Raw genomic sequence first — 115,343 nt, 5'->3', positions numbered from 1 at the left:
CATCCCGCAGTGTCAGAATTTTATTCGGCAACATTCACCTGATGCAGATCTTGAAGGCGTGAACAGCACAGCTGAAGCGGTGGAGATCGTGAAAAAAAATCCAGGTAAGGGCTGGGTAGCAATCGGCACGAAGCTGGCTGCGCAAAAGCATGGTCTCGATATTATGGCTGAACGTGTGACGGATCATGACAATAACTACACCCGTTTTGTACTAATTGGCCATGAACCGGTCGATATTCCGCGTGAACCGGATCATGTGAAGACAAGCTTGCTTGTTACATTGCCTGAGGATGCACCGGGTGCACTCCATCAGGTGTTGTCGGCTTTTGCATGGAGAAAGCTGAATCTGACCCGTCTTGAATCTCGTCCAACGAAGAAACGTTTGGGCAGTTACTATTTTTACATTGATGTGATTGAAACGGTCGATTCCGTATTGCTCACGGCAGCCATGGCCGAAATCGAGGCTTTGAATTGTCAGGTTCGTGTTCTTGGTAGTTATCCATGTTATACATACCCTTCACGGAAATAACCGGTAGTGGTTGGATAATGAATGCAAAGAGATCATTCGGCGTCTATGTGAAATAAGAGAGTTTTTCCGTTATTTTTGTTGTAAAATGGACAGGTTCATTATGTTCCGGAAATATAGGAAATGCATATTTAATGGAGGTGCAGTTAGTCATGGCAGAACAATGGATCTATTTGGATGGTCAGTATGTAACCAAGGAAAATGCAAAAGTTTCGGTGTATGACCATGGATTCTTGTACGGAGATGGGATCTTCGAAGGTATTCGGATTTACAATGGAAATATTTTCAGATGTAAGGCTCACTTGGATCGCTTGTATGATTCGGCAAAATCCATCAGTTTGAACATTCCGCTGTCCTACGATGAGATGCTTGAAGTGATGGCTGAAACGGTACGCCGCAATGATATGCGTAACGGTTATATTCGTCTGATCGTTTCACGCGGACCAGGGAACCTGGGCCTTGACCCGACGCGTTGCCCTAAAGCTTCCGTGATCATTATTGTAGAACAGCTAGCAATCTATCCGGAAGAAGCGTATCTTACTGGATTGAAGGCCGTCTCCGTATCCCAGCGTCGTAACATCCCGGATGCGTTGAATCCGAAAATTAAATCCCTCAACTATCTGAACAACATCCTTGTCAAATTGCAATCGAACTTTTCGGGTGCAGGTGAGGCTATTATGCTAAACTCGCAAGGCTACGTAACCGAGGGCTCAAGCGATAACATTTTCATTATCAAAAATGGTGTGGTGTATACTCCGCCTTGTTACCTTGGAGCACTCGAAGGCATCACCCGTCAAGCGATTATTGATCTGTGCGGGGAGTTAGGTATTGAGTTAAAAGAAGTGCCTTTCACGCTTCATGATGTGTACATTGCAGACGAAGTGTTTTTCACAGGCACGGCTGCGGAAGTTATTGCGGCGTGCGAAGTAGACGGAAGAACGATTGGTTCGGGTGTAGCGGGTCCGGTTACATTGCAATTGCTTGAAGCTTTCCGCCAAATTGTCGACAAAGACGGCTACAAGGTGTGGGAATAAATCACTGCGTCGAATTGAATAAATAACAGGAATTCTCCTTGTCCGATAAAATGTAACATGCCTCGTGTATGTGGGATTTTAGAAGGCGGGAGGATTTTTTTTGTTCAGATGATGTCATTAGCCCGGTTGCTGCATAGGATGTAGTAACGGTATGGGCGAATGTACTGCCCAAGTATGACGTCTAGGAGGTTAGTTCCCTGTGAAAATACACATGGTGAAAAAAGGCGACACCTTATATCTGCTGTCCCAAAAATACAATGTCGCGCTGGACAAATTGATTGCGGCCAACCCGCAGATTGCAGATCCCGACAAGTTGGATATTGGCATGAAGGTCAAAATTCCTGCACAGCCGGTAACACCAAAGCCAGAGGGCGTGCTGCACAGTCACAAGGTAGTACAAGGCGATTCGTTATGGAAGCTGTCACAAGCTTGGGGAGTTCCGTTGAAAGACATGATCAATGCGAATCCGCAATTAAAGAATCCAAATGCTCTTCTGGTTGGAGAAACCGTCTATATTCCTTCCATGCATGCACAAGGTAATCAGGCAGCAAATACTCAAATGGGGAATATGGGCGCGCAAGAAAAGTTATCACCTGAAGGGAAAGAGTATACGGGTGTAAAAGAAGAAACGGCACCTGTTGTACCAGCTCCTCCGCCGCAGGCAGTTGAAACGCCAGTACCTGTTCCGGCACCAGTGCCTGTTACACCGGCTAAGCCTAATATCAAGCCTGAATTGGAGGCTTTGCCTCAATTACCTGTAATGCCCGAAATGAAGCCTGAGAAGAAACCAGACAAAAAAGAAGAGATGAAGCCTGAAGTTCAAGTCCAACCTATAAACGAAGCAATAAAACCTCAAAAGCCTAATCTTTCACCTGAAGTGATGCCTTTGCCTGTGATGCCTAACATCGAACCGGCTGTGAATGTCGAGCCGTCGGTTAAGGCGCCGTGTGGCTGTGGTCAAAAAATGCTCCATGCTCCGATGGAACATCCTTATATGCAGGTGCCTGTACCTACACAAGAGGTATACGCTGTTCAGCAAAACAACATGTATACGGCAGGGATGGCCAACAACTCTCCTTTCCCTGGTGTTCAGGATGTTGGTGCATATAATATGGGTAGCATGCCAAATAGCCCATGGATGGGAGCAGAACAGACTTTTAATCATAATAACGTAATGCCAAATATATCTCCTGAGATGACGAATAATGCATTTCCAATTTCGCCAGCAGCTCAAATAAACAGTCCTTTCCCAAGTATTGCAGCTGCAACGAACCAGATGAACAATCAACCGCCATTTATTTCTCCGTACTCCATGCTTCCGTACCCTCCATGCGGATGTGGATCGCATACACATGCTCCTCAATATACTTATCCTGCGTATGGTTATCAGGAACCAGCTTGGGGAATGTATGGTCACCCGAATGGTATGCCGCCTGAAATGTCCACATCTGTTATGCCAAATCATCCGATGGAATATGCTTATCAAAATCCGTATCCGGCTCAAAATATGGTTCCGCCATCTCCGCTTGGTGCTTTTGGAGAGATGTACCCTTCTCAAGTCCATGATGCCAACAGTGGGAAAAAAGGAGGGCGTGACAATGCGAACTTAAGTCAGGCCGCTTTTGAAGAGGTTGATCTGGAGTCTGACGCGAAACCGAAATCAACGCCGTCTAAAAATGGAACGGCAAAACGAAGAACAAGTAAGACACCTGCGAAAAGTAAATCAAAGGTATCTGTATCTGGAAAATCTACTAGAGAACACAAGACGTCCACGAATTCACAAAAACCAGCCAAGAAACGTCGTAATCCCTGGATTCAACATTAAGGGTAATCTGAAATAGAATGATGGTTGTTGCGAAAAGGTCAGTTTAATAAATTAGAACTGGCCTTTTCGCTTGAGCAGTTACAACGAGAATAGACGATGTGTTTGAAATGATGGAGATGTCGAAAAAAAACAAAATATTGCAGATAACGTTTGAAAGCCCGTTCAAAAATATGTTACAATATGTATGCGCTTTAATTTCAGGTTGAAACTAGCTTTGAATTGAAGTGTACATGCAAGGCTATGTAGAAATAAAACTATAATTAAAAAACTCTTGCATTAATTTTGGCCATGTGTTACATTATTTAAGTCGCCGCTGAAACACGATGGTGACGAAAAAAAGAAGTTTGATCTTTGAAAACTGAACAACGAGTGAGTAAACATTCTGCTTGCAGAATGTCGTGAAGGTTTTTGATACATGCCATCTGGCTGTATGGAAACTGGAACACAAATGAGATTTTGATCTCATCAGATTCAAAATGAGCTTATCGCTCTTTTCAATACCCCGATGAGTTTCACCGCGTTTAACGACGCTGACGAATTTCATCTTTATTGGAGAGTTTGATCCTGGCTCAGGACGAACGCTGGCGGCATGCCTAATACATGCAAGTCGAGCGGAGTTGATGGAAAGCTTGCTTTCCTGATGCTTAGCGGCGGACGGGTGAGTAACACGTAGGCAACCTGCCCTCAAGCTTGGGACAACTACCGGAAACGGTAGCTAATACCGAATACTTGTTTTCTTCGCCTGAAGAGAACTGGAAAGACGGAGCAATCTGTCACTTGGGGATGGGCCTGCGGCGCATTAGCTAGTTGGTGAGGTAACGGCTCACCAAGGCGACGATGCGTAGCCGACCTGAGAGGGTGATCGGCCACACTGGGACTGAGACACGGCCCAGACTCCTACGGGAGGCAGCAGTAGGGAATCTTCCGCAATGGGCGAAAGCCTGACGGAGCAATGCCGCGTGAGTGATGAAGGTTTTCGGATCGTAAAGCTCTGTTGCCAGGGAAGAACGCTTGGGAGAGTAACTGCTCTCAAGGTGACGGTACCTGAGAAGAAAGCCCCGGCTAACTACGTGCCAGCAGCCGCGGTAATACGTAGGGGGCAAGCGTTGTCCGGAATTATTGGGCGTAAAGCGCGCGCAGGCGGTCATGTAAGTCTGGTGTTTAATCCCGGGGCTCAACCCCGGATCGCACTGGAAACTGTGTGACTTGAGTGCAGAAGAGGAGAGTGGAATTCCACGTGTAGCGGTGAAATGCGTAGAGATGTGGAGGAACACCAGTGGCGAAGGCGACTCTCTGGGCTGTAACTGACGCTGAGGCGCGAAAGCGTGGGGAGCAAACAGGATTAGATACCCTGGTAGTCCACGCCGTAAACGATGAGTGCTAGGTGTTAGGGGTTTCGATACCCTTGGTGCCGAAGTTAACACATTAAGCACTCCGCCTGGGGAGTACGGTCGCAAGACTGAAACTCAAAGGAATTGACGGGGACCCGCACAAGCAGTGGAGTATGTGGTTTAATTCGAAGCAACGCGAAGAACCTTACCAGGTCTTGACATCCAACTAACGAGGCAGAGATGCGTTAGGTGCCCTTCGGGGAAAGTTGAGACAGGTGGTGCATGGTTGTCGTCAGCTCGTGTCGTGAGATGTTGGGTTAAGTCCCGCAACGAGCGCAACCCTTATATTTAGTTGCCAGCACTTCGGGTGGGCACTCTAGATAGACTGCCGGTGACAAACCGGAGGAAGGTGGGGATGACGTCAAATCATCATGCCCCTTATGACCTGGGCTACACACGTACTACAATGGCCGGTACAACGGGCTGCGAAATCGCGAGATGGAGCCAATCCCAACAAAGCCGGTCTCAGTTCGGATTGCAGGCTGCAACTCGCCTGCATGAAGTCGGAATTGCTAGTAATCGCGGATCAGCATGCCGCGGTGAATACGTTCCCGGGTCTTGTACACACCGCCCGTCACACCACGAGAGTTTATAACACCCGAAGTCGGTGGGGTAACCGCAAGGAGCCAGCCGCCGAAGGTGGGATAGATGATTGGGGTGAAGTCGTAACAAGGTAGCCGTATCGGAAGGTGCGGCTGGATCACCTCCTTTCTATGGAGAATCGTCTTCTGCAATGAAGACATTCAAAACTAAAATCTAGCCAGGTCGGCTAGTTACTCACTCGTTGCTCAGTTTTGAGAGCTCAAACTCTCAAACAGCTTGCTAGTTATGGAGCTTGTTCTTTGAAAACTAGATATCGAAACGAAACAAACGCGAATTAGAACATTCCTTTTTAGCTGAACTTGTGTATAACAAGTTTCAATAAAAACGGTAGATAATGCAATTGCGATGGTATCGGGTGGGAGCGACTTTTGGCTTTGGACGTAGTCCAAACCAAGGGAAGCGAGCGAACGAAACCGGAGCATATGGTTAAGCTACTAAGAGCACACGGAGGATGCCTAGGCGCTAGGAGCCGATGAAGGACGTGGCGAACAACGAAACTGCCTCGGGGAGCTGTAAGCAAGCTTTGATCCGGGGATGTCCGAATGGGGAAACCCAGCTGGGGTAATATCCAGTTACTCTTGTCTGAATACATAGGGCAAGTAGAGGCATACCAGGGGAACTGAAACATCTAAGTACCCTGAGGAAGAGAAAACAATAGTGATTCCGTCAGTAGCGGCGAGCGAACGCGGAGAAGCCCAAACCAAAGAGCTTGCTCTTTGGGGTTGTGGGACGTCTCACATGGAGTTACAAAGGAACCGGTTAAGCGAAGAGGTCTGGAAAGGCCCGCCAAAGAAGGTAAAAGCCCTGTAATTGAAAGTCTGTTCCCTCCGAGACGGATCCCGAGTAGTGCGGGGCACGTGAAACCCCGTATGAATCCGGCAGGACCATCTGCCAAGGCTAAATACTTCCTAGCGACCGATAGTGAAGCAGTACCGTGAGGGAAAGGTGAAAAGCACCCCGGAAGGGGAGTGAAATAGAACCTGAAACCGTGTGCTTACAAAAAGTCAGAGCCCGTTTTAGGGGTGATGGCGTGCCTTTTGTAGAATGAACCGGCGAGTTACGTTCCCGTGCAAGGTTAAGGTGAAGAGCCGGAGCCGCAGCGAAAGCGAGTCTGAATAGGGCGACTATAGTACGTGGACGTAGACCCGAAACCGGGTGATCTACCCCTGTCCAGGGTGAAGGTGCGGTAACACGCACTGGAGGCCCGAACCCACGCATGTTGAAAAATGCGGGGATGAGGTGGGGGTAGCGGAGAAATTCCAATCGAACTCGGAGATAGCTGGTTCTCCCCGAAATAGCTTTAGGGCTAGCCTCGGAAAACAGAGTCGTGGAGGTAGAGCACTGATTGGGTGCGGGGCCCGCAAGGGTTACCAAGCTCAGTCAAACTCCGAATGCCATAGACTTACTTCCGGGAGTCAGACAGTGAGTGCTAAGATCCATTGTCAAAAGGGAAACAGCCCAGACCATCAGCTAAGGTCCCCAAGTGTGTGTTAAGTGGGAAAGGATGTGGAGTTGCACAGACAACCAGGATGTTGGCTTAGAAGCAGCCACCATTGAAAGAGTGCGTAATAGCTCACTGGTCGAGTGACTCTGCGCCGAAAATGTAACGGGGCTAAACACACCACCGAAGCTATGGCTTGATGCTTGCATCAGGGGTAGGGGAGCGTTGTATAAGGGTTGAAGGTGTACCGTAAGGAGCGCTGGACATTATACAAGTGAGAATGCCGGTATGAGTAACGAAAAGATCAGTGAGAATCTGATCCGCCGAAAGCCTAAGGGTTCCTGAGGAAGGCTCGTCCGCTCAGGGTAAGTCGGGACCTAAGGCGAGGCCGAAAGGCGTAGTCGAAGGACAACAGGTCGAAATTCCTGTACCACCGTAAATCGTTACGAGCGATGGGGGGACGCAGTAGGGTAGTGACGCAGGCTGATGGATGCCTGTCCAAGCAGTAAGGCTGGTTAGTAGGCAAATCCGCTAACCGTAAGGCTGAGCTGTGATGGGGAGTGAAAATTACAGTAGCGAAGGTCATGATCTCACACTGCCAAGAAAAGCCTCTAGCCAGATGAAGGTGCCCGTACCGCAAACCGACACAGGTAGGCGAGAAGAGAATTCTAAGGCGCGCGGAAGAACTCTCGTTAAGGAACTCGGCAAAATGACCCCGTAACTTCGGGAGAAGGGGTGCCCCGGTAGTGTGAATAGCACGAGGGGGCCGCAGTGAAAAGGCCCAAGCGACTGTTTAGCAAAAACACAGGTCTGTGCGAAGCCGTAAGGCGAAGTATACGGGCTGACGCCTGCCCGGTGCTGGAAGGTTAAGGGGAGTGGTTAGGGAGTAATCCCGAAGCTGTGAACCGAAGCCCCAGTAAACGGCGGCCGTAACTATAACGGTCCTAAGGTAGCGAAATTCCTTGTCAGGTAAATTCTGACCCGCACGAATGGCGTAACGACTTGGGCGCTGTCTCAACGAGAGATCCGGTGAAATTTTAATACCTGTGAAGATGCAGGTTACCCGCGACAAGACGGAAAGACCCCATGGAGCTTTACTGCAGCTTGATATTGAATTTGGGTACGATCTGTACAGGATAGGTGGGAGCCTTTGAAGCGTGAGCGCCAGCTTGCGTGGAGGCACCGTTGGGATACCACCCTGATCGTATCTAGGTTCTAACCTGGTACCGTAAACCGGTGCGGGGACAGTGTCAGGTGGGCAGTTTGACTGGGGCGGTCGCCTCCTAAAGAGTAACGGAGGCGCCCAAAGGTTCCCTCAGAATGGTTGGAAATCATTCGAAGAGTGCAAAGGCATAAGGGAGCTTGACTGCGAGACCTACAAGTCGAGCAGGGACGAAAGTCGGGCTTAGTGATCCGGTGGTACCGCATGGAAGGGCCATCGCTCAACGGATAAAAGCTACCCTGGGGATAACAGGCTTATCTCCCCCAAGAGTCCACATCGACGGGGAGGTTTGGCACCTCGATGTCGGCTCATCGCATCCTGGGGCTGAAGTAGGTCCCAAGGGTTGGGCTGTTCGCCCATTAAAGCGGTACGCGAGCTGGGTTCAGAACGTCGTGAGACAGTTCGGTCCCTATCTGTCGTGGGCGTAGGAAATTTGAGAGGAGCTGTCCTTAGTACGAGAGGACCGGGATGGACGTACCGCTGGTGTACCAGTTGTTCCGCCAGGAGCACCGCTGGGTAGCTATGTACGGACGGGATAAGCGCTGAAAGCATCTAAGCGTGAAGCCCCCCTCAAGATGAGATTTCCCAGTATGTAAGACCCCTTGAAGACGACGAGGTAGATAGGCTGGGGGTGGAAGTGCAGTAATGCATGGAGCTGACCAGTACTAATCGGTCGAGGGCTTATCCAATAGCAAGTTGTAAATCGCGTACGTTTCGTTTCGAATCTAGTTTTCAGAGAACAACACTCTGAATGAAGTGAAAATCGGTACATCACGGAATGTGTGTATGATTTTCAGTTCTGATTGATATGGAAGAAGCTATGCTTCGACCAATCGCGTTTGGTGGCGATGGCGGAGGGGTTCCACACGTACCCATCCCGAACACGACCGTTAAGCCCTCTAGCGCCGATGGTACTTGGACCGCAGGGTCCTGGGAGAGTAGGACGCCGCCAAGCGAACTTTTTCATCTTACATAGAAAACAGGCTCTGCATGTAGACGTTGTACGATGAGTTGCATTTGTAGCACAAATGCATATTATTCCCTGATAGCTCAGTTGGTAGAGCACTCGACTGTTAATCGAGTTGTCACAGGTTCGAGTCCTGTTCGGGGAGCCATTAAGGCCCGTTGGTCAAGGGGTTAAGACACCTCCCTTTCACGGAGGTAACAGGGGTTCGAATCCCCTACGGGTCATAGTTATTTTTAATAACTAAAGAGTGGGATGAGAATCCCAAAGGTTCGTCGGAGGATTAGCATCGTTAGGAACTGCTTCGCAGTCTCGAACGAAGTGAGAGTATCCCCTACGGGTCATATTATGGAGGCTTAGCTCAGCTGGGAGAGCATCTGCCTTACAAGCAGAGGGTCGGGGGTTCGATCCCCTCAGCCTCCACCATATATCTTTTATAATGACGCGGGGTGGAGCAGCCCGGTAGCTCGTCGGGCTCATAACCCGAAGGCCGCAGGTTCAAATCCTGCCCCCGCAATTATTGTAGCTTTCCTAACCGAAAGTGATCTGGAACCGTGGTGTAGTTGGCCTAACATGCCTGCCTGTCACGCAGGAGATCGCGGGTTCGAATCCCGTCGGTTCCGCCATCTTTACAATTTTATCATGCGGAAGTGGCTCAGCGGTAGAGCATCGCCTTGCCAAGGCGAGGGTCGCGGGTTCGATTCCCGTCTTCCGCTCCAATATTTTGCGCCCTTAGCTCAGCTGGATAGAGCGTTTGACTACGAATCAAAAGGCCGGGAGTTCGAATCTCTCAGGGCGCGCCATTATTTTCATAGTTTGCCGGCGTGGCGGAATGGCAGACGCGCTCGACTCAAAATCGAGTGGGAAACCGTGGAGGTTCGAGTCCTCTCGCCGGTATATATAACGGGATGTAGCTCAGCTTGGTAGAGCACCTGGTTTGGGACCAGGGGGTCGCATGTTCAAATCGTGTCATCCCGATTTCTAAAAATCACTATCTAATCAGATGGTGATTTTTTGATTTTAATAGATATTCACTTCAAAAATTTGGATCTCTTGATCTCTCGATTACCGCAACTTGTCAAGGTCAAGGCTTTCAAGAGTTTAAAGAGGTGGGTTTGCATAAAGGTTCCTCCATTAGGTCACAATAGGTTTAAAAAAAGTGATTGAAGGGGTTTATGTGAACAGGTTCACCTTACGAAAACAATTAAAGAGACGCTGGCGACGATGGAAACGAACGTTTTGGATGGTTGCCGCTATATGTGCCGTTACGATATTAGCATACCGTGGTTTATCTATATCAGCAGCAGTTGAGCGTTTACTAACAACCGATTTTGGTGAAGCCGTAAATGTTATGGGCCCAGTTAAGCAGGATCAACGATCGGCACATGAGATTCAGGTGATTGTAGAGCAACTTGAAACGGGTGCAGACCAATTAATACGTGTTGTTTTACAAACCAAATATATTTGTGGTGTTGAAACTGAACAGCTGGGGAGAATGGATATCCCTCAATTAAAAATGCTGCTTGCTCAACATCCAGAGTGGGAAGCAAAGGTAACTTCCTCGGATACGTTACATTTGAATCAAAGCGTGGATGATCTTTCACCTGTTTGTAAACAAGAAGTCTACATCAGTATCGATGCTACAGGTCATCTCAATCTGTATGAGGGCAAACCCACTGAAGAGAATGTTATTCGTACGTTTTTTCAACTCGATGTAGGTACATTGGAAAGTTCATTGCCTGAAGGAGTGCTGGAGCAATTGCAAGAAGGCATCCGAATACAGGATAAAGATGAATATGACAGTGTAATTTCGACGTTTAGTGACTTTGCTGTGGATGAAACGCATCATTTACTTCGGAATGGCGGATAAGCCAACCCGTATAAGGAATACAACCTTTAAGTCAAAGGTGTAGAGTTACCTTCGGGAAACGTGTATGAAGATAAGTGGATAGAAGAGATGGCTACGGAAGGACATCGTGCGGATGTCCTTTTTGTCGTTTTTATAAGTTAACTCTTCTATAAAAATGAAAATTTTGAAGAAAAGTCACGAAATACGATAGGCTTTGGCATAGACAAAGTTTTTCCTGCCGCAAGGCCTATCTTTTGTTATAATGAAATGAACGATACATATGTTCGCTTTTGTAAGGGAGAGATGGTTTTGCGTTTTTTGGGAATTGACCCGGGTATTGCGATTGTGGGGTTTGGTTTTGTAGATAAAATCGGGAACAAGGTTGTGCCCGTACAATATGGATGTATTCAGACGGAGGCACATACACCAGATGAGGATCGGCTTCTTCACGTATATGAAGGCATGGTGCAACTGATTGATAAGTATAAGCCAGATGCGGTCGCACTGGAGAAACTCTTTTTTAACCGTAACGTAACAACAGCGATGTCTGTCAGCCAGGCCCGAGGGGTCATGATTCTTGCTGCTGCTCAAAAAGGTCTGCCTATTGCGGAATATACCCCGATGCAGATCAAACAGGCGATTGTAGGCTATGGCAAGGCGGAGAAGAAACAAGTGCAGGAGATGGTCAAAATGTTCCTTCGTCTGCAGGTTGTGCCTAAACCCGATGACGTTGCAGATGCGCTGGCTGTTGCTGTTTGTCATGCACATTCTTATACATTAAATTCCAAGTTGAATGAGGTATTGCGAAAATGATTGATTTTCTAAGAGGACAGTTCATACATGTCGAGAGTGATTATATTGTTTTAGATGTGCATGGGGTGGGTTATCGTGTGTTCTGTCCGAACCCCTATGCGTTTGCCAAGCAGGAAGGCGAGATCATCGTGTACACCCATCATCATGTGCGTGAAGATGCGATGCTGTTATTTGGATTTGTGACGAGAGAGGAACAGCGTTTGTTCCGTAAATTGATTGAAGTATCTGGAATTGGGCCAAAAGTGGCGTTAGGTATTCTTGCCGGTGGCACACCTGATCATGTGGTTACAGCCATTTATCAGGAGAATCTGACATTCTTGACGAAACTACCAGGTATCGGAAAAAAAACAGCGCAACGTATGATTCTGGACCTGAAGGACAAATTGGACGGCTTCGGTACAGCAGCCTATGAAACGGGTCTCTTTGCACCACCATCCGAGGAGGTTGGAAGTGGGTCCTCATGGGATGAGGCGCGTGAAGGTCTGAAGGCGCTTGGATATACGGATAGTGAACTGGACAAAGTATGGCTCAAGCTGAAAAAAGATGTGACGACCGCAGATTCTGTAGATGTGTTGATGAAACGGGCACTGCAAATGTTATTTACGGGTTAATTTATATTCATTTGTATCGTCGTACTAGAGTTGTAACCTGCAAGAAAAGGGTGGGAAGAACATGGATGAACGGATTATATCCGCTAACCTGATGATGGAAGATCAGAACGTCGAATTAAGCCTTCGTCCCCGATATCTAAATGAATACATCGGGCAGAATCAGGTGAAGGAAAATCTTAAAATATATATTGAAGCCGCTAAATTGCGGAATGAAGCATTGGATCATGTGCTGTTATACGGACCTCCGGGTCTAGGTAAAACAACACTCGCTAATATTATTGCAAATGAACTTGGCGTAAACTTGAGAACCACTTCAGGCCCTGCAATTGAACGTCCAGGTGATCTGGCAGCGCTGCTGACGAATTTGCAAGAGGGAGACGTGTTATTCATTGACGAGATCCATCGACTTCATCGTACCGTTGAAGAGGTGATGTATCCGGCGATGGAGGATTCTGCGCTGGATATTATGATCGGCAAAGGGCCAAGTGCACGTTCTGTTCGCTTGGACTTGCCTCCATTTACGTTAATAGGAGCTACGACACGCGCAGGACTTTTGTCAGCTCCGCTTCGGGACCGTTTTGGTGTGATTAGTCGTCTGGAGTTCTATACGGTTGATGAACTTGCCTACATCGTTTCACGATCCACTGATATTCTGGGTGTAGAGATTGTTGGGGACGCTGCGGAAGAGATTGCTTTGCGTTCACGAGGGACACCACGAATTGCAAACCGTTTGTTGAAAAGAGTACGTGATTTTGCACAAGTACGCGGTGATGGCATCATTACACAAGCACTGGCAGAAGAGGCGTTGCAACGCCTGCAGATTGATCCGCGTGGGTTAGACGATATTGATCACAAGATGCTCAAGTCTATGATTAACAGCTTCCGTGGAGGTCCTGTTGGACTGGATACGATAGCCGCTACAATTGGGGAAGAATCTCAGACGATTGAGGATGTGTATGAACCTTATCTGCTACAGATCGGTATGATTCAGCGTACGCCAAGAGGACGTGTAGTTACTGATCTGGCCTACCATCACCTTGGTTTGCCTGTTCCACCAAGAGACAGCAAGTAAAAGTTAGCTCTTACTTCTTACACATCGTCTACGCTGAACCGTTGAGAATATAGTTAGATAAGAATGCATTATATGGATGAAAACAACGAACGGCATTCCTGGAAATTGAACAGGAAGTTGAAATCCCTGTGAAAACTGACCGATATAAAGTGAAGAACCTGTATGGAGAGGAGCCTGATTGTGGGAAAAGCAATACGCACGAAGAAGTGGAGTCGTCGATTGAAGGTGCTGGCGGCTGCTCTGTTGACAGTAGGGTGCTTGCATGTGCCAGCTTATGCGGCTGGTGATAATGAGCAATTGATTCGAGTAGCTATGTTTGCGAATTTAGGGAGCACATATAAATCAACAACACCTCTAATTACACTTGAATCAGCAGGTTCATGGAGTATTCAGTCTGGTGGTGGTACCAATGTGACTCTTCCATCGGGGCAAACCCGTTTTAGTGCGGATGGATTCCGCGTAAAAGTATTGGAGACTACTGATTTCACAACAGCCGCAGCGGCAGCAAAATTGCTTCAGGCTACAGCTGATAAACCTTTGCTGTATACGGTGACGTTTAATGGAAAAACACTGTATCAGCTATACACCGGCAATTACGGTACAGCAGCACTTGCAGGACAAGCCGTTGCTCGGGTTCAAAAGACAGCTGCGACTCAATTAGCGGGACAGAAACCGGTTGTAACCGGAAGCGAACGTCTGTCTTCGGGGAACTACACTTCTCTTCAGGAAGCAGAAGCAGCACAGTCAAGTTTGCTTGCAGCGGGATTTACAGCTTATCCTGTATTGCAACTAGATGGAAGCAATCAAACCTATACCGTATGGGTCGGTGAAGCGATATCTGCGACGGAGTTATCTACGTTGAAGCAACGTGTGGAATCCAGTGTATCTGGCATTAGCCTCTCTCCTGTAGGTAACAGTCCAGGTTTGATTATTCGTCAGGACGCAGGATTGAGTATGGATGCCTTTAAAACGGCTCCACATTACACGATTGCAGGCAATGACTCCAAGGTAATGATACAAGGAAGTGGCAACGGTATAAAAGTTGTAGAGCGCTCCCAGCGTACATATCGCGGAGATATGGAGATCAGCATCGTTAATGGGGATCTAGCTTTAGTTAACGTCGTGCCACTGGAACAGTACTTGTACTCGGTTGTTGGCGCAGAAGTGTATTCTTCTTGGCCAACGGAAGCACTTAAAGTGCAGGCGGTGGCTGCCCGTTCCTATGCGCTCCAGCAGGGCGAGCGTTTCAAGATCGCCAATGTTGTGGATACCACACTGAGTCAGGCATACAATGGAATGAACTCTGAGAACGACAAAGTAACGAGTGCGGTGGATGCAACGGCTGGAGAAGTGCTCAAAAGCGAAGGCAAAATTGTAGAAGCTGTATTTTCATCTAATGCTGGAGGGCAAACGGCTCATCCTTCTGAAGTGTGGAACGGTGGGGCAGGCGTATTTACAAATGTGGACAGTCGTGGCGATCTGTCTGCGCAGGCTGGACTGCATACATGGTATCATGTGCTGATGAGTTCAGGTGCGAGCGGATATATTCGTGAGGACAATGTAAAAGAATTAACAACAAAGACGGATGCTGGACTCTCCAAAGCAACCGTAACGGCTCAAAATACAAATCTTAGACCGATCCCGCTCATTCAATCCAATGTTGAGCCAGTTGCCAAAATCAATCCTGGAACGGAAGTTGTTGTATTGGCAAAAGTGGCTCAATCCAATGATTATGCATGGGTGAGAGGGCCGTTTACTTCGGCACAACTGGTCAAGACATTGCAAGGTAAGACAACTGTAGCCGCTCCAGCTTCCATATCAACGTTGGAAGTAACCAAGCGAGGGCCTTCCGGACGAGCACTGGAAGTTACGGCCAACGGGCAACCGTTGACTGTTAAATATGCGGATACGTATCGCTCTGCACTCGGCGGATTACCAAGCACTTTATTTGATATTGCAGGGACCGGAAGTTATACTGTATTAGGCGCTGACGGTCAAAAAGTCAGCAAAACCGGATCACAGGGCGCTTCAATATTGTCTGCCTCAGGCACAGGCACCTCATCCAGCAACGCACTTGTTGTGATGAGTGCAGATGGTCAAGCGAGAGCCGTGACACAAGGCCAGACCTTTATGTTTATTGGTCAAGGGAATGGACATGGACTTGGCTTATCTCAATGGGGCGCCAAGGGTATGGCTGACGAAGGGTATGATTACCAGACGATATTGAAACACTATTATCAAAACGCAACTATTGTTAAGGAATAAAAGACAATGATGGTAAGGAATAAGAAGAATATCAAAGCCTTAAGGAATGAATAGAACATGAATGTGAACTTATATGATTTTGAGTTACCAGAGGAATTAATCGCACAGACACCGTTGCTGGATCGTACCGCTTCTCGTTTGCTTACGTTGAACAAAGAGACAGGGGAGCTTGCCCATCACCATTTCCCTCATATTATCGATGTACTGCAGCCTGGAGATACACTGATTCTGAATGATACACGTGTATTGCCTGCCCGCCTGTTTGGTACTAAAGCGGACACGGGGGCAAAAGCCGAGGTGCTTTTGCTTAAAAACGTCGAAGGTGATAAGTGGGAGGCACTCGTCAAGCCGGGCAAAAAGCTGAGAGCTGGCTCTGTCATTGTGTTTAGTGATGAATTAAAGGCTGTCATTAATGAAGTAGGCGAGATGGGTGCACGTACGTTAACGTTTGAGTACAATGGTATTTTCCAAGAGATTTTGGATCGCCTTGGTGAAATGCCACTACCACCCTATATCAAGGAAACGCTGGACGATCGAGAGCGTTACCAGACGGTATATGCCAAACATGAGGGCTCTGCAGCTGCACCGACAGCAGGTTTACACTTTACGGATGAGTTGCTGGATCGGATTCGCGCTAAAGGTGTGAACATTGGATTTATAACCCTGCATGTTGGGCTGGGTACGTTTAGACCGATGTCTGTTGACATGGTTGAGGATCACGTTATGCATGAGGAGTATTATTCTTTATCACAGGAAACGGCTGAACTGATTAATCAGACGAAAGAGCGTGGTAATAAGGTTTTTGCAGTGGGCACCACCAGTTGCAGAACGCTGGAGACGGTAGGAAGTAAATTTGAAGATGGTGTATTGCAGGAAAGTAGCGGCTGGACGAGCATTTTCATTTATCCTGGCTACTCCTTCAAGGTGATTGACGGAATGCTAACAAATTTTCATTTGCCCAAATCAACACTGGTGATGCTTGTTAGTGCTCTTGCAGGCCGAGAACACATTATGCATGCTTATGATGAAGCCATCAAGGAGAAATATCGTTTCTTTAGCTTTGGCGATGCAATGTTGATTTATTAATAAAACCGATTAACTTTTAGAGGATGATTATAACCAATGGCAGCAATTACGTACGAACATATCAAAACGTGTAAACAATCAGGTGCGCGTCTGGGACGTGTGCATACACCTCATGGTGTTATTGAGACTCCAACGTTCATGCCGGTCGGCACTCAAGCAACGGTAAAAACGATGAGTCCCGAAGAACTGAAGGAAATGGATGCTCAGATTATTCTGAGTAATACGTATCATTTGTTCCTGAGACCGGGTCATGAAATTATCCGTCAAGCTGGCGGTCTGCACAAGTTCATGAACTGGGATCGGCCTATTTTGACAGATAGCGGTGGTTTTCAGGTGTTCTCCCTTAGTGAGATGCGTAAAATTACCGAAGAGGGCGTACATTTCCGCTCCCATCTGAACGGTGACAAAAAGTTCCTTTCCCCGGAAGTGGCTATGGAAATCCAGAATGCTCTGGGATCAGATATTATGATGGCATTTGATGAATGTCCTCCATATCCAGCTGAATACGAATACGTTAAGAAATCACTCGAAAGAACAACTCGCTGGGCGGAGCGTTGTATTGAAAGTCATGCCCGTCCGCATGATCAAGGATTGTTTGCTATCGTACAGGGTGGCATGCACGAGGATCTCCGTCGTCAAAGCGCGGCTGATTTGACTTCCATGGATTTCCCGGGGTATGCTATTGGTGGACTGAGTGTTGGAGAACCGAAACATTTGATGTATGGCGTATTGGATTACACGGTGCCTTTGCTACCTTCCAATAAACCAAGGTATTTGATGGGGGTTGGTTCACCCGATGCATTGATTGAGGGATCAATTCGTGGAGTGGACATGTTTGACTGCGTGTTGCCAACCCGGATTGCCCGTAACGGAACAACGATGACAAGTCAGGGACGTCTGGTCGTTCGCAATGCCAAGTTTGCAACCGATTTTGGGCCGCTTGACCCGGAATGTGATTGCTACACTTGCCGCAACTATTCCAGAGCGTACTTGCGCCATCTGATCAAAGCAGATGAAACGTTTGGCTTGCGTCTCACAACGATCCATAATCTTCATTTCCTACAGAACTTGATGCGCAATGTGCGTAAAGCCATAATGGAAGATCGTTTGCTTGATTTCCGGGATGAATTTTTCGATCAATATGGTCTGCATGACAATGACAAAGGTTTCTAATTGAGGTTTTTGCGGAACCGATGCAACAAGCAATAACTGTACGTATAGTCGATAAGGGGGAGTTTTGATGTTTCAAGCAATGACTGCTCAAGCTGCAAATCCTGGTGGTGGAATTTTTTCGTTGATCGTACCTTTGGTATTGATGGTCGCGATTTTCTACTTCCTGATGATTCGCCCACAGAACAAAAAGCAAAAAGCACGTAATGCGATGTTGGGCCAGTTGAAAAAAGGCGATAAAATTGTAACGATCGGTGGTCTTCACGGTACGATTGCTGAAATTACAGACGACGTGGTGGTATTGCGTGTAAATGACGTTACCAAGCTTACGTTTGACCGTAATGCGATTAGCAGCGCTGTAAGTCGTGAAACGGCTGAATAATGGTATACATGATGAGAATATGCGCGGGCATATTCCCGAACAGAGAATCGGATCTGAAGTAGATCCGGTTCTCTTTTTTTTGTGAGTTGATTACGAGCGTTGTGTGTTGACTCCAAAGATGCCGCCAAGAGCCGATATAAAGAATGCGCTAAGGAGCTGCAAGCTGTCTTTCCAGTTAAATGAAGCGTCCAGTGCCAAGAATCCGATGAGCAACACGAGAAGCCCATAAACGATCCCTGTGAAGCCACCGTAATACCATCCTTTCTCACCCGAACGTTTCCCCGCAATGAAACCACCGATGAGCAATGACAAAACGTGAACAACGTAGGTATAGGTGGAAAGATCCTGTTCTCGCATGCCGCTCATCCACAGGAAGAAAGAAAGAATTAATGCTCCGATAAACATCCAGACAAAAGCGTGACAGAGGCCAGACAGAATTGGGTTGGACATCCGAAATGAGAACAAGCGGCGAATCAATTGCATAAAGCAACCCCCTTGTACAAGTTTGAAATTATTACAGTGTATGGTCAAGCCTTCTGACTTATGAACCGATTTCCATTAAATGAACGGATTATTTCTGCATGAGCATGTGAGGTTCAGGTCAAAATAGGGATTGCACTTCAGATCTCTGTACAATGCTGAAATTCGAAGGAGGTTCCTGTTATGAATTTCACTGATTTTGGCCCTCACATATATCGAACCATACTCATGTATTTTCTTGTGTATTGCGCTATTCGTGTGATGGGTAAACGTGAGATCGGCAAATTATCTATGTTTGATCTGGTCGTGTCCATCATGCTTGCCGAGATGGCTGCTTTTGTGATTGAGGATATCAAAAAACCGCTATCTCATGGTATTGCTCCGATGCTGACCGTCATTGTTATGCAAATCGGGATGGCTTATGTCGGGTTGAAAAGCCGCAAGCTTCGTCTGATGATCGATGGAAAACCTACGGTTCTAATCTCCAAAGGCAAGCTTCATCGTGATGAAATGCGCAAGCAACGTTACAATCTGGATGATCTGTTACTGCAGCTTCGGGAACAAAATATTGACAGCATCGGTGATGTAGATTTTGCGCTCCTTGAAACAACCGGGAAATTGACTGTATTTCCGAAAGATCAGAGCTCTGATGGCTCTACTTCCAGTTCCGGTCCCGGTTCTTCCAATTCATCTGCACGGCAAAAAGAAAATGTTAAGCTGAAAGGTTTCCCCAACATCAAATATGAGGGTTTACCCGTGCCCCTGATTATGGATGGGAAAGTACAGGATGAGAATTTGGAAATGATCGAGAAAACACGTTTCTGGTTAAAAAATCAAATTCAACAAAAAGGCATTAACGATTTTAAAGATGTGTTCATATGCTCAATTGATCACAATGGCAAGTTATATATAAGTGCTCGTGAAGACAAAAAATAAAACTATTTTTTTTCAGATCGACGTTTGAACCATGAGCCAATGAGGGGGGCACGTGATAGGTCATGAAAGTCGATCATTTTGGTTAAACCCATGACCATAAAGTAAACAAGCAGACCGGCAAAAGTTGCAAGGATCATTCGAAACCAGAACGGAAATAGCGCAGCTGTGTGTTCGTAGATAAACAAGGTTGCAGCACCCATGATGAACATGCCAGCTCCGGTTTTGACCCAATCCATCAGCTTGAAACGAAAATTTAATAACCGGCGCACACTGCCCGCGTGTAGCAAAGTTACAACCATCGAATTAATACAGATGGCAATAACGGCACCGAATATACCGTATTCGGGCTGCGAAGCCAGCATCAGAATTAATGAAATTTTGATGACAGCACCGATAAACGTGTTTAATAATGCTTTACCCGGACGGTCGAGCGCCTGCAGCGCAGCCTGTAGTGGAGCTTGAATATAGATAAACAAGGCAAAAGGAGCCATCAGCTTTAGCATGCTTCCAATCGATGCATCATCATAGAGCAGCAGACACATCGGTTCGGCAAGCACATACATAAAAACAGAAAAGGGTGCACCAGTGACTAGAGCTAGCCGCAGAGCCTGGTGCATTCTTTTATGAATGAGCGCACGGTCACCATTGGCTGAAGCTTCTGACAGAGAGGGCACGAGTGATGTTGCGAGAGAAGAAGTCAGTGCTCCCGGAAGTAGCAACAGTGGGATTACCATTCCTTGTAATGCACCATATTGAGCTGTAGCTAGCCCTTTAGCAATACCGGCAATGGCGAGACTCTGGGCTGTCACGATCGTTTCAGCGAGATAGGATAAAGAACCGACAAGACGACCTGCTGTAACAGGGACAGATATAGCCAGCAAACGGCGGATCAATCCTCTCTGGGAAGGGGCAGACGCTGTAGAGGACTCATCTTTCTCTTGCACGTTGGAATGGTCATCTTGTAAAGACTCTGATGAAGGAGAAGGAACCTGCTTTATACGACTACGACGAGAAAGGGGCAATTCTTTTTTAAACTTTGCATAATTCCACAGCAGAACCAGCATACCGGCGAGTTCCCCAACCATAGCACCGAGCATTGCCCCAGCGGCTGCATGTTCAATCCCTTTAGGTAACAAAAGCCATGCAAACCAGATCACAAAAATGATACGGATGATGGTTTCAGTAATGGATGAAATCGCTGTAGGCATCATATTTTGCTTACCTTGGAAATACCCCCTGTACACCGCTGAAACTGCGATTATAGCAATCATGGGGCTCATACTGACAAACGTATGATATACGCGCTCATCCGTGAGGACATATTGGGTGATCCAAGGGGCAAACAGGATGCATAAAAACATAAAAACGACACCGAGAGTAAGCGTGAAGCTAAGGCTGATCTGCAAAATACGTTGTGGCGAATAACGGTTAGCACCCGTCTCGGCTTCGGCGACAAGCTTGGCCACAGCTAAAGGAATACCTCCGGTAATCAGTGTCACCAGCACGATGAAAAAGGGATAGCTCAGTTGATAGATACCTACACCCTCTGCACCGATTACTCGTGGCAGTGCGATTCGTGGAATGAAGCCGAGAATCCGGTTGATAATGCCTGCCGCGAGCAGGATCATGGCCCCCTGAATAAATGTCTGTTTCTTCAAAACTACCCCTCTTTCCCGGTTGAAGGTACAGGTTATCCTCATTGAAGGTACTGGTTATCTCATTAATGGGACAAAGCCGTTGTACTTCATCCTATGCCGGTCTTTCATCATCTCATGACAACTTGGACACGATTAACAAAAAGAACCATAAACGAGAAGAAGGAATATGAAAGGGTGAGGTCGAATGATGTAGTATTGGTGCCGCATAAAGGCTCGGATGTAAGAAGGGAGGCTCCCCGTTGGAAGAAATGAATGATGTGGAGTTGGAACAGTCAATAGAGATACTCTGCCGAAGTAAGGCGGAGGAATTAAGGCTTGTCGGTTACGAATATGTCACCAGCCAAGATGTCTGGAATTGTGTCAGTCATAAATACGAAAAACAGGGTATTCCACCGCTTCACCAACTGGTGAACGACATATTGTCACTGAAAGCAACAAGCTTTATGAACTTTATGACGGTGTCTGCATACCGGGGGTCCACTTTCTAATCGAAAGGGATCTTTTTTGTTGAAAATTGACTGCTTTTTACGGCATCGCTATAATAGGAATATTGAGAACGAAAGGGGATCTAGGAACGGCATGAAAAGAATTATCAGTTTCATTCTGGTCGTGCTTGTCACCACAGGGGTTATGGTGGGTACAAGCCCGGAGCTGCTCAAAAATATACGCTTGGGCCTTGATTTAAAGGGAGGCTACGAGATCTTATATGAAGCAGAGCCGCTCGAAGCAGGGCAGCAAGTTAGCAAAGCCTCTTTGGTGCAAACAGCCAAAAGCCTCGAAAGCCGTGCCAATGCGCTCGGAACAAGTGAGCCGGAAGTAACTACAGAAGGAACCAACCGGATTCGGTTGAAACTGGCAGGGGTTACAGATGAGGCTGAGGTTAGAGCCAAAATGAAAGAACCCGCTGTTCTGACATTCCGAAGTAAAGCACCGGATGACAAAGAAGGCGAGTACTCCAAAATTGAGCTTCGCGGTAATGAGTTTGTCGAAAATGCGGCCAAAGTTGTCTTCACTCAATTAAATGAGCCGATGATCGACATTAAAGTAAAAGACAAAGCCAAGTTTTCTGAAATCACAAAACGTCTGATCAATAAACCTCTTGCGATCTATTTGGATGATCAATTGCTTTCGGCACCAGAAGTTAGACAGCAATTGACTGACGGATCTGCTCAAATCTCAGGTTCCTATACACGTGAAGAAGCGAATCAGCTTCGTGATACTATTAACCTGGGTGCACTGCCACTGAAACTTACGGAGAAATACTCCCAAAGCGTAGGCGCAACTCTTGGTAAATTGTCTTTGGATCAGACGATCAAAGCCGGTTTTATTGGCTCAATCATCATTCTGATCTTCATGATTGGATTGTATCGCGTACCAGGTATCATCGCGAGTTTTGCACTAATCACCCATACTTGGCTAGTCCTTGCGATTTTCTATCTTGGAGAGTTTGTACTGACCCTCCCAGGGATCGCGGCCTTCATTCTGGGTATAGGTATGGCGGTTGATGCAAACATCATTACGTACGAACGGATTAAGGAAGAGATGCGCAGCGGCAAGTCTATCTTGTCATCCGTTAAAGCTGGCGGTAAACACTCCTTCCGTACGATTATTGACTCCAATATCACAACCATTATCGCAGCAGCTGTAATGTTCTTCTTGGGTACTGGTGCAGTTAAAGGTTTTGCACTCGTACTGATTTTCGATATTGTGACGAGTATCATCACGAATATTTTCTTCTCTCGCTTCCTGTTAACCCTGCTTGTACGGGGTAACGTGATCAAGAAGCCTAAGTATTTCGGAGTGAAGGAGAGTGAAATTCGTGCGCTTTAATTGGAACTATGATTATATAAAAGGTAGTAAACTTGCCTATATCTTTTCGATTATTCTAACCGTGGCGGGGATAGTCAGTGTGCTCTGGTTAGGACTGAACTATGCGGTTGACTTCAAATCAGGCTCCAATGTGGATATCACAGTATCCAAAGCAATCACAACGGAGCAGATTAATCCGATCATCAAGGACATGGGTGTCAAGGAGGGTGATGTGCACATCACGCCGGGCGCAGATCGGGTAAATGTTCGTTTCTCCAATGTTCTGGTTGAAGATCAGGAAAGTAAGTTCAAGCAGGAATTTAGTAAACTTGATCCAAAAGCATCTTATGAGGTCAATACAGTTGATCCTGAGATGGCGAAGGAACTGGAACGCAACGCAATCTACGCAGTGCTTATAGCAAGTATTGGGATTATGATCTATGTTGCGATTCGTTTTGAATGGAGATTTGCAGTTGCTGCTGTCATTTCCATTTTCCATGATGCTTTTGTCGTTATCAGTGTATTTTCCATCTTCAGACTTGAAGTTAATCTGACATTTATTACGGCGGTTCTGACAATTGTCGGCTTCTCGATCAACGATACCATCGTTATCTTTGACCGGATTCGTGAGAATCTTCGTTTTGCTAAAAAATCAACGAAAGCTGATCTTCGTGAAGTAGTGAATCATAGTTTGGCTCAAACGATGACTCGTTCCCTAAACACAACGTTTACTGTGTTTATCGCTTCACTCTGTTTGTTTATCTTTGGTGGTGAGTCCATTCGCATGTTCTCTCTTGCGATGGTGATCGGAACATTTTTTGGAGCGTATTCTTCCATCTTCATCGCGGCTCCGCTATGGTTCACACTTAAAAGTAAACAGGTCAACAAGCCAAAAACAGCGGCTAAAGCTTCTAACTAAACATCGGAATGTAAAGCCGCGTCTGCCAGGCGCGGTTTTGCAACGTTAAGTACAGAATTAAGGGGGAATCAACATGACAAGAGAAGCTGGTCGGTCCGCACAAGCGGCAACATGGAGCGGGATCGTCGGAAACTTGGCACTTGCAGTCATCAAAACAGGAGTAGGGTACATGGCGAATAGCAAATCTTTATTGGCCGATGGTTTGTATTCTGCTTCTGAAGCTGCCTCTTCTCTGGTTGCTCTTTTTCCCTCACGATCTGTACAACCCAAAGGCAAGATACAAAAGGAGCGGCTAAGAGAACATGCAAGGGCTGCGAAACCGGGCATGACGGTTCTGCTAGCGGTGCTTATTTTGATGGGAGGCCTACAGCTGGCTATCTCCGCATTAAGCAGTCTATCGAGTGGTGAACTCGAAGCACCTGGAAAGTCTGTTCTTTTGGTAGCTGTTGCTGCGTTAGCTGTGAAAGAAGCTATATTTCAATTTCAGTACCGATATTTCCGTAAACGAAATCAGTCCCAAGCTATGTCGTATGCCTTGCAACACCGACGTGCATTATATTGTTCACTAGCGGTTTTAATAGGTATTATCGGCGCGATGGCAGGGGAAGAAACCGGTTTGAGTCTGCTGTTGTATCTTGATCCAACCGCTGCTCTTATTGCTTCCGGTTTCATTTTGTATAAAGGGTATCGAATGATTGTAGACACGGTCTACGGTTCACTTGTTCAAGAACTTGAGCAGGAGGATGCTACGGACTACAAAGAAACAGTACAACGGGTATACGGTATTATCACAATTGAACATTTGGTTGCACGGGAGCAGGAACATGATGTTACCATTGAGTTAGTTATTAGTGTGAATCCCAGAATCTCCATATTGGAGGCGCAAGAAATTGCAAACCGAGCCAAGACATTGCTGTTAACACGTTTTAGTCATGTAAAAGAAGTTCAGATCCAGGCTATACCCTATGACCCTGGATATCCTTATAAATCCAATCATGAACTGCCTGATCATGAAGCGACATTAATTCAGTGATGGCGCTGGGATCTCGTAGATCAGGAAAGGAGCGTTAGCGTTGCTATATTCGCAATATCGGTGGAATACACCACATATCAATCTGGAGGCGGCTGCGGCACTATCGCAGGCGCTTTCCGTTTCCCCTCTAGTAGGACGTTTGCTTGTAAGCCGAGGTGTGCACAATGAAGAGGGGGCAGAACGTTTTTTACATCCTGATTTGAATCAGATGCACGATCCTTATCTGCTACTAGGCATGAGTGAGGCCATTCCTCGAATCAAGCTGGCATTGGAGCGAGAAGAACATATTTTAATTTATGGAGATTATGATGCCGATGGAGTATCCAGTACATCGCTCATGATCCATCTGATGCGTCATTTGGGGGCCTCATACGATATCTATATTCCTCATCGCTCGAATGAAGGTTACGGTCTTCATAATCATGCTTTGGACTGGGCTCAACAGCAAGGGGTTACATTAATTATTACTGTCGATACGGGAATCAGTGCTGTAGAACAGATTGCTTATGCTGCGACACTGGGGATCGAAGTGATTGTCACGGATCATCACGAACCCCCTGAGATTTTGCCAGAGGCGTACGCACTGATAAATCCGAAACTACCGGGGTGTCCGTATCCGTTCAAGGGCCTGGCTGGGGCTGGTGTAGCGTTGAAGGTTGCTCAGGCATTGATCGGTGAGGTGCCAGGTGAATGGATGGAGATTGCGGCGATTGGAACGGTAGCTGATTTGATGCCGCTTGAGGGCGAGAATCGGGTGATCGTCAGTTACGGGATTGAATCTATGAGAGGTTCCAAACTTCCTGGAGTTAGTGCCTTACTTGAGATTAGTGGTGTGGATCAAAGCCAGGTGACATCCATTAACATTGCTTTTGCCATGGCTCCACGTATTAATGCTAGCGGCCGATTAGATCATGCGGGAAGAGCGGTATCGCTGCTCACGACGGAAGATTTGGATGAAGCTCATACCCTTGCGGGACAGCTGGATCTACTCAATCGAGAGCGGCAACAAGTCGTGGAGGGTATTCTACAGGAAGCGACAGCACAACTGGAGCAGAAAATTGAGCAACGTTCCGGAGCTGTGCCGGATGTTATCGTACTGGCGGGTGAAGGGTGGAATGTCGGTGTAGTCGGCATTGTGGCTTCCAAGTTGCTGGAGCGATACTATCGTCCAACACTAATTCTGGGAATTGATCCCGAGAGTGGCATCTGCAAAGGATCCGCGCGTTCCATTGAGGGTCTGGATATTTATGAGGCACTTACCGTGAACAAAAATAGTATGGATCATTATGGTGGACATCCTGCGGCTGCAGGAATGACGTTGCATCGTGATCAATTGGAAGAGCTTGAGGCGGGTTTAAATGAATATGCCGCGACGGTACTAACAGAAGAAGACTTTGTACCTCAGCGCTTGGCTGATGATGAATGCAGAATTAGTGATGTGCCCCTCAAGGTGATTCAGGAGATTGACCGATTACAGCCGTTTGGTATGAGTAATCCATCGCCACGTTTTGTATTGAGAAAGGTGACTGTCAAGGAAACCAGAACCATGGGGCGGGAAAAGCGCCATTTGAAGCTGGTTCTTGAACAAGACGGTCAGCAGTTGGAAACTGTTGCTTTTGGTAAGGGAGCACTGGCTGAATTTCTCTCCCCCGGTTCTGTCATCGATGTGATGGGGGAACTGTCGATCAATGAATGGAATGGCATTAGAAAGCCACAGATGATGCTTCAGGACATCCACGTTCCTGGGTCACAAGTGTTTGATATGCGTGGACATGCTGAGCCGCAGATCGCAATGAAGCACTTCCTGAGTGCGCTTGATGTACATCTGCGATATAAAGCGGGGTCGATTGGGGCCATTGTTCGAAAAGAAACCAATGTTTCTGAGGGAAATTCATTGTATGAACCGTGCCTTTGGGTATATGATAGAAAGGTCGGGTTATTTCCGTGTAATGCTGCCGCAGAGCAGTATGGGCAGGAAGAAGTCCGGACGTTATTTGTGTTTGATACGCCGGAAACTCCGGAACAACTTGATGCAATGCTGGCTTTGTTCAGCGGAGCCGAGAATATCATCCTTCTGCATGGATCAGGCAACCGTCGAGACCGACTTCAGATGCCTTCCAGAGAACTGTTTAAGCGATTTTATATGCTGGTGTTCAAATGGAAAGCGGAACCTGTGGAGGAACAAGAGATAACTCCTGTGCTCAGTCGTCAGTGTGGTTGTTCTACGCGTATGATCACGATGATGCTTGATGTTTTTGAAGAGCTGGCCTTCATTACTCGGAAGGACGGCAAAATCGTGGTTGCGGAAAGCCCGCCAAAACGTGATTTAACTTCAGCACGTCATTATCAGGCGCTGGAAAACATGGCCGAGACAGAACAGGTGATGCTAGATGCAGCTACACCTCAACTGACACAATGGATGGTATCCCGGATGAAGGGCGTATCTTAGATGGAAGTTTGTGTATTTATTTTAGGAGGAGATTATTTTGGATTTTAAAGAGTATATTCGTGTCATTCCTGACTTTCCACAACCGGGAATCAGCTTCAAGGACATTACAACATTGTTGAAAGATGGAGAAATGTACCGCAATGCGATCAATGAACTGAAACAGATGGTATCTGAACTGAAAATTGATGTCATTGCTGGACCTGAAGCACGCGGTTTCGTTGTGGGCGCCCCACTGGCATACGCTCTTGGCGTTGGTTTTGCTCCAATTCGCAAAAGTGGAAAATTGCCTGGAGCGACAATCGAAGCAGGGTATGATCTCGAATATGGCAAGGATACACTTGCAATGCATACAGATGCAATCGAGAAAGGGCAAAATGTCCTGATCGCAGATGATCTGCTCGCAACGGGTGGAACCATTGCAACTTCCATTAATCTGATTGAACAATTGGGCGGTAATGTGGTAGGTGCTGCATTCCTGATTGAATTGACAGATCTGAATGGCCGCGGCAAATTGCCTGAGAATATGAGTGTATTTACGTTGATGAACTACTAAACGTAAATCAAAACTTATGAGTTGCTGTGAGTTATGAAAGTTGACTTCCCAAGTTTCCCGGGAAATAATATACAGCATTAATGATTAGCAAAAAGCCCGCTTCTCCAACGTCTTAAGTTGGGGAGGCAGGCTTTTTGAATTTACTTTTTTTGAAGAAGAAATACGTTCTCTATATTGAGATAAAGCAAACGCGAACTTGCATTCTTTTCATGTGATGCTTAGTCAGGTGTTTTTTCGATAATTGGTTGTTTCTTACTGTCTTCGTTCAATAAACCAAGTACCTCAAACAATTTGAACAACAGACTGAGAAGCATTCCGGCAATCGTAGCCAGCGCCATGCCTTTCAGATGCACACCATAGAAGGAAACTTCCGTACCGCTAAGTCCGATAACTAATACGAGTGTAGTCAGAAGCAGATTTGTTGGTTTGGCGAAATCCACTTTTTGTTCAACCAAGATGCGTAGACCGGAAGCCGCAATGACTCCGAACAGAAGCAGGGAGACACCACCCATAACCGGTACTGGAATGTTCGCAATAAGTGCTGAGAACGTGCCGGAGAAAGAGAGTAGGATGGCAATGACCGCTGCACCACCGATAACATAAATGGAGTAGACACGAGTCAGAGCCATAACACCGATGTTTTCGCCATATGTTGTATTCGGTGTGGACCCCACGAAACCGGATAGAATTGTAGACACACCATTACCAAGCAAGGAACGATGCAGTCCAGGGTCTTTGGACAAATCTTTGCCCACAATGCTACTGGTGACAAGTAGATGCCCGATATGTTCGACGATAACGACGAGTGCTACCGGTAAAATCGTGAAGATGACGGACCAATCAAATGTAGGTGTAGTTATGGTTGGCAGAGAGAGGAAATCTGCGTTAGCAATTTTATCTGTGTTCACTTCTTTTAAAAAGTACCCGAGGGCATAACCGGATACAATACCGATCAGGATATGAATAATTTTAGGAAAGCCGCGGAAGGTTACAGCACCGATGACGGTAATTCCTAACGTGACCATGGATAAAATAATAGGTTTGGCTTGAGGAACCCAACCGGGGTTGTTCACAGGGTCAGAATTAATGAGACCCGCCATTCCGGCGGCGACAGGTACAAGCTCCAGACCAATCAAGGCAACGATCGCGCCCATTACTGCTGGAGGAAATACAACATTAATCCAGCTTGTGCCGGCATATTTAATGATGAGTGCTACGAGGCAGAACACAACACCTGTTACGATAAAAGCTGCGAGAGCCATGGAGTAACCATTCTCTGGATGGCCTTTCAAAACAGCCATAACCGGTGCAATAAAAGCAAAGCTTGATCCGAGATAGGCGGGGATTTTTCCTTTACACATCAGAATGTACAGTAGCGTACCAATTCCGTTCATCAACAGAATCATGCTAGGGTCCACTCCGAACAAGTTAGGTACAAGTACTGTACTGCCAAACATAGCGAACAAATGTTGCAAACTCAATAATGCACCTGGGCCAAAAGGCATCTTCTGATTAACTTGAATTTCGCGTTGCAACGAATCTCATCTCCTTTTCCGATACACAAACTTTCAATAGATTACAGAGTTTCTTTCAAATTAGCAATAACAATTTTCAGGATTGGACTGTAAATCACTTATTTTCTCAAATTTCCCTTCTATTTCAGCAAATATCGGCAATAATGGATAACAACTGAGACTTTTAAAAAATTGGATAAATGCTCTTATTCGTCAGCAGTTGACGGGAAACGGGCAAGGCGTCATAATTATAGGAAATTACTTTTACGGGGAACCTGTGTTGATGTATTGTCACGGGTTCCATTTTGTATAGAAAGGACACGGAACAGATCAGAATGGGCATAGAGCAATTACTCGAGAAGGCCGGGGCGTATATCAAAGAACCCGATCTGGTGCGCATACGAGAAGCTTACGAATTTGCTGATCAGGCTCACCACGGACAGACGCGAAAATCGGGAGAACCGTATATTCTGCATCCGCTTGCGGTTGCCGACATTGTTGTGAATATGCAGATGGACACCATCTCCATTATTGCAGCACTTCTTCATGATGTAGTAGAGGACACTACGGTGTCGCTTGAAGAGATCCGCACTCATTTCGGCAATACGTGTGCCATGCTTGTTGACGGCTTGACGAAGCTGGAACGCATCCAGTTTCGCTCCAAGGAAGAACAGCAGAACGAGAACTACCGCAAAATGTTCATCGCCATGGCGCAGGACATCCGTGTCATCGTGATTAAATTGGCTGACCGTTTGCATAATATGCGGACCCTCAAATTTCAGTCGGAAGAAAGCCAGCGCCGGATCTCGTATGAGACACTGGAGATTTTCTGTCCGATTGCAAACCGTTTGGGGATCTCTGCGATCAAATGGGAAATGGAGGACATCGCCCTCCGTTATTTGAATCCGCAACAATACTACCGTATTGCAAATCTGATGCACAAGAAACGTGCAGAACGTGAGCAGTACATCGACACGGTAATGGACGGCATTACAAGTAAGCTCGAAGAGATGGGCATTCAAGCAGACTTGTCTGGCCGCCCGAAACATATCTATAGTGTGTTCAAAAAAATGACGACCAAGAACAAGCAGTTTAACGAGATTTATGACCTGCTTGCGATTCGTATTATTGTGGATAATATCAAGGATTGTTATGCTACGCTCGGCATTATCCACACACTATGGAAGCCGATGCCTGGACGATTCAAGGATTATATTGCCATGCCAAAAGCCAATATGTATCAGTCCTTGCACACAACCGTGGTGGGGCCTAACGGGGAGCCAACCGAAGTACAGATTCGTACCTGGGATATGCACCGTACAGCTGAGTTTGGTATCGCGGCACACTGGGCTTATAAAGAAGGAACTGCGGCAGGGCCTCAGTTTGAAGATAAAATCACCTTTTTCCGGGAAATTCTTGAACTTCAAAATGAAGCGCAGGATGCTTCCGAATTTGTCGAATCGCTCAAAATGGATTTCTTCTCCGATCTGGTGTTTGTATTTACGCCAAAAGGGGAAGTCATTGAATTGCCAAGTGGCTCCGTACCGCTAGATTTTGCCTACCGCATTCATACCGAGGTGGGAAATCGAACCATTGGTGCCAAAGTAAACGGCCGAATTGTTCCACTCGACTATCATCTCAAAACGGGCGATATTATCGAAATTTTAACTTCCAAGCATTCTTATGGTCCAAGTCAGGACTGGTTGAAAATTGCGAAATCTTCCCATGCACGGGCGAAGATCAAACAATGGTTCAAGAAGGAACGTCGTGAAGAGAACGTAGAAAAAGGCCGGGAGAGCTGCGAGCGAGAGCTGAAACGTATGGGACTTGATCCTTCTGCGTGGATGACTGATGACAAGCTAATGGAAGCGGCCAAGAAATTTGCGTTTAATGATATCGATGATATGTTAGCGGCGGTTGGTTTTGGCGGGATTACAGCCGCTCAGATCGTCACAAAAGCAACGGAGAAGCTCCGTAAAGAGCAGGAAGAATCCAATCTGCTGGAACTGAATTCCGAGATGCGTGAACTGAAGCCGGCTCCTGAACGCAGAAACAGACCAACCAACGGTATTCGTGTCAAAGGCATTGATAACCTGCTGGTTCGCTTTGCGAGGTGCTGCAACCCTGTGCCTGGAGATGACATTATCGGTTATGTTACACGCGGCCGCGGCGTTTCTGTGCACCGCAGTGACTGTCCAAATATCCCTACAAGTGCGGATGGAGAAGAGGCAGCACGGGTAATTGAAGTCGAGTGGGAAGAGAATATCGAATCGAGTTACAGTGTTGATATTGAGATTACAGGTCATGATCGCAATGGACTGCTCAACGAGGTGCTTCAGGCTGTTTCCGAAAGTAAAACAAATATATCTGCTGTCACCGGACGGACGGATAAAAATAAATTAGCATTGGTGCACGTCACCATTCTGATTCGTAATACAGATCATTTGCATGCCGTTGTGGAACGAATCAAACGGGTGAAGGATGTTTATTCTGTACACCGAATTATGCAGTAAGGAGTCCGTAAGATGAGAGTGCTGGTACAACGCTGTAAAGAGGCTCAGGTAACCGTGGGAGATGAATTGACAGGCAGAATCGAATCCGGTTTAATGCTGCTTGTAGGCATAACTCATGATGACACGGAGAAAGATGCGATTTACTTGGCAGATAAAATTAGCGGGCTTCGCATTTTCGAGGATGAACAGGAAAAGATGAATCTCAGCTTGCTGGATGTAGGTGGTGCGGTTCTGTCCGTTTCACAGTTTACGCTGTATGGTGATTGTCGTAAAGGCAAACGCCCAAGCTTTGTTGCGGCGGCTCGTCCAGAAGCAGCTGAACGTTTGTATGAAACGTTTAATCAGTTGTTGCGGGATAAAGGGATTCAGGTGGAAACGGGACGTTTCGGAGCGATGATGGATGTTACGTTTACGAACTGGGGACCGGTTACCCTTATGTTAGAAAGTCCTTCGCGAGACTGAGGTTCGCATAAATGCGCAGTGAAGGGGTCATAATGAGAGAGAAGTAAACGTTGGTATTACATTGTACTTGTAACTTTGTTGACCAAAGGAGTTTCTCTTAATTATGCGCCAATCTGCAAAAGTAACCAAGAACCAGAACGAGCCGCTAATGATGCCTGGCAATCTGGCGGAGTCACTTCAACTTGCCCGCTCTGCCGCTGCTCATGTGTCCACATTGTGGATGTTGGAAACATCAGATAAAGACAGGCAAGAGCATCATCCACGACCATAGCTCAACCATGTAATAAAACAAAATAGTTATGCTCAAAACCCCGGTTGTTTAACAATCCGGGGCTTTTTGCTGTTATGATTCACATTTCATCTCGGAGGCAGGCCGCAAAATCAATTTAAAATGTATGGATTGTTATAAAAGGCTCTCCTTGGGGTAATAACAAAACGAGGCACAAAAGAAGTGCCAAGGATAGAATTAATCTCTCTAGGTTTAATCACATTCGAATACGGAAAGGAGACCATAGATCATGAGTAAAGTTGCTTTTTTGCTTGCGAATGAGTTTGAGGATTCAGAAATGAAGGTTCCGTACGATGAGGTGAAGAAGGCCGGACATGAGGTACACATTATCGGATTAAAAGCGGGTGAGACGCTTCAAGGCAAGGGCGGCAAGGCTTCCTATACGACGGACAAAGCGATCTCAGAGGTTAACGCATCAGATTATGATGCTGTCGTTATTCCGGGTGGGTCTTCGCCGGAAAATTTGCGAACAGACGCAAATATCCTGAAATTTGTTACGGAAATCAATGCGGCTAACAAACCAATCGCTGCAATCTGCCATGGTCCGCAAATTTTGGCTAGCGCAGATCTGCTCAAGGGACGAACAATTACATCTTATCCTCCACTCAAGGATGACATGGTCAATGCAGGAGCCGACTTCAAGGATCATGAAGCGGTTGTCGATGGGAACTACATTACTTCCCGTACACCTGAAGATGAACCAGCATTTGTTCGTGAATTGATGAAAGTAATATAAGCATTAAAGGGTAAACTGAATACGTTGATGGCATTCTAATGATATATTTCATTCCATAAAGGAGGGTTTGACATGGCAAAACATATTCAGGCGTATTTTCGAACCGAGGACGAAGCAGAGGGTGCAAGAACTTCACTATTGACGTTCCATACCGAGCAGCTTGAAGTAGGTCAACTGGATGCTGCCATTGGTAGGGATACACGAGTTATGGTTCCACTGGTTCCTTATAATACGGCTGGTGGTGTAGGCACGAACGGTGCTATGGGTGTAGGGGCAGCTCCTGGGGTTCCAGCTAGCGAAAATGTAATTCCAGTTGTCACTGATGTTAATCGTGACACTGAACGCGATCCCCGCAACAGAGTGAACGAGGACGGAGATATGCTGGATGCCTCAGATGTGACTTCGGCCGATTATAGTGACCTGCATTATGTTCTGTCTGCCAAAGTAAGAGATGAGGATTATGATGCGATTGTTCATAAGCTTCGCTCTAACCATGCCTATGTGGAAGAACTCGATTAAATCAATAGATATTAAGCTAGCTCTTACGTTGCCCGGTCTTCAATTGCCGGGAAGACGTAAGGGCTTTTAATTATATGCGAAGATTTGTTGCATACTGCAAATGTGCTGGCGAAAAAGAAAAGATGTTGTGGGAAAAACCAATATTAAAGCGCTATCATTTTTGTAATATTCCTGTAATATTAGTAACACAAGCCTTTAACAATGTGCGTTTATAATAACAGACATGACCCCCTTTTTTTATATATCCTTTGAACCTGCACACCGTGTGCAGGTTATTTTTTTCTGTTTTTTTTCTATCTTAGGATGTTAGCCCTTGACTTTAGTACTGCGGTTCATTACAATCAGAAAATAATACGTTGACTGTAGTCAACAAAAGTCGTTTTTTTGAAACATATGACTGATTTGATGACGGGACCAAGTACTCCGTACCCACATGACCAGAGAGGAATCCCCAAGGCTGTAAGGATTCTCTTGATGAGCGGACGAATGACTTCCCCGAGAACAGACGGCGAACAAGGCAGAGAGAATCTGCGGATCTTAGTAGCCGGCCTGCGCATGACGTGCGTTAAACGTAGAGCGGAAGAGCTGTTGATCTGGATGTAGCATTGAAAACATCCTGACGTAATAGCAATAACCTGAACGGCTACAGGCTCAGGCTTCCGGAATGTGGGTGGTACCACGGGTGAATGTATATACAATCTCTCGTCCCTTTGTTTGCTTTTGATAAGCACACAGGGCGAGGGATTTTTTTGTTTTTTTAGTTAAGATATGAGATTTACACGAAGAACGGAGAGGACAGAAAAAACCTGGAAAAGCGAAGCGTTCGCCTTTATCACCGAATTTTAACATTTTAAAGTTTTATTCAAAAAAATTTGGGGATAACAGCGATTGAAAGGTTATTCTGTCCGCGTAGTGGGACTCGTGGAATATCTTAACGTTTACAGAGAAAATCAATGCTGGAGGGATACAGATGGGTTTTCAGAAACCGACAGGAACGCAGGATTTGCTGCCTGGTGTAGTGGAGAAGTGGCAGTATGTAGAAGAAAAGGCACGGGATCTGTGTCGACGTTTTAATTATCGCGAGATTCGCACGCCGATCTTTGAGCAAACGTCTTTGTTTGTACGCGGCGTAGGAGAAACGACAGATATCGTTGAGAAAGAAATGTATACCTTTGATGACAAGGGCAACCGTAGTATGACACTTCGTCCGGAAGGAACAGCTGGCGTAGTTCGTGCTTACGTAGAAAATAAGCTATATGGCGAACCGGATGTGAGCAAGCTGTATTATATCGGTCCGATGTTCAGGTATGAGCGTCCGCAGGCTGGTCGTCAGCGTCAGTTCCACCAGTTCGGTGTAGAAGCTCTTGGTGCAGTTGATCCGGCAATTGATGCTGAAGTTATTGCACTTGGTTATCAATTGTGTGTGGAGCTTGGCCTAAAGGATGTCAAAGTGGAAATCAACTCGGTGGGGAATGCAACTAGTCGGGCGGAATACCGCGAGACACTGCTGGGTTTCCTTAGACCAATGAAAGATACACTTTGCAAAGACTGCCAATCCCGGATGGAGCGTAACCCGTTACGTGTACTGGATTGTAAGGTGGATCAGGATAAATTCGTTGGGGCTCCGTCCATCTTGGACAGCCTGGATGAAGAATCATTGAGTCATTTTACTAAACTACAAGCGTACCTGGACGATTTCGGCGTAGACTACGCGGTGAACAACCGTCTGGTGAGAGGGCTGGATTATTACACCCTGACTGCATTTGAGCTAAAAGCACAAGGGATTGGAGCCATTGATACCGTTGGTGGCGGCGGCAGATATAACGGTCTGGTTGGCGATATTGGCGGACCGGATCAGCCGGGCATCGGCTTTGGTATTGGTCTGGAGCGTATTCAGCTCATTCTGGAGCACCAGAATATTGAAGTAACTACACTTGCTCCGCTCGACGTATATTTCGTCGCTCTTGGTGAGTCAGCGGATCGTGAGGTCAATCGACTTTTGTTCAAGTTACGTCAATCCGGCTTATCCGGTGAGCGTGATTATCTGGGCCGTAAGATGAAAGCACAGATGAAATCGGCTGACCGTTTCAAAGCTCGCTATACGGCGATCCTTGGGGATGACGAACTGGAGCGTGGCGAGATTTCACTCAAAGCGATGGATACAGGTGAGCAGCAGACCGTGAAACTGGATGATCTGGTTGCTACGGTACGCGGAAATAATTAAGAACCTAAGATGGAATGACAATTGTAGAATCGGCAAGTGGCTATGGTGAAAGGATTCCGGTTGTACGGATGGTAATCTCCAGAGACAGGATGCCTTTCGAATAATAAATCTTTACGCAACCGGATTGTGGGTGGCATGCTACAAGCTTGTCTTACACAGAACGGAAATTTAACATAAGAGGAGTTTGGTTATGAAAAGAAGTCATCATTGCGGCGCATTAACAAACGCACATATCGGTGAAACAGTAACATTGAACGGCTGGGTACAGACCCGCCGTGACCTGGGGGGCGTACTCTTCATCGATCTGCGTGACCGCAGCGGAATTGTACAAGTTGTGTTTAACCCGGCATATTCCGGTGAAGCATTGCAAATCGCAGATCGTGTACGCAGTGAATATGTCATTGCGGTAACAGGTAAAGTGGTTAAACGTGATGCAGAGACCGTAAACAAAAACTTGCCAACAGGCGAGATCGAAGTTCAAATTACCGAAATCGAAGTGTTGAACGCAGCCAAAACACCTCCTTTCTTCATCGAAGATGGCGTTGAGGTAGATGAATCCCTGCGTTTGAAATATCGTTACCTGGACCTGCGTCGTCCGGAAATGTTCGAAACATTAAAACTGCGTTCCAAAGCGTCTAAAGTGTTCCGTGATTATCTGGACGGAGAAGAGTTCGTTGAGGTAGAAACACCAATCTTGACCAAGAGCTCGCCGGAAGGTGCGCGTGACTATCTCGTACCAAGCCGTGTGCATGAAGGTGAATTTTTCGCTCTTCCACAATCCCCACAAATCTACAAACAATTGTTGATGGTTGGTGGACTTGAGCGTTACTACCAAATCGCACGTTGTTTCCGTGATGAGGACTTGCGTGCAGACCGTCAACCGGAATTCACTCAAGTCGACATCGAGACGTCCTTCTTGCAACAAGATGACCTGTTGCCGATGATGGAAAAATTGATGGCGAAATTGCTGCGTGAAACGAAAGGCATTGAGCTGGAGCTGCCTTTCCAACGGATTACGTATGCTGATGCGATGGGTAAATACGGTTCCGACAAACCGGATCTGCGTTTTGGCATGGAACTGGTGGAAATGAACGATATCGTAGCAAACAGCGGTGTGAAAGTATTTGCTTCAGTCATTGAAAAAGGCGGAGAAGTGAAAGTACTGAACGCCAAAGGCTGTGGTACATGGAGCCGTAAAGAGATCGATGACCTCGGACCATTCGCTGCCCGTTACGGTGCCAAAGGTCTCGCCTGGATTCAAGTGAAAGACGGCGAGTTCAAAGGGCCAATCGTGAAGTTCTTTACGCCGGAAGAGATTGAAGCTGTTAAAGAACGTACAGGCGCTGAAGAAGGCGACTTGTTGCTCTTCTCCGCTGACACGAAAAAAGTGGTTGCTGATGTTCTCGGTGCTCTGCGTCTGAAAATCGGACGTCAACTCGGTCTGATCGATGACAGCAAATTCAAGTTTGCTTGGGTTGTGGACTTCCCGCTGCTCGGCTATGATGAAGAAGCGAAACGTTATGTGGCGGAACACCATCCGTTCACACGTCCAAAAGACGAAGATGTACATCTATTCGACACAGATCCGGGTGCAATCCGCGCTCAAGCCTATGACCTTGTACTGAACGGTTATGAAGTTGGTGGCGGTTCGATGCGTATCTACAAGCGTGATGTACAAGAAAAAATGTTTGCTGCGCTCGGACTTACGCCAGAAGTGGCTAATGATAAATTCGGTTATTTGCTCGAAGCATTCGAATATGGTACACCACCACATGGCGGTATCGCCTTTGGTCTGGACCGTCTCGTGATGTTGCTGGCAGGACGCACAAATCTGCGTGAAACCATTGCTTTCCCGAAAACGGCAAGTGCAACTGATCTGTTGATGAATGCACCATCCGAAGTAGATGGATCTCAACTCGAACAACTTCACATCCGTGTAGCCCGTAAACCTGTCGCGGAAAAGAAATAAAGGAGGCATCGATTTTCAATGCTCCATCAATTTTCAAGAACAGAGCTTGCGATTGGACCAGAAGGTCTGAATACGCTCAGAAATAGCACGGTAGCCGTACTTGGCATCGGCGGTGTGGGCGGGATTGCTGTAGAAGCACTTGCCCGCAGCGGCGTTGGCCGGATCATCCTGATTGACAAAGATGTAGTGGATATCACGAACATCAACCGGCAAATTCATGCACTTACCACGACAGTAGGTCAGAAAAAAGCCGACTTGATGGTAGAACGTGTGAAATTGATCAATCCGGAATGTGACGCCATTGCGCTGAACATGTTTTATACCGAGGAAACGTATGAGGAATTGTTCAAGTACGATCTGGATTATGTACTGGATGCTTCCGATACGATTATCTACAAAATACATCTCATTAAAGAGTGTCTTAAACGCAAAATTCCGATCATCTCCAGCATGGGCGCTGCGAACAAAATGGACCCGACGAAATTCCAGGTTGCGGATATTTCGAAAACGTCCATGGACCCGATTGCCCGTGTGGTGCGCACCAAGCTGCGTAAAGACGGCATCAAAAAGGGCGTGAAGGTTGTATTCTCCACCGAAGAGCCACTCAAGCCACGTGCAGACGTGACGCAAAAGATCGTTCCAGAGAATGCGCCGGAGATTCGCAAAGCGAAACAGCCGCCGGCAAGTAACGCTTTTGTCCCGCCGGTAGCTGGTCTGATTATGGTCAGTGTTGCCGTGAAAGACTTGCTTGAAAAAGCAGAGAAGTCAGAGGCATAAGCCGAAACAACAGATCAAATTAAGCCACATCGTATACAGATACACACATGAAGCGCGGGTGCTATGAGCACCTGCGTTTTTTGGTGCCGATATGTCAGGATTACGTCATGTACTTCACTTTGAAAACGGTGTATGATATGTTTTGCTGCGCGAAATGATGATACATATATAATGGTTTGCGGTCAGAGAGGGGAACAGAACAAATGAAACACGGGTGGTTGTCCAGAAAACTGGGCATGGAACCAGAAGATCAGTGGAAGAAGGAAATTGTGGCTGGCGCCATATCCTATTTTGCGGTCGTTTATATTGTGATGGTGAATGCCAAGATTCTTTCCGATGCGGGGATGCCGTTGCAGGCAGCCATGGTAGGTACATTGCTTACATCCATTGCAGGATGTTTACTTATGGCTTTTGGGGGTAAATCACCGATTGTTGTAGTGCCCGGCATGGGAATTAACGCATTTTTCACATACACGCTTGTGCACTCGATGAAACTGACTTGGCAGGAAGCACTGGCTGTAGTGGCTGTTACTGGTGCTTTGTTTGCTGTCGTTGCCTTTACGTCGTTATATAAAATGATCAGCGAAGCGATTCCCAAAAATCTGCAGCATGGCATCACGGTTGGAATTGGATTGTTTCTAACCTTTATCGGATTGCAAAAGAGTAGCATTGTGATTGCTCATCAGACAACCTTTGTTGCCATCGGGCACTTCAATGATCCCAATGTCATTACGGCATGTGTAACACTTGTGCTCGCCGTTATTTTATTTATTCGAAATGTGCAAGGCGGTTTGCTCATCAGCATTTTAATTGGGACAGGACTTGCTTATGTGCTCGGAGCGGTACATCCCGGTGAAGCGGTATCTGCCATGGAAGCACTGCGGCAATATGGCGGTCTGTTTGGTGAATTATCTCTGATGAAACTGGCGGATATTGCATTCTGGATTGCTGTTTTTCTGCTGTTATTAATAGTTGTGTTTGAAAATATCGGGCTCATCACCGCGCAAACGAATATGATTGGTCGTCCGGAACGTTTCAAGGGCAGTCTGCGTGCACTGTCGGTTAGCACGGTGCTGGCTGGTATCTTGGGTAGCAGTCCGCCGGTAGCGGCAGCGGAGACTACAGCGGGCATCGCGGCAGGTGGCCGTACGGGTTTGACTCCGCTGGTAACAGCTGTGCTGTTCGGCGCGACCTTTTTCTTCATTCCGCTGCTCGGGTATATTCCCGACAGTGCGATTGCCCCTATTTTGATCATCATCGGTGGTTTGATGGTACAGGGTGTCAGAGATATGGATTTCAGCGATTTTACCGAAGCATTTCCGGCGTTTCTGATCATGGTCATGATTCCTTTTACATATAGCATTGTGGATGGAATGGCCTTTGGCTTTATCGCGTACCCGCTGGCCAAACTGGCCGCCGGAAAAGGAAAAGAAGTGCCTGTCGTCATGTATGGCATTTCGATTCTGTTCCTGGCGAACTTCGTATTGCATGGTATCTTGTAAAACAAAAAGTGATGAGATAGAGAACGGGAGGAAGATGGATGGAAGAACAGGGAATGCAAGAACAGCAACAGCAACACTCGGAGTCGAATAAACCGAAAGTCGGAACAAAAGGATTCAAGGATTTTGTTAGACTGATCGCTTCCACAAATCCACCAAAATTGATCCTGACCGTGGCTCTCATCTTGACATTGATTCAAACGACGGCGGGACTTATCGTTCCTTTGATGACCAAAGGACTCATTGACGGACTGACCACATCAGCTCTAAATAAATCCGTTATATTTCTGCTACTCGGGGCGTTTGTGATCCAAGCCATTGCTTCAGGAATTAGCATCTATATGTTGAATTATGCCGGGCAACGTGTCGTGGCGACGCTCCGCACCAAGCTGTGGAACAAGGTACTGTCCCTCCGTATGCCATACTTCGACCGCAATCGTACGGGGGATACAATGAGCCGCATCACCAATGACACCAGTCAGATTATGACATTAATTGCGGATTATCTCGTATCATTTGTTTCTAACATCGTTGCGGTAATCGGTGGGGTTGCACTGCTCTTTTATCTGGATTGGGTGATGTCACTCATCATTCTAAGCCTGGTGCCGCTGACCATGCTGATCTTGTTGCCTGTGGGCAGAAAAATGTACAAAATCTCCAAAAAACAGCAGGATGAGATGGCTGGACTGACGTCGGTGCTCAGTCAGGTGATTAGTGAAATTCGTTTGGTCAAAGCATATGGAACCGAGAAGCAGGAATCGGAGGCGGGAGATTCCCGCATTCGTAAAATGTTCGCTTTTGGATTACAGGAAGCACGCATTCTGGCGTTGATCGGGCCTTTGTTTACTTTTGTTATGACGGCTGTGCTCGTCGTTATTCTCGGTGTCGGAGGGATGCGGGTTGCTTCGGGGATATTGTCGCCGGGGGAACTGGTTGCTTTCATTCTGCTACTTTTCCAAGTTATAATGCCTATGGGACAGTTCACAACGCTGTATTCACGTTTGCAAAAAGTCGTAGGTGCTACCGAACGCATCCAGGCGATTCTTGCGGATGAGGAAGAACCGGATCATAACACAAAGCTGGCTCCCCAGGGCAATGAAACGATTGCGTTTCACGATGTACATTTCTCTTATGTTACAGGCGAAGAAGTGTTGCATGGTATTAATCTAACGGTGCCTACTCGCAAAGTAACAGCCATTGTGGGTCCGAGCGGAAGTGGTAAGTCTACGCTGTTCTCCTTGCTGGAGCAGTTTTACTTGCCTGATTCGGGTCACATTTCGTATGGGGGAGAAGAGATAACAACGTATTCGCTCGCTTCCTGGCGTAGCAAAATTGGCTATGTATCACAAGAAAGTCCGCTGATGGCAGGTACGATTAAGGATAATATCACGTATGGTCTCAATCGTGAAGTAACGATGGAGGAGATCAGAAGAGCCGCGGAGATGGCTTATTCGGCTGATTTTATCGACAAACTGCCACAAGGCTTTGACACCGAAGTGGGTGAACGCGGAATGAAGTTATCGGGGGGCCAGCGTCAACGGATCGCCATAGCCCGTGCGTTGCTGCGTAGCCCGGATATTCTGATGCTGGATGAAGCCACCTCCAGTCTGGACAGTACATCCGAGTACGAAGTTCAACAGGCGTTATCCAATCTGATGGAGGGCAGAACTACTATTGTCATTGCACATCGATTGTCCACTGTCGTGGATTCAGATCAGATTGTAGTATTAGAACATGGTCATGTGACTGGAACGGGAACTCACGCAGAATTAATCAACACACATCCCGTATATCGGGAGCTTGCACAAAAGCAATTTGTGGCACAGGATGGAGAAGGTAGTACAAGTAGCAATGAGGAAATACAAAACAAAGAGTAGCGCTCGACAAATAAAGGGATGAGGAATGAAGGATTTCTGCGATACCTGTGAAGGTACCATTCAGCAGAGTCCTTCTTTTTTTGGCAAGGACTTCATGGTTTGATTTGTTCATATGGAAAATGGATATGGCTTTCAGTTGCCCTTTGTGATATATTGGGTATCCTTTTGTATTGCGCGATCTACAGCGATGCAGAGCAAACATATATTCTTAGGAGGTAACTGAAACATGTCAGACAGCTTTCAAAGTGCCTATCAAGAAGAAGAGTACAGGTTAGCGCAAACGATGGAAGAAGTGGATCGTCAGCTCACACGGCTGCGGAACTTTCCGGTGTATACCGGTCACGATTTCACGGAGCAAGTGCTGGAAGCCGGACGTGAAGAACGCCGGAATGCCTTGTCCAAGAGCGCGCAACAACCCTATTTCGGACGCTTGGATTTCGAAGAGCAGGGCAGTGGTGAACGGAAACCGCTGTATATTGGCAAAATCGGCGTAGACCGCGAAGAGATCGGTGAGCATCCGCTTGTCATCGATTGGCGCGCTCCTGTCGCGAGCCTGTTTTACTCTTTTACCGGAGGGGAAGCCTCCGCAACGTATGAAGCCCCTGAAGGGCTGATTGAAGGTCTGGTGTACCTGAAACGAAATGTCGTGATTCGTCAGCGCATACTGGAACGTGTGGCAGATACGTATAACCGGGACAGTGACCAGCCTGCCGTATCCGATGAGTTCCTCGTGTACCGCCTTGGTGAAAATAAGGACAATAAGTTGCGGGACATCGTATCCACGATCCAGGCCGAGCAGGATCAGATCATTCGGGCGGCGAGAAACACCGCATTGATCATTCAGGGGGTCGCCGGATCAGGGAAAACCACAGTGGCCCTGCATCGCCTTGCTTTTTTGCTGTATCAGTACAAGGAGCAGGTATCGGCGGAGAAAATGGTTATTTTTGCACCCAACCATATGTTCCTCGATTATATCTCGGATGTGTTGCCAGAGCTCGGTGTAGGAGACATTCAGCAGCAAACCTTTCCCGATTGGGCGATGAATCTGCTAGGGCTGGAAATGCCACTTGCAGATGCGTCAGAGACGTTGCAGACGTGGTTCGAAACCCCTGCTACTCGGCCTGAACTGAACGATGATGTCCCTGGACGTTACAAAGGCTCGATTCGTTTCATGGAACTGATCCGGGAGTGGTTGTCTGGGATGGAAGAAGCATCTGTGCCGGAGGGTGATTTCAGTCCATGGGACGGTGCGGTGCTCAGTAAACAGGAGATCGATAACTGGTTTGGAACGGAGTACAAACATTATCCGCTGGCTAAACGTAAAGAGCGGGTCATGGCACGGGTTCACCGCTGGATCGAGATGGAATTGAAAAAGCCCATGCCAGAAACGGTGCGTAAAGAACGTAAGAAAAAGGCAGCAACGCGGGAGAAATCCTATGCCAAAAAGTGGCCTGAATACAATCCGCTGACGTTGTACAAACAGCTGTTCAAGGCAGTGAAAGGCGGGGCTGTACCTGCTGAGCTAAGCAACTTGATACCCAAAGCAATCATGAAACAAACCGGTGCAGATTTGAAGAAAGATGTCATTCGAGAAGAGGACCTGCCGGCACTGGTCTATATCCATACGCTGGTGCATGATATTGAAGGAGCTGAGCGTTTTGACCACGTTGTCATTGACGAAGCCCAGGACTTCTCTCCGTTTCATGTTGCGCTGCTGGATCAGTTTGTGAAAGGACATTCCTTCACTATTTTGGGGGACTTGTCCCAAGGTATTCATGAGTACCGCGGTGTTCATGCGTGGGAAGAGATGAGTTCGTTGTTCCCGGAAGAACAGAATGCGTATTTTGCCTTGACCCGAAGCTATCGTTCAACGATGGAAATTATTGATTATGCCAACACCATCCTGGAGCAGGGTGTACAGAGTGGGATTACGGCGATTCCCGTGTTCCGGAGCGGTGATCCGGTGCGTACTTTGGCTTATGGAAGTGAAGGACGAACGGGGAGCTTGGAACGGGCACTGAAGGTGCTTACCTCGAAAGATTATCGGACGGTGTCCATTCTGACGCGATCATTGCGTGAAGCCGAAGAGCTTCATCGTGAGCTTCAGGCGGCGGGCTGGGATTTGAACCTGATCGACGGTGGTAAAAAGCAGTACAGCGGTGGACATTCGATTTTGCCTGTGTATCTGTCCAAAGGGCTTGAATTCGATGCAGCTATCGTGGCTGATGTTGATCAGGAGCACTATTATCCTGGCGCGGGTGATGCGAAGTTGCTCTATGTCGGCTGTACACGGGCTCTGCATGAATTGTGGTTATTCCACGACGGCAACATGCCGGCGTATGCCGCGGCAACGCATAATCCTGAAGGTGAACAGGTTACGATTCAAGGCTGGCCTGATGACACTGTTTCATAGATGTAAAGGCATGACGCGGGTTAACCCTGCATCATGCCTTTTTGCGTATGAAGATGAAGGCAGCATTCTTATCCCGAGGTTACGGAGGGAGATACGTCTTGTTTTTTCTTAGCTGAACGGCGGTTCACTAGATAGATGCCCACCCCGATTAGTACTCCTCCAGCTCCGACAAACCATTGAACCTCTTCATTCAACAAAATCCAGCTTGAAAGAACGCCGAAGAACGGTGCGAGAAACAGGTAGCTGCTGGTCTGGGCGGGATCACTGTTCTGTAACAGATAAAACCAGAGGGAAAACTGCATGATGGAACAAATCAGCGTTAGATATAACAACGATAGGAGGGAGACTGGAGTTATTGTAAAATGAGGCTGCTCCGTCCATACACTTAGCAGAAGCAATGCTACACCTCCGGCGAGCATTTGATAAGCGGTAAGCACGAAAGTGTCATAATCAACGCCCCAGCGCTTAATCAGGAGTGTGGATACGGCAAATGAAATTGCTCCGCCAAAACCGATCCAGGTCCCCGGGGTGAAGCTCATATGCCATCCAAAGGTAAACAAAATGCCGACAAACCCAACAATTACGCCAATCCACTGGCTTAATCGATATCTCAGGTTATATAGTAGCGCACTGAGAACAATGACGATCAATGGATTCGTAAATGTAATAATGGCCGATTCACCGGATGAAATCCAGTTCATGCTGTAATAGGCGCAGCCCATCACCCCGGCGGATTGAAACAAGCCGATGAGCATGATTTTACCCCAGGCTCGCCATCCCCTCGGTAAGGGGTGCCTACGCAGGGCTAGGGCCATCAAACCACCAGCAAGGATGTACCGCAAGCCCATCAATAGAAAAGGTGGTGCGTAACTGAGTCCTATTTTACCTACAGGAAAAGAAGTTCCCATAATGAGCGTTGTCACGATAATCAATACGATGTATTGGACTGGTTTTAAGGAAGCTGGTACGCGTTTCGCTCTAGCTGGATTATGAATTGTTGCGCTCATAATGTCTGTCCTCCATCGACAGTAATAAGTTGTCCTGTCATGGATCGCTGTTCAAAAGCAGCGCAGACCATGTGGGCGATGTCCTCTGGCTGAGCGATTTGCTGTAGTAACAATTGTCCACCGAGTTGGTGCATTCGTTCCTCATTGCCAGCCCACCAACGTGTGGAGACAGCTCCAGGAATGATGGCATTTACACGTATGAGCGGGGAGAGTGCATGGGCTAGAGATAAAGTCAGACCATGTACTGCTGCTTTGGATACGGCGTATGGAAGAGATGAACCCGAACCGGTGCTGCCGGCAATACTGCCCATATTTACAATGGCACCTCCACCGGCCTGCTTCATTCCTTCGGTTACGGCACGAGCACAATGAAACATACCTTTCACATTCACATCCATCAGTTCGTTCCAGATATCATCTGTGACAGCTTCCAGATCGCTGAGGGGGATATGATGGGTCATGCCCGCATTATTTACAAGGTCGGTGATGGGGCCATAGATTTCGGTTACTTTTGCGACCATTTGGCGAACCTCTTTATCATTTGCAATATTCCCCTGAATGGAAAATGCTTGCCCGCCTTGATTTAAGATATGCTGAACGGTTTCTTCTGCGGCCTGCTGTGATCGAGAATAGTTCAATGCGACCCGTGCACCGCGTTCAGCCAGCAAGGTACTGACCGCGCGGCCTATACCTGTTCCTCCGCCTGTAATTAAAACCACTCTATCGGTCCAGTATGTCATCTCGAACACTCCTTCTTTTGTTTTCAACCATTGAATTTCGAACAACAGATGAATATGTCATCATTGTAGTACGCTCTGGCAAGAGAGTATAATGATTACAAATGAACTGGATATCATTTTGAATGATGTCAGAGCGGAGGCATGATGGAGAGCGGGGATCTTCGAATATTTCAATGTGTTGCACAGGAAGGAAATCTGACCAGAGCTGCAGCCAAGCTGGGGTACGTTCAATCCAACGTTACGGCACGCATCAGGCATCTGGAAGCTGAAGTAGGCACACCTTTATTTATCCGTCACAATCGGGGAATGACGTTGTCTCCAGCGGGAGAGACGTTATTAACTTACGCAGATAAAATCATTGGTATGTTGAATGATGCATCCAAAGCGCTCCAGGCTACCAATACACCGTCTGGCCCTTTGCAAATTGGTTCCATACAGACAGCCGCGGCGGTAAGGTTGCCACGTCTTCTTGCAACATATTACAGCCAGTACCCGGAAGTTTCACTAGCGCTGGCTACAGGTCATTCACAAATGCTTATTGACCAGGTTATCGGGTATGAATTGGAAGGCGCATTTATTGGTTGTTCTTGCGACCATCCTGATATTAAATCTGTGGATGTATTTGATGAAGAACTTTTTGTGATATCGTCTCCAAGTCTGTCAGAGGAGGAACTGATCCGAAAGCCGATATTGGTTTACAGTATGGGGTGCTCTTACCGTAAAATTTTGGAGGACTGGATGCTTCTGAGTGGTGTTCACAGGCCTGTTATTATGGAATTTGGGACGCTCGAGGCGATTATCAGTGGCGTAGCCTCTGGAATGGGCATCTCTCTATTACCTGAAATCGTCATTCACCAGCAGATCAAAAGTGGTTTGCTGCGTAAGTATGCTCTTCCGGTTGGCATGAACCGTATGATGACAAGATTTATTACTCGTAAGGATGCGTTTGTCAGCAGTGCGCTTGGGGCATTTATGGCGATGCTTCCGCAGGAATGATATGATAGCGAGTGGAGATTCATTTTAACATTTTGATCACGTTAATAACTGAATATCAGATTGGCAATCCGTTAAGGAAGTGATAAAACCATGGATTTATTTTCGTTTCAACAGGATACACAACCACAGGCCAGATTGCTTGCAGACCGCATGCGGCCTGAGCATCTGGATGAATATATAGGGCAGGAACATATTATCGGGCCAGGAAAGCTGCTACGCCGAGCCATTGAAGCTGATCAGATTTCATCCATCCTGTTGTACGGGCCTCCGGGATGTGGCAAGACAACACTTGCTCACATCATCTCTCAGCACACTCAAGGACAATTCGTGCGACTGAATGCTGTGGATGCCTCTGTGAAGGATGTACGAGAAGTCATTGAGCAGGCACAGACGAACAAACAGCTCTACGGAACCAAAACGATTCTCTTCCTCGATGAGGTACATCGTTTTAACAGTTCGCGTCAAGATGCACTGCTACCAGCGGTGGAGAAGGGCACGATCATTTTTATCGGGGCAACGACGGAAAATCCCTTCCATTATGTAAACGGAGCCTTGATGAGTCGTTCCACCCTTTTTCAACTGGAATCCTTAAATAAGGAGCATTCCCTGATTGCGATGCGCAGAGCGCTAAGCGATGCGGATAAAGGCCTTGGGTTTATGGAACTGAAAGCCGATGATGAAGCGCTGGCACACATTGCTACGATGGCGAATGGTGATATTCGCCGTGCCCTGAATGCTCTGGAGCTTGCCGCGCTGACGACACCGCCTGAGCAGGATGGAACGGTTCACATCACGCTGGCTGTCGCGGAAGAGTCGATCCGTCGTCCCATTGTCAAGGCAGACGAGTCCACGCAGTATGACGTATTATCTGCTTTTCACAAAAGCATTCGTGGTTCGAGTGATGCAGCGTTATTCTGGTTTCTATATGCGGTGGAGAAACTGGGCATGGACCCCATGACGTTCATCCGGCGCCTGATTGCCGCAAGTAGTGAGGACATTGGGCTGGCGAATCCACAGGCGATGACCCAAGCGATAGGAGCGCTTGATGCGTACCGAAATAACGGGTGGCCGGAGGCGAAGCTTAATATTGCGCAAGCCATTTTGTTTGCGGTGGAAAGTCCGAAGTCCAATGCAGTATATACTGCGATATCCAAAGCGATGAGCGCCATTGATGAGGTGAAGTCGGCCGAAGTACCGCTGCATTTGAGGGATACCCATTACTCAGGTGCTGCCAAGCTGGGACATGAAGGATACCAGTATCCTCATAACTACCCGGGACATTATGTGAAACAGGAGTATCTGCCAAAACAGCTGTCTCGAAGAGTATTTTATGAGGCGACAGAGCAGGGGAATGAGTCGAAGATCAGGCTGAACCAACAGCGGCGCAGGGAGCTGTAGAGATGAAAGAGTTAGCATATATCGGAGCTGGCGGGTTTCTGGGCACATTAACCAGATACACCATTCAACTGATGCTCCCCTCGGCCAATACAGGTTTTCCATGGGCAGTGCTGTTGATCAATGCGATCGGCAGCCTGTTTTTGGGCTTTTTTTTTACTATCGCTATTCCTGAGAAAATAACACCACAGCTTCGCCTCGCCATTGGCACAGGATTTACTGGAGCCTTCACGACCTTTTCCACATTCACACTGGACTTCGTTCGTTTAACGGAGGGTGGAGAATGGTTGAAAGCAACGGCTTATCTCCTTTTGAGTGTAGTGGCAGGACTGGTGCTCGGCGCCCTTGGGATCAAGCTGGGCAATCGAATGCTAAGTGTCTCCCCCAAAGAGGGTGATGGCCTATGATCATCTGGATAGGATTAGCAGGTGTGTTAGGCGCACTAGTCCGTTATAGTCTAGGAAAGGTTGTCTCCGGCAAACTTGGCACCGCTTTTCCTTGGGGAACGTGGGTAATTAATATCAGTGGCTCTGTTATTCTGGGAATGTTGTACGGCGGGCATCAAGCAGGAAGTTTGCCAGACGCAATGTGGGTAGTATGGGGAACTGGCTTCTGCGGAGCGTACACCACGTTCTCTACCTTTGGGTATGAAACATTAACGTTAATGGGGCAACAGCGACAAGCCAGAGCCGTTATTTACGTGGTAAGTTCAGTGGTGGTGGGGATATTAGGTTGTCTGGCAGGAGTTTGGCTCACTGCATAAGTTAAATATTTAAATTTTTTTGCAAAAAAAAGCAGGAAAAAAGCCATCCTTCATGGTATTACATGAAAGACGGCTTTTTTTGTAGGAATACAGGGAATGGACTTCACCACTCTCAAGTGATGAGTAAGTCCTGTTATTGCATCGCCGATACAGGGACCTTCTGTACCTGATCAATTGTACCACCGCCAAGGCAAACCTCTCCGTCGTAGAAAACAACGGCTTGTCCTGGCGTAATCGCTTTTTGCTGTTGATCAAACTGTACATCCACACTGCCGTCCTTCTGCCAGGTCAATGTAACGCCTTGGTCCGGTTGACGATAACGGAACTTGGCTGTGCAGCGGAAAGGCACATTCGGTGTGCGCTCTGCACCTGCAATCCAGTTTACGCCTGTAGCCGTCAGACCTGTAGAGTACAAGCTGGCATGAGCGTCGCCCTGCACTACGAGCAATTGATTTTTCTCCAAGTTTTTATCAACGACAAACCAAGGCTCGCCGTTGCCGGAACCGCCAATGCCAAGTCCTTGACGTTGACCCAGCGTGTAGTACATCAGACCGTCGTGACGGCCTTTGACTTCACCCGTTACGATATCAACCATGTCTCCGCCTTTGGCTGGCAGATAGTTGCTCAGGAACTCCTTGAAATTGCGTTCGCCGATAAAGCATACACCTGTGCTATCTTTTTTCTTGGCTGTGTACAGACCGGCAGCTTCAGCAATTTTGCGCACTTCCGGTTTAGGCAGGTGACCAATCGGGAACATGGCTTTGGAGAGCTGCTTTTGATTAAGAGCATTCAGGAAGTAAGTCTGATCTTTGTTGTTGTCCACACCGCGCAACAATTTGAACGTGCCGTCCTCTTCAATGAGGCGCGCATAATGGCCAGTAGCTACATAATCTGCGCCGAGATCCAGCGCTTTGTTCAGGAACTCACCGAATTTGATCTCACGATTACACATGACATCCGGGTTCGGCGTACGACCCGACTTATATTCATCAAGGAAATAGGTAAATACTTTATCAAAGTATTCTTTCTCGAAGTTGACAGTGTAGTACGGAATGCCGATCTGTTCGCACACCCGGCGCACATCCTCTGAATCTTCTTCAGCGGTGCAATGGCCGAACTCGTCCGTATCATCCCAGTTTTTCATGAAAATGCCGATGACATCGTAACCTTGCTCTTTCAGAAGCAATGCGGTAACCGATGAATCCACACCTCCGGACATGCCAACGACGACCCGTGTATTTTCATTTGCTTTGGACATCGTTATCACCATTTCTATATATAAATGTGTTTCGTTACTATTCTAGCATAACCCGACCGAACTTACGATACACCCGGCCAACTTTGGATAGTGTCCACTCCAGACGCACATTTTGCAATATCGTCAATCTTTCTTTTCCATAACGCATGCAGATATGTTAACATTACTTGAGGGTTATGATCGGAATACGGAGGATTAGATGTATTTTTTTGAAAATTGAAAGAGGTGACTCCTTTGAAAATATCGACAAAAGGCCGTTACGGCCTCACAATCATGATGGAGCTGGCCGCAAGAACCGGCGAAGGTCCAACATCTTTGAAGAGCATTGCTGAGCGCAACCAGCTCTCTGAACATTATCTGGAGCAACTGATTGCGCCACTGCGTAATGCTGGCCTTGTTAAGAGTATCCGCGGTGCATATGGCGGTTACATTCTGGCAGGTGATCCTGCAACGGTGACCGCAGGGGATGTCATTCGTGTACTGGAGGGACCGATCTCGCCAGTAGACTTTACGGAAGAAGATGACCCGGCTAAGCGTGATTTGTGGCTACGCATCCGTGATGGCATTGCAGAAGTGCTGGATTCAACAACGTTGAAAGACTTGATTACTTTTGAGGATCAGGAAAAGAAAGATTCGTACATGTTTTATATTTAGTTTCCTTATAGTGTTTCAATCAACGCCAGCAAAAAACAACTTTACTGTTGATAGCAGTGAGGTTGTTTTTTTGTTCCGATTCCCGATTTTGATCAACATCTGATTGGGTTGCACCAATGTAGGCTGTTCCCTATATATTGTTGTAAAAAGGAGTTGACGGATGATGTTTAATTATGTTCCGACCTATTATTATCCAACTTTTCGGAAAACGGATTCCTTGCAGTGCACAACAGCTAGCGTAGATTTGAACAGGAAACTCAGATCACTATGGGAACAGCATGTGTTCTGGACGAGATTAACCGTGAATAGTATCGTTGATGGACTTGGTGACGTCCAACCTACAACCGCAAGACTGTTAAGAAATCCAAGTGATTTTGCTCAGGTGCTTGCACCGATCTATGGGACTGCTATTGCCGGTCAATTTGAAAAACTGCTTAGAGAACATTTAACGATTGCCGCAGAACTTGTTACTGACTTGAAGTCAGGCAATAGTACAGCAGCAGCAGATGCCCAGAAACGTTGGTATGCCAATGCTGATGAAATTGCTACTTTTTTGGCGCAAATTAATCCATATTGGTCAAAAGTGGAATGGCAAAGGATGATGTATGAGCATTTACGTCTTCTTACGGAAGAGGTCGGCAGTCGAATTGCGAAAGATTACGTAAGGAATGTTGAATTAAGTGATTCTATTGAGCCACAGGCTTTGGGGATGGCTGATATGATGACAAGTGGAATTGTCCAACAATTTCCTTCCGTATTTCAATATTAACAAGACACATAGAACGTATAGGATCATCACCAATTCTGCGTGTGACTCATAACATTCATGAATGAAAATAGGTTACTTTAGTTGAAAAAAAGTGGTAGAATATAATATGCGCTCACGAAAGAATAGCGGCAATTAAATCTAAAGATGCGCTACATTTAGGAAGAAATTAAGAAATGAAGTTGATCATCTAGAAGATAACATAGAAGCCCCCATAATGGGGGCTTTAGCCATGCCAACAGAGATCAAAGCCTGCCTGTACCAGTGTTAAGATCATAAAAACGAAATCCAATAACTAACGGGGTGATATCGATGAATCGTATATATTTAGATCACGCCGCATCGACACCTATGCATCCACGCGTCGCAGAAGCGATGATGAATGTGATGACAGGGCAATATGGTAATCCATCCAGCATTCATGCCTTTGGACGTGAAGCCAAACGCACGGTCAGTGGAGCGAGAGACAGTATCGCGGCATCTTTGGGATGTAAACCGGACGAGCTTGTATTTACAGGTGGCGGGACAGAGAGCGACAATCTGGCGATTTTTGGGACGGTTGCTGCCAGAGCAGATCAAGGCAAACATGTGATTACGACGGAGATTGAACATCATGCTGTACTGCACTCATGTCAAGAACTTGAGCGGCAGGGATACGATGTGACCTATCTGTCTGTGGACGAGTCTGGGCGCATCAAGCTGGAGGAACTGCGTGAAGCCATCAGACCTGACACCGTGCTGATCACAATGATGTATGCCAACAACGAAGTAGGCACGATTCAGCCGATTCGTGAGGTTGGTGAACTCGCGCGTCAGCATGATATTTTATTTCATACAGATGCGGTTCAAGCACTGGGCAGCCAGCCGATTTCCTGTAGAGACTTGCCTGTAGATCTGATTAGCTTCTCTGCGCACAAGATTAACGGACCGCAGGGTGTGGGTGCGCTGTATGTTAGACGTGGTGTAACATTGGAAGCCAGATCACATGGTGGCTTACAGGAACGACAACGTCGTGCAGGTACAGAGAACATTGCGGGGATTGCAGGTTTTGCAGAGGCGTTAAAGATCATTACAGAGAATGCAGAGGAGCACCTGCAGCATGCACTGGAATTAAAAAAAACATTGCTTGATCAGCTTGCCATTCATGTAGGGACAGAACATTTTCATGTCAACGGACATCATGATTATATGCTTCCCAATATTCTCAATATCAGCTTCCCCGAGGTATCTACTGAAACGATGCTGATGAATCTGGATATGGAGGGCATCGCTGTAGCAAGTGGTTCAGCTTGTACTTCTGGTTCCCTGGAAGTATCCCACGTACTCAAAGCAATGAACTTGCCAGAAGCATTTTTACAGTCTGCGATTCGATTTAGCTGGGGTTTGGGTAATACTACAAAAGAAATCATCACAACCGCCGAAAAAATTGGAACCATTCTTCAACGGCTACGTAATAAACCTTAAGGGGTTCTTTACACATGGAACAGAAGGAGGGAAGGAGTTCCATTTTCATCGGTTGAATAGTAGCGGTTTGATGATCGGCGTCTGATTGCCACTCATCAACTTTGGGCATACCTAGCAATAGCGCCGCGCCTATACAATGTGAAGAAGATGAGGGGGACCCAGCGATGAAGCTTCAGGAAATGATCGGACTTGCCGTTTTTGATGTTGAGGACGGGAAGCAGGTCGGTAAAATCCAGGATTTCATTGTGAATGATGATTGGGAGATTGAAGGCATTGAACTTGAGAATAAGGGCCTGTTTACCAATCATGTCAAAATGGTGCAATGGGAAGATATCGTTGCCTATGGCGAAGATGCCGTCATGATCCGTAATCAACAGGCTGTCCGCAAGACGGGGGCCGACGACATAAAATACACATACCTCCTTGGTCGTTCTAAATTGAAGGAGATGTCCGTGCTCACCGAAGAAGGTTTGCTGCTTGGACGTGTCTCTGATGTTTATTTTGACCAAGAGTTGGGAAATACAATAATAGGGATTGAAATTACGGACGGTTTTGTGTCCGATCTGATCGAGGGCCGTAAATGGCTGCCATGTACAAGTGATATGTCAATCGGAGAAAGTGCCATTATGGTACCGCCACTGAGTGAACAGCGCTTGGAAAATGCCATTCATTCTGTTAATGGATAGGTGAATGAATATGAAATGTCCAAATTGTAGTTCGAAAGATATCGGAAAAATTGGCTCCCATCAGTTTTATTGCTGGGGATGCTTTATTGAGTTAACGGTAAACGGTGAGAAAATGTCTGTGTATCAGGTGGAAGAGGACGGCACTTTAAGCTCTCTGGATGATTTGTTCTTCGGAGAAGAGTTGCCACAAGACTTCCCACATATTCACGCTTCTTCTTAATACGCGGTTTAACTTCCTCTATATGCGGTTTCATGACAATACATGTCATTTAATGATGTCGCAATCTGGCGACAGATGGATATAGATGTAGTTACATAGTGGTCAGGAAGCATATGGTTGATTATATGAGGCAATGATTCATAAAATTCGCTTTCCTCTTTTTTAGAGGAGAGCGTTTTTTTTGTTATGCAATGATGAACACAGAACATATTCTTATTCCCTTCCTCTTCTCATTTACCACATCTGCACGGAGTTAATAAAAATTCCCTCTCCTACATATACTGACTTTCAGAGCCAGTCCATATACTGAACTGTAGAGGCAGTCCAAAGGGGAGAATCGAAGTGGAGCAACTAACCAAAAATAAAATGTTTCGTTACGCGATCTGGCTCTTGCTCGGATTAATCATTCTATATTTTATCTGGCTGTTACGGCCGTTATTATTACATATCTATGGATTTTTGAAAACGGTACTGGCCCCATTCATCGTTGCACTGATCATATCTTATGTGCTTAATCCGATTGTGAGCATGCTTGGTGGACGCAAAGTTCCGCGTTCCATTGCGGTTCTGTTAATCTATGCTTTTTTTCTGACCTGCATTGGAGTCATCTTAATGAATGTCATCCCTGTGCTGATTGAACAGCTGGAAGAGTTAAATGAACATATGCCGGAATTGTCCATGCGGGCGCAAAACCTGATGAACAATATGGATCACAAATTAATGCCGCCAAGCATACGCACAGGCATGAACAGTTGGTTTTTTCAGATGGAAGACCGACTTACGCAAGGAATCACCGTGCTAATGGACAATATCGGAGCGACGATTAATGTGCTGTTTAACGTATTTATTGTGCCGTTTCTGATTTTTTATATGTTAAAAGATTTTGATGTATTTGAACGCACAGTAGTGGCTTATCTGCCTCGTTCTCGCCGTAAAGCCATTGTTTCCGTGATGAAAGAGATCGACACCGCACTCGGCAATTATATCCGGGGACAATTTATCGTCTGTGTGATTGTGGGCATCTTTGCCTATATCGGATATATCGTGATCGATATGCCTTATGCTCTGCTTCTGGCAAGTATTGTGGCGGTATTCAACATCGTGCCGTATCTGGGTCCTTTTCTGGGGGCGGCACCTGCAGTGGTGATGGCTTCAACGGTTTCTTTCAAAATGGTACTACTGGTCATCGCGGTGAACACACTCTGCCAAGTGCTAGAGAGCAATGTAGTTTCCCCGCAGGTGGTTGGACGAACGCTACACTTGCATCCACTCTCCATTATCTTTGCGCTTCTGGTCGGTGGAGAATTGGCGGGGATCGTCGGTCTGATTTTGGCAGTACCGGTCTTTGCCGTGTTGAAGGTTATCGTGCAACACTTCTTCGCCTATTACATCAAGCGGAGAACCGAGTGATCAAATGGCCGAGTGAGACAGGAAATCATCTGGAATCGCCTCAGAAGGCGCGTTGACACTGGGTAACTCTATCGATATAATGAGGGTGTATGTTTACTAAATTAAAATCGATGATGAAATGAAGTATGCCGAGGGTTCCTTTCCTCAGAGAATAGACTTCTTCGAATTCAGACCTATTCTGAGTTCGCTGGCTGGGAGAGTCTTGAAAGTTGAAGCGGCAGAAAGCTGATTTCGGAGTGCAGGACAACCCTGCCGGGCGCGACCGTTACTCGCATGAACGAGGCGATTGTTCGTTTTATCCTTCCAATGACGGGAGATGAACCCTTTTCAATGACGGGAGTTGAATCCTTTCAATAAGGGAAGAAGAACAATAACCAGGGTGGTACCGCGATAACATCGTCCCTGATCATTCAGGGGCGTTTTTTGTGTTTATTTTTACAGATGTGTTATTAAAAATTCATGTTAACCAACCGGGGCGATCTCGCTGCGGAACTTATAATTTGATGGGGGCAACAAGTATGAAAGCCAGTGAAATCCGATCCAAATGGATCCAGTTTTTTGCAAGTAAAGGTCACAAAATTGAACCAAGCGCGTCGCTTGTACCACACAACGATCCTTCCCTGTTGTGGATTAACGCAGGTATGGCACCGCTGAAACCTTACTTTGACGGACGGGAGAAGCCGGAGAACCCACGTCTTGCAAACTCACAAAAATGTATCCGTACCAACGATATCGAGAATGTCGGCAAAACGCGTCGTCACCATACGTTCTTTGAAATGCTCGGTAACTTCTCCATCGGTGATTACTTCAAGGAAGAAACAGTGACTTGGGCTTGGGAGTTCTTAACGAGCAAAGAGTGGATCGGATTCGATCCGGAACGTTTGTCTGTTACCGTATACCCGGAAGATGAAGAAGCCTTCAAGCTGTGGAATGAAAAAATCGGATTGCCAGCTGAACGCATCATCAAGTTAGACGAAAACTTCTGGGATATCGGCGAAGGCCCATGTGGACCTTGTACTGAAATCTTCTATGACCGTGGGGAAGCTTACGGTAACGATATGAACGATCCTGAAATGTACCCAGGTGGAGAGAACGAGCGTTATCTGGAAGTGTGGAACCTTGTATTCTCGCAATTTAACCATAACAAAGACGGTAGCTATACACCGCTACCGAACAAAAATATTGATACAGGTGCGGGTCTGGAGCGTTTTGCTTCCATTCTGCAAAATGTAGATTCCAACTTTGACACCGATCTGTTCCAACCGATGATTCAGAAAACGGCTGCACTGGCAGGCGTTAAATATAATGATAGCGTTGAGATTGATGTTGCGCTCAAAGTCATTGCCGATCATATCCGTACCGTGGCATTTGCTGTAGGTGATGGCGTATTGCCAAGCAATGAAGGCCGCGGATATGTCATTCGCCGTTTGCTGCGTCGTGCTGTTCGTTACGGTAAAGTATTGGGCCTGGATCGTCCGTTCTTGTATGAGCTGACAACGACTGTTGGTGAAGTGATGGGCATGTACTATCCTGAAGTGGTAGAGAAGCAAGAATTTATTGCCAAAGTGATCAAAACCGAGGAAGAACGTTTCCACGAAACGTTGTCAGACGGACTTTCCATTCTGGCAGATATCAGTGCTGCAGCCAAAGCCGAAGGACGTACAGTGATTAGCGGACCAGAAGCATTCAAACTATACGATACGTACGGATTCCCGTTTGACCTGACTGAGGATTATGCGTCTGAACATGGTCTGACCGTAGATCGTGAGGGCTTCGATGCATCCATGCAGGAGCAACGTGATCGTGCGCGTGCAGGGCGTCAAGAGAACGAAAGCATGAAGATTCAAGGTGGACCGCTGGCTGACCTGGAGGTTAAAAGCGAGTTTGTTGGATATACTGACCTTTTGACGGAAGCAAAAGTGGTAGCTATTGTTACCGGAGATGTTCTTGCAGACTCTGTAGGAGAAGGACAGACTGCTCAGGTTATTCTGGATCAAACTCCATTTTATGCAGAAAGTGGCGGTCAAGTCAGTGACCAAGGCCTGCTTCGCAGTGGAAGTGCTGTAGCAAAGGTTCAAGGTCTGTTCAAAGCTCCGCAAGGGCAGCATGTGCATGTGGTGACGATTGAGTCCGGTGAGCTTCGTGTGGGTGATGTTATTCAAGCAGAAGTGGATGCAACCAAACGCGGCGATATCATTAAAAACCATACGGCAACACACTTGCTCCACAAAGCATTAAAAGATGTGCTCGGCACGCATGTTAATCAGGCTGGCTCCTTGGTGGAACCACAGCGTCTACGTTTTGACTTCTCTCACTTCGGCAGTATTACACCGGAAGAGTTGACTGAAATTGAACGTCAAGTGAATGAACAGATCTGGAATCGTCTGAACGTAAACATTGAGCTGAAAGGCATCGATGAAGCGAAGGAAATGGGAGCAATGGCTCTTTTCGGCGAAAAATATGGAGATATTGTTCGCGTCGTGCAAATTGGAGATTACAGTTTGGAACTTTGTGGCGGCTGTCACGTAAATAATACTTCAGAGATTGGAATTTTCAAACTGGTCAGCGAAAGTGGAATCGGCTCCGGTGTACGCCGGATTGAAGCTGTGACAGGCCGTGGTGCATATTTGTATGTGGAAAGCCAGTTGGAACTGCTCAAACAGTCCGCAAACCTTCTTAAGGCGAATGTAGCGGATGTGCCAAAGCGGATTGAAGGTCTGAATCAACAACTGAAAGAAGCTGCGAGAGAGACTGAATCGCTGCAAAGCAAACTCAGCGCGATGGAAGCAGGCCAGTTGACGGATCAAGTGGTACAAGCAGGTAATACCCAATTGCTGGCCGCTCGTGTAGATGCACCGAATATGGATGCACTTCGTACCGTCGCGGATGAGCTGAAAGTAAAACTGCCAGATGCTGTTCTTGTACTCGGTGCGCCGGCGGATGGCAAAGTGAATTTTGTAGTCGCAGTACCTGCTGAGCAGGTTAAACAAGGTCTGCATGCCGGTAAGATTGTGAAGGAAGTTGCTGCAGTATGCGGCGGCGGCGGCGGTGGACGTCCGGATATGGCTCAGGCCGGAGGCAAGGACGCAAGTAAGCTGGATGAAGCATTGAAATTGGCGATTTCCATCGTCAGCCAGTAAAGGACAAGCAAAAAACACAATTGCCTTATCCTTTGTGTACTTGTGGCAGTCAGAATATGTTATTATATAAACAGAAATCAATTCGGCAGGACATGGTCCCCATGTTCATGCAGGAGCGAGGTGTCATCAATGGACTCCATGGATAAGACGGTTAAATTTAATGTGAAAGGTGACGAACAGGAGGCATCTTCACAAGAGATTCTTCTCACGGTATATGACGCGCTGGTCGATAAAGAGTATAATCCCATTAACCAGATCGTTGGATATCTGATATCCGGCGACCCCGCGTATATTCCGCGTCACAACAACGCACGCAGTCTGGTCCGGAAAAAGGAGCGCGACGAGCTGATTGAAGAGCTTGTTCGTTCTTACCTGGCCAATCACCGGTAATATACGCCACTTCCGTTTGTCTGCAGCCTTGTAGGCAAACGGATAATGAACCGACAGAAGACAGACTGAAGTCTGCACAGACGAATGCATATCGTTCTGAACAGGCTCAGGATGGGAGAGCATGATGAAAAAATTAGGTTTGGACTATGGGGACCGCAGAATCGGAGTTGCTGTCAGTGACGCCTTCGGTTGGACTGCCCAGGGATTGGAAGTGCTTGAACGCCGCCGGGATGAAGGTGAGTTCACACGGATTGCTGAGTTGGTGCGTGAGCACGAGATCAGTGAAATCGTGGTTGGACTTCCCAAAAACATGAACGGCACCGTAGGACCGCGCGGTGAAATATGTATTGCTTTTGCCGAACGTCTGCGTGGCGAACTGAATTTACCTGTTCACCTTTGGGATGAACGGCTGACAACGATGGCAGCAGAACGTACGCTGATTGAAGCGGATGTCAGTCGCAAAAAACGCAAACAGGTCGTGGATAAAATGGCCGCTAGCCTGATTTTGCAAAATTATTTGGATGCCAATAGTACAAGGTGAGGGGGATCAACAATGGCTGAAGATCAACTGGGTATGGAAGAAGAAGCTGAGATCATTTACATTGCAGATGATGAGGGTAACGAAGAGGAATTCGAAGTCATCATGAAATTCGAAGTGGACGGTTCGGAGGCCAAGTATATGATGGTTGCTCCGGTTGAACCTGAAGATGGCGAGACGGATGTGTATGCATTCCGTTATGAAGAAGACGGCGATGATATCAAACTTTTTGTGATCCAAGATGATGCCGAGTGGGATATCGTCGAGGAGACCTTTAATACATTTCTTGCTGAAGATGAAGAGGAAGCGAACTAAATGACGGAATATAATCGCAAGGACCTGAAATGGACAGATTCGCTGCGTCTGGCATTCGGTGCTCATGTGGAGCTCGAGGAAGAGAACGGTAAATCACATCCGTATGAACTGCTCGCTGAGTTTGAGGTACATGGGCAGCAATACGCGGTGCTCCGCAGTTCATTGCGTCCGTATGACGAGGTTGAACTGCTACGGGTTGTTCCGGGCAGCGAAGACCAGATCATGCCGGAGTTAGTTACGATTGATGATGACGATGAGTGGGAGAGCATTTCAGAGCTATATGATGAATGTACACTCCCGATTGACGAAGATTAATCAGCTTCAAATTGAAAAAACCGGAAGGGCGGAGAAGTCCGCTCTTTTTGGTTGTGTAAAGGAGTTGTGTCTCTGTTGAAAGGCAAAGTCATAGGTATTCTGCTTCTAATACTATTAATTCTGGCCGGAGGAGCTGGTGGGTATGTATGGAGCATGATGCGTCCGGTACAAGCTTCTTCCGAGCCTGTTGTATTTGAAATCAAGAGCGGATCGGGCATTTCCAAAATTGCGGACCAACTGCAGCAAGAAGGATTGATTCGAAACAGTCTCGTTTTCAAAGGTTATTTAAAGTGGAATAAGCTGGGTAGTAATTTTATGGCTGGAAAATACGCCATGAATCCAGGTGTAACATACGATGAGATTATTCATAAACTGAGTAGCGGCGAGGTTGTACCCGAAGAAATGGTGAAGTTTACGATCCCGGAAGGGTATACCGTCTTGCAGACGGCAGGTAAGCTCGCTTACGAACATGTTGTTGATCGGGATGAATTCATCAAGCTGGCCAACGATCCCTCGGCCTTTGATGTGGATATCATCAAGGGAATTCCTGTGGATGAAGAACTTCGCTACGCATTGGAAGGTTATCTTTTCCCGGAAACGTACGAGTTGAAAAAGGGAAGTTCCACCCACGATGTTATGCAGAGAATGCTGGAAGAATTCGAGACTAAAATCAATTCCATACCGGATCTGGAAGCGAAGCTTCAGGAAAAGAAACTCTCCTTGCATGAATTGCTGACGATTGCGTCACTTGTGGAGAAGGAAGTTGTGGTGGATAAGGAACGTGCTCTGGTTGCAGGTGTAATCTACAATCGGATTAATAAGGATATGAAGTTGGAAATTGATGCAACTGTGCAGTATTTGCTCGATAGACCGAAGGAGCGACTGTTTTTCAAAGACCTGAAGGTACAGAGTCCGTACAATACTTACTTAAACAAGGGTCTACCACCTGGCCCGATTGCCAGTCCGAGTCTTGCTTCCATCAAGGCAGCGTTGAATCCGGAAGCTTCGGAATATTTGTTTTATGTGACGAAAAAGGATGGAACTTCAGGGCATCTGTTTGCCAAGACATACAAGGAACATCAGCAAAATATAGCCAAAAGTAAGGCTGCGCAATAAGCGGAGGGGATTAGATGAGTACTAAACATGAACTGCTCGTGACAGCAGCAAATGTAACAGAAGCAAGAGCATTGCTTCAAGCCGGAGCTGACGCTTTATTAATTGGAGATGATCGCTTTGGCATGCGTCTGCCAGGTAACTTTAGCCTGGAAGAAACTGCAGAAGTGGTGGCTATGGCTACCAAACACGAAGCTCGGGTTATTGTTTCTATGAACAACCTGATGTCGAATGAATTATTAAAAGAATTGCCTGACTATGTGCAAGCGTTAGGCCGAATTGGCGTGCACGCGGTCGAGTTCAATGATCCATCTGTACTGGCTGCGATCAAGGAACATGCACAGCATATTCATTTGCATTGGAACGCAGAGATGACGTCTACAAACTATGCAACGGCCAATTACTGGGGAACCAAGGGGGCCAGCCGCGTTGTCCTTGCCCGTGAGTTGAACATGGACGAAATCACGGAGATGGTTCCATTTTTAAAAGTGGAGGCGCAGGTGCAGGTTCATGGCATGACCAATATTTATCACTCCAAGCGCAGCCTGGTTCAGAGTTACATGGCTCATCAAGGACGTCCAGTGGAAGGGCATCTCGGCAAGGAACGCGGATTGTTCCTGATTGAAGCCGAGCGACGGGATGAGAAGTTTCCGATCTATGAGGACATCAATGGAACGCATATTATGAGTTCAGAGGACATCTGCATTCTGGAAGATCTTCATCTGATGATGGAAGCAGGTGTGCACAGTTTCAAGGTAGAGGGGATTTTGAAATCTCTTGCTTACAATGAAGCGGTTGTTCGTGCTTACCGTAAAGCGATAGATCTTTATGAGGCAGACGCAGAGGCTTATGCATACGACGAAGAATGGTTACGTGAGGTCCGTGAGCTGCAAGACCCTGAGCGGGAATTGTCATTTGGATTTTTCTATAAAGAACAAGTGTATTAATAGACGAGGTGAACAAGATGGAAACAGTGGCGGTCAAACGGAAGTTTTCCGGTAAACGTAACCGTCTGGATAAACCGGAGCTCTTGGCTCCGGCGGGAAATCTGGAAAAATTAAAATTTGCGATTCACTATGGGGCTGACGCCGTATATATTGGCGGACAGGCTTATGGGCTGCGCTCGAACGCCGATAACTTCAGTTTTGAAGAAATGCGTGAAGGTGTAGAATTTGCGAAAAAGTATGGAGCCAAAGTGTTCGTAGCCACAAATATCTATGCCCATAACGAAGATGTGGCTGGCATTGAAGCATATTTGCAGAACCTGTATGATGCAGGTATTTCTGCAGTTATTGTTGCCGATCCGGCCATCATTGAAGTAGCTTTGCGTGCTGTACCGGGTCTGGAAGTTCACCTGAGTACACAGCAGTCTACATTGAACTGGCAAGCCGTGAAGTTTTGGAAGGACGAGGGTCTGCCGCGGGTTGTGCTTGGGCGTGAGACAAGCTTTGAAGAGATTGAAGAGATCAAGGCAAATGTGGATATCGAGATTGAAGCCTTCATTCACGGAGCGATGTGTTCTTCCTATTCGGGCCGTTGTGTATTGTCTAACCACTTTACAGACCGAGACTCCAACCGTGGGGGCTGCTGTCAGTCTTGCCGCTGGAAATATGATCTGTTCGAGGATGTCAGAGAAGATACGGTTTGGGTAAGCGAAGAGGAGATGCAGATGAAGGCTCCTGCACCATTTAAACTGGGAGATAATCAGTTGCCTCTGTTCCAGGAACAGGATAATTCCTTCTCCATGGGCTCCAAAGATCTGTGCATGATCGGTCATATCCCGGAATTGATTGATGTCGGTGTGGACAGCTTCAAAATCGAAGGACGGATGAAATCGATCCACTACGTAGCGACTGTCGTCAACGTATACCGTCAGGCGATTGATTCATACATGGCTGATCCTGAAAATTATGTGCTGAAACCGGAGTGGGTGGAAGAAATGAATAAAGCGGCGAACCGTCCGCTGAATACCGGTTTCTTCTACGACACCCCTGATCATGAAGATCATATCTATGAGCCGGAAGAGAAAGCAGTGCCTTACGACTTTGCTGGTCTGGTTATGGGTTATGATGAAGAAACAGGCATGGCGACCATTCAGCAGCGGAATCACTTTAAGCCGGGAAATGAAATCGAGTTCTTCGGCCCCAATGGTACTTTTTTCAAACAAGTGGTAGGAGAAATTCAGGATGAACAAGGCAATGTTCTGGATGCTGCCAGACATCCGTTGCAACTGGTGAAAATGAAAGTAGATCAGCCAGTTTCTTATTTTGATATGATGCGGAAAAAGAAGTAGGCTTATATTCCTAGTTTGAAACAAAATAATGTTAACGAATCGCAAATTTGTGTTATAAATTACAGGAATGGACCTCCGTATATCGGTATATGGGGGTCTTTTTTTTATAGAAAAATAGGAAAAAAGTTGTAATATATTTCTGAGGGATTGGAGGGAAAGCAGGAAAGCTGTCGAATACTACATATTTATAGGGGAGAGATTGAAAAATCTAACAAGAAAATTACTGGCAGGTGATTGGGATGGTACAAAAGAAGGATAAAGACAGTGGGGAACACAGCACACAACCCGAGCAGGCTAAGCCTGATAAGACACAGAATGTAAAGAAAGTTAAACCGGTCAAAATCAAAAAAGAAGGGATACATAAGAAAACTTTTAAATTTGATCGTAGTAAGATCCGATTTGATTGGATCAAAGTGGATTGGTTGAAGAAACAACTGAAGAATCGTGATTGGAAAGGGCTTGGAGGCAATTCATTCAAACAGATTAGAAAAGTGAATCCGGTCAAATCTGTAGGGGTTAAACTATTCTTAATCTTTTTTGCAGCCATTATGATTGTTGTTATTAGTTTGGGTCTATTATCCTATTCCAAGGCTAAAAATACGATCGAGGCTAATGCATCCAGAGCCAATCAGGAGACGATTGATCAAACCAAGCAGAAGCTGGATATCATTTTGGAGCGTTTTGTGGATACGTCCACACAGATCTTCTTTGATCCAGAGATGCAGTCTTTGCTTCAGAAAATGTCAGATCCGAATCTGACGGCCTATGATACATTCGTCAATTCGAGTTCAATTAATAAACAGTTATCCAATGTAGCTTTTACAAACAAATCCATGGAAGCGATTTATTTGGTGCCAACAGATGAATCTAAATCCGTTATGGGAACTGGGAACAGCAGTTCAACGATGGGAAGCATTCGTCAGGAATCATGGTATAAAGACCTCGTAGCACAGGGAGGTTACCGCTGGCTCCCAACAAAAGAGAAGAATGATGGTACGACTCAGACTTTCCAAATTGCACGTTCGATGAAGAACCTGCAAGGTACAACACAGTCTTACGTACTGATTATTGAGTTGAAGTTGGAAGTGCTGGAGGAGCAACTTAAATCACTGGATCTGGGGGCAGGCTCGGTCATTCAATTGATTGCTCCGGATAACAAAGTCGTTGCTTCGTCCGTCGCGGGGCGTGCAGGAAAAGAGACGGATCTTGCCTTTGTGAAAGATTTGAAAGAGCCTGCAGGAAGTATGAATACCGAATATGATATCGATGGAAAATCGACGAATATGCTGTCCGTATACAGTACGCTCGATTCATCTGCGTGGAAGCTGGTCGGTATGGTTCCCACTTCAATGCTGGTTAAGGATGCAAAAGGCATTTTGACGATGACCTTGTGGATGGCGCTTGCATTTGCAGCTCTTGCTGTGGTAATCGGTGTATGGATGGTTCGTATGATTGCTCGTCCGCTCAGCGGATTGAAGGATCTGATGCAGGAGGGTGCAAAAGGAAATCTGAAAGTACGCACCCCGTATAGTTCCCAAGATGAGATTGGGCAACTATCCGCTGCATTTAATACGATGATGGAACAAATCACGAAGCTGGTCGAGCAGACCAATCGTTCTGCACAGGAAGTATTGGATACAGCTACTGAACTGAGCAATGCTTCGAAGAAAACAGCTGTATCTGCTTCCGAGATTGCTGTAGCTACTGAAGAAATTGCTGGCGGTGCAGGTAGCCTGGCAACGGAAGCGGAACGAGGCAATGAGTTGACGGATAATATCTCCCGTCAGATGGAAAGTGTGATTGCAGCCAATGAAGAGATGGGCAGTTCTGCCCGTCATGTGGAGAAATCCAGTCAAACAGGAACACAGCATCTGAATCAGTTGATGACCAAAACGCAGAAGACCGAAGAAATGATTGGAGCGTTGGTTAACAAAGTTGATTCGTTAAAAGAGAGCACATCCTCTGTATTAAAGGTGCTCGATGTTATGCAAAATATTACGAAGCAGACCAACATTTTGTCTCTGAATGCAACGATTGAAGCAGCGCGTGCTGGTGCAGCTGGCCGTGGCTTTATGGTCGTAGCGGATGAAGTGCGTCAACTCGCTGCACAGTCCAGACAGTCCATTGATATGGTTGGGGAGATTACCGACAAAATCATGTCAGAGATGAACGAAACGGTAAAAGCTCTGTCCGATGCATATCCTTTGTTTAAGGAACAGATGGATGCTGTAAAAGATACGAATGTGATCTTTGCTTCTGTACAGGAGCAGATGGGTGCCTTCGTGCAACGTCTGGGTATGGTTACAGGCTCCATTGGAGAGTTGAGCAAATCTCAAGCAACGTTGTCTGAAGCGATGAGCAATGTCAGCGCTGTTGCTGAAGAGTCCTCGGCAACTTCAGAGGAAGTAGCTTCCTTGAGCAGTGAACAGCAAAACATCAGTAATCAACTCGTCAGCCTCTCTGGCAAGCTGGAGAATGTATCAACTGAACTGAAAGAAACACTCTCACGTTTTACGGTGTAATCAGCAGACACAACATGCTACAAATTACAAACGAACCTGCCTTTTCGAGGCAGGTTTTCTTTTGTTTTCCGGATAATTCCAGACAGGGCAGCGCATAATACACGAAAAAGGTGAGGGTGGAACAGGTGTGCAGTTGCAACTGGTGTGGAAACGTCGTATAGCCATAATAAGCGCCGGACTTACTATTCTCTTCGCAGTGTTGGTACTGAGACTGGGCTGGATTCAAATGGTTCAAGTGAACCGAATCATGCCAGGGTTTCAGCGAACCGTGCGGGAGATGTCGGTGCTGCAACGTGAACAGGGTGTGATGCTGGATTCTGGCCGTGGGCAGTTTACGGATGTCCACGGGCGTCCATTAACAGGAAAGTTGCAATGGGGGCTTGTGCTTTATCCATCCAATGGGAAAGTTAAGCATGATCTTAAGCTCAAACAACTTGCCTCCTTCCTTCATACAGATGTGAATCAGCTAAATAGGGAATGGCATAAAGCGAGAACGCCACATCTTTGGACTGGAGGCGGAGGCGGCTCAGAGCCTATTTTATTAACGGATGCTCAAGTTGTAAATGTACGGGACCTGCACCTCCAAGGAGCTGATGTGTATCCTGTTATGACGAGGTATTTCCCGAAGGCCAGTGGAAGCCAGTGGCTGGGCTATTTGAACGAACAGCCCAAAGATCATGGGAGATTTCACAGACATCAAGATGAAGTAAAACAGCCTTTTGCCATGAAATCGGGAGCAGCTGGACTGGAAAGGACGCTGGAACCGTTGCTAAGAGGTGTGGGACCTACGTTAATAACTCGTATGGTAACAGGGAATGGGCAGGTCATTCCTGAGATGGGACCGCGCGTGATCGCACCTACGAATTCGCACTATCCATTAGTGGTGGAGACCACTGTTGATGCACGTATACAGCAAGGCATCGAAGAATTAACAGAAGCCTCCGGGTTACAGGAAGGCGCTATAGTGGTTCTTGATACTGCAAATGCAGATGTACGCGCAATGGTATCACGTCCCTTTTATCAACCGCAGCATGTCAATCCACAGCACTCCTCCTGGGGGAATAGAGCGATACAAGCGGCTGTACCAGGCTCTATTTTTAAAATCGTAACGGCTGCAGCAGCTCTGGAAAATCAGGTTGTTTCTCGTGGTGAGAAGTTCCACTGCGAAGGGGATTATGGAAAATATGGACTATCCTGCTGGAAAGAGCATGGACATGGTGAATTGAATTTGGAAAAGGGATTCGCGGAGTCATGTAACATTGTGTTTGCTGAGACTGCACGTAGACTGCACATGGAGCAATTGGAACAAACCGCTAATCGTCTGGGGCTTGCACGTTCTGTCGGCTGGCAGGCACAACATATCGCGGGGATGCCGATATTAAAACATTTTGATCATGAAGAACCGGGGCGTATTCGGACAGAAGCCGTGAAGTCTGCAGACGAAGGAGCCAAAATTCAGACAGCCATTGGACAGCGGGATGTTCTGGTGACTCCGCTACAAGCAGCAAACCTGATCGTGACATTGTTGCATGATGGAAAGGTAAATGCCCCCCGGCTTGTGCAACGAATCCGTTACGCGGATGGAGGTACGATGCTGGACATGCCTTTACATGCATCTCCTTCAGCAGAAGGACAGGTTTCTCCGACCACAGCTCATCTGCTGTTAAGCTGGATGAATACCGTAGTACGAGAGGGAACAGGAAAATCCCTGCAACATGCGAGATGGCATGTTGCAGGGAAGTCAGGGACAGCTCAGGTACAACAAAATGGGAAAGCCAAAAACAATCAATGGTTTATAGGATATGGGCCCGTAGAGAAGCCGAGATACGCGGTTGCTGTGTTGGTACAGAATGTCTCTTCAGAAGCCTCACATCAGGCTACAGCTCTGTTTCGCAAAGTTATGGACTATCTGGCAGAGTGCTCGTGATTGGTTCACAGGAAAAGATCACGAGCATGTCATCTACCGATGTTCTGTTCTCTCTGAAACATCAGGGGCAGGAGAATCAACTACTAATGGTGACGATTCGAATTCGTCAGTGGGCAGATGAATCCATTTTTGCAGATAACCTTGCTGTAGAAGTTCTTTTAACAAGATCAGAAGCACAGGAGATAACACGACACCTGCAAGTCCGAAGACCGACAGGGAAATTAACATAAACGAAAGCATCAAATAAGCAGAGGAAACACCGATGGAATTCCCTGAAATTTTCGGTTCAAGCAGTTGTCTCGTCAGCATGGTCACAGCCAAAACTACAATCAAGCCAATGGCAAGCGTAGTATTGCCCACGATAAACAAATAAACAATCCACGGAATAAATATCACTGGGACTCCGAGTAACGGTACCAGATCAAAAATGGCACAGATCGCTGCGATTGTAAAGGCATTGGAGGTTCCCAGAATCAGCAACCCCGCATATATCAATACAAAAGTAATAAGCATCATGATCAATTGTGCCTTCATATAAGAACGGATCGTTTTGAACACGTGAGTGCGCATAAATTGATTCGCCGTTTTCAGTGTTTTAGGCGTTTTGGCACGAGCAAACTTACGCCAGGATTCAATCTCAATGCTGAGGAAAAATGCGAGAATGATCGCGATCCCAAAGTTTGTAATGAAGGTAGAGAATGAGCTGAGAAAGCCGATGATGAACTGTGCTCCACTAGTGACCCACCGGGATAGTATCCCGGACAGTGTAGCGAAATATTCGTTTAATTTATCCAATATTCCGTCAGGAAGGGCATTGGACTTGTCCTGAATGAGCAAGACCAGATTCGTGAACTCACGCTGGATCATCTCAACATACACCGGGAAATTGAGCTGAAGATCGGAAATTTGTGAAATGATAAAAAAGCCTAGACCGAAAAAGGCAGCTACAATGAGCCCGAGAAACAATAACACTGATATGGCAGTTCCGGCTGTTTTGGGCAATCCTTTTCGGTGGAGGAATTTGGCTAATGGCTCAATCATCCAAAAGACAATAAATGAAAGAAAAACGGGTGCAGCGATATGATACAATTTACTAAAAGCAAACATGATCACATACACGGTTAACACGAGCAGAGCGATATCAAACACGGTGCGCCCGTACTTTTTATAAAGCGGCAACATGGGCATAGACTCCTTTACAGGCAGAAATTAGATTGTATTCATTGTACATGATAGTGGGGATTTGAGGAAACAGCATTTAATAAAAGAACTAACTATGATAAAATTAAAGGTGGTTTATTTTAGAAAGTGCCGTATGGCCGTAAATTAGCAGGAGAAGTGGGGAATCGACATCATGACAACGATGCTTCAGAGTATTTTACTGTGGTTATTGTATCTGTCCTCTTTTTATGCTTTTATTCCAAGTTTGATCAGCAGACTGTTCGGATTTCGTGTGTTCAGAAGGGGGAAAAGTGAGACACACTATGCCCTCACATTTGATGATGGGCCTGACCCTTTGTATACACCCCGGTTGCTTGAACTGTTACGCAAGTACAATGTGAAGGCAACTTTTTTTGTCGTGGGAGAACATGCGGCAAGTCATCCGGAGTTAATCAGACGTATGCATGAGGAAGGACACTTAATCGGAATTCATAATTATATTCACAAAACAAACTGGCTGATGCGTCCACGAACGGTTCGGGATCAGATCGATCGAACAGGTCAGATTATTCAAGAGATTACGGGTGAGAAAACCTGTTATTATCGTCCGCCATGGGGCATTATGAACTTGTTTGATTTTTTTAGTAAAAAAGATCGCAAGATCATTTTGTGGTCCGCCATGTTTGAGGACTGGAAATGTAGCGTAGGTACGGAGCAATTGAAAAAACGTATGTTGAACAAATTAAAGGGCGGAGAGGTTATGTTGCTCCATGATCGCGGCACAACCTTAGGAGCAGATGCACACGCGCCAGAGCAGATGCTTGAGGCGCTGGAGGCCTTATTGCAGGAGGCCGAGAGACGTGGTTTGGAAAGTGTTCGTGTGGACACGTTGATGAATGGTAGCTCAATAACCGAATTGTCGTCAGTGGTTGCACGGCAAGAAGTGGAACCCCGCTTGAAGCTGAAGCTGTGGAAACGTACCGTGGTTGCTTTGTGGTTAGGATGGGAAAAGCTGTTTCATTGGGCATACCATCTGCGAGCCGCGTCATCTAAAGATCCGATGCTCCATTTTCGTTCCCGTGTGTACCACGGTGCACGAGTTGAGATGGAACATGGTTATGTGATGCAGAATGGAGATCCGATTATAGAGCTACATTTTGACAATCAAACATTATTCGAACTTGGTGTTACATCCCGTTCAACGATGCATCTAGCGATTCGTATGATCCGTACGATGGAACAACAACTGCCAGACCTGGCACAGATTGTTGCAGCCGATCCTGAATTACGTTCGGCAAAGGCACTTTATGGCGTGAGCATGATTAACCGTGGTCCTGAGAAATTTGGATTCACTGTGCAAGGGCTGGCACCAGGCCCGTTCAGCTTGGCCTCCAAGTTATATCTGAGGATGTTGCTTAGCGTTATTCATCCGGCAGGGCAAAAGCGCTTGAAACAGCGGACAGATCAATTGGTGCCTAAAATGATTGTGATGCCTGTTGAAGAACTGTTGAAACGTTATGGACAGCAACATCATACGGTCGCTTCAGGTGTAACTAAACAAGCAGAAGACGATTCCTTTGTTATAGAAAATGAGGTTTTAACGGAACAGAATTGATTTCATGGATGAGAACTGAATCTGCTGGTGATGTTGTAACGGATTTATATACGAATTTAATTATTCATTTGAATAGCGCAATTTTTCTGAGAATATCGTTTGTACGAACTTTCGATGCAAAAAAAGGATGTGCTCTGCCAGTGTGGCAGAACGCATCCTTTTTCGTTGTTTATATGCTTAAATCCATGTTGTAAGATGGCATGATTGGCAGCCGAACCTAGAATCTAGAACCTAGATTTTCAGAACGCCACCGTTGCTTGCATTGGTTACAAGTTTGGAGTAGCGAGCCAACAAGCCGGTTTTGACTTTTGGTTCAAAACCTTTCCAGTTCGCACGACGAGCTTCGAATTCCTCTTCGCTAATTTGCAACTCAATCGTACGGTTGTTCAGGTCGAGTTCAATGATATCTCCTTCTTCAACAAAGGCAATTGGGCCGCCTTCCGCTGCTTCTGGAGAGATATGGCCGATACTGATTCCGCGGGATGCGCCGGAGAATCGTCCATCCGTGATCAGACCGACTTTGGCACCTAGTCCCATACCTACGATCTGGGAAGTTGGCGCAAGCATTTCAGGCATACCTGGTCCGCCTTTTGGTCCTTCATAACGAATAACCACGACATGTCCTTCTTTAACTTTCCCGTTAGCGATTCCTTCAAGTGCTTCTTCCTGAGAGTCGAAACAGATCGCAGGGCCTTTGTGGTATCCACCAACCGAAGCATCAACCGCACCAACTTTGATGATTGCACCCTGTGGTGCAAGGTTTCCGAACAATACAGCCAGTCCGCCTTTTTCGGAGTGCGGGTTATCAAGCTTGTGGATTACGTTTGTATCTTTGATTTCCTGGCCTTCCACGTTTTCACGGATGGTTTTACCTGTAACCGTAATACAGTCCGCGTGGATTGCGCCCGGTTTCTTGAGCAATTCATTCAGAACCGCACTTACGCCGCCTGCATTGTGAACATCTTCGATGTGCAGGTCAGAAGCTGGTGCAAGTTTCGCCAGATGCGGAACGCGGTTAGCAACTTCATTAATACGTTCGATCGGATATTCAATGCCAGCTTCGTGAGCCAGAGCCAGTGTATGCAGTACAGTATTGGTAGAACCGCCCATCGCCATATCCAGAGCAAACGCATTGTCGATGGCTTCTACAGTTACGATATCGCGTGGTTTCAGATCCAGTTTGATCAGTTCCATCAATTGTTTCGCCGATTGTTTAACAAACTCACGACGTTCTGGAGCAACAGCCAGAATGGTTCCGTTACCCGGCATAGCCAGTCCCATCGCTTCTGCAAGACAGTTCATGGAGTTCGCGGTGAACATACCGGAGCATGATCCGCAAGTTGGACAACCGAACTGCTCAAGCTCAAGCAAGCTCTTGTCGTCGATTTTACCCGCCTGGAAAGCACCTACGCCTTCGAATACGGAAGTGAGGGAAAGAGCTTTACCGTTGCTGTCACGGCCTGCTTTCATCGGTCCACCGCTTACGAATACGGTAGGGATGTTGCAGCGGAGTGCGCCCATCATCATACCTGGTGTAATTTTGTCACAGTTCGGGATACAAACCATGCCGTCGAACCAGTGAGCAGATACAACCGTTTCTACGGAATCCGCAATGATGTCACGGCTTGGCAAGGAGTAACGCATACCGATGTGTCCCATCGCAATCCCGTCATCAACCCCGATGGTGTTGAATTCAAACGGAACGCCGCCGGCTTCACGAATGGCATCTTTAACAATTTTACCAAACTCCTGCAAGTGAACATGACCAGGTACGATATCGATGTACGAGTTACATACCGCAATAAACGGCTTGCCGAAATCCTCTTCTTTTACGCCCGCTGCACGGAGCAAACTGCGGTGTGGTGCGCGGTCAAACCCCTTTTTGATCATATCGGAACGCATTTTATTGGCTGACATGGTGTATTCCCCCCAAATATATAATATTGAGCAACATGAATGGAAAAATAAATGGCAGTACATCTGTCGTTTAATTTCATCCGCACTCTAAAAATTAAACCCGTGGGCTGGTGTCTGGCTCCCCGTAGTTTGTGAATTTCTTTGCTGCTTTAAACCCGTGAACACCCGGTTTTTCTATAGAGTCTATCACAACCATCGTCATATTTCTACAATCAATAGACATATAGAAAAGAAGCCACATTCCATTAACATGGAGTTTGGCTTCTGAATTAAGTTAAAGCGAGGTTCGCTTTGAATGGTATACGTCTTTTATAAGCTCCGTTAACTACTTCCGCCTTTGCGACCGATTTCGCGATAAAATTCCTTGCTATGGTTTTCGGAAGTCGCTTCGCCGCCCTTACGTCCGATTTCCTTGTAGAAATCTGCATCATGAGCGTCGGAAGTAGCTTCGCCACCTTTTTTACCAATCGTCTGGTAGAAGCTCCGGTCATGATTTCTTGATGTAGCTTTCCCGCCTAACCGTCCGGCTTCTTCTCTGCTCATCTTGCGTTCAGATGTCTGCCCTTGTGCCATTACAAATCACTCCTTACCCTGATAAGTTGTTTTTTGCATCGTGTATGCTGAATTACCACAGTTTTTCCAGCATGAAACAACTTAAATGGAAACGCTTGGATAATAGGAGTGAGTTAAATCTCAAGCAGAACGTTTGAAAACACCATGTCGATGAATTGAAATCCGGGAGATGTCCGGCTCAATGAGTACTTTAAAGGTATGCCGTACAAGAGGGTGAGCCAGAGTAACCGAGAAGAGCACAGCAATACCAAGGATAACCGGGATGAAGAGTGCGCTACCCATATAACTGTAGATCCCTGACCAGATCGCAAGCCGTACAAGAAATCCGTGTAAAAGGAAGACGTACAAAGTACGACGCCCCAGGTCTGTCAGTTTGGAGGTCAAGTTCGGAACCCAGGCAAGGAAAAGCGTAGCGGAGATGATCTCCAGCAGGTACACGCCAAGCCGGAAAATTCCAGCATACCACTCCTGATGCCCCAGTTCTGCATAAGTTTTGCTTCCAAACAGCCATCCTTGTGGAATGTTTAAACCGCCATATGCAATATAGACCAGCAGAGCAACAGATAGGATTCCGGCTACTCTACGGCCCCAGCCTGGGAGCAGGCGCGCACGGATGGCTGAACCATAGTCATATCCAATTACGAAGAATGGAAGAAATACAAAGGTGCGGCTGCAACTGAGCCAAAAACCGTCGACAGGCAAGTAACCGGCAATGACTCCCAGTGCGATTGAAGCAATCAACCGATATACAGGTTTCCAAGAGATAGTGAGACGGACAAGTAACCTCCAGCAGAAATGGCTGGCAAGGAACCATAGCAACAGGTACGGTGCAAAGAAGGATAAGCGCATATGTGGTGTATGAAACACGGTCGCATCCATCAATGCATATAACGTTTGGAACAGAAGATATTGTAGTGCAATCTGTTTCAGCACGTTGCGCCCCGAGGCACCCTGGATAGAAGGTTTGGCAAAATATCCGGTCACCCAAACGAACAGTGGCATATGAAACGTATAAATCCACAGAAACAATGCCTCTGCTCCGGCAAAGCGAGTAATGAGTGGTTCCAGTGCATTTCCCGCAAGTACGCACACAATTAACATAAAGCGAAGATTGTAAAAGAAAGATTCCTGATCATGTTGAATCAGTATCTGTTTTCTCATGATGTAGCCCCCTCGAAAACTTCATTAAAAGTTTATCTGCATTCGTTATATACATCTGTACTAAGGTTAATATGGATTCACTTTAATGATTGTGATTTAATTCACATTAGTAAACGTTATCTTTTCTCAAAGATGTGACAACAAAAAGAATGCTTCGGGATTGACAACGGTTGCATACGGGATGACAATGGTAGAAGAAGATGAGGTAGTCAATATTAAGGAGGAAGGCAATATGTCAACGAGTCCCTTTCAAAGCCCTGATATTATTACATTCGGGGAGAGTATGGGGTTGCTGACGGCCAGAGATACGAGAGGGCTTGAATATGCAGCTACACTGGACAAGACGTTCGGAGGTGCCGAAAGCAATCTGGCCATTGGCGTAGCACGCCTTGGACATACCAGCGGCTGGTTTGGACGGCTCGGTAACGATCCAATCGGTAACATGATTCTGAAAGCCATTCGCGGCGAAGGTGTAGATGTATCCCGGGCCAAATTAAGTGATCATGAACCTACAGGTCTGATGATTCGTGAGAACGCTTCCGGGAAAGCCTCGGTGCATTATTATAGGAAGTTATCCGCGGCGAGTGCGATGACACCGGATGATCTTGATCCGGAATATATTGCCGGGGCCAAGATTTTGCATGTCACAGGTATTACTGCAGCCATCAGCGATTCAGGACTTTCCACGGTTGAAGCCGCCATACATATTGCCAAGCAGGCGGGGGTGAAAGTGAGCTTCGATCCAAATCTGCGCCTCAAGCTATGGTCAGCAGAGAAGGCTCGCCCTGTGTTGCTGCGTTTGGCAGAACAGGCTGACTACTTTTTACCAGGTTTGGATGAGATGAAACTGTTATATAACGAAGAAAGCGATGAGAAGGTGCTTGAACGCTTAGCTGCCATGGATGCCGTGTGCATTGTTAAGGGTGGGCCTGATTTGACCTACGTACTTGCGGATGGTACCCTAACGGAAGTTCCGTACTTTAAAGCAGATCAAGTTCTTGATACTGTCGGAGCTGGAGACGGATTCTGTGCAGGTTTTTTAGCTGGTCTGTTAAAGGGATACACTCCGCAGGAAGCGACCCGACTTGGTAATTTGAACGGATCAATGGTTATTCAGGCCGTCGGGGATTGGGAAGCACTCCCGACATGGGCACAGGTCGAGGCCAAGTTGAATAATGTTGCTCACGTTGAGCGTTAAGTCGCGTTAAAATCAGGATGACTCATCTTCGTTCTTTAAAAATGTAAAGTTTGTATACACAACCACCACATGAACAAGGGAGAGAATGAAATGAAGAAGCTTCAACTGTTGCAAAAGATGACGGACAATGGTGTGGTGGCGGTTCTGCGCGCAGATTCAGCTGACCAGGTCATTGCTATGGCCGAGCAGGCAATCGCGGGTGGGATCAAGGTTATCGAAATTACGATGACCGTTCCGGGTGCGCTCAAAGCGATCGAAAAATTAAGCCGTGTGTATCATTGGAATACGCAAGATCCGGAGAAATTCGCGATTATTGGCGCAGGAACTGTGCTTGAGGCGCAAACGGCGAGAGCTGCGATTATGTCAGGTGCCGAGTTTGTCGTAGGACCATCTCTTAACCCTGAGACCGTTCAGATGTGTAATTTGTATCGTGTGCCGATCTTGCCGGGTGTCATGACCATTGCTGACGTGCAGCGTGCACTGGAGCTTGGCGTGGATATTATCAAGCTGTTCCCTGGCAACCTGTATGATCCATCCATTATCAAAACGATGAAAGGCCCTATGCCACAGGCGAACTTCATGCCAACAGGCGGTGTATCTTTGTCCAATCTTGGTGAGTGGATCAAAGGTGGAGCAGTAGCTGTCGGGATCGGCTCTGACCTGACGTCGGAAGCTGTGAAGACGGGAGATTTGAGTCATGTCCGCCGCAAAGCGGAACAATATATGGAAGCTTATCGCAAAGCCAAGGCTGAATAATGTTTCAAGATGGAAGGGAGCCTGCGACAAGCGGGCTCCCGCTTCCATAAGCCGCGGTAATTTGCGGAAGTGTAGAAAGGTGAATGATGTTGAGAAATCGTTATAATACGGGGCGCAAGAAGAGGGGCATTGGCAAGTTTTTGCTCGTACTTTTGGCGCTCATTGTTATTGGTTGCGGATATGTTGCATGGAAGTTGCTCACGCCTTATGGCCCACAGGAAGCAGCGCAGGCTGCGATGGAAACATCCGGCGGGGTTACCGTCAGTGAGCAGGAGAATTGGATCGATTTTAAGCCGGATAAACCTAAAGCAAACGGAAAAAGTATACTTTTCTATCCTGGCGGATTAGTTAAACCAGAAAGTTATGCTCCTCTTGCTCATGAGCTCGCTGCAGCTGGTCATCATACCATTATTGCTAAGATGCCGGTAAATTTGGCTGTAATCAAACCCGATCTGGCCGATGATATTTTGGCAGCATACCCTGAAGAGCAGTTCGTCATGGGTGGTCACTCGTTAGGTGGCTCCATGGCTGCACGATATGTAGTGGCACATCCGGATGCCCTTCACGGCATTTTTTTCCTGGCGTCCTATCCGGATGAAAAAGGAAGTGTGCAGAAGCTGGATATTCCGGCCTTATCCATTCTCGGCACGAATGATGGAGTTGTGAATATGACCAAGTATCAGGCTGGACGCATGTATTTGCCACCAGATACCGTGTATTACACCGTTGAAGGAGGGAACCACGCTCAGTTTGGTGACTATGGTCATCAGAAGGGTGACGGTGAGCCATCAATTAGTGAAGAGGATCAGTTGAAGCAGACGGTCAAAACGTTGTTATCTTGGTTAGATACCATCAAGTAGTCTATTTTTCAGCGGAGGTGAGGGTGAGTGGCTTTGCTACAGGTGCAGGGAGAGAAGATCCCCTGCAGGGCAATTCTGTTTGACAAAGATGGCACCTTGCTGGATTTTCTTCAATTATGGGGTCCTTGGGCGGAGAGTATGCTCGTGCAAATGCAAGCATGGATGCGAGAACGTGATGCCTCTTTTACCGTGGAACTCGAACATGTGCTGGGTACGGTTCACGATTCGGAAGGTCATCTCAGCGGCTACGATGTGCAAGGGCCGCTTGCCATTGCAACTGTAGATGAATGTAACGGCTGGCTGGCAGGTCAGCTCTATGCTACGGGTACGCCATGGAACGAAGCTATTACAACGATACGCCAGTTTTCAAGTATAGCGATGAAGTCTGTAAGAGAGCGGAAATCCGCTGAACCCATGCCTGGATTACTGGATTTACTACAACGTTGTAAGGAAGCAGGCATTCAGCTTGCAGTGGTGACTTCCGACAGTACATTAGCGGCTGAGACACATCTGGACTGGATGGGCATCCGTTCCTTTTTCAGTTCGATTGTAGGCTGTGACCGGGTAACGCGCGGCAAACCCGATGGTGAATCATTCCTGCTGGCTTGCCGGGAATTAGCGGTTGAGCCTCATGAGGCTGTAGTCATTGGAGACAGCAACGGTGATATGCAAATGGGCCGCCATGCAGGAGCAACATATACTTTGGGGTACTGTCTTCCATCGGACCAGAGTGCGCATTTGCATGATGCGGACGCCGTCATTCGTCATTATGATGAGTTAGGTATTGTGTTATAGATCCTGCGCTATGTTCGTATGTATAAGGAAATCAAAGGAGGAGAGAGGATGAACGCAACAGAGCAACTGGCTGCCTGGATTCAGGAAAGCTCACGCATTGTTTTTTTCGGAGGAGCCGGAACTTCAACGGAAAGCGGGATTCCCGACTTTCGCTCGGCTGCGGGACTGTACCAGACGGAGCAGCACTCCCCTTATCCTCCAGAGGAACTGTTAAGCCGACATTTTTTTGATCAGCACGCTGATATTTTTTATGACTTTTACCGGGGGAAAATGCTTCATCCCGATGCGGAACCGAATGGTTGTCATCGTTTACTTGCCAGGCTGGAGCAGAAAGGTAAACTTCACGCTGTCATTACGCAAAACATCGATGGTTTGCATCAAAAGGCAGGCAGCAGTCATGTGCTGGAGCTTCATGGTTCGGTTCATCGCAATGCTTGCATGGATTGCAAGCAGTTCTATTCGCTGCATGACATTATGCAATCGAAAGAGGTTGTACCTCGTTGCTCGTCATGCGGAGGTGTGGTCAAGCCAGATGTAGTTTTGTACGAAGAAGAACTGGATCAGGCAACGTTGTATCATGCCATCGACGCCCTGTCTTCAGCAGATTTATTGCTTGTAGGTGGGACTTCGTTGACGGTATATCCAGCAGCTCAATTAATTACGTATTTTCAGGGAAAACACACCGTTCTGCTCAATGCCACACCAACCGCTTACGATCATCGGGCAGACTTGTTGATTACAGAGCCGATTGGCGAGGTAATGAAGGGTGTAGACCAGCTTATTGGTTAACTTAAGGTTGTTAGTGAATCAGCTTATTGGGTAACCAAGGTTGTGAAGTAACTTATGCCTTATAAAAATGGACTGAATTACTGCATCCTCCGGCTAAGGCTTGGATACAGGATGCGCGAACCTGTGGAAAGAAGGGATTCATGATGGTCTATGTAGCTGCTGAAACACGCTATGAAACGATGAAATATAACCGCGTGGGACGTTCCGGCCTCAAGTTGCCAGCGATTTCACTTGGACTGTGGCATAATTTTGGTGGAATTAACAGTGTAGAGAATGGACGCAACATGATTACACGTGCATTTGATCTCGGCATTACACATTTTGATCTGGCTAACAATTATGGCCCACCTGCAGGTTCAGCAGAGCAACTGTTTGGTCAGGTGTTGGCTCAGGATCTGAAACCATACCGGGATGAACTGATTATCTCCACCAAAGCCGGATATTATATGTGGCCAGGACCTTATGGTGAGTGGGGTTCTCGCAAATACTTGATATCCAGCCTGAATCAGAGCCTTACACGAATGGGACTGGATTATGTGGATATATTTTATTCACACCGTTATGATCCAGATACGCCGCTGGAAGAAACAATGATGGCACTTGATCATATGGTTCGTTCCGGCAAGGCACTTTATGTTGGTATCTCCAATTATCCTGCAGAGCAAACGAGACAGGCGGCAGAGATCTTGAAAAGCTTAGGTACGCCATTGCTGATTCATCAACCAAGGTATTCCATGCTGGATCGCTGGATTGAAGATGGACTTCAGGATGTGCTGGACGAATACGGAGCAGGCAGTATTGCGTTCTGTCCATTGGAGCAAGGTGTGCTTACGAACAAATATTTGAATGGCATTCCAGAAGATTCCCGTGCCAAAGGTCCTTCTGTATTTTTAAATGAAAATAATATCTCTCCCGAAACACTTCGTAAGGTACGTGCTCTGAATCAGATTGCGGCATCCCGTGGTCAGAGTCTTGCCCAGTTTGCACTGGCATGGGTACTGCGCAATGGAAGAGTCACGTCTGCGCTAATTGGCGCAAGCCGTCCGTCTCAGATTGAAGAGAACGTAGCTGCGCTTAGTCAGCTGGAGTTTTCCACGGAGGAACTGGAGCGGATTGAATCCATTTTGAGACCAGAGTCTACGAATAAAAACAAAGATTAGAACCTGTCCCATATTAGGGTAGTGTTCAGAAATAAATCATACACAAAAAGTGCATCTTAGCCATAAAGGCAAGATGCACTTTTTTTATTTTGAGCGTGATGGACGCGCAAGCAGTTTCTCCCGATAGAGAGTGGGGGCTTCGCCGTGGAAACGTTTGAATTGACGGGAAAAATACAGAGCGTCAGGCATACCAACAGAAGCAGATACCTGTTCAATGGACAAGTCCGGCCGTTCCCGAAGCAATTGACGTGACTTGTCGATCCGCAGTTTCAACAAATAGGTTACAGGGGTGAGTCCGGTTTCCTGTTTGAAAATACGCGAGAGATATGCACGATTATATCCGAGACTCTCCGACATTTGTTCAATGGATACAGGGTAAGCGTACTGCGTGGACATATATTGAATCATCTGTTTTACCGTCCGCCGGATGGAGGATTCTCCTGATGTTAATGTCTGTCCCTCGGTGAGATGGGTCTGGGCCTCGGCTAAAATCATGTACAGTGTACCGAGTGATGTATAATGGGCGCTTTCTTTTCGCTCGGCAAAAGCGTCCTGCATGACCGACAACCAGTTGGATATGTCACAGGCTGTACCAGCATGAAAAACCGATTTCTCGGGCCTAAACCCGGCCTGTTCGACGTGCCCGGCAGCTTCACTGCCTGTAAAGGCAATCCAGCGGTATTGCCACGGCTTGCGGTTATGGGACTGGTAGCTTACCAGTTGTCCCGGATGGATCAAAAAACAATCACCTGCGGCGAGATCGTAGGTGTGCAGCTCCGTACGGAACGTGCCGGCTCCTTTTTCTACATAATGCAAAAGATAATAATCATATAGCTTCGGTCCAAGTGCATGTCCAGGGAGAGTCTGGCTTGCACCAGCAAACAGGACATGAAGTGCCCCTCGGTTATCATAGGTGGGATTGGAGGCAACCGAATAACTAAGTGCTCCGCTTTTGCTTACGGCTGTTTCCTGTGAGGGCCTGGAGCTAGACGAACTGGATGAACCTGTTGTGTTATGGGATGTTTCTGCCGGATTTGTTTTGTAATCTTTCATGTGAAATCCTTCTTTCCGTTGATTAGAGCTTCAGTCGTTAGATTCATTATATGATTAAAGGTCACATTTATCCATATGAATCACACATGGTTTCATTTTAACAGAGATCACTTCCTTGTATAATAACATTAAGAAAACCACAACAAAGAGGCGAGGTGCATCAGCTTTGAATGTAACTGATTTGCAACAAAAGTTTATTGAGAGGTACGGAGAAAGTGGAGCGGACATCCGTGTATTCCATGCCCCTGGGCGTGTGAATCTGATTGGTGAACATATCGACTACAACGGTGGTTATGTGCTCCCGGCCGCGCTTGAGTTTGGCACAACCTTGCTCATTCGTGAACGTACGGATAACGCATTACAGCTGGCTTCTACCAATATGGCTTACGAGGGGACTCTGGACAGAGCCTCCATTGGTCAGGAGAAAACGGGGGAGTGGACGGACTACCCGGTAGGCGTCATGGTACAGCTGCAAGGCAAAGGTGTGCAAGTGACGAGAGGGTATGATTTCCTCTACCACGGTGAAATACCAAATGGCGCAGGACTTTCCTCATCAGCATCTCTGGAGGTTCTCACCGGGTATGCGATTCAATCCATGGAAGGGGTACTCGGCATTGACACCGTGGAACTTGCGCTTTTGTCCCAGAAAGCAGAGAATGAGTTTGTTGGTGTCAACTGCGGCATCATGGATCAGTTTGCTGTAGCCAACGGGGCGAAGGATCATGCGATTCTGCTGATGTGTGATACGCTGGAGTACGAGAAGGTTCCTTTCCGTACAGGTGCTTACAAACTGATTATCGGTAACACAAACAAACGCCGTGGTTTAGTTGATTCGGCTTACAATGAGCGGCGCTCTCAATGCGAGCAGGCACTTGCCATTTTGAAGGAACAGCTGCCTGCACTGAATTACCTGGCTCAATTAAAGCCAGAGCAGTTTGACACTTTACAGGATCAGCTCAAGGATGAGAAAGTCAGACAGCGTGCCCAGCACGTTGTAGAAGAAAATGCACGAGTACTTGCATCCGTAGAAGCGCTGCAGAACAATGACTTGCAGACGTTTGGACAGTTGATGAATGCTTCACATGAATCGTTGCGTGATTTGTATGAAGTTAGCTGCAACGAGCTGGATGTCATGGTTGAGGAAGCGCAGCGGATTCCAGGAACACTGGGTGCACGTATGACGGGTGCAGGTTTTGGTGGATGTACGGTGTCTCTGGTACATGAGAATGATGTGGAACGTTTTGTGAGTGAAGTGGGTGCAGCATATGAAGCACGCACCGGTCTCAAAGGTGATTTCTATGTATGTGGTGTAGGCGAAGGTGTTAACGAACTCAAGGAGGCGAAGTAAAATGGCAATTTTGGTGACAGGTGGAGCAGGATATATTGGATCTCATACGGTGGCGGCATTGCTCGAACGTGGCGAAGAAGTCGTTGTACTGGATAACTTGCAAACAGGACATCGCGAGGCATTGCTTGGCGGTAAGTTGTATGAAGGTGATTTGCGTGACAAGGAAATCTTGACGAAACTGTTCGCGGAAAATTCAATTGATGCTGTCATTCACTTTGCGGCGAACTCGCTCGTCGGCGAGAGCATGAAAGAACCGGCTAAATACTACGATAATAACGTATTCGGCACACTTTGCCTGCTTGAAGCAATGAATGCAGCGAATGTACGTCGCATCGTCTTCTCATCTACAGCAGCAACTTATGGTGAGCCTGAGAAAGTGCCGATCGAAGAGAGCGACCGTACGGAGCCTACGAATGTATATGGTGAAACCAAATTGATGATGGAGCGCATGATGTCCTGGTTCGACAAAGTGCAGGATATCAAATACGTTTCCCTGCGTTACTTCAATGCAGCCGGTGCACACGAAAGTGGCAAAATCGGTGAAGATCACCAGCCGGAAAGTCACTTGATTCCGCTTGTATTGCAAACGGCACTGAAACAACGTTCGCATATCGCTGTATTCGGAGATGACTATGCAACAGAGGATGGCACATGTGTCCGCGACTATATCCACGTTAGTGATCTGGCTGATGCGCATCTGCGTGCAGTGGATTACTTGCGCAAAGGGGAGAACAGCAACGTGTTCAACCTGGGTAACGGCACTGGATTCTCGGTAAAACAAGTGATCGAAACCGCTAAAAAAGTAACAGGCCTGGATATTCCGGTTGTTCAGGAACCACGTCGTGCAGGTGACCCGGCTGTGCTGGTGGCATCTTCTGCGAAAGCAAGATCCGTTCTGGGTTGGAACCCAAAATGGACAAATCTCGAAGATGTCATTCAAAGCGCATGGAACTGGCATCAATCACGCCCTGAAGGCTACGGAAAAAACTAGGAGGCGAACATCTTATGTCACAGACTCAACCTGGAGCAGAGGCCACAGAGCGTACACCCGAGCAGCAGGAAGCACTGCATGCCATTGAGCGTCTGGTCGAATTTGCCTTACAGAAAAAATTGATCGAGGAAGCGGACTATGATTACAGTCGCAACCTGCTGATGGAACAGTTCGGATTCTCGGAGCCTTATGCCGGTGAATTGCATGCTACAGTTCCTGATAGTCCACAGACCATGCTGGACACTCTCATTGACTATGGATATACGATTGGACTCATTCCTGAAAATAGCGATACCTTCCGTGACCTGCTGGATGCGAAAATTATGGGTCATCTGATGGCGCGCCCTTCAGAAGTTGTGCGTGCTTTCCGTGATAAGGAGAAAACGGAAGGTATCGAGGCGGCAACATCGCAATTTTATGACTTATCCATTAACTCGAACTACATCCGAATGGATCGCGTATCCAAGAACGTCTATTGGACGCAGGATACCGCTTATGGCGAGATGGAGATCACGATCAACCTTTCGAAGCCGGAGAAGAGTCCAAAGGAAATCGCTATGGCGAAATTGCTTCCACCTCCGGTATATCCGAAATGTCAGCTGTGTCGTGAAAATGTAGGTTATGCTGGTCGGGTGAATCACCCGGCCCGCCAGAATCTGCGTGTCATTCCGCTACAGCTTAACAATGAGCCGTGGTTGTTCCAATACTCGCCGTACGTGTACTACAACGAGCACTGCATTATTTTCCATCATGATCATGTGCCGATGAAACTGACGAAGGATACCTTGCGCAGACTGCTTGCCTTTGTTCAGGAATATCCGCATTACTTTATCGGGTCTAACGCCGATCTTCCAATCGTGGGCGGTTCCATTCTGACCCATGACCACTTCCAGGGTGGACGTCATACGTTTGCCATTCAAAACGCACAGCCAGAGGCGGTCTTCCGTCATGCGGATGCACCAGGGCTGACACTTAGCCTTGTCAAATGGCCGATGTCCGTGATGCGTCTGCATTCACATGATCCTGCGGAATTGCTAGAAGCGGGTAACGCGGTCTATGAAGCGTGGAAAGTCTACAGTGACTCCGCAGTAGCGATCGAAGCTTTTAGTGAGATCGATGGGGAAAAGGTACCTCACAATACGGTAACTCCGATTGTTCGCCGTAGTGCGGATGGCGGTTTTGAGATGGATCTCGTGTTGCGTAACAACCGTACAAATGACGAGCATCCGGAAGGGATTTTCCATCCACACCGTGAAATGCACCATTTGAAAAAAGAGAATATCGGCTTGATCGAAGTCATGGGACTGGCTATTTTGCCGGGACGCCTGAAGCAAGAGCTGGATGGCATTGCCGACATCTTGGCGGGTGATACACAGCTTGCAGAAGCTGCCCAGGCAGCGGATCACGAGCTGAACAAACATGTACCGTGGACAGAAGAGTTGAAGCAGGAGCATGGCTCCAGCTTGACGAAGGAAGAAGCGGTTACACTTGTACAACAGCAGGTAGGTTTGAAATTCTCCAAAATTCTGGAACATGCAGGTGTGTACAAACATGATGAAGCTGGACGTCAAGCATTCCGTCGCTTCGTAAGTAGCATGGGCTATACAGAGTAGGAAGACCATTTGGCATCCGTTCAATTGTGAACGGGTGCTTTTTGGCATGGTTCGAGATGTATAATAGAGTAAGGAACGAAAGAAGAACAGTTAGAATGACCCACACTACATAAGGAAAAGGGGACGATTTATTTGAAAAAGCCGCCGCTTAATCTTCCATTTATTTCAGATGCCAAGGAACTTAAAAGCATGGTTGGAGAATCCAGCGAACGTGTGCGCAATAAAGTAATCCCGTTTGTGGATTCGCATGTTCAAAATTTTATCACGAAGTCACCCTTGTTCTTCTTGTCCACTTCGGATCAGGATGGAAAATGTGATGTATCACCGCGTGGGGATGAACCCGGCTTTGTCCGTGTATTTGATTCTTATAGACTGGTGTACCCGGAACGTCCAGGAAATCGCCGAATCGATTCCTTGTTGAACATCTTGTCAGATCCGGGCGTGGGCATGTTGTTTGTGATTCCGGGATTAAATGAAGTGTTGCGTATCAATGGAACAGCTCGGATCACAAAGGATGAAGAATTCATCGCAAGCATGAACTGGAGTGGTAAAACGATTGGAGCAGCCGTCATTGTTGAAGTCGAGGAATGTTTCATCCATTGTCCGCGGGCTTTCAATCAGGCAGGGTTATGGGACGCTGCAACATGGGCGAAATCCGAAGAGTTGCCATCCGTGAATGAACTTCTTCAAGCACATCTGAAGATCAACGGATTGAACTAAAGTGAGCGGCTATCGATTTGTTTTTCTATAAAAGGGGTACTATAATTGAGGTTGCACTAAAAACTAAACTCCATTGGAGGCGATTATAGATCATGAGATCTTTTCAATTTTATAACCCGACTCGTCTAATCTTCGGTAAAGGCCAGCTCGAAGCGCTGAAAACCGAGGTGCCGAAATACGGCAAACGGGTTCTGCTTGTATATGGCGGTGGAAGCATCAAACGCAGCGGACTGTATGAGCAAGTGCTCGGTTTGCTCAAGGAAATCGGAGCAGAAGTAACGGAGCTCGCAGGTGTGGAGCCGAATCCGCGTCTATCCACTGTACATAAGGGCGTGGACTTGTGTAAAACGAACGGTATTGAGCTCATTCTGGCTGTTGGTGGCGGTAGTGTGCTTGATTGCGCCAAAGCGATTGCCGTTGGAGCCAAATATGATGGAGACATGTGGGACTTTGCACAGCGTAAAGCTGTTGCACAAGACGCGCTTCCACTCGGCACAGTGCTTACCATGGCGGCTACTGGTTCAGAGATGAACTCCGGTTCCGTAATCACAAACCAAGAAACACAAGAGAAACTCGGATGGGGCAGTGCGCATTCATTCCCTGCATTCTCCATTCTTGATCCCGTAAATACATACACGGTACCGAAGGATCAAACGGTATACGGTATGGTGGACATGATGTCTCACGTATTGGAGCATTATTTCCATCTGGATCCGAACACGCCTGTTCAACTCGGCTTCTGCGAGACGATTCTGCGTACAGTAATGGAAGCAGCTCCTCGTTTGGTGGATGACCTGGAGAACTATGAACTTCGTGAGACGATTCTGTATTGCGGAACAATGGCACTTAATGGCGTGTTGAACATGGGACTTGCAGGAGACTGGGCAACGCACAATATTGAACATGCGGTATCTGCGGTCTACGACATCCCGCATGGTGGTGGACTTGCAATTCTGTTCCCACACTGGATGAGACATAACCTTGATGTGAAGGTAGATCGTTTCAAACGTCTTGCGATCAACGTGTTTGACGTGAACCCTGAAGGTAAATCCGACAGACAGATTGCCGAGGAAGGTATTGATGCACTCAGCAAGTTCTGGACATCCATTGGTGCACCAAACCGTCTGGCCGACTATGATATTGATGACAGTCAGATTGAGGTTATGGCGGATAAAGCGATGCTGTTTGGGCCGTTCGGTAACTTTAAAAAGTTGCAACGTGAAGATGTGGTATCCATCTACAAAGCTTCGCTGTAAGTGAATTAAGAAGCTTGGCATGTAAGCTTAATATCCATTGGAATACTGATAATAAACGCAAGTCTCCTGTTGGAGGCTTGCGTTTTTTCATGTCTGGACTACTGTGAATCACTTCTATGATTCCACACCGTGAATTGGCATGGAAGAGAAAAATGGAGCATTCCTGAATATTATGATGCTAATACCCATTAGCGGCTTCTCAATACAACTCAGGGAAGATTTTGAAACATTTTGCCTGGATGTACGTATTTATTTACATGTGGAATGCACAGTTGGGAGAAATTGCAGCGGAGAGGAGGAAGAGGGGATGGAAGCAATCTATTGGGGGTGTCTCATCGGAGGTGCCGTTTTTGCCATCGTGAGTCTGGTGCTAGGTGACTTGATTGACGGTTTGCTGGATGGTGCTTTCGAAATGCCTGGTGTTGATTTTTTTAAACCTGTTGTACTGGCGGGATCCATCACTGCTTTTGGTGGAGCAGGCATACTACTGACGCGGTACAGCTCTCTTAGTGTGATGTCGAATCTGATCTTATCCCTGCTGATCGGTATTGCTGCAGCCATGCTGGTATTTTTCGCATATATCAAGCCGATGCGTAACAGTGACGTTTCAATTGCTTTCTCCATGAAGGAGTTAGCGGGCAAAATTGGTGAAATCACGATTCCGATACCGGCAAACGGATTTGGTGAAGTCATGATTCGTTTTGCATCTGGTAACACCATTCAGACAGCGTCCAGCTTCGAACAGCTACCCATTGCGGCGGGGGCACGAGTGGTTGTCATTGATGTGGTGGACGGAGTATTGCGCGTATCCGAGTGGGAAGAAGATGTACTTAAGGATGTCTAGGTCAGTGAAATTTCCTAATAATGCGGGGGAACTGACGGTAGCAGAATGATTTTTAATACTTACGAGACAAGGGGAGAGATGTGAATGGGTAATCTGGATTGGGATGTGTTGTTAATTCCTGTTGTGGTTGTTGGTGTAATTTTGATTCTGGGTTTAGCTTTCTGGGCGAGATACAAAACGGTCGGTCCCGACGAAGCGATGATTGTAACCGGTTCATTCTTGGGTAGCAAAAATATTTCGGAAGATGAGTCAGGACGTAAAATCAAAATCGTGCGCGGCGGCGGTGCGTTCATCCTGCCTGTGTTCCAGCAATCTGAATTTATTTCGTTGCTTTCACACAAGCTCGATGTCTCCACGCCTGAAGTATACACGGAACAGGGTGTTCCTGTTATTGCTGACGGGGTGGCGATCATCAAGGTCGGAAGCGCTGTAGAAGACGTTGCAACGGCTGCTGAGCAATTTATCGGCAAACCGGTTGACGCGCTGAGGGGAGAAGCCCAGGAAGTGCTGGAGGGGCATTTACGGGCCATTCTCGGTACGATGACGGTGGAAGAGGTATATCGGAACAGAGATCGTTTTGCTCAAGAGGTTCAAGGCGTGGCCGCACGGGATCTGAAAAAGATGGGGCTGCAGATCGTTTCCTTTACCATTAAGGATGTCCGTGATAAACAAGGGTACTTGGATGCACTCGGTAAACCAAGAATCGCAGCTGTGAAACGTGATGCTGAAATTGCCGAAGCGGAAGCGATGCGGGATGCACGGATTCAGAAGGCAAATGCCGAAGAACAAGGGCAGAAGGCTGAGTTGCTGCGTGATACCAACATTGCTGAGGCAGCCAAAGAGAAAGAATTGAAGGTCGCGGCCTTTAAACGTGATCAGGATACAGCCAAGGCGGAAGCGGATCAGGCGTATCATATCCATGAAGCACGCGCAAGACAAACGGTTGTAGAAGAGCAGATGAAAGTAGAACTCGTACGTAAAGAACGTGAGATTGACTTGCAGGAAAAAGAGATTACGGTGCGTGAGAAACAATACGATGCGGAAGTGAAGAAAAAAGCGGAAGCAGATCGTTATGCTGTTGAGCAGGCTGCGGAAGCGGACAAAGCAAAACGGATGCGTGAAGCTGATGCAGTGCAGTACTCCATCGAAACTCAAGCCAAAGCAACAGCTGAGCAGAAACGACTTGAAGGTCAGGCCATTGCGGATGCAGAGCGTGCAAAAGGTACAGCCGATGCAGAAGTTATTCGTCTGCGTGGTCTTGCCGAAGCGGAAGCCAAAGAAAAATTGGCTGAGGCGTTCCAGAAGTTTGGCGAAGCTGCGGTACTCGATATCATTGTCAAAATGTTGCCTGAACTGGCTGGTAAAATCGCTGAGCCAATCTCCTCGATTGACAAGTTGACGGTAGTAGATACAGGTAAGGGCGAGGGTGCTGCACGTGTCAGCAACTACGTCACGGAACTGATGGCTACTGCACCTGAGATGTTGAAAAGTGTGTCAGGCATCGACGTGGAACAACTGATCAAAGGATTGACCAAATCGAAAACAGCTACACCAGTGGCTGTGCAATCGAGTGAATCAGTAAAACAGACGTCACCTATTATCGAGAGCATTGTAGAGCGTAGCGATAGTAAAGAGTAAGAAATGGCAGCTTAATTACATGGCTGGTCTATTGACCTTATGGCGAATTTTTGTTACTTTTTAAGCGAGACGTCCGGCGCGGTTTGCCCGCTCCGGATGTTTTTTTTGATTTGGTTTGAAGATGTGTCAGACACATCCAAGATGGTGTGAAAAAAAGAGGTGCAAAAATGAGCAGCCTGCATGTAGATAAAGCACTAAATAATAATGTAATTATTGCACAGCATCCTGAACACGGCGAAGTTGTGGTCATCGGCAAGGGCATCGGCTTTAACCGGAAGCCGAGTGATGACATCCCACTGACGGCTGTGGAGAAGATGTTTATTTTGAAAAACCAACAGGAGCAGGAGCAGTACAAGCAACTTCTTCCGCAGGTGGATGAAGCTTTGATCGAGATAATTAACGAAGTCATTACGTATATCGCAGAGCGTACGGACGTTCCGCTTAATGAACATATTCATATTGCGTTAACAGATCATATCTCTTTTGCGCTGAAACGCAAAGAGCAGGGTATTATCATTCAAAATCCTTTTTTATATGAGACAAGAGAAATTTACCCTGATGAATATCGGATGGGCGAATATGCGGTTCGTTTAATTAAGGAAAAGATGGATGTAGATCTCGGTCAAGATGAGATTGGTTTTGTGGCTCTGCATATCTATAGCGCGATGACGAACCAGAACATATCCCAAGTACGAGAGCATTCTCAATTAATTACGGATCTGGTGAACCTGGTTGCAGACCAGCTCGACTATTCCTTCGAAACGCAGTCTTTGGATTATTCCCGTCTGTTAACTCACCTTAGGTTTGCCCTGGAACGTGTGCGCCGCGGAGATAAGGTGGAGGAACTGCACAAGCTGGATTCCTTGCTCAAATTAGAGTACCCCGAAATGTACTCGCTTGCATGGAAGCTCACTAAAGTGATGGAAAAGCGCTTAAAGCTACCTGTATATCCGGCAGAAGTTGGTTATTTAACCATTCATCTGCAACGGCTGAATCAACGGAAAGAAGAAGAGAATAAGTGAAATCATGTCAGAAATTTTAGCAAAATTACGTTTTTTTCTGTAAAGGCTTGCAATGCGTTCGAAGTGGTGCTACAATGGTGACCGTAATCAAGCAACTGAATAAACATAAGCGACGTGTTACTGACTCGATCAGGCATGAGTTAATTAGAGTGTGATTGTTCTACCTTTTTAAGGGTATGCTATACCCCAAGGTAGGCGCAGTTCACTTTTATTAGTTCATGCCTTTTTTGTGTTCCATTGCTTGCATCACGACATACAGACTTAGACGAAAGGAAGAATACGACGCGATGTTTAAAAAGCTTTTTGGTGTATTGCAAAGAGTAGGTAAAGCTCTCATGTTGCCTGTAGCGATCTTGCCAGCCGCAGGTTTGCTGCTCGGAATTGGTAACATGCTGGTGAATCCGGATTTCCTGCAATATGTGACTGCGCTCGATACCCCGTGGGTTAACTCGATTGCAACTATAATGATGAACGCAGGTCAGATCGTATTTGATAATCTGGCATTGCTGTTTGCTGTCGGGGTAGCTGTTGGACTCGCTGGCGGTGAAGGTGTAGCAGGACTTGCAGCCATCATCGGTTACCTGGTGATGAATGTAACTCTGGGTTCTGCAGTAGGTGTTACGCCTGCCATGATTGGCAAAGTACCTGGTTATGCAAGTATCTTGGGTATTCCTACACTAAGCACAGGGGTTTTTGGAGGTATCATTATTGGTATCGCTGCAGCGCTGTGTTACAATCGGTTCTTCAAAATTGAACTGCCGTCTTACCTTGGATTCTTTGCGGGTAAACGATTTGTTCCTATTGTCACTTCAGTAGTTTCCCTGTTGTTAGGGTTACTGCTCGTGGTCATCTGGCCACCAATCCAGAACGGACTAAATGCCATTTCTCACTTCATGGTAGATACCAGCCCGACTTTGTCGGCCTTTATCTTCGGTGTTGTAGAACGGTCACTGATTCCGTTTGGTCTGCATCACATTTTCTACTCCCCATTCTGGTTTGAGTTCGGTGAATATGTGAACAAAGCCGGCGATGTTATTCGCGGGGACCAAAAGATTTTCTTCAGCCAGTTGCGCGATGGCGTTGAATTGACTGCGGGAACGTTCCAAGTTGGTAAATTCCCGTTCATGATGTTCGGTTTGCCAGCAGCGGCACTTGCGATGTACCATGAAGCAAGACCAGAGCATAAAAAATATGTTGCAGGGATCATGGGTTCAGCTGCGCTGACATCATTCCTGACAGGGATCACAGAACCACTCGAGTTCTCATTCCTGTTCGTAGCACCGATTTTGTTTGCAGTACACTGTATCTTTGCAGGTTTGTCTTTCATGACGATGCAATTGCTCGATGTCAAGATCGGGATGACCTTCTCAGGCGGTTTCATTGACTTCCTGATCTTTGGTATCATTCCAAACCGCACACCATGGTGGGATGTTATTATCGTCGGTTTGATCCTTGCCGTGATCTATTACTTCGGATTCCGATTGATCATTCGCAAGTTCAATCTCAAAACACCTGGACGTGAAGAGGCATCTGCGGAAACGGTATCCGGCGGTTCTTCAGGCTCCACGGACGATCTGCCTCACAATATCCTCGAAGCCTTTGGCGGGAAGGAAAACATTAAACATCTGGATGCATGTATTACTCGTTTGCGGATTGAAGTGAATGAGAAATCCAATGTACAAAAAGATCGTTTGAAACAATTGGGTGCATCTGGTGTGCTTGAAGTGGGTAATAATGTTCAAGCCATCTTCGGAACACGTTCCGATACGATCAAGTCCCAAATGCAAGATATCATTGCAGGGCGTACACCTGCACCAACTCCAGTTGCTGAAGTTAAACCAACTCCTGAAGAGGAGAAAGCACAAGGAGAACAAGGTGAACGCATTGTCACAGAGGATATCGTGATGCCAGTCAATGGTGAGCTGATGGATATTACCAATGTACCTGATCCAGTCTTTGCTGAGAAAATGACAGGTGACGGGTTCGCCATTTTGCCACATGACGGAACGATTACATCCCCTGTGTATGGTAAAGTATTTAATGTATTTCCAAGCAAACATGCCGTGGGCATCATGTCCGACGGCGGTAAGGAAGTGCTTGTACACATAGGTGTTAATACGGTGAAACTGAAAGGCCAAGGTTTCAACGTACTGGTTCAGGAAGGTGACCTGGTATCCGCAGGACAACCGATTATGGAAGTGGATCTGGAGTATGTCAAAGCGAACGCTCCTTCGATCATTTCTCCGGTGATATTCACCAACCTGCCAGAAGGTTCTACCGTCACTTTGAAGAAGAGTGGCGTGCTCAAAGTTGGCGATCAGCCGATCATTGAGATAAAATAAGAACTGTTCCAACGATGGCAAGCAAGTGTAAATATATGCAATGCCTAAACTAAACTACTGAAAGCGAGATGATTGTAATGCAACAAACATTCAGAATTACAGACGAAGATGGTATCCACGCACGTCCGGCAACTGCCCTGGTTAATACAGCAAACAAATTCAAAGGTGCTGAATCCTTCGCAGAAGCTAACGGCAAAAAAGTAACATTGAAATCCATTCTGGGCGTTCTTTCCCTCGGTCTGGAGCAAGGTGACACCATCAGCATCATCGTTGAAGGTGAAGGCGAAGCTGAAGCTCTTCAAGCTCTGACAGACGTTATGGTTAACGAAGGGTTGGGCGAAATTAATGCTTAATGTTTCCGGGATCGCGGCTTCGGCGGGTATTGCTATCGCCAAGGCGTTTATCTTGGAGCATCCTGACTACTCTGTAGAAAAACGCCAGATTAACGACGTTGACGCAGAGATTGCTAAACTTGACTCGGCGCTGGGTAAATCCCGCGCTGAGCTTGAGGCAATCAAAGAGCGTACTTTACAAGAGCTTGGCGAGAAAAAAGCAGAGATTTTTGCATCGCATTTGCTCATCCTGGATGACCCGGAACTGATTGATCCGGTAAAAGCGAAGATCGCTGATGACATGATCAATGCAGAATTCGCATTGAATGAAACAGCTTCCCAGTTCATCTCGATGTTCGAAAACATGAAGAGTGCATACCTGCAAGAGCGTGCTGCGGATATGCGTGACGTTACGAAGCGTGTGCTAAATCACTTGCTTGGTATCGACTTCATGAGCCCGGCTGAAATCAGTGAAGAAGTGATTGTGCTTGCAGAGGATTTAACACCTTCTGATACAGCTCAATTGAACCGCCAATACGTAAAAGGTTTTGCAACCAACATCGGTGGACGTACTTCTCACTCCGCTATCATGGCTCGTTCGCTTGAGATTCCGGCTGTGGTTGGAACGAAAGACATCTTGGCTCAAGCGAAACAAGGAGACTTGATCATTGTTGACGGTCTGGACGGTCAAGTTCTGGTTAACCCTACAGATGACGTCGTTGCTGAATACCGTGCCAAACAGGAACAGTATGATGCACAGCGTGCGGAGTGGAGAAAACTGCGTGACGAACCAACGGTTACGGTGGACAACGTTCATGTGGAACTGGCTGCAAATATCGGTACGCCGAACGATGTAACAGGTGTATTGGAAAACGGCGGCGAGGCGGTAGGCTTGTATCGTACCGAGTTCTTGTACATGGGCAGAGACAAGCTTCCTTCCGAAGACATTCAGTACAATGCTTATAAAGCGGTACTCGAAAAAATGGAAGGCAAACCTGTTGTAGTTCGTACACTTGACATCGGTGGAGACAAAGAGCTTCCTTATCTGGATCTGCCAAAAGAAATGAATCCATTCCTCGGCTTCCGCGCAGTTCGTCTGTGTCTGGACCGTCTGGATATCTTCCGTACTCAATTGCGTGCGTTGCTGCGTGCAAGTGTACACGGAAACTTGCGTGTCATGTTCCCTATGATCGCAACACTGGGTGAATTCCGTGAAGCCAAAGCTGTCCTGCTCGAAGAGAAGGAAAAGCTGGTCGCTGAAGGGATCGCTGTTTCCGACAGCATTCAACTCGGGATCATGGTCGAAATTCCATCAACAGCTGTAATGGCAGATCAATTCGCCAAAGAAGTGGACTTCTTCAGTATCGGTACTAACGATCTGATTCAGTACACGATGGCTGCTGACCGGATGAATGAGCGTGTATCTTATCTGTATCAACCATACAACCCAGCTATTTTGCGTTTGGTCAAAATGGTTATCGATGCAGCGCATCGTGAAGGTAAATGGGCTGGCATGTGCGGTGAGATGGCAGGAGACGAAACAGCAATTCCATTGCTGCTTGGTCTTGGACTGGATGAGTTCAGCATGAGCGCAACTTCCATTCTGCCAGCGCGTAGCCAAATCACCAAATTGTCCCGTGCGGACATGCAGGAACTCGCTGCCAAAGCGTTGGAAATGCAAACCGCTGAACAAGTGGTTGAACTGGTTCAAAGCATTCAAGCGTAATTTTGCCGGAGTTTCCTCCGGATTTGAGGTCTTTCTTTTTCCGATAAAGGGCTGCGTTATTGCAGCAATATTGCCGGTGTCCACGATCCAGTGGGGCCGGCTTTTTTTGCTTTTTTATCGTAGTGACAGGATAGCTACTCTTACAAGTGAATAAAATAAAATAAAATCCCCTTATGGGAGTGAGAGAATATCTCATCACGCACAGGGGATTCTGTCACCGAAATAGACTGTATAAAAAATTAGTTTAACTTATTTAGCTACAAGCACAGTTTAATACAGGTTTGCGTGCTGCGGTCGTTTCATCCAGACGAGTTACCGGCGTGCCGTACGGAGCGTTGAGCACCAATTCCGGTGTTTCTTCGGCTTCCTTCGCAATGCGGATCATTGTATCGATAAATCCGTCCAGCGTCTCTTTGCTCTCGGTTTCCGTTGGCTCAATCATAATGCACTCCTCGACATTAAGCGGGAAGTAGATGGTTGGCGGGTGATACCCAAAGTCCAGCAGGCGTTTGGCTACATCCAGTGTGCGTACACCATACTGCTTCAGGCCACGGCCTGACATGACAAATTCATGTTTGCACACGCCAGGATAAGGAATCTCGTAATGAGGTGCCAGGCGAGCCATCATATAATTGGCGTTCAGCACAGCACATTCGGACACACGGCGAAGCCCTTCTGGTCCATAAGTGCGAATATAAGCATAAGCACGAACAAGAATACCGAAGTTACCATAATAGGCTTTGACCCGACCGATCGATTGATCTCCTTCGTAATCCAGAGCGTACATGCCTTGATCATTTTGAACAACCATCGGTTTAGGTAAGAACGGGATCAGGCGGCTCTTCACACCGACAGGTCCGGCACCAGGTCCACCACCACCGTGAGGTGTACTCATCGTTTTATGCAAATTCAGATGCACCACATCAAAGCCCATATCTCCCGGACGTGTAATGCCCATGATGGCATTGGAGTTAGCTCCGTCATAATACAATAATCCGCCAGCTTCGTGTACGATGGACGCAATATCTTGAATATCCTTTTCAAACAAACCGAGCGTATTCGGATTCGTCAGCATGAGTGCTGCGGTATCTGAACCGACTGCTGCACGGAGAGCATCAAGATCGACCAAACCGTCCGTACGCGACGGGATTGTCACCGTTTCGAATCCAGCTACGGTTGCGCTGGCCGGGTTCGTGCCATGAGATGAATCGGGTACGATAACCTTGGTACGCAGTTCACCACGGCTTTCGTGATAAGCTCGAATCATCATAAGCCCGGTCCATTCCCCGTGTGCTCCGGCAGCAGGTTGCAGAGTTACGGCATCCATACCGGTCAGACCTGCAAGATCATTTTGTAAAGTATGGAGCAGTTCGAGAGCACCTTGAAGACTGGATTCATGCTGATACGGATGGATTTTGGCAAAGCCGTTGTAACGTGCTACATCTTCGTTGATCTTTGGATTGTATTTCATTGTACAGGAACCAAGTGGATAAAAGCCGTTATCTACCCCGAAGTTGCGGCGGGACAATGCCGTATAATGACGAATAACATCAACCTCGAATACTTCCGGCAACGCGGCCGCTTCCGAGCGCAGCATTTCCCGGGGAATCAACGTATCAGCATCCTGACGGGGAACATCACATTCCGGCAAGGAATAGGCCACACGTCCGGGACTGCTCAGTTCAAAAATCAGAGTTTGTTCGGGAGCAACGGATGGTGCGACTTGCGGACTGGTTGGGGTTCCTAATGCTTGCGAGTCCACTCCAGTCTGCTGATTGACTGACTGATGTAGGTTAGATGTTTCCGATGAAGCTCCCGCAATGGTTACTTTTGTGGTCGTTTCCTGAGTCACAGCGATCCCTCCAATACACGTGCGAATTCATCGATCTCTTCTTTGCTGCGTCGTTCGGTGACCGCAATGAGCATATGTCCTGCCAGTTCCGAATATTCACGTCCGAGTTCATAACCGCCGATGAAGCCTGCATCCAGCAGTTTCAGCTGAAGAGCATCCACATCGGTTTCTTCAGGGAGCTGGATGACGAACTCGTTAAACGTAGGAGCAGTAAAAGTAAGTCTCACTCCGGGAATAGCTGTTAACGTATTTCGTGCATAGTGACTCTTCTGCAAATTCAGATCAGCAACATCAATCATGCCTTGTCTTCCCATGGTAGACATATAGACAGAAGCACTAAGCGCTAATAACGCCTGATTTGAGCAGATGTTAGATGTCGCTTTTTCGCGGCGAATGTGTTGCTCGCGGGCTTGCAGCGTCAGCACGAAGCCTCGTTTGCCGTTGCGATCGGTCGTCTGGCCGACGATTCGACCAGGAATCCGGCGCATGTGAGCCTGGGACACGGCGAAGTATCCGCAAGTGGGTCCGCCGAGCGAAGCGGCGATTCCGAGGGGCTGCGCATCGCCTACGACGATGTCGGCCCTCAGCTTGCCTGGGGCTTCCAGCAAACCGAGCGACAGCGGGTTGGCGCTCACCACGAGCAGTCCTTTGTGCGTGTGCACAAGGTCGGCAGCCTGTTTTATATTTTCCACGGCACCAAAGAAGTTCGGGCTCTGAATCATAACCGCTGCGGTATCTTCCGAAATTGCCGTTTGCAGGGCATCCCAATCTGTAACCCCATCTTTATAACCAATCTCTACAATCTCCAGACTCAGGCCATGTGCGTACGCCTGCAATACTTGACGGGCTTCAGGGTGAACGGTGCGAGATACAATAAGCTGTTTACGACGGGTAGCTGCGGCGGCAAGATTGCCAGCTTCTGCAAAAGCCGTTGCACCATCATACATACTCGCGTTGGCTACCGCCATACCTGTCAGTTCACAAATATACGACTGAAATTCAAAGATAGCCTGCAATTCTCCTTGGCTGATCTCCGGCTGATAAGGGGTGTAGGCTGTATAGAACTCCGAACGGGAAATGACATGGTTGATGACCGAAGGGATGTGGTGGTCATAGATGCCTGCGCCGAGGAAGCTGGCGTGTGTTTCAAAGTTGGCATTGGAGCCAGCTTGTTTCGACATATGGCGAGTTAAGGCATATTCATCCAGTTTGGAGGACACAGGCAACTCGCCTTGGTAACGAATTTCCTGCGGGATATCTTTGAACAAATCTTCAAGAGTATCCACGCCGATCGTGGCCAGCATAGCGCTCTGGTCTTGTTCTGTCATGGGGATGTAGCGGTGCTTGCTCATGCTTGCTCAGCTCCTTGGGTAGGTGTCTTTGACGTACGTGTCCGTTTATGAAAAGGGGTCTTGACGACCTCGGCTTTTAGCTTTTTGCCACGAATCTCAATCTCCAGTGGTGTACCCAGTGCAGTATATTTGCTGTCAATCAGGGCAAGCCCCAGATTACGTTTCAAGGTCGGCGACTGTGTACCGGTTGTCACTTCACCAATCTGAACGCCATCCGCATAGATCGGGTAATGGGGCCGCGGTATGCCACGCTCCAGCACTTCGATACCGATCAGCTTGCGGGCAGGGCCGTCATTTTTTTGTTGCAACAAAGCTTCGTGTCCGATAAAAGACCCGGCGTTCAGTTTCACAAACATGCCCAGCCCTGCCTCCAGTGGAGAGATGGTTGGTGATAATTCCTGCCCGTATAAAGGCAACTTCGCTTCGAATCGCAGTGTATCACGTGCACCAAGTCCTGCTGGAACGAGGCCTACATCAGCACCGGCTTCCATCAGTCCGTTCCATACGAGGGCTGCCTGATCAGCTGCAACATACAGTTCAAAGCCATCTTCTCCGGTGTAACCGGTTCGTGATAGCAGCAGCTTTACTCCGCATACCTCGGCATGCTGCACGAAGCGGAACGGTTCGATGGAGCTTGCATCTATCTCTGAACCTGTAACCTTCGAGAGAATATCGACCGCTAAAGGGCCTTGTAGCGCAAGCAACGCCGTTTGCTCGGAATCATTGGTGATGTTCACCCCAGGTATAATGTGCTCCTGCAACCATGCCCAGTCTTTGTCGATATTGGAGGCATTGACGACCAGCATGTAGTGTTGCTCCGCGAGTTTATAGATGAGCAGATCATCCACTACACCGCCATCGGGATAACACATCAGTGTGTATTGTGCCTGACCTGGTACAGTTGCGGTCACGTCGTTGGTTGTCATGTTTTGCAAAAAGGCTTCTGCCTGTTCACCCGTTACGGTGAATTCGCCCATATGGGATACATCAAACAGCCCGGCGCGCTCGCGCACGGCTTCATGCTCTTTTTGAATACCGCTAAACTGCACGGGCAACTCCCAACCGCCAAAATCAATGCAACGTACACCTTCATATTGCGCGTATAGGGGGAAGAGTGGTGTTCTTAATAAATCAGACATCCAATCACCTCGTCATGGGCCGTAGTAGGCCAAGTATGAAAACACGTTCTGTGAGCCAGATCAATAATGCTTAAGTAATTTTGGTAATCGAGAGTTAACAGCCGACTGTTCTACATTTTTTCATTGGTTATGTTCAGTACGATTCTAGAACCTGCAATTCATTTTTTGGGAAAAAGGAAAAGGACAGGCCAAAGAACCGGCATGCCAAGTAGCACGCTGTATTCTTAGGCTCTGTCCCTTGTACCTGAGAGTTACCCCGCCGTTTATTCAGACAGGTTTCCCCTTGGGTGATCATAACGTCCGTATAGGACGATTAGATGCTCTCCAGAGTTGCGTCCTGTAAAAGTCCTTTTGCCTGAGAGATTCACCCCCGCTTGTCGGTGGTTTACTCCTTCGGCGCCGCCTCATGCACATCCCCAAACCGGGTGTACGGGCAATCTCTCCCTTTACATTCATCCGCGGTTCATACGTAGTCCAATTAACTTCAGTTGCTCTTCTCATTAAAACGTGAATACAGTCCTGATGTCAAGAACGATATCATTGAAATTGTGTAAAATACGAATATTTAATGTTTATACTATATTAATGTTCGGTTATTTTAAAAGAGTGCGCTTACTATTCTAATATTCGCCATTATATGCAGAAAGAGTAGTGTGAGGTTACACAAGGTGGGTATCGAAATTGAAATAAACTGTGAGCTAACTTGACATTTGAATCTGAAATATCATACGCTATTGTCTGGGAAAAAGGTGAAGGTCAAAGAACGCATGCACTCATTAATGAAAAGCGAGGCGGATATCGATGAGCGAATTGAGAAATGATTTCCTGTACAGTAAAGAGCACGAATGGGTGCAAACCGTAGGGGAGGATACCGTACGTATTGGCATTACCGAGTTCGCGCAGCATCAGCTGGGTGACATTGTGTTTGTAGAATTGCCTGATCTTGAAGCCGGTGTAAAAGCAGAAGACAGCATCGGTACGATTGAATCCGTCAAAACGGTATCTGATCTGTTCTCACCTGTCAGCGGCACCATTGTTGCAGTGAATGAAGCTTTGCAAGACTCGCCAGAACTGGTGAATAGCTCTCCTTACGAAGAAGGTTGGATGATCGAAATCCGTGTCGATGGAGATGTAACAGCTGCATTATCCACATTGCTGAAGGCGGATGCTTATCTTAAACATACTGAGGAATAGAATTCGACTGGATTGTCGAGTTGATTTGTACTTATTGACATATATAATCCTAATTGAATATAAAAAATCTTGCTATTTAAACCTGCGTGAGCTATGAGCTTATGCAGGTTTTTTTGCTGTTTTTTTCTGCATATTGGAGGAATTTAAGTAGGAGTGACATAGCATCATGAATAAAAAAATTGCAAACGGACCAAGCTATTTTATTGCTTTGTATGTTGTATATGAATAAAGTCATAGGCAAGAAAAGCCTTGCGTATCAAAGGGTTGAGCATATATTCCTAATTAAGAGCGACTACATAATCCAATGTTGTCATCATTGTTCATGACGAAAGTACGCTTTCATTTGATTGAACAGGAAGGTTTTCTCGCTTAGGATTACAGCAGGGGATCAATGATACCCCTTTCATACGAAATAATGACTTGATTCAAGGAGGATAAACCAATGAGTAATTTGGATCAAACATCCAATTCCAAAGGTGGGTTACGTGTTGGTGTGCAACGCTTCGGACGATTTCTGAGCGGTATGGTCATGCCCAATATGGGAGCATTTATTGCTTGGGGATTAATTACAGCGATGTTTATTAAAACAGGATGGTTTCCGAATGCGACAATAGAGCAGCTTGTAGGGCCGATGATTACTTATTTGCTGCCGCTACTGATCGGTTATACCGGGGGTACGATGGTGCATGGCACGCGTGGTGGTGTCGTCGGGGCGATTATGACCATCGGTGTCATTGTCGGAACGGATATTCCAATGTTCCTCGGGGCCATGATTGCGGGGCCTTTCGGTGCATGGGTGATCAAGAAGTTCGATAAATCCATTGAGGGCAAGATCAGAGCCGGTTTTGAGATGCTGGTCAACAATTTCTCGGCAGGAATTATCGGTGGTATTTTGGCGATCTTTGCTTTGCTCGGTATCGGGCCGGCAGTAGAGGCCATTAGCAAAGTGTTGTCTGCTGGCGTACAAGGTTTGATGAACCTGGGCTTGCTACCACTCGTCAATCTGATTATTGAACCGGGTAAAGTATTGTTCCTTAATAATGCCATTAACCACGGGATTTTAACACCAATTGCAACAGATCAGGCAAGAGAATTAGGTAAATCCGTTCTTTACATGCTTGAGTCTAACCCGGGACCGGGACTAGGTATTTTGCTCGCTTATTGTTTCTTCGGTCGTGGAATGGCGAGATCTTCTGCACCTGGTGCGGTGGTCATTCATTTCTTCGGGGGGATTCATGAGATTTACTTCCCGTACATCCTGATGAGACCTATTTTGATTCTGGCAGCCATCGCCGGCGGTGTAGCGGGTACGTTAACGTTCATGCTAACTGGCGCGGGATTGGTTTCGGCACCGTCACCAGGCAGTATCATTGCCTATTTTCTGTTGACGCCAAAAGGTGGATATATCCCAATGCTTGCCGGGGTTATCGTGGCAGCTGTGGTTTCCTTCCTGATTGCCTCTCTGCTACTCAAAACGGGTAAACAGAAGGAAGAGGATCTGGAAGAAGCCTCCAGTCGAATGAAAGATATGAAGAGCCAAGGCAACACTGCAAACGCAACCATCACAGCGGATAACCATGAAGCGAACAGAGTAGCGGATATCGCAACTTCCGTTGCATCCAAGGCAAAAGCAGATGTGAAAAAGATTGTTTTCTCCTGCGATGCAGGTATGGGGTCGAGTGCAATGGGTGCTTCGATTCTGCGCAAGAAAATGAAAACCGAAGGAATTGACGTTGCTGTAACTAACACGGCGATCAGTGAAATTCCGCAAGACGCAGACGTTGTTATTACGCAAAAAACACTAACGGATCGTGCACGTTCGGTAGCACCTAATGCAGAGCATATATCCATTGACAACTTCCTAAAAAGCCCGGAATACGATGCGCTTGTTGAACGTTTGAAGTAAAAGGGAGCAGACTGCGAACCAGCTTCAAACAAGGGCAGCCGTTTTCCCAGAGCCGGAGGCTGAGATATGAGTATTACCAAAAGACAACGTGAAATCGTGGAATTCCTGTTGGAACATCCCCATGAAGTCACCGCGGGTGAAATTGCCGTTGAAGTAAAAGTGAGTACACGTACCGTGCATCGTGAGCTGCTGATGATTGAACAGTGGCTTGAACCACTCGGTATGCGCCTCGAAAAAAAGTCGGGAACCGGAATACGCATTGATTCCGGTTCAGATGACCTCAGTGCATTACGCCAGAAACTGGAGGGTAATGAATATGTAGAGTTTACGCCGGAAGAGCGTAAGCTCTTCATGCTTTGCATCCTGCTGGATGAAGCTGAGCCGGTCAAACTGCTTGCTCTCGCTTCCGATCTGAAAGTGACCGTTTCGACGGTCACCACCGATCTGGATGATCTGGAGTCACGCATTCGGCAGGCGGGTCTGAAGCTTGTTCGAAGGCGAGGCTACGGTGTCAAAATTACCGGAAGTGAAGCGATTCATCGCAGAGCCATTGCAGCGCTTGCTTTGGAAGTACTGGATGAGTCGGATCTCTTTGGTAGACAGCCTGAGCAAGGAGGCTCCATCGTTAATCAAAAGTTGCTCAGTATGATTGGTCACAGCGATGTACTTACCATTGAAAATGCATTGTGGCAACCGGATATCGAATGGCTTGAAAAGATACCTGAGCGGCAATACATGAAATTGCTCATTCAGTTATCGGCTGCTGTGGTTCGGATACGTAAAGGTTTTAACATAGAACGTTCTTCCTCAGGGATAAGAACGATTGCAGGCACTGGAACCGTGGCAGAGCAACATGAAGAGAGAGTGCCAGTTTTCATGGCTTCGCGCCTTTGCAGTGTTCTATCCTCACAGCTTGGAGTCGGCTTCTCGGATGAAGAGCAAGCTTATTTTCACCAATTGCTTACGGAGACAGAGCAACAGATCCATTCTTCACGACTGCTCCCGATCGATGATCTGATTCTGATGGACAGGGTGCATTCGCTTACGGACCAGATGCAACAAAGAACAGGTTATGCGTTTCATGAAGACCGCTTGCTACGTGAAGGTTTAATTGCACATATGGTACCGGTAATGGAGCGACTTGAAGGGCATCAGATGATACGTAATCCACTGCTGCAACAAATTCGCAAGGATTATGACACTCTTTTTGAACAGGTGAAAAGGTCTGTGTTACATGCATGGCCGGGAGCAGAAGTGCCGGATGAGGAGATCGGTTTTCTAGTCATGCACTTTGGTGCATCCATTGAACGGTTGCGAGCGTTGAAGCAGGAAATTCGGGCCATCGTTGTATGCAACAGTGGCATTGGCTCCTCGCGCATGTTATCCAGCCGGTTGTCGAAGGAATTTCCGGAGATCCAGATTATAGACAGTGTCTCTTGGTACGAAGCCGCACGAATGCCAACCGATGAGTATGATCTGGTGTTGTCTACGGTCGATTTACCGATGGAGGAAGATCAGTATTACAAGGTCAGTCCGCTATTGACAGCCGAAGAAAGCGAGAGCTTGCGACATTTTATCAAAACTACAACGTTACAGCGGCAACATCGCAAATCCCGCGACATGGGCAAGGAGACACCCACTCGTAGGATCTCCGATGCGGACGGAATGGAAGCAACGCTGCTTGAAATTGTACGCATTATCGGTAAGTTTCAGGTACATGCAATGGATAATGCGCATCTTGATTTTGCTCAAAGTGTGCTTGGGATGTGTAAGGTTGCACATCGCTCAGGCATATTGAAAGACCCGGGCGAGGTCGCCAAGTTGCTTGAGGTTCGCGAGTCGATGGGAAGTCAGAAGATTCCCGGGACGCAGCTGGCCCTTTTCCATACACGGAGTGAGAGTATCTACAAGCCGTCCATCAGTCTTTTTCAACTAGAGGAACCTCTGCTTCGAACAGTGGAGGACCCGGAAGGTGTCAGTCATGTATTACTGATGCTGGGGCCAAAGGAGTTGTCCAAAGAAAGTTTGGAGGTGCTCAGCGAGATTAGTGCACTGCTTCTGCAAGAAGAGATGATTACACTGCTGGGCAAAGGAAACAGGGATGAAATCATCCATTACCTTTCCCGTGAACTGGTTGGGTTCTATCGCAGTAAAAATGAAATTGGAGGTATTTAACATGAGTATGTTAACAAAAGACAAAGTCATCATGAACGCGACGGCTCAAGATAAATATGAAGCGATTCGTATGGCAGGACAGATTTTGAAGGATGCAGGTCATATCACTGCAGATTACATTGACAAAATGATTGAGCGTGAAGAGATTGTATCCACTTATGTCGGCAATGGACTGGCTATTCCGCATGGTACAAAAGAATCCAAAACGTTCATTCTCTCGACCGGTATCTCGGTAATTCAGTTTCCGCAGGGGGTTGATTTTGGAGAAGAAAAAGCTTATATGGTCATTGGCATCGCTGCACAAGGCGGCGAACATATGGAGATTCTGACGAGCATTGCAGTAATCTGTGCCGAAGAAGAGAATATGGAAGCACTGCGTTATGCGAAAACTGCTGAGGAAGTAATCACCATTCTAGAAAGTGAAATGGAGCTATGAAGGCCCTCCACTTTGGCGCAGGTAACATCGGACGCGGATTTATTGGTTTGATTCTGTCCCGTGCCGGATATGAAGTGACGTTCTCGGATGTAAATCAGGAACTAGTGAATGCTCTTCGGAGGCGCGGGGAGTACACCGTAGAGCTTGCCAATGAAAGCAAAGATCAGGAGACCATAACCGGAGTAACAGCCATTGATGGACGGGAGTTGCAGACAGTTGCTAAGGCCGTGGCAGAAGCTGACCTGGTTACAACCGCAGTTGGTGTAGGCATACTAAAGCATATTGCACCAGGAATTGCAGAAGGTCTGGAGCAAAGAAGACGTGCAGGTTCTGTACAAAAGCCGTTGCATATTATCGCTTGTGAAAATGCCATCGGTGGAAGCGCTCAGCTGAAAGAGCATGTGTATGCTTTGCTGGATGAGCAGGCTCGCGGGTTTGCTGATGAATATGTTTACTTTCCCAATTCGGCCGTAGACCGGATTGTACCCATCCAGAATCATGAAGACATGTTGCATGTTCAGGTGGAGCCTTTTTACGAGTGGGTAGTGGATCGCTCGCAAATGGCACCTGCATTCAAACCAATGGATGGTGTCGTTTATGTGCACGATCTGGAACCGTACATTGAGCGTAAGCTGTTTACTGTGAATACGGGACATTGCGTTGCGGCATATATCGGCTATGTGCACGGATATGATACCATTCAGAAGGCTATTGCCGATGAAAAGATGAAATCCGTGGTATATGGAGCACTGCAGGAAACGGGTCAGGTGCTGGTGAAACGCTTTGGTTTCAACCCGGAAGAACATGAGCAGTATATTGTAAAAATTTTGGGGCGGTTTGTTAATCCTTATCTGACCGACGAGGTAACCCGTGTGGGGCGCTCGCCACTACGCAAGCTTTCCCCGAATGATCGTCTCGTTCGCCCGGCACTTCTGGCGTATGAAGAAGACATGCCAGTGACACATCTCGCCATGGGCATGGGTGCGGCCTGCAAGTTTGATGTGTCTGATGATCCCGAAGCGGTGGAGCTACAAAGCATGATTCGCGAAAAAGGCGTTGAAGCCGCATTATCGCACTATACTGGTATGGATGAGAATCATCCGGTACTGGTGGAGGCAGTGAAGCAGTACAAACAGATGTAATCGGTTTGTATAACAGTAATCGAAGTCTGGCATAGTGTATTGAAAGCTCAGCGTGGATCCACTAAGGCTGGAACGTTAGCAAGTTTATCTATCTGTTTATACAGAAATATAGATGAAATAGAGATACCAAACGTAATAACGAACTTAAGTCTCCAATATAAAGAAACCATCCCTTCAAATTCATGATACAGTTCCATTTGAGAGGGAATGGTTTCTTTTATTTTTCGATCCTAGTTAACAATCGGCTCTTCATATCGCTTTTAGCGAATAAGAGCTGGTTATAGCAAAATAGTTACTCATGCTCACGTACATAGTTCTCCAAACATTGCTGACAAATGCATGACTTGCCGCGTTTCTCGGCTGGAATGCGTTCAAACACACCTTCGGGGAAGGAAACATGGCCGCACCAACATTCCGAATGTGGTTTACCTTCAGCATAGGCACAACCATTGCTTTCCCCACAAAGTGGACATATCAGAGCATTGAGCGATTGTTTGGGAGTGCTGTCCTGTTGATCAGACATGGCCTATCTCCCTCCTTTTCATTGTTTTACAATCCGGGCAATGACCTTTTGTTGATTTCAGTATAACAAATACATTGGTTTTGCTCCCAACTTTTATAATCGTGACTTACTCCATCTACACCGCAAGTACCCGTATGAGAGTAACGTATGCACAGGTTGATTTTTTAAATGCGTGGACGTACCTTCAATCTTCCGGTGGCAGCTCAATTTGTAATCCCTCGACATGCTTGCGCCCCATGAGTTTGCGTTTTTTGCGGTTTTCTTTGCTTTCCAGCACAATGTCGAGATCATAATCGGCTGGATACAACTCATCAGCAGAGATGTGCAGACGCAGACGTTTCTTATGAATTTTTAGTTTGCGGCCCCGAATCATGACCCCGATCTGTCCACGGTTATCCTCTTCTTCACTTACTATACCTGCCTGATCCAGATAGGCAACGTAGACGCGGTCTCCTTTACGAAAGGCACGTATTGGTGCTGGTGCCGGATCGGAGACGGGAGACGCACCGTTTGGAGATATAGTCTTATTTGGGACGGTCGTATGTGCATTTTGCTCTATAGAATCAGTGTGTTCCATAGAGACAGACAAGGTAGTGTGATGTTCACTATCTGTTTGTGATTGCGATTCTTTTGCAACATCTTGCATCATGTTCTTCGTGAGAGCTTCATCCACAACAGATTTGGAACGAGCAATGATATGCTGGGGCATGCCCAGCTTCAGCGCGATCGAATATGCATAGCTTTCACCGGCTTCTCCGATCCGAAGTCGATACAGAGGTTGGAGAGATACGGTATCAAACTCCATGCGTGCATTTTCAAACCCAGGCGTCGCAGAGGCAAAATGCTTAATTTCTCCGAAATGTGTTGTAGCTACCACGGTTGCTCCGCGGTGATGCAATTCCTCCAGCATAGCAATGGAAAGCCCTACGCCCTCTCCAGGATCTGTACCTGATGCCATCTCGTCAATCAGTACAAGCGTGGAAGGATTCGCCTGCTCCAAAATGGTAATCATATTCCGAATATGCGCTGAGAATGTGCTTAGTGCCTGCTCAAGACTCTGTCCATCGCCAATATCCACTGCGATCTGTTCATACACGGCCATTTCACCTCTCTCATCCACAGGAACAAGCAGCCCAGATTGCACCATGAGAGTGAGCAACCCCAATGTTTTGAGAGCAACGGTTTTACCGCCTGTGTTCGGGCCTGTAATGATAAGGGACGAGTAAGTGTATCCGATGGAAAAATCAAGCGGGACCATGGACGGCCCCATCAAGGGGTGTCTCGCTCGTTGCAGTTTAACTTTACCGTTGCTATTAACGCTTACGGATCGACCATCTATAGCCGCCGCATATTTTGCTTTGGCAAACAGGAAGTCAAGCACGCCAACGGTTTCTGTATTCAGTGCAATTTCCCGGCTGTACGATTCGGTCAGAGAAGTCAAGTCTCCAAGGATTTTCATCTCTTCCCTGGACTCCTCGGCTTGCAGTGAAGAGAGTTCTATCTGCAGTCCTGACAGCTCGGCTGGTTCGATATATACGGTTTGGCCGCTACCCGATTCGTCGAGTACACTGCCTTTAACCTGTTTACGGAACTCTTTTTTAATGGGCAGTACGGTTTTTCCATTTCGCTGGCTCACGACCTGCTCCTGCATGATCGAACGGTGCTTACTAACCAGTGAATCCAGCTTGCGCTTCATGCGTTCCTCATGCACGGTCATTCTTTTTCGAATCCGTACGAGTTCCTTGCTCGCTTGATCCTGAATTCGACCGTTGTGGATACAACGTTCAATTTCACTTCGTAAGGATTCCATAAGCATCATAGATGATGCATAACGACTTACGATGGGAGCGATGCCGGATTTACTCTCCATATACTTCATCAGCTGTGTGCAGCTGTGTAGAAATTGCGCGAGATGACTGAAGTCGCGTTCACTGAACAGATATCCCGTGCCAAGCAGGTTAATAATCGTTTCCATCCCCTCCAGCGAAGGGATGGGCACGCTCGCCCCAAAACGGACAAGAGCTGTGGCCTCCGCAGCTTCGTCCAGACGCATCTGAATCAGATGCACATCGGTCATCGGTTTGAGTTCACGGGTATAACGTTTGCCCAGATAGGAAAGGGCGCAGTCAGCAATATTTTTTTGAATATGATGGAAGCCAAGAATGGTTAGGGTTTGTTCGTTTGAACTCTTGATATTTGCCGTCTTGCTAGCCTCATTATTGTTGTTCATGTTTAAATCTCTCCTTCATGTAAAATGTTTTTGTTGTGCTTATAGTGAAAAATATTCCTCATGGAAAACACAAAAAGGGCGGAGAATGAACAAACGTCATTCTCCGCCCTGAACGTATGGGAAAGCAGAGTCCATAAAGAGGGTCTATACAAAAAAATCCGCGCTGAACACAGCGCGGAAATAGACCCGGACATAGGCAATCCCGGAGGCGATGTTTGATTTCCGCTGTTCTTAACTAAGTACAGGGATCTGACGCATCATGAAACACACGTATGCCTTGACGGCAAAAGTGTCATGAAAAGCCAAACTCCTGAATATGAAACTTGATTAGTTAAGAACGCTCACCGACATCAAAATCTCTCCTTCGACCTGAGGAATATACATGTAATATAAACTGGAAATCACTTCAAGTCAACAATTCTGAATAAAGATGTGGACTTGATTATGATTGGGTTTTAAAATAACAATAGTAATTTAATCCAATGTAAGCGATTTTTTATAAAAGGGAGATGCTCTTCTTGCCTAAATATCTACTGCGTCTGCTCTGCTTTACGATGATTCTTGGGGCATTGCCAGTCATTGTGATTGGTTCCGTCTCGTATACGATTGCCTCGCGTGATATCGAACAGAAAGTGCGCGAGAGTAATCTTCAGATACTACATCAGACTCAGATGCGAGTGGAACAAGTATTACGAAGTTTACAACTGTCCTCAATCCAGTATGTCAATTCACCTTTGGTGCTTCGTGCAATGAAGCAACCGCTGAATAGTAGCGAATTTCAAGAAATTCGTGATTTGACATCCGGTTTTAACAATCTTCAGGCAGTCACAAGTATTGATCAGGCTTACCTTGTAAATCTGGAACAGGACTGGGTCGTATCGATGCGTTCATTTGGTAAAATCAATGATTTCAGCATTCGAGACCGAATCGGAACTTATCTTACATACACCAACAGTTTGTTCTGGGTGACTCAGAATAAAAGTTCATCCAAAGAGAGTGTGCCTGTATCTGCTGGCATGGGTGAGGCTTTAACGGAACAGGCTCCTACCTTGATCTCTTCTGATAATGTAGTCAGCATGGTTTTTAAAATTCCGATGGTGCCCACAAATGTGAAACCGAAAGGGTTCCTTGTCATTGATATTGCGGATGCAGAGCTGAGCAGCTTTTTGAGCCGGAATCCGAATTCGGGTGATTTGTATGTTCTGGATAAAGACCAGAAATACTTTCTGAATGACACGAATTATGGAAATAAATACGATCTGCTCAACCAAGACATTCAGGAGAAGGTTCAGACAACGGGGGAAGCACAAGGTTTTTACAGCGCAGAAGTGGAGGGCAAACCCGTAGCCGTCAGCTACAGGCAGTCTCCGCTAAACGGCTGGTTATACGTATCGGTTGTTTCGCTTGGACAGATTACAGCCCAGTCGCAAAAAATCGCAGTGGTGACCGGTGTGGCGACGTTAATCATGTTATTGGTGACAGGGCTTGTGGCCATCTACGGTAGCCGGCGTATGTACTCACCTATCTCTAGACTGTTGCAGTTTACAAAAGGGTTAGATTCTCCGCTCCCTCCAGCTGGACGCCGTCAGGATGAGTTTATTTATATTGAGGAACGCTTGTCTACCCTGTTCAGTTCGGAGAGAACGATGCGTGAGCAGATGAAGGGGCAACATGTGCATCTTCAGGAGTTTTTCATGACCAAGCTGCTGACAGGTAAAATATCGGAAGAAGATTTCAGATATCAGGGCGAATTGTATGATTTCCCGACCGGATGGTCACATCTGGGCGTACTGATGCTTCAGATTGATACGCTTGAAGGCACGAGATATGAGGAGCAGGATCGGGATCTATTGCTATTTGCGGTCAATAATATGGTAGGTGAGTTGATTCCTTCCGAGATTCGGTTCACACCGGTCATGCTAGATGATGCGCAGGTTACCGTGCTTGCTTCTGAACTGAGTGATGAGATGCAGCTGAAGGAATGGATGCACACACAGGCCGATTGGATTCGTGAACGGGTTGTAACCTATCTGAATCTGCCAGTAAGCATAGGTATTAGCCGGGCTTATTCCAGCATTGGAGATACGCCTAGAGCCTATCAAGAGAGCAAAGAAGCGTTGCAAGGCAGAGTCAGCTTGGGTAGCCGTATTATTTTACATTATGAGGACATCCAACCAAGAGGTCAGATGGAAGCTGCGCTGTATACGCAGTTACGAATGATCGAAGATCAGTTGGCTTCAGCGATTAAACAGGGAGACGAAGAAAAAACAGATATCTATTTTACACAATATTTAGGATTACTGGCGGATAAAAAGCTGCATTTCAGCGAGTATCCAGTCATCATGGTGCAGTTATTGTCACGGGTATATCAACTTGTGCAAGAGCAGGGCGGAGATGTGGCAGAAGTGCTTGGTGAGAAAGCTTCCATGGCATACTTGCTGAAATTATCTACACTGGACGAGATGACGGGTTGGTTCCGTAAGCGTTTATTTCTGCCTGTGATTCGTTACTGGAAGGAACAAGAGGAGTCACAATATATGAATATCGCCCGCCGGATGATTCGACTGATCGAGGAACGGTATGATCGGGATTTATCGCTGGAGGCTTGTGCCGAAGAGTTGAACTTTCATCCTGTCTATCTAAGCCGGGTCTTCAAGAAGGAAGCGGGTGTTAATTTTACCGAATATCTAGCAGAGTACCGCATGGAAAAAGCCAAAACGTGGCTACAGACGACAGATTTGAAAATATCGGAAATCGCCGAAAAATTAAATTACACGAACCCGACAGCTTTTATCCGTACATTTCGCAAAATAACAGGAACAACTCCCGGCAAGTACCGGGAGCAGCAACGCTAGAGAACATGGCCTGCTCTGCCCCCATGGCAGGCAGGCTTTTGTCGTTCAATTTAACTTTCTTTTTGAGCCCATTCGCAGCTTATAAGCCATAGTTAAACCAGGAACATGCAGGTTGAAAGCAGTTCATTTCAAGTAGCGCCAGCCATTCTTAAGTGGTTAAAACCCTTGATACACAAGGAAAAACAAGAGGCTAAAACGAGATGATAGCCAGTGATTCGATTATCCGCCACAATGGAGACATGAATTCAGGAAGTGATCTTTTGTAATCGTTTCCAACGTGGGGAGGAAGACACTATGAAAGCCGAAACGGCTGCTCGAACAAGGCCCGCTACCCGCAGTGACAAAAACCTGCTCTGGAGGGACGTCATCAAAAACCGGTGGCTGTACATTATGCTGATTCCGGGAGTGCTTTACTTTGTTATCTTTAAATACATACCGATGTATGGGATTACGATGGCTTTTCAGGATTACACGCCGTACAAAGGCATCCTGGGGAGTGATTGGGTAGGATTCAAACACTTCCAGCGTTTTTTTGGAGAACCGCAGTTCTGGACCTTATTTAGAAACACGTTTTTGCTTGCGATTTATAATCTGGTTTTCTTTTTTCCATTACCTATTGTGCTTGCGCTCATGATGAATGAGGTTCGGCGGGAGCGGTTTAAACGCTTCGTGCAGACATTGGTTTACGTTCCACACTTTGTTTCCTGGGTTGTTGTGGTTGGTGTGTTCTACATGCTGTTCACGACTGAAGGCGGTGCAATCAATGAACTGCTCTACAACCTGACGGGACAAAAAATTGCCTTTCTGCTTGAACCAGGATGGTTCCGTACGATGATTGTAGGACAATCCATTTGGAAAGAAGTAGGCTGGGGCACAATCATCTTCCTGGCGGCACTCTCTGGCGTAGATACGCAGCTTTATGAGGCTGCTCGGATTGACGGTGCTAACCGCTGGCGTCAGACCTGGCACATTACGTTGCCAGCGATTCGGAGTACCATCATCATTTTGCTCATTTTGCGTCTGGGTCACTTCCTGGATACAGGCTTTGAACAAATCTTCCTGATGCTGACACCTACTAACCGTGACGTGGGCGAGGTATTTGATACCTACGTATACACGAAGGGGCTTACCCAGGCACAGTACAGTTATAGTGCTGCTGTCGGATTGTTTAAGTCGGTTGTCGGACTGGCGCTAGTGCTTGGTGCCAACACGTTAGCCAAAAAATTCGGGGAGGAAGGCGTCTATTAATGCAATATTGACAGACGCTCTTCATCAGACAGGAGTGAACATTAGATGCAACAGGACAAAACATGGAGCAACCGGATCTTTGATTTTGTGAATCATGGCTTGCTGCTTTTGATTGGTATTGTGACCGTAATCCCGTTCATTTATATTTTGGCTGTGTCGTTTACCAGCCCGCATGAAGTGGCCAAAGGAGGATTTATTCTTTTTCCGAAAGAGTTCTCCTTGGCAGCTTACCGTTACATTTTTTCTACGGATACATTGATTCGAAGTCTTGGTGTATCGATCTATATCACCGTTGTGGGTACGCTAATCAACTTGCTGTTTACATCGCTTATGGCTTACCCGCTATCCAGAAAGTATTTACGCGGACGCCAGCCGATTCTGCTGGGTGTACTGTTCACGATGCTGTTCAGTGGCGGTATGATTCCAACGTATTTCGTCGTTAAATCCTTGCATCTTACCGATACACTCTGGTCTCTAATGTTGCCAACGGCTATCAGTGCCTTCAACCTGATCGTACTCAAAAACTTCTTCCAAGCCATCCCGGATGAGCTGGAAGATGCGGCCAAAATCGATGGCTGTAACGATGTCAGCGTTTTGTTCCGCATTGTGCTTCCACTCTCGATGCCAGCCATGGCTACCTTTTCGCTCTTTTACGCCGTGGCACACTGGAATAGCTTCTTCAGTGCCGTCATCTATATCAACGACAGTGAGAAGTGGCCTGTACAAGTCTGGCTACGTGAAATTGTCATTTTGGCACAGAGTCGAATTGGAGATACGAGCATTGAAGAAACTGAAATTCAACCGCTTACGATTCGCATGGCTGTAATCGTATTCTCTACCATTCCGATTATGCTGGTCTACCCATTCCTGCAAAAGCATTTTGCCAAGGGAGTGATGCTCGGTTCGGTAAAAGGCTGATTAGTGTAGCGTGTGGTGTGAAGCGTATTACTGAAATTGTGAATACCAGTCTGTGACTGTATATCAAAAGGGAGGTTTTCATGAATGAAGGCAACAAAAAAGAAAGCCGTAGCTGTTCTGAGTATACTGGCTCTGGTGACCGGTTTGCTGGCAGGATGCGGATCAGATGAAGGTCAGGCTGCCGAAGGCGGCGTACAGAATGTATCTATCGCTATTGCACAGGTGGGTGACGTGCCGAGCAAGGGCAACGATGTACAGAAAAAAATTGAGGAATATACCAAAACCAAACTGGACATCCAGTGGATACCGGCATCTGCGTACAATGACAAAATTAATGTCATGATCGCCTCCAGCGACATGCCGAAAATCGTAAAGGTGCAATATAACCCGACGGTAACGAATGCGATGCGAAATGACGTATTTTGGGAAGTTGGACCTTTACTCAATGATTACAAAAACCTTTCAGCCCAAAACGGACGTTTCTTTGACAACATCAAGGTTGAAGGGAAAATTTATGGAGTGCCGGTATTCTCTGATATTGCACGTGCAACTGTTATTTACCGCAAGGATTGGTTCGACAAGTTGAATCTGAAAGTACCAACAACACCGGATGAGTGGTATGAAACGATCAAGACGTTGTCTACTTCCGACCCGGATGGCGATGGACAGGCGAATACGTTTGGATTGATGTTGTTTAAAAAGTATAAC

General features: G+C 46.9%; 92 protein-coding genes, 9 tRNA genes, 3 rRNA genes, 1 pseudogene and 2 riboswitches (2 of these 107 only partly in view). Of the genes and pseudogenes, 89 read left to right on the top strand and 16 right to left on the bottom strand.

Features of this window, described 5'->3' with window-relative positions; genetic code table 11:
- The 23 genes from pheA to yajC all read left to right on the top strand — a co-directional run.
- On the top strand, nucleotides 1–529 hold the 3' portion of the coding sequence (pheA, locus tag MHI38_RS09890) for a prephenate dehydratase (protein ID WP_154890957.1). The gene continues 347 nt to the left of window position 1, outside the view; 529 of the gene's 876 nt are visible here — the last part of the coding sequence; the start codon falls outside the window, past its left edge; it ends in the stop codon at nucleotides 527–529.
- 149 nt (nucleotides 530–678) lie between these two features.
- Complete coding sequence (gene ilvE, locus MHI38_RS09885; RefSeq protein ID WP_090919067.1) at nucleotides 679–1,560, top strand: branched-chain-amino-acid transaminase; 882 nt, start codon at nucleotides 679–681, stop codon at nucleotides 1,558–1,560.
- Between the two features lie 199 nt (nucleotides 1,561–1,759).
- The gene (locus MHI38_RS09880; protein WP_154890956.1) at nucleotides 1,760–3,385 is read left to right on the top strand and encodes a LysM peptidoglycan-binding domain-containing protein; all 1,626 of its coding nucleotides are present in this window, start codon (nucleotides 1,760–1,762) and stop codon (nucleotides 3,383–3,385) included.
- A 546-nt stretch (nucleotides 3,386–3,931) separates the two neighbouring features.
- Nucleotides 3,932–5,487 (top strand): 16S ribosomal RNA (locus tag MHI38_RS09875).
- A gap of 316 nt (nucleotides 5,488–5,803) precedes the next feature.
- Nucleotides 5,804–8,731, top strand: a 23S ribosomal RNA gene (locus MHI38_RS09870).
- A gap of 149 nt (nucleotides 8,732–8,880) precedes the next feature.
- Nucleotides 8,881–8,997 (top strand): 5S ribosomal RNA (rrf, locus tag MHI38_RS09865).
- The 16S, 23S and 5S rRNA genes sit together here with 9 tRNA genes alongside, the layout of an rRNA operon.
- A gap of 84 nt (nucleotides 8,998–9,081) precedes the next feature.
- Nucleotides 9,082–9,157, top strand: a tRNA-Asn gene (locus MHI38_RS09860).
- A 4-nt stretch (nucleotides 9,158–9,161) separates the two neighbouring features.
- Nucleotides 9,162–9,233, top strand: a tRNA-Glu gene (locus MHI38_RS09855).
- A 123-nt stretch (nucleotides 9,234–9,356) separates the two neighbouring features.
- A tRNA-Val gene (locus MHI38_RS09850) sits at nucleotides 9,357–9,432 on the top strand.
- Between the two features lie 17 nt (nucleotides 9,433–9,449).
- A tRNA-Met gene (locus MHI38_RS09845) sits at nucleotides 9,450–9,523 on the top strand.
- Between the two features lie 31 nt (nucleotides 9,524–9,554).
- Nucleotides 9,555–9,632: transfer RNA gene (locus MHI38_RS09840), tRNA-Asp, on the top strand.
- 18 nt (nucleotides 9,633–9,650) lie between these two features.
- Nucleotides 9,651–9,725, top strand: a tRNA-Gly gene (locus MHI38_RS09835).
- A gap of 7 nt (nucleotides 9,726–9,732) precedes the next feature.
- A tRNA-Arg gene (locus MHI38_RS09830) sits at nucleotides 9,733–9,809 on the top strand.
- A gap of 15 nt (nucleotides 9,810–9,824) precedes the next feature.
- Nucleotides 9,825–9,903, top strand: a tRNA-Leu gene (locus MHI38_RS09825).
- Between the two features lie 7 nt (nucleotides 9,904–9,910).
- Nucleotides 9,911–9,984, top strand: a tRNA-Pro gene (locus tag MHI38_RS09820).
- Nucleotides 9,985–10,249: 265 nt separating this feature from the next.
- A complete protein-coding gene (locus MHI38_RS09815; protein WP_154887471.1) occupies nucleotides 10,250–10,876 on the top strand; it encodes a BofC C-terminal domain-containing protein in 627 nt (208 codons plus the stop codon).
- Between the two features lie 288 nt (nucleotides 10,877–11,164).
- Nucleotides 11,165–11,668, top strand: coding sequence for a crossover junction endodeoxyribonuclease RuvC (ruvC, locus tag MHI38_RS09810; protein ID WP_090915614.1), 504 nt, complete (start codon nucleotides 11,165–11,167; stop codon nucleotides 11,666–11,668).
- A complete protein-coding gene (ruvA, locus tag MHI38_RS09805; protein ID WP_154887473.1) occupies nucleotides 11,665–12,279 on the top strand; it encodes a Holliday junction branch migration protein RuvA in 615 nt (204 codons plus the stop codon). Before ruvC ends, ruvA begins: the two co-directional genes overlap by 4 nt.
- A gap of 61 nt (nucleotides 12,280–12,340) precedes the next feature.
- Nucleotides 12,341–13,351: a Holliday junction branch migration DNA helicase RuvB gene (gene ruvB / locus MHI38_RS09800; RefSeq protein WP_123066274.1), complete on the top strand. Its 1,011-nt coding sequence runs from the start codon at nucleotides 12,341–12,343 to the stop codon at nucleotides 13,349–13,351.
- Nucleotides 13,352–13,531: 180 nt separating this feature from the next.
- A complete protein-coding gene (locus MHI38_RS09795; protein ID WP_341181222.1) occupies nucleotides 13,532–15,616 on the top strand; it encodes a SpoIID/LytB domain-containing protein in 2,085 nt (694 codons plus the stop codon).
- 57 nt (nucleotides 15,617–15,673) lie between these two features.
- Complete coding sequence (queA, locus tag MHI38_RS09790; RefSeq protein WP_341181221.1) at nucleotides 15,674–16,702, top strand: tRNA preQ1(34) S-adenosylmethionine ribosyltransferase-isomerase QueA; 1,029 nt, start codon at nucleotides 15,674–15,676, stop codon at nucleotides 16,700–16,702.
- Between the two features lie 36 nt (nucleotides 16,703–16,738).
- Complete coding sequence (tgt, locus tag MHI38_RS09785; RefSeq protein ID WP_090915605.1) at nucleotides 16,739–17,875, top strand: tRNA guanosine(34) transglycosylase Tgt; 1,137 nt, start codon at nucleotides 16,739–16,741, stop codon at nucleotides 17,873–17,875.
- 67 nt (nucleotides 17,876–17,942) lie between these two features.
- Complete coding sequence (gene yajC, locus MHI38_RS09780; RefSeq protein WP_154888523.1) at nucleotides 17,943–18,254, top strand: preprotein translocase subunit YajC; 312 nt, start codon at nucleotides 17,943–17,945, stop codon at nucleotides 18,252–18,254.
- 90 nt (nucleotides 18,255–18,344) lie between these two features.
- Here yajC and MHI38_RS09775 read toward each other — a convergent pair whose 3' ends face one another.
- A complete protein-coding gene (locus tag MHI38_RS09775) occupies nucleotides 18,345–18,737 on the bottom strand; it encodes a TIGR04086 family membrane protein (RefSeq protein WP_154887481.1) in 393 nt (130 codons plus the stop codon).
- A 180-nt stretch (nucleotides 18,738–18,917) separates the two neighbouring features.
- On the opposite strand from MHI38_RS09775, the gene MHI38_RS09770 reads away from it, so the two are divergent.
- The gene (locus MHI38_RS09770) at nucleotides 18,918–19,670 is read left to right on the top strand and encodes a YetF domain-containing protein (protein WP_154958008.1); all 753 of its coding nucleotides are present in this window, start codon (nucleotides 18,918–18,920) and stop codon (nucleotides 19,668–19,670) included.
- A 2-nt stretch (nucleotides 19,671–19,672) separates the two neighbouring features.
- Here the strand turns inward: MHI38_RS09770 and MHI38_RS09765 are convergent, their stop codons facing one another.
- A complete protein-coding gene (locus MHI38_RS09765) occupies nucleotides 19,673–21,328 on the bottom strand; it encodes an oligosaccharide flippase family protein (RefSeq protein ID WP_154958007.1) in 1,656 nt (551 codons plus the stop codon).
- A gap of 248 nt (nucleotides 21,329–21,576) precedes the next feature.
- Here MHI38_RS09765 and MHI38_RS09760 point away from each other — a divergent pair, with 248 nt between their 5' ends.
- From MHI38_RS09760 to MHI38_RS09735, 6 genes are all read left to right on the top strand, one after another.
- Nucleotides 21,577–21,816 (top strand): post-transcriptional regulator, encoded by a 240-nt coding sequence (locus MHI38_RS09760; protein ID WP_090915725.1) that lies wholly within the window; start codon nucleotides 21,577–21,579, stop codon nucleotides 21,814–21,816.
- A 91-nt stretch (nucleotides 21,817–21,907) separates the two neighbouring features.
- Nucleotides 21,908–23,158, top strand: a complete 1,251-nt coding sequence (gene secD, locus MHI38_RS09755) for a protein translocase subunit SecD (protein ID WP_154887487.1) — start codon at nucleotides 21,908–21,910, stop codon at nucleotides 23,156–23,158.
- Nucleotides 23,148–24,056 carry a protein translocase subunit SecF gene (gene secF, locus MHI38_RS09750; protein ID WP_154887489.1) on the top strand — a complete coding sequence of 303 codons (909 nt, stop codon included), beginning with the start codon at nucleotides 23,148–23,150 and terminating at the stop codon, nucleotides 24,054–24,056. Before secD ends, secF begins: the two co-directional genes overlap by 11 nt.
- Nucleotides 24,057–24,129: 73 nt before the next feature.
- Nucleotides 24,130–25,089, top strand: a complete 960-nt coding sequence (locus MHI38_RS09745; RefSeq protein ID WP_154887491.1) for a cation diffusion facilitator family transporter — start codon at nucleotides 24,130–24,132, stop codon at nucleotides 25,087–25,089.
- 40 nt (nucleotides 25,090–25,129) lie between these two features.
- Nucleotides 25,130–27,538 carry a single-stranded-DNA-specific exonuclease RecJ gene (recJ, locus tag MHI38_RS09740; RefSeq protein ID WP_341181220.1) on the top strand — a complete coding sequence of 803 codons (2,409 nt, stop codon included), beginning with the start codon at nucleotides 25,130–25,132 and terminating at the stop codon, nucleotides 27,536–27,538.
- Between the two features lie 37 nt (nucleotides 27,539–27,575).
- Complete coding sequence (locus MHI38_RS09735; RefSeq protein ID WP_090915586.1) at nucleotides 27,576–28,091, top strand: adenine phosphoribosyltransferase; 516 nt, start codon at nucleotides 27,576–27,578, stop codon at nucleotides 28,089–28,091.
- 218 nt (nucleotides 28,092–28,309) lie between these two features.
- Here the strand turns inward: MHI38_RS09735 and uraA are convergent, their stop codons facing one another.
- Complete coding sequence (uraA, locus tag MHI38_RS09730; RefSeq protein WP_154983397.1) at nucleotides 28,310–29,626, bottom strand: uracil permease; 1,317 nt, start codon at nucleotides 29,624–29,626, stop codon at nucleotides 28,310–28,312.
- Between the two features lie 314 nt (nucleotides 29,627–29,940).
- Here uraA and MHI38_RS09725 point away from each other — a divergent pair, with 314 nt between their 5' ends.
- From MHI38_RS09725 to MHI38_RS09670, 12 genes are all read left to right on the top strand, one after another.
- Nucleotides 29,941–32,118, top strand: coding sequence for a RelA/SpoT family protein (locus MHI38_RS09725; RefSeq protein ID WP_090915582.1), 2,178 nt, complete (start codon nucleotides 29,941–29,943; stop codon nucleotides 32,116–32,118).
- Between the two features lie 12 nt (nucleotides 32,119–32,130).
- A complete protein-coding gene (dtd, locus tag MHI38_RS09720; protein WP_154958002.1) occupies nucleotides 32,131–32,580 on the top strand; it encodes a D-aminoacyl-tRNA deacylase in 450 nt (149 codons plus the stop codon).
- Nucleotides 32,581–32,683: 103 nt separating this feature from the next.
- Nucleotides 32,684–32,851, top strand: a complete 168-nt coding sequence (locus MHI38_RS09715; protein ID WP_253491768.1) for a hypothetical protein — start codon at nucleotides 32,684–32,686, stop codon at nucleotides 32,849–32,851.
- A gap of 247 nt (nucleotides 32,852–33,098) precedes the next feature.
- On the top strand, nucleotides 33,099–33,605 hold the full coding sequence (locus tag MHI38_RS09710) for a type 1 glutamine amidotransferase domain-containing protein (RefSeq protein ID WP_154983395.1): 507 nt from the start codon (nucleotides 33,099–33,101) through the stop codon (nucleotides 33,603–33,605).
- A 72-nt stretch (nucleotides 33,606–33,677) separates the two neighbouring features.
- The gene (locus MHI38_RS09705; protein ID WP_090915576.1) at nucleotides 33,678–34,124 is read left to right on the top strand and encodes a hypothetical protein; all 447 of its coding nucleotides are present in this window, start codon (nucleotides 33,678–33,680) and stop codon (nucleotides 34,122–34,124) included.
- Between the two features lie 474 nt (nucleotides 34,125–34,598).
- Complete coding sequence (locus MHI38_RS09700) at nucleotides 34,599–34,727, top strand: hypothetical protein (RefSeq protein WP_260510701.1); 129 nt, start codon at nucleotides 34,599–34,601, stop codon at nucleotides 34,725–34,727.
- A gap of 367 nt (nucleotides 34,728–35,094) precedes the next feature.
- Nucleotides 35,095–36,348 (top strand): histidine--tRNA ligase, encoded by a 1,254-nt coding sequence (gene hisS / locus MHI38_RS09695; RefSeq protein WP_308723456.1) that lies wholly within the window; start codon nucleotides 35,095–35,097, stop codon nucleotides 36,346–36,348.
- 190 nt (nucleotides 36,349–36,538) lie between these two features.
- Nucleotides 36,539–38,317, top strand: a complete 1,779-nt coding sequence (aspS, locus tag MHI38_RS09690) for an aspartate--tRNA ligase (RefSeq protein WP_221787392.1) — start codon at nucleotides 36,539–36,541, stop codon at nucleotides 38,315–38,317.
- Nucleotides 38,318–38,335: 18 nt separating this feature from the next.
- Nucleotides 38,336–39,094 (top strand): tRNA threonylcarbamoyladenosine dehydratase, encoded by a 759-nt coding sequence (locus MHI38_RS09685; protein ID WP_090915572.1) that lies wholly within the window; start codon nucleotides 38,336–38,338, stop codon nucleotides 39,092–39,094.
- A gap of 203 nt (nucleotides 39,095–39,297) precedes the next feature.
- Entirely contained in the window at nucleotides 39,298–40,596 is a 1,299-nt protein-coding gene (locus MHI38_RS09680) for an NCS2 family permease (RefSeq protein WP_154983392.1), read from the top strand.
- Nucleotides 40,597–40,634: 38 nt separating this feature from the next.
- Nucleotides 40,635–42,470 carry an ABC transporter transmembrane domain-containing protein gene (locus tag MHI38_RS09675; RefSeq protein ID WP_154887511.1) on the top strand — a complete coding sequence of 612 codons (1,836 nt, stop codon included), beginning with the start codon at nucleotides 40,635–40,637 and terminating at the stop codon, nucleotides 42,468–42,470.
- 226 nt (nucleotides 42,471–42,696) lie between these two features.
- Nucleotides 42,697–44,883 carry a HelD family protein gene (locus MHI38_RS09670; protein WP_341181219.1) on the top strand — a complete coding sequence of 729 codons (2,187 nt, stop codon included), beginning with the start codon at nucleotides 42,697–42,699 and terminating at the stop codon, nucleotides 44,881–44,883.
- Between the two features lie 68 nt (nucleotides 44,884–44,951).
- Here the strand turns inward: MHI38_RS09670 and MHI38_RS09665 are convergent, their stop codons facing one another.
- Both MHI38_RS09665 and MHI38_RS09660 read right to left on the bottom strand, forming a co-directional pair.
- A complete protein-coding gene (locus MHI38_RS09665; RefSeq protein ID WP_341181218.1) occupies nucleotides 44,952–45,890 on the bottom strand; it encodes a DMT family transporter in 939 nt (312 codons plus the stop codon).
- Nucleotides 45,887–46,630, bottom strand: coding sequence for an SDR family NAD(P)-dependent oxidoreductase (locus MHI38_RS09660; RefSeq protein WP_341181217.1), 744 nt, complete (start codon nucleotides 46,628–46,630; stop codon nucleotides 45,887–45,889). Before MHI38_RS09660 ends, MHI38_RS09665 begins: the two co-directional genes overlap by 4 nt.
- A gap of 144 nt (nucleotides 46,631–46,774) precedes the next feature.
- Between MHI38_RS09660 and MHI38_RS09655 the strand changes: the two genes are divergently transcribed.
- The 4 genes from MHI38_RS09655 (at nucleotide 46,775) to crcB (MHI38_RS09640) (ending at nucleotide 49,784) form a co-directional block, all read left to right on the top strand.
- Nucleotides 46,775–47,626 (top strand): LysR family transcriptional regulator, encoded by an 852-nt coding sequence (locus MHI38_RS09655; protein ID WP_090915560.1) that lies wholly within the window; start codon nucleotides 46,775–46,777, stop codon nucleotides 47,624–47,626.
- A 90-nt stretch (nucleotides 47,627–47,716) separates the two neighbouring features.
- Nucleotides 47,717–49,024 (top strand): replication-associated recombination protein A, encoded by a 1,308-nt coding sequence (locus MHI38_RS09650; protein WP_090915558.1) that lies wholly within the window; start codon nucleotides 47,717–47,719, stop codon nucleotides 49,022–49,024.
- A 2-nt stretch (nucleotides 49,025–49,026) separates the two neighbouring features.
- The gene (gene crcB, locus MHI38_RS09645) at nucleotides 49,027–49,428 is read left to right on the top strand and encodes a fluoride efflux transporter CrcB (protein ID WP_341181216.1); all 402 of its coding nucleotides are present in this window, start codon (nucleotides 49,027–49,029) and stop codon (nucleotides 49,426–49,428) included.
- Nucleotides 49,425–49,784 carry a fluoride efflux transporter CrcB gene (gene crcB, locus MHI38_RS09640; RefSeq protein WP_154887521.1) on the top strand — a complete coding sequence of 120 codons (360 nt, stop codon included), beginning with the start codon at nucleotides 49,425–49,427 and terminating at the stop codon, nucleotides 49,782–49,784. The genes crcB (MHI38_RS09645) and crcB (MHI38_RS09640) overlap by 4 nt, the downstream gene beginning before the upstream one ends.
- A gap of 133 nt (nucleotides 49,785–49,917) precedes the next feature.
- Here crcB (MHI38_RS09640) and mnmA read toward each other — a convergent pair whose 3' ends face one another.
- Nucleotides 49,918–51,042: a tRNA 2-thiouridine(34) synthase MnmA gene (gene mnmA, locus MHI38_RS09635; protein ID WP_341181215.1), complete on the bottom strand. Its 1,125-nt coding sequence runs from the start codon at nucleotides 51,040–51,042 to the stop codon at nucleotides 49,918–49,920.
- 234 nt (nucleotides 51,043–51,276) lie between these two features.
- Between mnmA and cymR the strand changes: the two genes are divergently transcribed.
- The 16 genes from cymR to MHI38_RS09555 all read left to right on the top strand — a co-directional run bounded on the left by cymR (nucleotide 51,277) and on the right by MHI38_RS09555 (nucleotide 68,795).
- Nucleotides 51,277–51,696 (top strand): cysteine metabolism transcriptional regulator CymR, encoded by a 420-nt coding sequence (gene cymR, locus MHI38_RS09630; RefSeq protein WP_090915550.1) that lies wholly within the window; start codon nucleotides 51,277–51,279, stop codon nucleotides 51,694–51,696.
- Between the two features lie 163 nt (nucleotides 51,697–51,859).
- Nucleotides 51,860–52,465: an acetylglutamate kinase gene (locus MHI38_RS09625; protein ID WP_221787362.1), complete on the top strand. Its 606-nt coding sequence runs from the start codon at nucleotides 51,860–51,862 to the stop codon at nucleotides 52,463–52,465.
- A 309-nt stretch (nucleotides 52,466–52,774) separates the two neighbouring features.
- Complete coding sequence (locus MHI38_RS09620) at nucleotides 52,775–53,926, top strand: cysteine desulfurase family protein (RefSeq protein WP_341181214.1); 1,152 nt, start codon at nucleotides 52,775–52,777, stop codon at nucleotides 53,924–53,926.
- 164 nt (nucleotides 53,927–54,090) lie between these two features.
- Nucleotides 54,091–54,612 (top strand): PRC-barrel domain-containing protein, encoded by a 522-nt coding sequence (locus MHI38_RS09615; RefSeq protein WP_090915545.1) that lies wholly within the window; start codon nucleotides 54,091–54,093, stop codon nucleotides 54,610–54,612.
- Between the two features lie 10 nt (nucleotides 54,613–54,622).
- Nucleotides 54,623–54,832: a hypothetical protein gene (locus MHI38_RS09610; protein ID WP_090915543.1), complete on the top strand. Its 210-nt coding sequence runs from the start codon at nucleotides 54,623–54,625 to the stop codon at nucleotides 54,830–54,832.
- 342 nt (nucleotides 54,833–55,174) lie between these two features.
- Complete coding sequence (locus MHI38_RS09605; protein ID WP_090915541.1) at nucleotides 55,175–56,242, top strand: AI-2E family transporter; 1,068 nt, start codon at nucleotides 55,175–55,177, stop codon at nucleotides 56,240–56,242.
- 518 nt (nucleotides 56,243–56,760) lie between these two features.
- Complete coding sequence (alaS, locus tag MHI38_RS09600; protein ID WP_154887527.1) at nucleotides 56,761–59,382, top strand: alanine--tRNA ligase; 2,622 nt, start codon at nucleotides 56,761–56,763, stop codon at nucleotides 59,380–59,382.
- A 129-nt stretch (nucleotides 59,383–59,511) separates the two neighbouring features.
- Nucleotides 59,512–59,772, top strand: a complete 261-nt coding sequence (locus tag MHI38_RS09595) for an IreB family regulatory phosphoprotein (protein ID WP_090915537.1) — start codon at nucleotides 59,512–59,514, stop codon at nucleotides 59,770–59,772.
- A gap of 124 nt (nucleotides 59,773–59,896) precedes the next feature.
- Nucleotides 59,897–60,313, top strand: a complete 417-nt coding sequence (gene ruvX, locus MHI38_RS09590; protein WP_186809628.1) for a Holliday junction resolvase RuvX — start codon at nucleotides 59,897–59,899, stop codon at nucleotides 60,311–60,313.
- A gap of 12 nt (nucleotides 60,314–60,325) precedes the next feature.
- Nucleotides 60,326–60,625 (top strand): DUF1292 domain-containing protein, encoded by a 300-nt coding sequence (locus MHI38_RS09585; RefSeq protein WP_090915532.1) that lies wholly within the window; start codon nucleotides 60,326–60,328, stop codon nucleotides 60,623–60,625.
- On the top strand, nucleotides 60,626–60,940 hold the full coding sequence (locus MHI38_RS09580) for a DUF1292 domain-containing protein (protein ID WP_090915530.1): 315 nt from the start codon (nucleotides 60,626–60,628) through the stop codon (nucleotides 60,938–60,940). It begins immediately after the preceding gene.
- Nucleotides 60,941–61,015: 75 nt separating this feature from the next.
- Nucleotides 61,016–62,056, top strand: a complete 1,041-nt coding sequence (gene mltG / locus MHI38_RS09575; protein ID WP_260510720.1) for an endolytic transglycosylase MltG — start codon at nucleotides 61,016–61,018, stop codon at nucleotides 62,054–62,056.
- 14 nt (nucleotides 62,057–62,070) lie between these two features.
- Complete coding sequence (locus MHI38_RS09570; RefSeq protein ID WP_341181213.1) at nucleotides 62,071–63,000, top strand: peptidase U32 family protein; 930 nt, start codon at nucleotides 62,071–62,073, stop codon at nucleotides 62,998–63,000.
- A gap of 17 nt (nucleotides 63,001–63,017) precedes the next feature.
- Nucleotides 63,018–64,346: a peptidase U32 family protein gene (locus MHI38_RS09565; RefSeq protein ID WP_253491792.1), complete on the top strand. Its 1,329-nt coding sequence runs from the start codon at nucleotides 63,018–63,020 to the stop codon at nucleotides 64,344–64,346.
- 239 nt (nucleotides 64,347–64,585) lie between these two features.
- Nucleotides 64,586–66,868 carry a methyl-accepting chemotaxis protein gene (locus tag MHI38_RS09560; protein ID WP_341181212.1) on the top strand — a complete coding sequence of 761 codons (2,283 nt, stop codon included), beginning with the start codon at nucleotides 64,586–64,588 and terminating at the stop codon, nucleotides 66,866–66,868.
- A 127-nt stretch (nucleotides 66,869–66,995) separates the two neighbouring features.
- Nucleotides 66,996–68,795, top strand: a complete 1,800-nt coding sequence (locus MHI38_RS09555) for a peptidoglycan D,D-transpeptidase FtsI family protein (RefSeq protein WP_308723457.1) — start codon at nucleotides 66,996–66,998, stop codon at nucleotides 68,793–68,795.
- 33 nt (nucleotides 68,796–68,828) lie between these two features.
- Here MHI38_RS09555 and MHI38_RS09550 read toward each other — a convergent pair whose 3' ends face one another.
- On the bottom strand, nucleotides 68,829–69,977 hold the full coding sequence (locus MHI38_RS09550; protein ID WP_308723458.1) for an AI-2E family transporter: 1,149 nt from the start codon (nucleotides 69,975–69,977) through the stop codon (nucleotides 68,829–68,831).
- Between the two features lie 172 nt (nucleotides 69,978–70,149).
- Between MHI38_RS09550 and MHI38_RS09545 the strand changes: the two genes are divergently transcribed.
- Nucleotides 70,150–71,571 (top strand): polysaccharide deacetylase family protein, encoded by a 1,422-nt coding sequence (locus MHI38_RS09545; RefSeq protein ID WP_308723459.1) that lies wholly within the window; start codon nucleotides 70,150–70,152, stop codon nucleotides 71,569–71,571.
- 231 nt (nucleotides 71,572–71,802) lie between these two features.
- Here MHI38_RS09545 and ilvD read toward each other — a convergent pair whose 3' ends face one another.
- From ilvD to MHI38_RS09530, 3 genes and pseudogenes are all read right to left on the bottom strand, one after another.
- On the bottom strand, nucleotides 71,803–73,488 hold the full coding sequence (ilvD, locus tag MHI38_RS09540; protein WP_154887542.1) for a dihydroxy-acid dehydratase: 1,686 nt from the start codon (nucleotides 73,486–73,488) through the stop codon (nucleotides 71,803–71,805).
- 324 nt (nucleotides 73,489–73,812) lie between these two features.
- Nucleotides 73,813–74,061, bottom strand: a pseudogene (locus MHI38_RS09535) (KGG domain-containing protein); the annotation flags it as partial.
- A 120-nt stretch (nucleotides 74,062–74,181) separates the two neighbouring features.
- Nucleotides 74,182–75,222, bottom strand: a complete 1,041-nt coding sequence (locus tag MHI38_RS09530; protein WP_154887544.1) for a fucose 4-O-acetylase — start codon at nucleotides 75,220–75,222, stop codon at nucleotides 74,182–74,184.
- Between the two features lie 232 nt (nucleotides 75,223–75,454).
- Between MHI38_RS09530 and MHI38_RS09525 the strand changes: the two genes are divergently transcribed.
- The 6 genes from MHI38_RS09525 to mgrA all read left to right on the top strand — a co-directional run bounded on the left by MHI38_RS09525 (nucleotide 75,455) and on the right by mgrA (nucleotide 80,780).
- On the top strand, nucleotides 75,455–76,420 hold the full coding sequence (locus MHI38_RS09525; RefSeq protein WP_154887546.1) for a sugar kinase: 966 nt from the start codon (nucleotides 75,455–75,457) through the stop codon (nucleotides 76,418–76,420).
- Between the two features lie 90 nt (nucleotides 76,421–76,510).
- Nucleotides 76,511–77,176, top strand: a complete 666-nt coding sequence (locus MHI38_RS09520) for a bifunctional 2-keto-4-hydroxyglutarate aldolase/2-keto-3-deoxy-6-phosphogluconate aldolase (RefSeq protein WP_090915508.1) — start codon at nucleotides 76,511–76,513, stop codon at nucleotides 77,174–77,176.
- Between the two features lie 86 nt (nucleotides 77,177–77,262).
- On the top strand, nucleotides 77,263–78,036 hold the full coding sequence (locus tag MHI38_RS09515) for an alpha/beta hydrolase (protein WP_261769211.1): 774 nt from the start codon (nucleotides 77,263–77,265) through the stop codon (nucleotides 78,034–78,036).
- A gap of 27 nt (nucleotides 78,037–78,063) precedes the next feature.
- Nucleotides 78,064–78,831: an HAD family hydrolase gene (locus MHI38_RS09510; protein ID WP_154887548.1), complete on the top strand. Its 768-nt coding sequence runs from the start codon at nucleotides 78,064–78,066 to the stop codon at nucleotides 78,829–78,831.
- Nucleotides 78,832–78,879: 48 nt separating this feature from the next.
- Nucleotides 78,880–79,620, top strand: coding sequence for an NAD-dependent protein deacylase (locus MHI38_RS09505; RefSeq protein WP_154887550.1), 741 nt, complete (start codon nucleotides 78,880–78,882; stop codon nucleotides 79,618–79,620).
- Between the two features lie 143 nt (nucleotides 79,621–79,763).
- Nucleotides 79,764–80,780 carry an L-glyceraldehyde 3-phosphate reductase gene (gene mgrA, locus MHI38_RS09500; protein WP_154888539.1) on the top strand — a complete coding sequence of 339 codons (1,017 nt, stop codon included), beginning with the start codon at nucleotides 79,764–79,766 and terminating at the stop codon, nucleotides 80,778–80,780.
- Between the two features lie 84 nt (nucleotides 80,781–80,864).
- Here the strand turns inward: mgrA and MHI38_RS09495 are convergent, their stop codons facing one another.
- Nucleotides 80,865–81,833 carry an AraC family transcriptional regulator gene (locus tag MHI38_RS09495; protein WP_154887552.1) on the bottom strand — a complete coding sequence of 323 codons (969 nt, stop codon included), beginning with the start codon at nucleotides 81,831–81,833 and terminating at the stop codon, nucleotides 80,865–80,867.
- Between the two features lie 166 nt (nucleotides 81,834–81,999).
- On the opposite strand from MHI38_RS09495, the gene MHI38_RS09490 reads away from it, so the two are divergent.
- The 11 genes from MHI38_RS09490 (at nucleotide 82,000) to ptsP (ending at nucleotide 95,665) form a co-directional block, all read left to right on the top strand.
- Entirely contained in the window at nucleotides 82,000–83,181 is a 1,182-nt protein-coding gene (locus MHI38_RS09490) for a galactokinase (protein ID WP_154887554.1), read from the top strand.
- A 1-nt stretch (nucleotide 83,182) separates the two neighbouring features.
- Nucleotides 83,183–84,172: a UDP-glucose 4-epimerase GalE gene (galE, locus tag MHI38_RS09485; RefSeq protein WP_090915498.1), complete on the top strand. Its 990-nt coding sequence runs from the start codon at nucleotides 83,183–83,185 to the stop codon at nucleotides 84,170–84,172.
- Between the two features lie 14 nt (nucleotides 84,173–84,186).
- Nucleotides 84,187–85,785, top strand: coding sequence for a UDP-glucose--hexose-1-phosphate uridylyltransferase (locus tag MHI38_RS09480; RefSeq protein WP_154957988.1), 1,599 nt, complete (start codon nucleotides 84,187–84,189; stop codon nucleotides 85,783–85,785).
- 189 nt (nucleotides 85,786–85,974) lie between these two features.
- Complete coding sequence (locus tag MHI38_RS09475) at nucleotides 85,975–86,505, top strand: MSMEG_1061 family FMN-dependent PPOX-type flavoprotein (RefSeq protein WP_154888541.1); 531 nt, start codon at nucleotides 85,975–85,977, stop codon at nucleotides 86,503–86,505.
- A gap of 92 nt (nucleotides 86,506–86,597) precedes the next feature.
- Entirely contained in the window at nucleotides 86,598–87,761 is a 1,164-nt protein-coding gene (locus MHI38_RS09470) for an iron-containing alcohol dehydrogenase (protein ID WP_154887559.1), read from the top strand.
- 307 nt (nucleotides 87,762–88,068) lie between these two features.
- Nucleotides 88,069–88,605, top strand: a complete 537-nt coding sequence (locus MHI38_RS09465; RefSeq protein ID WP_145332645.1) for a protease — start codon at nucleotides 88,069–88,071, stop codon at nucleotides 88,603–88,605.
- A gap of 84 nt (nucleotides 88,606–88,689) precedes the next feature.
- A complete protein-coding gene (locus MHI38_RS09460) occupies nucleotides 88,690–90,243 on the top strand; it encodes a flotillin family protein (RefSeq protein WP_090915488.1) in 1,554 nt (517 codons plus the stop codon).
- A gap of 167 nt (nucleotides 90,244–90,410) precedes the next feature.
- The gene (gene glcT, locus MHI38_RS09455) at nucleotides 90,411–91,265 is read left to right on the top strand and encodes a glucose PTS transporter transcription antiterminator GlcT (protein WP_154887561.1); all 855 of its coding nucleotides are present in this window, start codon (nucleotides 90,411–90,413) and stop codon (nucleotides 91,263–91,265) included.
- Between the two features lie 287 nt (nucleotides 91,266–91,552).
- Nucleotides 91,553–93,607 (top strand): glucose-specific PTS transporter subunit IIBC, encoded by a 2,055-nt coding sequence (gene ptsG / locus MHI38_RS09450; RefSeq protein ID WP_154887563.1) that lies wholly within the window; start codon nucleotides 91,553–91,555, stop codon nucleotides 93,605–93,607.
- 77 nt (nucleotides 93,608–93,684) lie between these two features.
- A complete protein-coding gene (locus MHI38_RS09445) occupies nucleotides 93,685–93,960 on the top strand; it encodes an HPr family phosphocarrier protein (protein WP_036617010.1) in 276 nt (91 codons plus the stop codon).
- Entirely contained in the window at nucleotides 93,953–95,665 is a 1,713-nt protein-coding gene (ptsP, locus tag MHI38_RS09440; protein WP_090915483.1) for a phosphoenolpyruvate--protein phosphotransferase, read from the top strand. The genes MHI38_RS09445 and ptsP overlap by 8 nt, the downstream gene beginning before the upstream one ends.
- A gap of 253 nt (nucleotides 95,666–95,918) precedes the next feature.
- Here the strand turns inward: ptsP and gcvPB are convergent, their stop codons facing one another.
- From gcvPB to gcvT, 3 genes are all read right to left on the bottom strand, one after another.
- Nucleotides 95,919–97,427 carry an aminomethyl-transferring glycine dehydrogenase subunit GcvPB gene (gene gcvPB / locus MHI38_RS09435; RefSeq protein WP_373323330.1) on the bottom strand — a complete coding sequence of 503 codons (1,509 nt, stop codon included), beginning with the start codon at nucleotides 97,425–97,427 and terminating at the stop codon, nucleotides 95,919–95,921.
- Between the two features lie 86 nt (nucleotides 97,428–97,513).
- Nucleotides 97,514–98,869 (bottom strand): aminomethyl-transferring glycine dehydrogenase subunit GcvPA, encoded by a 1,356-nt coding sequence (gcvPA, locus tag MHI38_RS09430; RefSeq protein ID WP_221787314.1) that lies wholly within the window; start codon nucleotides 98,867–98,869, stop codon nucleotides 97,514–97,516.
- Complete coding sequence (gcvT, locus tag MHI38_RS09425; RefSeq protein ID WP_154887568.1) at nucleotides 98,866–100,008, bottom strand: glycine cleavage system aminomethyltransferase GcvT; 1,143 nt, start codon at nucleotides 100,006–100,008, stop codon at nucleotides 98,866–98,868. Before gcvT ends, gcvPA begins: the two co-directional genes overlap by 4 nt.
- Before the next feature lie 229 nt (nucleotides 100,009–100,237).
- Nucleotides 100,238–100,338: riboswitch (glycine riboswitch) on the bottom strand.
- 3 nt (nucleotides 100,339–100,341) lie between these two features.
- Nucleotides 100,342–100,464: riboswitch (glycine riboswitch) on the bottom strand.
- Between the two features lie 345 nt (nucleotides 100,465–100,809).
- Here gcvT and gcvH point away from each other — a divergent pair.
- From gcvH to MHI38_RS09400, 5 genes are all read left to right on the top strand, one after another.
- On the top strand, nucleotides 100,810–101,202 hold the full coding sequence (gene gcvH, locus MHI38_RS09420; RefSeq protein ID WP_154887570.1) for a glycine cleavage system protein GcvH: 393 nt from the start codon (nucleotides 100,810–100,812) through the stop codon (nucleotides 101,200–101,202).
- A gap of 442 nt (nucleotides 101,203–101,644) precedes the next feature.
- A complete protein-coding gene (locus MHI38_RS09415; protein ID WP_154887573.1) occupies nucleotides 101,645–103,108 on the top strand; it encodes a PTS mannitol transporter subunit IICB in 1,464 nt (487 codons plus the stop codon).
- Nucleotides 103,109–103,174: 66 nt separating this feature from the next.
- The gene (locus MHI38_RS09410) at nucleotides 103,175–105,283 is read left to right on the top strand and encodes a BglG family transcription antiterminator (protein ID WP_154887575.1); all 2,109 of its coding nucleotides are present in this window, start codon (nucleotides 103,175–103,177) and stop codon (nucleotides 105,281–105,283) included.
- Between the two features lies 1 nt (nucleotide 105,284).
- Nucleotides 105,285–105,719 (top strand): PTS sugar transporter subunit IIA, encoded by a 435-nt coding sequence (locus MHI38_RS09405; protein WP_090915471.1) that lies wholly within the window; start codon nucleotides 105,285–105,287, stop codon nucleotides 105,717–105,719.
- Nucleotides 105,716–106,861, top strand: coding sequence for a mannitol-1-phosphate 5-dehydrogenase (locus MHI38_RS09400; RefSeq protein WP_308723462.1), 1,146 nt, complete (start codon nucleotides 105,716–105,718; stop codon nucleotides 106,859–106,861). The genes MHI38_RS09405 and MHI38_RS09400 overlap by 4 nt, the downstream gene beginning before the upstream one ends.
- A 292-nt stretch (nucleotides 106,862–107,153) precedes the next feature.
- Here MHI38_RS09400 and MHI38_RS09395 read toward each other — a convergent pair whose 3' ends face one another.
- Both MHI38_RS09395 and MHI38_RS09390 read right to left on the bottom strand, forming a co-directional pair.
- Complete coding sequence (locus MHI38_RS09395; protein WP_154957982.1) at nucleotides 107,154–107,384, bottom strand: cysteine-rich CWC family protein; 231 nt, start codon at nucleotides 107,382–107,384, stop codon at nucleotides 107,154–107,156.
- A gap of 184 nt (nucleotides 107,385–107,568) precedes the next feature.
- On the bottom strand, nucleotides 107,569–109,614 hold the full coding sequence (locus MHI38_RS09390) for an endonuclease MutS2 (RefSeq protein ID WP_341181211.1): 2,046 nt from the start codon (nucleotides 109,612–109,614) through the stop codon (nucleotides 107,569–107,571).
- A gap of 518 nt (nucleotides 109,615–110,132) precedes the next feature.
- Here MHI38_RS09390 and MHI38_RS09385 point away from each other — a divergent pair.
- The 4 genes from MHI38_RS09385 to MHI38_RS09370 form a co-directional block, all read left to right on the top strand.
- Nucleotides 110,133–112,469, top strand: coding sequence for a helix-turn-helix domain-containing protein (locus MHI38_RS09385; protein WP_167375616.1), 2,337 nt, complete (start codon nucleotides 110,133–110,135; stop codon nucleotides 112,467–112,469).
- 294 nt (nucleotides 112,470–112,763) lie between these two features.
- Nucleotides 112,764–113,717 carry an ABC transporter permease gene (locus tag MHI38_RS09380; RefSeq protein WP_090915459.1) on the top strand — a complete coding sequence of 318 codons (954 nt, stop codon included), beginning with the start codon at nucleotides 112,764–112,766 and terminating at the stop codon, nucleotides 113,715–113,717.
- A 45-nt stretch (nucleotides 113,718–113,762) separates the two neighbouring features.
- A complete protein-coding gene (locus MHI38_RS09375; RefSeq protein ID WP_090915457.1) occupies nucleotides 113,763–114,635 on the top strand; it encodes a carbohydrate ABC transporter permease in 873 nt (290 codons plus the stop codon).
- 84 nt (nucleotides 114,636–114,719) lie between these two features.
- Nucleotides 114,720–115,343 carry the beginning of an extracellular solute-binding protein gene (locus tag MHI38_RS09370; RefSeq protein ID WP_308723465.1) on the top strand. The gene runs 876 nt beyond the window's last position, so the window shows 624 of its 1,500 coding nt (coding positions 1–624); the start codon lies at nucleotides 114,720–114,722; its stop codon lies off the right edge, out of view.

It is taken from the genome of Paenibacillus sp. FSL K6-1558 (assembly GCF_038002565.1).
GTDB lineage: Bacteria > Bacillota > Bacilli > Paenibacillales > Paenibacillaceae > Paenibacillus > Paenibacillus polysaccharolyticus.
Note: the sequence above shows the minus strand (reverse complement) of the source record. Positions and strands in the feature narration are given on the sequence as shown.

Excerpts from the sequence above, each read along its gene's own strand:
- MHI38_RS09480 (WP_154957988.1), top strand. The coding sequence starts at position 84,187 with ATGTCACAGACTCAACCTGGAGCAGAGGCCACAGAGCGTACACCCGAG.
- mgrA (WP_154888539.1), top strand. The coding sequence starts at position 79,764 with ATGGTCTATGTAGCTGCTGAAACACGCTATGAAACGATGAAATATAAC.
- MHI38_RS09570 (WP_341181213.1), top strand. The coding sequence starts at position 62,071 with ATGAGTACTAAACATGAACTGCTCGTGACAGCAGCAAATGTAACAGAA.
- MHI38_RS09615 (WP_090915545.1), top strand. The coding sequence starts at position 54,091 with ATGAAGCTTCAGGAAATGATCGGACTTGCCGTTTTTGATGTTGAGGAC.
- MHI38_RS09700 (WP_260510701.1), top strand. The coding sequence starts at position 34,599 with ATGAGCGGACGAATGACTTCCCCGAGAACAGACGGCGAACAAGGCAGA.
- MHI38_RS09715 (WP_253491768.1), top strand. The coding sequence starts at position 32,684 with ATGCGCCAATCTGCAAAAGTAACCAAGAACCAGAACGAGCCGCTAATG.
- ilvD (WP_154887542.1), bottom strand. The coding sequence starts at position 73,488 with ATGTCAGCCAATAAAATGCGTTCCGATATGATCAAAAAGGGGTTTGAC.
- MHI38_RS09475 (WP_154888541.1), top strand. The coding sequence starts at position 85,975 with ATGGTTGGAGAATCCAGCGAACGTGTGCGCAATAAAGTAATCCCGTTT.
- alaS (WP_154887527.1), top strand. The coding sequence starts at position 56,761 with ATGAAAGCCAGTGAAATCCGATCCAAATGGATCCAGTTTTTTGCAAGT.
- MHI38_RS09410 (WP_154887575.1), top strand. The coding sequence starts at position 103,175 with ATGAGTATTACCAAAAGACAACGTGAAATCGTGGAATTCCTGTTGGAA.
- MHI38_RS09375 (WP_090915457.1), top strand. The coding sequence starts at position 113,763 with ATGCAACAGGACAAAACATGGAGCAACCGGATCTTTGATTTTGTGAAT.
- MHI38_RS09585 (WP_090915532.1), top strand. The coding sequence starts at position 60,326 with ATGGCTGAAGATCAACTGGGTATGGAAGAAGAAGCTGAGATCATTTAC.
- MHI38_RS09565 (WP_253491792.1), top strand. The coding sequence starts at position 63,018 with ATGGAAACAGTGGCGGTCAAACGGAAGTTTTCCGGTAAACGTAACCGT.
- galE (WP_090915498.1), top strand. The coding sequence starts at position 83,183 with ATGGCAATTTTGGTGACAGGTGGAGCAGGATATATTGGATCTCATACG.
- MHI38_RS09580 (WP_090915530.1), top strand. The coding sequence starts at position 60,626 with ATGACGGAATATAATCGCAAGGACCTGAAATGGACAGATTCGCTGCGT.
- dtd (WP_154958002.1), top strand. The coding sequence starts at position 32,131 with ATGAGAGTGCTGGTACAACGCTGTAAAGAGGCTCAGGTAACCGTGGGA.
- MHI38_RS09770 (WP_154958008.1), top strand. The coding sequence starts at position 18,918 with ATGAATTTCACTGATTTTGGCCCTCACATATATCGAACCATACTCATG.
- MHI38_RS09445 (WP_036617010.1), top strand. The coding sequence starts at position 93,685 with ATGCAACAAACATTCAGAATTACAGACGAAGATGGTATCCACGCACGT.
- MHI38_RS09505 (WP_154887550.1), top strand. The coding sequence starts at position 78,880 with ATGAACGCAACAGAGCAACTGGCTGCCTGGATTCAGGAAAGCTCACGC.
- MHI38_RS09415 (WP_154887573.1), top strand. The coding sequence starts at position 101,645 with ATGAGTAATTTGGATCAAACATCCAATTCCAAAGGTGGGTTACGTGTT.
- crcB (WP_341181216.1), top strand. The coding sequence starts at position 49,027 with ATGAAAGAGTTAGCATATATCGGAGCTGGCGGGTTTCTGGGCACATTA.
- crcB (WP_154887521.1), top strand. The coding sequence starts at position 49,425 with ATGATCATCTGGATAGGATTAGCAGGTGTGTTAGGCGCACTAGTCCGT.
- MHI38_RS09705 (WP_090915576.1), top strand. The coding sequence starts at position 33,678 with ATGGCAAAACATATTCAGGCGTATTTTCGAACCGAGGACGAAGCAGAG.
- MHI38_RS09560 (WP_341181212.1), top strand. The coding sequence starts at position 64,586 with ATGGTACAAAAGAAGGATAAAGACAGTGGGGAACACAGCACACAACCC.
- MHI38_RS09650 (WP_090915558.1), top strand. The coding sequence starts at position 47,717 with ATGGATTTATTTTCGTTTCAACAGGATACACAACCACAGGCCAGATTG.
- ruvA (WP_154887473.1), top strand. The coding sequence starts at position 11,665 with ATGATTGATTTTCTAAGAGGACAGTTCATACATGTCGAGAGTGATTAT.
- yajC (WP_154888523.1), top strand. The coding sequence starts at position 17,943 with ATGTTTCAAGCAATGACTGCTCAAGCTGCAAATCCTGGTGGTGGAATT.
- MHI38_RS09680 (WP_154983392.1), top strand. The coding sequence starts at position 39,298 with ATGAAACACGGGTGGTTGTCCAGAAAACTGGGCATGGAACCAGAAGAT.
- glcT (WP_154887561.1), top strand. The coding sequence starts at position 90,411 with ATGAGCAGCCTGCATGTAGATAAAGCACTAAATAATAATGTAATTATT.
- aspS (WP_221787392.1), top strand. The coding sequence starts at position 36,539 with ATGAAAAGAAGTCATCATTGCGGCGCATTAACAAACGCACATATCGGT.
- ruvX (WP_186809628.1), top strand. The coding sequence starts at position 59,897 with ATGAAAAAATTAGGTTTGGACTATGGGGACCGCAGAATCGGAGTTGCT.
- MHI38_RS09520 (WP_090915508.1), top strand. The coding sequence starts at position 76,511 with ATGAAGAAGCTTCAACTGTTGCAAAAGATGACGGACAATGGTGTGGTG.
- hisS (WP_308723456.1), top strand. The coding sequence starts at position 35,095 with ATGGGTTTTCAGAAACCGACAGGAACGCAGGATTTGCTGCCTGGTGTA.
- MHI38_RS09685 (WP_090915572.1), top strand. The coding sequence starts at position 38,336 with ATGCTCCATCAATTTTCAAGAACAGAGCTTGCGATTGGACCAGAAGGT.
- MHI38_RS09725 (WP_090915582.1), top strand. The coding sequence starts at position 29,941 with ATGGGCATAGAGCAATTACTCGAGAAGGCCGGGGCGTATATCAAAGAA.
- MHI38_RS09745 (WP_154887491.1), top strand. The coding sequence starts at position 24,130 with ATGACAAGAGAAGCTGGTCGGTCCGCACAAGCGGCAACATGGAGCGGG.
- secD (WP_154887487.1), top strand. The coding sequence starts at position 21,908 with ATGAAAAGAATTATCAGTTTCATTCTGGTCGTGCTTGTCACCACAGGG.
- MHI38_RS09595 (WP_090915537.1), top strand. The coding sequence starts at position 59,512 with ATGGACTCCATGGATAAGACGGTTAAATTTAATGTGAAAGGTGACGAA.
- MHI38_RS09545 (WP_308723459.1), top strand. The coding sequence starts at position 70,150 with ATGACAACGATGCTTCAGAGTATTTTACTGTGGTTATTGTATCTGTCC.
- MHI38_RS09405 (WP_090915471.1), top strand. The coding sequence starts at position 105,285 with ATGAGTATGTTAACAAAAGACAAAGTCATCATGAACGCGACGGCTCAA.
- MHI38_RS09710 (WP_154983395.1), top strand. The coding sequence starts at position 33,099 with ATGAGTAAAGTTGCTTTTTTGCTTGCGAATGAGTTTGAGGATTCAGAA.
- MHI38_RS09760 (WP_090915725.1), top strand. The coding sequence starts at position 21,577 with ATGAATGATGTGGAGTTGGAACAGTCAATAGAGATACTCTGCCGAAGT.
- MHI38_RS09670 (WP_341181219.1), top strand. The coding sequence starts at position 42,697 with ATGTCAGACAGCTTTCAAAGTGCCTATCAAGAAGAAGAGTACAGGTTA.
- ptsG (WP_154887563.1), top strand. The coding sequence starts at position 91,553 with ATGTTTAAAAAGCTTTTTGGTGTATTGCAAAGAGTAGGTAAAGCTCTC.
- MHI38_RS09380 (WP_090915459.1), top strand. The coding sequence starts at position 112,764 with ATGAAAGCCGAAACGGCTGCTCGAACAAGGCCCGCTACCCGCAGTGAC.
- MHI38_RS09465 (WP_145332645.1), top strand. The coding sequence starts at position 88,069 with ATGGAAGCAATCTATTGGGGGTGTCTCATCGGAGGTGCCGTTTTTGCC.
- MHI38_RS09815 (WP_154887471.1), top strand. The coding sequence starts at position 10,250 with ATGGTTGCCGCTATATGTGCCGTTACGATATTAGCATACCGTGGTTTA.
- MHI38_RS09660 (WP_341181217.1), bottom strand. The coding sequence starts at position 46,630 with ATGACATACTGGACCGATAGAGTGGTTTTAATTACAGGCGGAGGAACA.
- ptsP (WP_090915483.1), top strand. The coding sequence starts at position 93,953 with ATGCTTAATGTTTCCGGGATCGCGGCTTCGGCGGGTATTGCTATCGCC.
- gcvPA (WP_221787314.1), bottom strand. The coding sequence starts at position 98,869 with ATGAGCAAGCACCGCTACATCCCCATGACAGAACAAGACCAGAGCGCT.
- MHI38_RS09460 (WP_090915488.1), top strand. The coding sequence starts at position 88,690 with ATGGGTAATCTGGATTGGGATGTGTTGTTAATTCCTGTTGTGGTTGTT.
- MHI38_RS09675 (WP_154887511.1), top strand. The coding sequence starts at position 40,635 with ATGGAAGAACAGGGAATGCAAGAACAGCAACAGCAACACTCGGAGTCG.
- MHI38_RS09530 (WP_154887544.1), bottom strand. The coding sequence starts at position 75,222 with ATGAGAAAACAGATACTGATTCAACATGATCAGGAATCTTTCTTTTAC.
- mnmA (WP_341181215.1), bottom strand. The coding sequence starts at position 51,042 with ATGTCCAAAGCAAATGAAAATACACGGGTCGTCGTTGGCATGTCCGGA.
- MHI38_RS09655 (WP_090915560.1), top strand. The coding sequence starts at position 46,775 with ATGGAGAGCGGGGATCTTCGAATATTTCAATGTGTTGCACAGGAAGGA.
- MHI38_RS09395 (WP_154957982.1), bottom strand. The coding sequence starts at position 107,384 with ATGTCTGATCAACAGGACAGCACTCCCAAACAATCGCTCAATGCTCTG.
- MHI38_RS09775 (WP_154887481.1), bottom strand. The coding sequence starts at position 18,737 with ATGCAATTGATTCGCCGCTTGTTCTCATTTCGGATGTCCAACCCAATT.
- MHI38_RS09470 (WP_154887559.1), top strand. The coding sequence starts at position 86,598 with ATGAGATCTTTTCAATTTTATAACCCGACTCGTCTAATCTTCGGTAAA.
- MHI38_RS09625 (WP_221787362.1), top strand. The coding sequence starts at position 51,860 with ATGTTTAATTATGTTCCGACCTATTATTATCCAACTTTTCGGAAAACG.
- tgt (WP_090915605.1), top strand. The coding sequence starts at position 16,739 with ATGGCAGCAATTACGTACGAACATATCAAAACGTGTAAACAATCAGGT.
- queA (WP_341181221.1), top strand. The coding sequence starts at position 15,674 with ATGAATGTGAACTTATATGATTTTGAGTTACCAGAGGAATTAATCGCA.
- MHI38_RS09390 (WP_341181211.1), bottom strand. The coding sequence starts at position 109,614 with ATGAACAACAATAATGAGGCTAGCAAGACGGCAAATATCAAGAGTTCA.
- MHI38_RS09665 (WP_341181218.1), bottom strand. The coding sequence starts at position 45,890 with ATGAGCGCAACAATTCATAATCCAGCTAGAGCGAAACGCGTACCAGCT.
- gcvH (WP_154887570.1), top strand. The coding sequence starts at position 100,810 with ATGAGCGAATTGAGAAATGATTTCCTGTACAGTAAAGAGCACGAATGG.
- MHI38_RS09550 (WP_308723458.1), bottom strand. The coding sequence starts at position 69,977 with ATGTTGCCGCTTTATAAAAAGTACGGGCGCACCGTGTTTGATATCGCT.
- MHI38_RS09620 (WP_341181214.1), top strand. The coding sequence starts at position 52,775 with ATGAATCGTATATATTTAGATCACGCCGCATCGACACCTATGCATCCA.
- MHI38_RS09400 (WP_308723462.1), top strand. The coding sequence starts at position 105,716 with ATGAAGGCCCTCCACTTTGGCGCAGGTAACATCGGACGCGGATTTATT.
- MHI38_RS09610 (WP_090915543.1), top strand. The coding sequence starts at position 54,623 with ATGAAATGTCCAAATTGTAGTTCGAAAGATATCGGAAAAATTGGCTCC.
- MHI38_RS09515 (WP_261769211.1), top strand. The coding sequence starts at position 77,263 with ATGTTGAGAAATCGTTATAATACGGGGCGCAAGAAGAGGGGCATTGGC.
- MHI38_RS09495 (WP_154887552.1), bottom strand. The coding sequence starts at position 81,833 with ATGAAAGATTACAAAACAAATCCGGCAGAAACATCCCATAACACAACA.
- MHI38_RS09525 (WP_154887546.1), top strand. The coding sequence starts at position 75,455 with ATGTCAACGAGTCCCTTTCAAAGCCCTGATATTATTACATTCGGGGAG.
- ilvE (WP_090919067.1), top strand. The coding sequence starts at position 679 with ATGGCAGAACAATGGATCTATTTGGATGGTCAGTATGTAACCAAGGAA.
- ruvB (WP_123066274.1), top strand. The coding sequence starts at position 12,341 with ATGGATGAACGGATTATATCCGCTAACCTGATGATGGAAGATCAGAAC.
- gcvT (WP_154887568.1), bottom strand. The coding sequence starts at position 100,008 with ATGTCTGATTTATTAAGAACACCACTCTTCCCCCTATACGCGCAATAT.